Annotated in this window: 51 protein-coding genes and 2 tRNA genes (1 of these 53 cut by a window edge); 12 read left to right on the plus strand and 41 right to left on the minus strand. The window is 37.3% G+C overall.

Annotation, left to right across the window (positions count from 1 at the left end; all coding sequences use genetic code 11):
- The 26 genes from GXM16_RS09200 to GXM16_RS09325 all read right to left on the minus strand — a co-directional run.
- On the minus strand, positions 1-119 hold the beginning of the coding sequence (locus GXM16_RS09200) for an MGH1-like glycoside hydrolase domain-containing protein (protein WP_163394071.1). Its footprint begins 1447 nt before the window's first position; only the first 119 of its 1566 coding nucleotides appear in the window; the start codon lies at positions 117-119; its stop codon lies off the left edge, out of view.
- Between the two features lie 313 nt (positions 120-432).
- Complete coding sequence (locus GXM16_RS09205; protein WP_163394072.1) at positions 433-2898, minus strand: glycoside hydrolase family 95 protein; 2466 nt, start codon at positions 2896-2898, stop codon at positions 433-435.
- Positions 2899-3131: 233 nt separating this feature from the next.
- The gene (locus tag GXM16_RS09210) at positions 3132-4559 is read right to left on the minus strand and encodes a glucuronyl esterase domain-containing protein (RefSeq protein ID WP_163394073.1); all 1428 of its coding nucleotides are present in this window, start codon (positions 4557-4559) and stop codon (positions 3132-3134) included.
- 69 nt (positions 4560-4628) lie between these two features.
- Positions 4629-7382 (minus strand): glycoside hydrolase family 78 protein, encoded by a 2754-nt coding sequence (locus tag GXM16_RS09215; protein WP_163394074.1) that lies wholly within the window; start codon positions 7380-7382, stop codon positions 4629-4631.
- 75 nt (positions 7383-7457) lie between these two features.
- Positions 7458-9332 carry a sialidase/neuraminidase family protein gene (locus GXM16_RS09220; protein WP_163394075.1) on the minus strand — a complete coding sequence of 625 codons (1875 nt, stop codon included), beginning with the start codon at positions 9330-9332 and terminating at the stop codon, positions 7458-7460.
- A 118-nt stretch (positions 9333-9450) separates the two neighbouring features.
- Positions 9451-10368 carry a glycoside hydrolase family 43 protein gene (locus tag GXM16_RS09225; RefSeq protein WP_163394076.1) on the minus strand — a complete coding sequence of 306 codons (918 nt, stop codon included), beginning with the start codon at positions 10366-10368 and terminating at the stop codon, positions 9451-9453.
- Positions 10369-10587: 219 nt separating this feature from the next.
- Entirely contained in the window at positions 10588-12162 is a 1575-nt protein-coding gene (locus tag GXM16_RS09230; protein ID WP_163394077.1) for a glycoside hydrolase family 28 protein, read from the minus strand.
- A gap of 155 nt (positions 12163-12317) precedes the next feature.
- A complete protein-coding gene (locus GXM16_RS09235; protein WP_163394078.1) occupies positions 12318-13721 on the minus strand; it encodes a glycoside hydrolase family 140 protein in 1404 nt (467 codons plus the stop codon).
- A gap of 129 nt (positions 13722-13850) precedes the next feature.
- Complete coding sequence (locus GXM16_RS09240) at positions 13851-17003, minus strand: DUF6298 domain-containing protein (protein ID WP_163394079.1); 3153 nt, start codon at positions 17001-17003, stop codon at positions 13851-13853.
- 86 nt (positions 17004-17089) lie between these two features.
- The gene (locus GXM16_RS09245) at positions 17090-18790 is read right to left on the minus strand and encodes a polysaccharide lyase (protein ID WP_163394080.1); all 1701 of its coding nucleotides are present in this window, start codon (positions 18788-18790) and stop codon (positions 17090-17092) included.
- Between the two features lie 100 nt (positions 18791-18890).
- Positions 18891-19559: a DUF3826 domain-containing protein gene (locus GXM16_RS09250; RefSeq protein WP_229684266.1), complete on the minus strand. Its 669-nt coding sequence runs from the start codon at positions 19557-19559 to the stop codon at positions 18891-18893.
- A gap of 132 nt (positions 19560-19691) precedes the next feature.
- Positions 19692-21401: a pectate lyase family protein gene (locus GXM16_RS09255; protein ID WP_163394081.1), complete on the minus strand. Its 1710-nt coding sequence runs from the start codon at positions 21399-21401 to the stop codon at positions 19692-19694.
- Positions 21402-21548: 147 nt separating this feature from the next.
- A complete protein-coding gene (locus tag GXM16_RS09260) occupies positions 21549-23537 on the minus strand; it encodes a RagB/SusD family nutrient uptake outer membrane protein (RefSeq protein ID WP_163394082.1) in 1989 nt (662 codons plus the stop codon).
- 18 nt (positions 23538-23555) lie between these two features.
- Entirely contained in the window at positions 23556-26927 is a 3372-nt protein-coding gene (locus GXM16_RS09265; RefSeq protein ID WP_163394083.1) for a SusC/RagA family TonB-linked outer membrane protein, read from the minus strand.
- Positions 26928-27633: 706 nt separating this feature from the next.
- Positions 27634-28641 (minus strand): pectinesterase family protein, encoded by a 1008-nt coding sequence (locus GXM16_RS09270; protein WP_163394084.1) that lies wholly within the window; start codon positions 28639-28641, stop codon positions 27634-27636.
- 30 nt (positions 28642-28671) lie between these two features.
- Positions 28672-29583: an alpha/beta hydrolase gene (locus GXM16_RS09275; RefSeq protein ID WP_163394085.1), complete on the minus strand. Its 912-nt coding sequence runs from the start codon at positions 29581-29583 to the stop codon at positions 28672-28674.
- A gap of 12 nt (positions 29584-29595) precedes the next feature.
- The gene (locus GXM16_RS09280) at positions 29596-31617 is read right to left on the minus strand and encodes an aceric acid hydrolase (RefSeq protein ID WP_208797380.1); all 2022 of its coding nucleotides are present in this window, start codon (positions 31615-31617) and stop codon (positions 29596-29598) included.
- A 217-nt stretch (positions 31618-31834) separates the two neighbouring features.
- Positions 31835-34282, minus strand: a complete 2448-nt coding sequence (locus GXM16_RS09285) for a pectate lyase family protein (protein ID WP_163394086.1) — start codon at positions 34280-34282, stop codon at positions 31835-31837.
- Positions 34283-34296: 14 nt separating this feature from the next.
- Entirely contained in the window at positions 34297-36624 is a 2328-nt protein-coding gene (locus tag GXM16_RS09290) for a DUF5703 domain-containing protein (protein ID WP_163394087.1), read from the minus strand.
- Positions 36625-36738: 114 nt separating this feature from the next.
- Positions 36739-38169 carry a sialate O-acetylesterase gene (locus GXM16_RS09295; RefSeq protein ID WP_163394088.1) on the minus strand — a complete coding sequence of 477 codons (1431 nt, stop codon included), beginning with the start codon at positions 38167-38169 and terminating at the stop codon, positions 36739-36741.
- Between the two features lie 131 nt (positions 38170-38300).
- Positions 38301-41687, minus strand: coding sequence for a glycosyl hydrolase (locus GXM16_RS09300; RefSeq protein ID WP_163394089.1), 3387 nt, complete (start codon positions 41685-41687; stop codon positions 38301-38303).
- An 89-nt stretch (positions 41688-41776) separates the two neighbouring features.
- Positions 41777-45139: a glycoside hydrolase family 2 TIM barrel-domain containing protein gene (locus GXM16_RS09305; protein WP_229684258.1), complete on the minus strand. Its 3363-nt coding sequence runs from the start codon at positions 45137-45139 to the stop codon at positions 41777-41779.
- A gap of 137 nt (positions 45140-45276) precedes the next feature.
- Entirely contained in the window at positions 45277-46401 is a 1125-nt protein-coding gene (locus GXM16_RS09310) for a glycoside hydrolase family protein (RefSeq protein WP_163394090.1), read from the minus strand.
- Positions 46402-46642: 241 nt separating this feature from the next.
- On the minus strand, positions 46643-48319 hold the full coding sequence (locus GXM16_RS09315; RefSeq protein ID WP_163394091.1) for a glycoside hydrolase family protein: 1677 nt from the start codon (positions 48317-48319) through the stop codon (positions 46643-46645).
- Between the two features lie 172 nt (positions 48320-48491).
- A complete protein-coding gene (locus GXM16_RS09320) occupies positions 48492-50675 on the minus strand; it encodes an alpha-L-rhamnosidase-related protein (RefSeq protein WP_163394092.1) in 2184 nt (727 codons plus the stop codon).
- Between the two features lie 145 nt (positions 50676-50820).
- Positions 50821-51621, minus strand: a complete 801-nt coding sequence (locus tag GXM16_RS09325; RefSeq protein ID WP_163394093.1) for an AraC family transcriptional regulator — start codon at positions 51619-51621, stop codon at positions 50821-50823.
- 99 nt (positions 51622-51720) lie between these two features.
- On the opposite strand from GXM16_RS09325, the gene GXM16_RS09330 reads away from it, so the two are divergent.
- Together GXM16_RS09330 and GXM16_RS09335 are read left to right on the plus strand one after the other, a co-directional pair.
- Positions 51721-52935, plus strand: coding sequence for an MFS transporter (locus GXM16_RS09330; protein WP_163394094.1), 1215 nt, complete (start codon positions 51721-51723; stop codon positions 52933-52935).
- A 408-nt stretch (positions 52936-53343) separates the two neighbouring features.
- The gene (locus GXM16_RS09335; protein ID WP_163394095.1) at positions 53344-54714 is read left to right on the plus strand and encodes a phosphatidylserine decarboxylase family protein; all 1371 of its coding nucleotides are present in this window, start codon (positions 53344-53346) and stop codon (positions 54712-54714) included.
- Positions 54715-54890: 176 nt separating this feature from the next.
- Here the strand turns inward: GXM16_RS09335 and GXM16_RS09340 are convergent, their stop codons facing one another.
- The 7 genes from GXM16_RS09340 to GXM16_RS09370 form a co-directional block, all read right to left on the minus strand.
- Positions 54891-56405 carry a T9SS type A sorting domain-containing protein gene (locus GXM16_RS09340; protein WP_163394096.1) on the minus strand — a complete coding sequence of 505 codons (1515 nt, stop codon included), beginning with the start codon at positions 56403-56405 and terminating at the stop codon, positions 54891-54893.
- A gap of 203 nt (positions 56406-56608) precedes the next feature.
- Entirely contained in the window at positions 56609-57697 is a 1089-nt protein-coding gene (locus GXM16_RS09345; RefSeq protein WP_163394097.1) for a hypothetical protein, read from the minus strand.
- 98 nt (positions 57698-57795) lie between these two features.
- Positions 57796-58356 carry a transcriptional regulator gene (locus GXM16_RS09350; RefSeq protein ID WP_163394098.1) on the minus strand — a complete coding sequence of 187 codons (561 nt, stop codon included), beginning with the start codon at positions 58354-58356 and terminating at the stop codon, positions 57796-57798.
- A complete protein-coding gene (locus tag GXM16_RS09355; protein WP_163394099.1) occupies positions 58353-58694 on the minus strand; it encodes a type II toxin-antitoxin system HigB family toxin in 342 nt (113 codons plus the stop codon). The genes GXM16_RS09350 and GXM16_RS09355 overlap by 4 nt, the downstream gene beginning before the upstream one ends.
- Before the next feature lie 207 nt (positions 58695-58901).
- The gene (locus GXM16_RS09360; RefSeq protein WP_163394100.1) at positions 58902-60482 is read right to left on the minus strand and encodes a sodium:solute symporter; all 1581 of its coding nucleotides are present in this window, start codon (positions 60480-60482) and stop codon (positions 58902-58904) included.
- On the minus strand, positions 60479-61543 hold the full coding sequence (locus GXM16_RS09365; protein WP_163394101.1) for a Gfo/Idh/MocA family protein: 1065 nt from the start codon (positions 61541-61543) through the stop codon (positions 60479-60481). Before GXM16_RS09365 ends, GXM16_RS09360 begins: the two co-directional genes overlap by 4 nt.
- Before the next feature lie 115 nt (positions 61544-61658).
- Positions 61659-64187: a right-handed parallel beta-helix repeat-containing protein gene (locus GXM16_RS09370; protein WP_163394102.1), complete on the minus strand. Its 2529-nt coding sequence runs from the start codon at positions 64185-64187 to the stop codon at positions 61659-61661.
- A 403-nt stretch (positions 64188-64590) separates the two neighbouring features.
- On the opposite strand from GXM16_RS09370, the gene GXM16_RS09375 reads away from it, so the two are divergent.
- Together GXM16_RS09375 and pelA are read left to right on the plus strand one after the other, a co-directional pair.
- Positions 64591-66285: a glycoside hydrolase family 28 protein gene (locus GXM16_RS09375; protein ID WP_163394103.1), complete on the plus strand. Its 1695-nt coding sequence runs from the start codon at positions 64591-64593 to the stop codon at positions 66283-66285.
- Positions 66286-66358: 73 nt separating this feature from the next.
- The gene (gene pelA, locus GXM16_RS09380) at positions 66359-67564 is read left to right on the plus strand and encodes a pectate lyase (RefSeq protein ID WP_163394104.1); all 1206 of its coding nucleotides are present in this window, start codon (positions 66359-66361) and stop codon (positions 67562-67564) included.
- A gap of 80 nt (positions 67565-67644) precedes the next feature.
- Here pelA and GXM16_RS09385 read toward each other — a convergent pair whose 3' ends face one another.
- The 6 genes from GXM16_RS09385 to GXM16_RS09410 are packed head-to-tail and all read right to left on the minus strand — an operon-like array spanning position 67645 to position 73156.
- On the minus strand, positions 67645-68478 hold the full coding sequence (locus tag GXM16_RS09385) for an amidohydrolase family protein (protein WP_163394105.1): 834 nt from the start codon (positions 68476-68478) through the stop codon (positions 67645-67647).
- A 5-nt stretch (positions 68479-68483) separates the two neighbouring features.
- Positions 68484-69281, minus strand: a complete 798-nt coding sequence (locus GXM16_RS09390) for an SDR family oxidoreductase (RefSeq protein ID WP_163394106.1) — start codon at positions 69279-69281, stop codon at positions 68484-68486.
- Between the two features lie 18 nt (positions 69282-69299).
- Positions 69300-70313 carry a zinc-binding alcohol dehydrogenase family protein gene (locus GXM16_RS09395; protein ID WP_163394107.1) on the minus strand — a complete coding sequence of 338 codons (1014 nt, stop codon included), beginning with the start codon at positions 70311-70313 and terminating at the stop codon, positions 69300-69302.
- 1 nt (position 70314) lies between these two features.
- Positions 70315-71169, minus strand: coding sequence for a fumarylacetoacetate hydrolase family protein (locus GXM16_RS09400; RefSeq protein ID WP_163394108.1), 855 nt, complete (start codon positions 71167-71169; stop codon positions 70315-70317).
- A 16-nt stretch (positions 71170-71185) separates the two neighbouring features.
- Positions 71186-71950 carry an SDR family NAD(P)-dependent oxidoreductase gene (locus GXM16_RS09405; RefSeq protein WP_163394109.1) on the minus strand — a complete coding sequence of 255 codons (765 nt, stop codon included), beginning with the start codon at positions 71948-71950 and terminating at the stop codon, positions 71186-71188.
- A gap of 18 nt (positions 71951-71968) precedes the next feature.
- Positions 71969-73156 (minus strand): glycoside hydrolase family 88/105 protein, encoded by a 1188-nt coding sequence (locus GXM16_RS09410; RefSeq protein ID WP_163394110.1) that lies wholly within the window; start codon positions 73154-73156, stop codon positions 71969-71971.
- A gap of 293 nt (positions 73157-73449) precedes the next feature.
- Here GXM16_RS09410 and GXM16_RS09415 point away from each other — a divergent pair, with 293 nt between their 5' ends.
- The 8 genes from GXM16_RS09415 to GXM16_RS09450 all read left to right on the plus strand — a co-directional run bounded on the left by GXM16_RS09415 (position 73450) and on the right by GXM16_RS09450 (position 82422).
- Complete coding sequence (locus GXM16_RS09415; protein ID WP_163394111.1) at positions 73450-74589, plus strand: ABC transporter substrate-binding protein; 1140 nt, start codon at positions 73450-73452, stop codon at positions 74587-74589.
- A 4-nt stretch (positions 74590-74593) separates the two neighbouring features.
- Positions 74594-75736: a CaiB/BaiF CoA transferase family protein gene (locus GXM16_RS09420; protein ID WP_163394112.1), complete on the plus strand. Its 1143-nt coding sequence runs from the start codon at positions 74594-74596 to the stop codon at positions 75734-75736.
- A gap of 4 nt (positions 75737-75740) precedes the next feature.
- Positions 75741-76880 (plus strand): CaiB/BaiF CoA transferase family protein, encoded by a 1140-nt coding sequence (locus GXM16_RS09425; protein ID WP_163394113.1) that lies wholly within the window; start codon positions 75741-75743, stop codon positions 76878-76880.
- Positions 76880-78103, plus strand: a complete 1224-nt coding sequence (locus GXM16_RS09430) for an extracellular solute-binding protein (RefSeq protein ID WP_163394114.1) — start codon at positions 76880-76882, stop codon at positions 78101-78103. Before GXM16_RS09425 ends, GXM16_RS09430 begins: the two co-directional genes overlap by 1 nt.
- A 2-nt stretch (positions 78104-78105) precedes the next feature.
- Entirely contained in the window at positions 78106-79170 is a 1065-nt protein-coding gene (locus GXM16_RS09435) for a Gfo/Idh/MocA family oxidoreductase (protein WP_163394115.1), read from the plus strand.
- A 183-nt stretch (positions 79171-79353) separates the two neighbouring features.
- Positions 79354-79794, plus strand: coding sequence for a MaoC/PaaZ C-terminal domain-containing protein (locus tag GXM16_RS09440; RefSeq protein WP_007809657.1), 441 nt, complete (start codon positions 79354-79356; stop codon positions 79792-79794).
- Positions 79795-79916: 122 nt separating this feature from the next.
- Positions 79917-81221 (plus strand): L-fucose:H+ symporter permease, encoded by a 1305-nt coding sequence (fucP, locus tag GXM16_RS09445; protein ID WP_163394116.1) that lies wholly within the window; start codon positions 79917-79919, stop codon positions 81219-81221.
- 94 nt (positions 81222-81315) lie between these two features.
- On the plus strand, positions 81316-82422 hold the full coding sequence (locus GXM16_RS09450) for a pectinesterase family protein (protein WP_163394117.1): 1107 nt from the start codon (positions 81316-81318) through the stop codon (positions 82420-82422).
- A 360-nt stretch (positions 82423-82782) separates the two neighbouring features.
- On the opposite strand, the gene GXM16_RS09455 is transcribed toward GXM16_RS09450, so the two are convergent.
- Both GXM16_RS09455 and GXM16_RS09460 read right to left on the minus strand, forming a co-directional pair.
- A tRNA-Leu gene (locus GXM16_RS09455) sits at positions 82783-82868 on the minus strand.
- A 5-nt stretch (positions 82869-82873) separates the two neighbouring features.
- Positions 82874-82946: transfer RNA gene (locus GXM16_RS09460), tRNA-Phe, on the minus strand.

Consider the following 82946-nt stretch of genomic DNA (forward strand, 5'->3'; position numbering starts at 1 on the left):
TTTTGGTTTAAAACCACTCCTTTTCCTTTCTGCGAATGTCCCGCACCCGATTTACAACTGCTCAATGAAGCAATCAAAACTGTAAAAGCGATTATTTTATATTTAAAATGATATAACATATTCAAAATGATTATTTTATTTATTATGGCGTGTCCCTTCGTGAAAAACTTCGGGTCGTGCTGTACGTTCCCGCTTTTTTTTGTTCGGCAAAAAAGCCTCTCAAAAAAGAGCTCCACTGCCATCACTCACGCAGACACGTTCTCGGTTTCCTACTCCTGCAAGGTTTCCAAAACCTTGTAGGTTTGATATTATTCTCACTGTTTTGTCATTTCGACGGAGGAGAAATCACATCCAATATTCCTCAACAGTGAGTGCTCAACTTGTGTGATTTCTCCTTACGTCGAAATGACAAACTAACCTTGATATTTATATTTAATTCCCAGAAAAACTATACGTCTCCCCCGCTTTCATCTCCACATCGTATTCATTATATTTCGGCAACTGCACTTTAGGCAGTTTCGCTTCTTTAGAAATGATTGGTTTCTTTACCTCAACATCATAAAACAACGGATTCGGATTTTTACCTTTTGCTTTTTTAAGTGCAATTCCTTTATTTGCCTTTAATGTGTTTTCCAGTTTCAATCGGCAGTTTCCTCCTAATTTGGAGTACACTTTCAAAGTCGAAACTTTATTATTTTTCCAAGTCATATCAATTACAAATCCGCCTCGGGTTACTAAGCCTTTTATGCTTCCATCTTTCCAAACCGTTGGCAAAGCCGGCAGTAAATGAATTGCATCTTCCTGACTCTGCATCAGCATTTCGGCGATTCCGGCCGTGCATCCAAAGTTTCCGTCAATCTGAAATGGCTGATGTGCATCCAGCATATTTGGGTAGGTTCCGCCTCCTTTTCTTTGGTCTGCGGTTACCAAATGCAATTGATCCTGAATCAGTTTATAGGCGTGATTTCCGTCTAATAATCTTGCCCATAAATTCACTTTCCAGCCCATTGACCAGCCTGTGGATTCGTCTGTTCTGTAAATTAAGGATTGTTTTGCTCCTTCAAATAATTCCGGTGTTTTGATTGGCGAAATCTGATTACTTGGAAACAAGCCGTACAAATGCGAAACGTGTCTGTGATTGTCTTTTGGATTGTCCCAATCGTCCTGCCATTCCTGCAACTGACTATGTTTTCCGACTTTCATCGGAGCCATTTTTGCCAAAGCTTCTTTTACTTTTTTGGTAAAATCTGCATCCGGAGCAACCAATGCCGAAGCTTCGATTACGTGCGTAAACAAATCAAAAACCAATTGATTGTCCATCGTCGTTCCTGATGCAATTGTTGCTTTTCCGGTTCCGCCTGCGTGTGTGTTTTCAGGAGAACTTGACGGAACTACTACTAAATATTTAGTATTTGGATCAATCATCATAAAATCCAGAAAGAAACTCGCTGCACCTTTCATAATTGGATAGATTTCTGCCAAATATTTTTTGTCGCCTGTGTACAAATAACGTTCCCATAAATCCTGACAAACCCAGGCACCCCCCGTTGGCCACATTCCCGATGCTGCCTGATCAACAGGTGCTGTTACCCTCCAGATATCGGTGTTGTGATGCAAAACCCATCCGCTGGCGTTGTACATCATTTTTGCTGTTTCTGCTCCCGAAACACTCAATTCTTTTGCCATCTGAATAAAAGGCTCGTGCATTTCCGAAAGATTGGTTACTTGTGCCGGCCAGTAATTCATTTCGGCGTTGATGTTGGTTGTGTATTTACTGTCCCAGGGCGGTGTCACCATATCATTCCAGATTCCCTGAAGATTTGCTGGCTGTCCCCCTGGCTGTGAACTTGAAATCAATAAATAACGTCCGAACTGGAAATACAAACTCGCCAGTTGCGGATCGAATTGCGTCTTGAAATCGCGGATTCTTTCGTTGGTTGGTTTCTTGGCATTTTCATTGGTTCCTAAATCCAAAGCCACTCTGTTGAAGAATTTTTGGTAATAGGCAACGTGTGCTTTTTTTATCTCGTCAAAGCTTTTTGGCAAAGCTTTTTCCAGAAACGATTTGCTTTTTGCAATTTCATCTTCGGTAATGTCCTGATAGTTTTTGAAATTAGTCGCTATCGAAATGTACAACGTTACTTCATCTGCTTGGTTGATGCTCAGAATTCCGTTGCTGGCAGAAACTTCTCCGCCTTTATTTTTGGCTTCCAGTCTGCCCTGAAATTTTACTTTTCCTTTTACGCCTTCGAAATTGGTTCCCACTCCCGAAAGGATAATCTGGTTTCCTTCTGTTGACGGAACGGTTTTGTCAATTGGACTGTTCATAAAAACGTTGCAGGTAATTTGCCCGGGTTTGTTTGCCGACAATTTTACCGCAATAACCTGATCTGAAAATGCTGTGATGATTTCTCGGGTAAATTCTACGCCGTTTACCGTGTATTTTACTTTTGCCGTCGCATCGCCAATATTTAAATCTCTGTAATAATTGGAATATTTTTGATGTCCGGGAAACGAAATATAAACGCTTCCAAAAGTCTGATACGGCATTCCGTCATTGGTCTGCGACATAATATCGCGGGTGGCCAAATCCTGTGCTTCATCAAATTTTCCTTCAAAAACAAGCTGTCGTACTTTTGGCAAGGCCTCAATCGATTTGGTATGTGCGTTGGTGTTTGGCGAACCTGCCCAAATCGTTTCTTCATTCAACTGCAGGCGCTCCACCGATGGATCGCCAAAAACCATTGCCCCCAATCGGCCGTTACCCAAAGGCAGAGCTTCGTTCCAAATGGTCGCCGGTTTATCGTACCAAAGTTTGAGGTCGGTGTTGTTTTGCGCCGTTGTGACAAATGAAACAATCCCGAAACAGATGGCTGTAATTTTACTTTTTAACTTCATAGTTTATGGTTGATAGTTAATAGTTGATTGTTGTTGGAAGTATAATTCCACAAATTAAATTATTAAATTCTTATTTTCTTTTTAAAGACAAACAATATTAAATTACGAGAGCGCGTGAGGGATAGCAGCAAGCTACCGAAGTAGCGCGAATAGCCCGACCCGATTTGAAAAAGGGGGCGAACTGAGCGGCTTCTAGAGTTGCCCCCTTTTTCAAATTGGGTCACGCCCAAATTTTACTTTTTCACCTCGTAAATTTTCAGATTTTTTTCTCCGAACATTTCATATAATTTATCGATGTCTTTTAATGCATTTTTCGGCAGATTTTCGGCTTTGTTGCCAAAAACATATAATTTATCGTACGGTTCAATCACACAGGCTGACTCGTCGATTTCGCCTTTTTCGTTTTGTACTTTCTTTAAATCTAATCCTAAATATTTCGCCATAAACGGATACAATGCCATACGTTTTGAAACGCCGAAATCGTGACCTTCGGTTGGGAAATGGGCGTTTTCTACCAAATCTTTTTTGCCGTACAATTCGTAGGTGCGCTGGATAAAAGGAAATTCGAGTTCAGGAACTGCAAGTGTCCAGTCTTTTCCGTCGGAAACAATTAGTTGTGGTTTTGGCGCCATCATCGCTGATATTTCGGCATTATTGGTTCCGTTGCCACAAAGGTGGATTCCGCGACCGCTTTCGCAAGGGCATCCGCCTGAAAAATGTGAAGATACCATTACCACCGGAGCTGTAACTTTGATTCGGTCATCTAAAGCGCCCAAAAACATCGTGTGCGAACCTCCTCCTGAACCACCGGTAACCCCAACACGGGCCATATCGACATTTTTTTGAGTGGATAAATAATCCAGCAAACGGATTCCGCTCAACACCTGAACCGTCGAGGCAATGCTGTTTCGATGCGTTTCTGTTGGAAACTGAAGCAGTGATTCACCCCAGGCAAACAGGTCGTAGCTTACTACAACGGCACCCATTTTCGCCATTATCGCGCAACGGTACTGCTCGTCTTTTCTGTATCTTCCATCGCCGAAATGTCCGTCAGGCGTTAAGATCACAGCTGATTTTTTATTGAACGGATAAGGTTTGTAAATCGACCCCGTAGTGTAAACCCCCGGAAGAATTTCCAGCGCAATATTCTCCACGCTGTAATCTTTGTAGATTCTTTTTGGAGTCAAAATCGGTTTTGATTTTGGCATTGGCGGTGCTTTGTCCAGACCAAAAGACGTAATCATACAGGTTTTGATTTCTCTTTTTCGGGCTTCCCAATCTGCTGTGTTGGCATACAAAGTTGTCAGATAGTCCAAACGTTCTTTTCCTTTATCGACCGAAACTTTATGGTTTTCGTATTTACGGATGATGTAGGTTCCGTCGGGTTGTTTGAAATACATCAGTTCGAATGGAGCCAGAATATTCGTTAGTGAAATTGGCAGATTTCCCGGTTCGATTCTCCAGTCGGCGTAATCTAATTCTTTTCCTTTTAGCAAACCTCGGTCATCGTTTATAGTTACGTTGAAAATGGTTCCAATTTTTTGAAGTGTTTCTGAAACGGGTTTTCTGAAATTAGTATCAGAGGTGCATTGGGCTTTTGCTAATGTCAATGTGAAAATTGAGATTAGTAAAGTAAAGGTTATGTTTTTAAAATTTTTCATTTCTTATTTATTGTTAACTTCCTATCAGACCTAACAGGTTTTAAAAACCTGTTAGGTCTCTAACGAAAATTATATTTTGCATTCAATTGTATATTTTCCTGATCCTAATTTCAAATTTTTAGCCGGTTTTCCATTCACTTTTATTTCAGAATCTTTCGTCGAAACCGGTAATTTTATTGTAGCTGATGTATTGACAGGAATTTCTACTTTCAGGATTAATTTTCCGTCTTTCTTTTCCCAGGCCGAAGCAATTTTTCCATAAATAGATTGGTAGGTTGCTTTTACAAAAGTCATATCGCCTAACACTTCCGGCTGAATGAAGAAATGTTTGAATCCCGGATTTTTTTCATCTGCCTTAATTCCTGCTAAACTTTGATAGAACCATTCTTCGATCTGCCCCATCATAAAGTGATTATATGAATTTCCTTTGCGCGGATCCCATTGTTCGGTAAGAGTTGTTAGTCCGAATTTTATCTGAAAACCATAACCTGGTGCATCGTAATGATTGTTCATTTTGTACATGGTTTCGTTTTCGCCGTTTTGCGCCAATGCCTGAAACAAATAACGGTTACCCACATCTCCTGTGGTTAATCGGTCACCTTTGGCTTTGATGTCGGCCAATAAATTCTGCATTACGGCTTCTTTATATTGCGGTTCTACAATATCCATAAAAATCGGAACGGCATTGCTAAACTGACTGCTGGTTCCGTATTGTTTAGTTTCTGCATTGAAAAATTTGTCGTTAAACGCCTTTTTAATGTCCGAAGTCAAAGTTTCGTATTTCGTAATATCTTCCGTTTTATTCAACAGTTTTGCCGCTTTTGCAACTAAATTCGCTCCATAAAAATAATGAGAAGTTGCCGAAAGCGCAATTGGACTGTTTTTAGAATATCCGGCTGCATGTGTGCCGTAATCATACCAGTCGCCCAATCCGTGAGAAACGATATGATTCGTCGCTTTGGTTCCTAAATAATCAATATACTTTTTCATTACCGGATAATATTTCTCGATCAATGATGCATCACCATAATATTCGTAATACATCCACGGCAAAATCACACCTGTAACTCCCCATTCCGGTGAATCGGTAAAGTCGCCTCCGAAAACTACATATTCAGGAACGATGGTCGGAATTAATCCGTTGTCTCGTTGCGAATCTTCAATGTTCTGCATTGTTGCCGGAATGAAACTTTCCAGATTGTAATTGAACATCAAGCCGGGTCCGTTCAAATGAATTTCTTCGAGCCAGCCTAATTTTTCGCGTTGCGGGCAATCGGTAAAAACACTTTGGAAATTACTTTTTATAGCGTTATTAATCAACAAATGTGTTTTATTGAAAATATCATTCGAAGATTCAAAAGTTCCTGCTTCGCCAGCCGAATTGTAAATGAAATTTGATTTTAAATCGACAAGCGTCGGAAGTTTTTCGTCCTTGGTTTTCTGGTAATTGATGTTCTCAATCTGAACATACTGATAACCATAAAAACTGAATTTTGGCTGCCATTCTTCAACATCTTCGCCTTTTAAAGTATAATCATAATAATAAGGTTTACCTGTTTTTCCCTGACTCACGGTTCCGTCTTCATTCAGACTTTCGCCAACCCAGACACGAACACTTTGCCCTTTTTTTCCTTTGACTTTTATAGTTGTAAATCCCGAAAGATTTTGTCCCATATTGAAAATAAAGAAATTCGGTTTCAGTTCTTTTGCTTCTTTTACGTCATATCGTTTCTGAATCGTAACTGGTGTTGTCGCCTGTGCTCTTAAAACTCCTTTTGGTGCTTCCTGAACGACTATTTTTTTCCACGTCGAATCATTAAAACCTTTATTGTTCCAGCCTTTTTGTTCTAAGTTAGCGTTGTAATCTTCGCCTCCAAAAATACTATTGTAGGTAATCGGGCTTTTGCTGTATTTCCAGCTTTCATCTGATTTTATGATTTCTTCGGAACCGTCTTTGTAAACGACTTTCATCTTGAAGAATAAAGTTGGCGGACCAAAACTCACAAAAAACTTGGTGTATCTTGCTTCCAGCGTGTTGTACATTCCATTCCCTAACAGAACACCGATTACATTTTCTCCGTTTTGCAGTTCTTTTGTATTCAATTCATAGGTGTTGAAGTTGACGGTTTTGTCATAATCCGTCCACAAAGGCGCAAACTCGCTGTTGCCGATTTTCTTTCCGTTAATCGTCAGTTCGTAATGTCCTAAACCTGAAATGTAAACAACAGCTTCTTCGATTTCTTTTTTTACTTCGAAAGGTTTACGGAGCATAATACTTCTGCGGGACAAAGAATCCGAAGCATTGATCAAAGCATCTTTTTTCTGTCTGTTAAAAGTCGCTGTATGATAATTTCTGCCTTCCGGCAAATGGCTGTCGGCTTTTGTAATGGCGCCAATCCAGACTGGATTTAAGTCTGATGCTAAAGGTGCGATTCGGAACGAAGCTGTTTTACTCCAATTGGATGCTTTGCCTTTTTGATTCCACACTTTTACTTTCCAGAAGTATTTGGTTTCGCTTTTTAATGGATTTCCGCTGTAAGTAATCTGAAGATTTTTATCTGAATTTACTCTTCCGCTGTTCCAGATATCAGCTTCGTCTTTTTTTAGTTTTTCTTCCGAAGAGGAAACCAAAATCTGATAGCCGATTTGCGAGGCATAAAATTCTTTTGAAACCAACTGCCAGCTTAATCTTGGTTGGTTTTGAACAACTGCCAATGGATTTTCGCTCAATTCGCAGGTCAAATGTTCAGCAGAAATCTGACCATTCGAGATGAATGTTATCAGAAGACAAAAGAGAAATACTATTTTTTTACAAAGCTTCACGTTATAATTTTTTTAAGCCACGAATTCACAAATTATTATTTTTTAAAAATTCGTGAATTCGTGGCGATGTTTTTTCTACAATTTCTTCGTAACCAACGACTCAATATTAAACACCGCTTCGGGAATTAATTTTCCTGTATCCGGTAAGTCAGTAAAATCTGGCGTGTCCGGTTCGGTATCTGGATTTGGCGTATAACGCTGATCTCCTGTGCGGAACATTATTCTTGAAATTCCATCAACCGGAGCATAGAATATCTTGTTCGTTTCTTTGCCGTCATTCACTTTTACGGTGTACGAACGGGAAGTTACATCCAGTTTAACTGTAATTGTATAGTCTTTTCCAGCTTCATATTTACCAATTCCGCCATGACGGGCCCCGTGTTTCACTTTTATTTCGCCATCCTTATCAAACACTATTCGGATCGCAGGCAATCCTTGTTTGTTTTGGAATTCTACCTGCAGTAAACCGTGGTTATTCTGTTCCGGTTTTACGGTGAAAGTCGCTTCCATTTTTTGTGCAAACGGAATCACACGCTCGGCACGGGAATAGTCAAAATAGTCCTGATCTCTTAAAGTCAGTACTTTTTTACCGTCGGTTTTCTTTTCTATTTTGGTGGAAGCCCAGGATAAATCGTAGGTATTCCATAATTTCAGTTCTTCGCCGTTTGGCAAATTATTGAACACATCATTAGCATCTTCCTTCACTTCGCTGGTCACTGGAACAGGAACAGAAGCTACCCAAATATCTTCTTTGTTGACACTGTAACTTACCCAAAGTTTTCCATCGGGCGGAGTTCCATCTCCTTCATTTATTCCGCGAACGTATTGCGGACCTGCTGATTTGTAATTTCCGCCGTAACGCATTGGGGTAATTTCGCCGTGAACCAACAATAAATCTTTGTAATTCAATCCGTCATCACTAGTGGAAATTGCTAATGGCCAACGGTATTCCGAAGGGTTATAAACGGTTGCATAGCGGTTATCTGAAGTTTTTTGCCCCCAGATTTTCGCATTGCTGTTTACAAATCCAGGCGCTCTTACCGGTATGTATTCCCATGTTTTGCCTTCGTCTTTACTTAAGGAAGTCAAAGCAAATTTCCATAAACCAACTACGTTACCGTTTGGCAAATGGTAATAATTGAACGCTTTGTATTGTTTTTTTAACGGAATCAATTCGTCATCACGATCGGCTTCTTCCACCCATTGTTGCATTAACAAAGGCTTAGAAAGCATTTCATTACAGGCTTTGATGAATTTTTTGTCTTTGCTTTTGGTATAAAACGGAAAAGTTGCTGGCAATTGATTTCCGGTTTTATTGTATCGGATAAAATAAATTGGGCCGTAAGTTCCGTCTTTGTAGATTTCACGAACAACGCGTCCAATTCCTTTTCCGTCATTGGGATCGTCTTTTTTGTCTAATGCAACTCCATAATAGCCTATCGCCAGCAATCTGTTATCGGAGGAAACATAAAAACCCATACGCTGGTGCATAATCGCATCGATGTTTTTGGCAACGCCTTCTACTCCTTCTTTTTTGAATCCGTCTGGAACATGATAAATCGGGAAAAGCACTGCTGGTTTTGTCCAGGTTACCCCATCTTTGGAAGTCATTATAAAAGTCTGGCTGGGCGGAATGTGTTCTCCTGACGGGTCGCTTAAATAATGCAGGTAAAATGTGTTGTTCCAATACGCCATCATCGACTGGTGATTGTATGTCCAGCCAAATCCGTCTGCTTTTTCAGGATGTTCACGGCTGGCTCGCATAATCTGCGTTGCATGAACTCCAACCGCCGGACTCAATTGCCCGTGGTGGTAATCGACATTGGAAAGTGTTTTGCCTGTATATCGTATTGTGTCATTTTGTGCCAATGCAGAAGTTACTGCTCCGCAAGTCAATAGCATTGCTGACGCTGTTATGATATTGGTTTTTATGTTTTGGAGAACAATCATATTTTATATTTTTTGTTTCACGCAGATTTTGGCTGATTTTAGCAGATTTAATTTGATTAAAAGAATCTGCCTAATCTGCTTTAATCTCTTTTAAATCTGCGTGAAATAACTTTTCTAATTACTTCTTTTCAATTAATCTTTTTAATACTTCTTCAGAGATTGTTGTAATAGTTCCGTGTTTGTGCCCTTCGGGAAGGCTTATTTTTGAGGAAACATCTTCGAATTTTACAAAATCTGAAGTGCTTAAGGCTTTATAATTTTTTGATCCGTAGTTGTCATAATACAACAGCCAGTTTTTACCGACTTTCACCACTGTTGGTCCTTCTGATAAATATTCCGTTAAAGGTTTTGATCTTTTTTCGAATGGCCCTAAAGGTGATTTTCCGAAAGCGACTTCTATGTTTCGCATGGGTCTTGTATTGTCTTTTAAAACCAGAACATAATCCTTTTTCCCTTTTTTTACAATCACGCAATCAATGACGCTGAAACCGGGATCGTAATATAATTTTGTATCTGAAAAGGTTTTGAAATCTTTAGTGGTTACATAATACATTCTGTGGTTGTTTTTCTCGTCTTCTACTCCTTTTTCGAATCGGAATGGAATTGTTGAAGCCCAGATAATGATGTATTCTTTTTTGACATCGTCGTAAAAAATCTCGGGCGCCCACACGTTTACGACTTCGGGTTCGTGTTTCATTACGGGAATATATTCCTGTTTTGACCAATGAATCAAATCTTTTGAACTCGCGTATCCAAAACCGTTTCCGCCTTTCCAGTCGGTTGTCCAGACCATGTGATAGGTTCCGTCTGCTCCTTTTGTGATGGATGGGTCACGCATAATTTTACTGGCACCGATTTCGGGTTTTAAGAACGAGCCTTCCAAGCCTTTCCAGTTGTAACCGTCTTCGCTGTAGGCTAAATACAAACCTTCTGTTGCCGGTTCTCTGAAAGATGTGAACAAATAAAGTTCTTTCTTTTTCTGCGAATAGCTTACTGCAAAAAGTGAAAGCGCTAATATGATTAATATTTTTTTCATAGTACTATTTTTTTCATTTTTCGATGATCACAAAAGAGCAAAATATTTCCTCTTTAGCCCCGATTGCAGTGGAAATCCTTATAAGTCGGGGTTCGGCTTATAAGATTACTTCACTATACTTCTATTTTTTAGCGGAGTTCAGTGAACTTCGTTTGCAACGGAAAGCGGGTCGATGCTTCCTAAAAATGCCTAATATTTCTGCTCCTGAATAAAATTATCTTATTCTGTAATAGCCTTTTTATCCAAATCTTTTCCTTTTTTGATAGTTGTTGTTACGTTGCTGAACACATTATTTTTAAGGAAAATATTCTTTGTATCTTTTCCGTTTGCTTCGATGAAAACATCGGTGGCGTTGAACGGAAAGTTGTTGTTGATGAGAATGTTCGAAGCGTTATCAATTTTGATGACCGGAACGTCTTTGAGCGGTGTCGATGAACCTACGTTCTCCAAAATCAGGTTTTTGGAATCGATGATTTTGAAAGAGGAACCGATTGTTGCATTGACTTTTACATCGTGAAATTCGACATCGCTAGCCGTGTTTACGGTAAACCCTTCCTTACCATCCATATTGATGTTGGAGAACGTGATGTTTTGAATTGGCATTTCAACGATTCCACGGATGAATCCGGCTTTGTTTACGTTTCCGCCTGTAACGTCGCTGATGTGGATGTTTCTGAAAATTGGCGTACGCTCGGTAACTGGTTCAACAGGATTGTCTTTATCGTAGAACAAGTCCATAATGATGGCTTCTTGCTTGATGTTTTTCATCACGATATTATCGACACGAATGTCTTCGACAACTCCACCACGACCACGAGCGGCTTTGATACGGATTCCGCGATCGGTTCCGTCGAAAACGCAATTGGATATGGTGATCTTTTTGATTCCGCCCGACATTTCGCTTCCGATTACAACACCTCCGTGACCGCTTAACATCGTGCAATTGGTGATGGTTACATTTTCGGTTGCTACTCCGTATTTTCTACCGTCTGCATCTCTTCCTGATTTGATGGTGATACAGTCATCGCCTACGCTGATGTGGCAATTGGAGATATGAACATTTTTGCAGGAAGATGGGTTGATTCCGTCTGTGTTTGGCGAATGCGGATTATTGATTGTGATTCCGGTAACGGTTATGTTTTCACAAAACTCCGGGTTGATGGTCCAAAATGGTGAATTTTTGAATGTAACGCCTTCGATTAAAATATTTTTGCAGTTTAAAACCTGAAAAAAGGAAGGTCTGAAAAAATGTTTGTCAATCGTTCTTTTGTAGTAAGCCTCATAGACAATTCCTTTGTTTTGCTCGGTCCACATTTTTTGGTATTTGGTTTCCGGAATCGGACCTTTAGCAGTTTCGATTCGGTAAACTTCGTTCCACCACGCTTCTCCTTGACCGTCAATAACACCACGACCTTTTATGCTGATGTTTTCTAAATCTTTACCATAAAACAATGGCGAAAATGTTTTCATCATAATCCCTTCGTAACGCATTTCTACGTACGGAAGGTAATCATCGAAATTTTGTGAAAACTTCAAAACCGAACCTGCATCCAGATAAATCGTAATGTTGCTTTTGAATTTGATAGGCCCTGTTAGATATTCCCCGGCTGGGAAAAAGATAGTTCCACCTCCATTTTTAGATGCTTTTTCGATGGCATTCTGAATGGCTTCGGTGCATTTTATTCCTTTGTTGTTTCCGCCTTCGTTGAGGATGTTTAGCCAGCCATCATTGGCGAAAGCAGAATTTATTCCGGTTAGAAAGCAGAGTATGATTATGATGTTTTTGATTTTCATGGTATTGTTTTTTGGTTTCACGCAGATTTAAAAAAGATTTTAGCAGATTTAAAAAGATTAAGTTTTTAATCTGTTAAATTTATTTTATCCTTTTTGATCAGCTTAAATCTGTAAAATCTGCGTGAAAATTAATTTACAGGTTTTCGCCAATCTTTTTATTTTGAACTTAAAATTAAAACCCAGTCATTTCCGTCTTGTTTTTTGCCGGAAGGCTGGAATTCTTTAGTTCCTTTGTTTTCAAATATTCCGATTTTTGTTTTTTTACCATTTCTTGGATTGTACCAGGTTGCGGTTACTTTATCTCCTGAAATTTTACCCATATTCACAGTAATTTTTCTTCCGGTATAGGTATAAATTAAAGCATAATCATTTCCTCTTGTCGCCACCTGATAATCGTATTTCTCACCTTGATTGGCAACTAATGACTGATCCGGAACTCTCTCTAAATACGGGAATTCTAATATCAGATTTTTGATGTGTACCATTTGTCCCGCTCCCGGTGCATTGATTGCGGTATTCCATAATTCTTTATTTCCGTAGGCAGGATTATCGCCTTTTCTGAACATTTGCATCACAGCATTGTGACCATAAGTGTACCCTGCTCCTCCAGCAAAAACCGACCAGTATCCGTAACGACGTACATCATTTGCTGTCCATTTTGGCTGTAAAGTATCGTGCAGACCGTGTGGAATTCCTTCGTAAGATGGCTCTCCGTCTAATGTTGGTTTGGTTGGTTTTAAGTCCCAGTCTCTATGAACAAATTTATAATTGTCTTCTTTGAAAGCGGTTTTCGACGAATCCTGATCGTATCTTCTGTGTCCGGACTGGAACATATTGAAATCCAGCCAGCTTGCGTTATGAAAATTCTCTGAAGAATCGGTTCTTCCGAAAGGGTGAAAAGTCACTAATTGATCCGGATTATTGGTTTTTAAAATACTTCCCAGCGCGTTCCAGATATCCTGAAATTTATCCCCGTAGGTATCACCACCGTTCAGCCAGATTACATTGGTTCTCTTTTTATATCGATCAGCTAAAAATTTTGCATATTTTTCAACATCCGCTTTTGTTACTTTACTTTTAGCACTGCTGATATTAGTTCCCCAAACCGGCACCATCGCAAGGTAGATTCCGTTTTTTTGTGCTACATCAAGAGTGTAATCGATGTGATCCCAGTAATCGTATTCGGGAGCATCATTTGGATCGTTGCCCGGTGACGTAATTTGCTGGGACAGATTATCATTCATTAGCGCCTGATCGCCATACGCATTTACAGCATTCACATTATGCAACACCATTACCTGAACAACATTGAATCCTTTTGCTTTTCGATCCTGAAGATATTTTTCAACACCTTTTCTGTCCAGTTTCCCGAATGTCAGCCAGCCTGTATCGCCTAACCAAAAGAAAGGTTTTCCGTCTTCGGTAACAAAATAATGCTTGTTTTCGGAAACTTTGAGTTTTGGTAATGCTTTTGATTTTGCAGATTGCGAAAATCCACTTTGTGCTGTCAACATAAAGCTTATACAAAGAGCGTATAGGTATTTATTTTTCAGGTTCATTTTATTTTTATTTTGAATTGTGTATTTATTATTCTCTCGCAGATTGGACAGATAAGACAGTTTTAATTCTTAATTCTTAATTCTTAATTCTTAATTCTTAATTCTTAATTCTTAAATATAAATCTGTAGCTAACTTTTCTTCACTACGAATAGCACTTTTTCCTTGATTTCAGGTTGCGGAATTACAACTTGTTTCCCTCCGCTGATATTTGCTTTTTTTGTGATATTTCCATTGGAAGCATTGATTACATATACTTCAAATGTTCCTTTTTGATTGGATAAATCGATTGAAACATCCTGATTGTTTTTCAGATAAAAAAGATAAGCGTTGCCTTTATTTTCCAATGTCCAAAGGTTATCTGAAAAAGTACTTCCTGTTACAAATTTCATACCAGTTAAAGCGGAATGGAAGGAATAAAGTTCAATTTTTGGAACATTTGGTAAAGAGCCTCCCGCCATTAAAACAGCCCAGCCAAATCTTGGTGCCCCCATTGTGGAATACAACACTGCTTTTTCTGGATATTTTTCACGGTATTCACGAACGGCTCTGTACACCTGATCATCGGTTTCTTTACCTGTTTTCATTTTACGTGCATGCTGGCGCGGTGCTAAATTCACGCCGCCTTCCGGAGCATATGCCGTTCCATCTTCTCTGTAATACCAGTATTTGATATCGATAACATCTACCGTTTTAGCTCTTGAAGCGTCATTCAAAATAGCATCCTGAACATCTTTGGTTGCGCTTAAAGCAATTTTTGATTCGTTCGAATTTGACTTTTCATAATTGGCTATCACATCAATCCAGAATTGCATGAAGCTCAAAGGACCCGTATATTCGGCACTTGTCATTTGCAGAACGTTGGCATTATCTTTGAAATTTTCTAAATTTTTCCAGATAAAGGCTTCGTGCAATTTACGGATGTCTGCATTTTTCACATCATAAAATTGCTCTGCTAAGAAAATCCTTTTGTCTCCGGCATAAGGCGGAGGTTCAGGCAATCCTGTTGTATTGACATTATTCGCCGGACGCCACGGTGAACTGGACCAGTGCGCACCTGCTTCTAAAATATTATGCTGAAAATAGGCTTCGTTGATTAAAATCTTATTTTTTTGAGCTCCTAATTCGGCGAAGTTTTTCAATCGGTTCCAATACCAGGCATTGTATCTCGTTAAATCGTATTTGCTCAAATGATCCCAGGCAATTCCCTGACCGCTTCTGTCGAAAGGCTGTTCGTAAAACGGCGCCCACACATCAGGATCCATTCTCCGGATGCGTTCGTGATCGGCCATTCGCTGTTCGTACCACAATCCATAATTGTGATCAATGGCTACTTTATTATTTTCGACTAAATAGTTAACTGTTTCTTCTAAATTATCCGTGTAACCAACACCATAATGTCCCGGAACAAATCTTGTAATATGTGGTCTTGACTTTGCAATTTCTGATTCACGCAGACTGCCTCTCCACCATGGTACATCAACTGTTTCTCCTGTAAGTGCACCTTTTGAAGTCGCTAATATTCCATTGGTAAGAATGATTTTATCGGTAGCAATATTCGAAACGACTTCCGATTTTGCTTCGCTAATACGTTTTGCTTTAGCGTAATCAGTCGAAATTGGATTTCTGGCTGATGCTTTAGTGATAAATCCTTTTAAAGTTTCGTTTAATTTATAAGCTTCGGCTGTTAAAGCTTTGGCTTGTTCCAATGTCGGGCTTGAAGAAGGTTCGGTTCCCAAATCCATTATTTGAGCATCCATTGGTGATTTACCCAAACGCTGTTCTAGCAAAGCATAAAACAAACTTCTCGGACTGATGTGATTGTTCACGTCTTTCCAGTGTCCGTTTCCTGCCCATTGTGCCCAGACTCCAAATGCCCAGTTGTTGGCTGTTGGCGGACTGTAATTTTCTATTTTGGATGCAGAAGTTTCCCAGATTACACTATTAGCAACATTCCATCCTAAACCTCTTGCATCCTGTTCCTTGTTTTTGAAACTGATGGCATTTCCGTCAATTAGTGAAACGTCAAAAAGGATTCCGGTTGCCCAGCTTCCAACAGATCCGCTGAAACTGTGTGGCTGATGCGATTCACATTGCAAGAAAACATTCGGTCCTGCAGTAGCATAACCTCCAACCACAAAATCATTATATCCAAATTCCGAATAACATCTTTGAAACAAGGTTTGCTGTCCTTCGGTATAAAACGTATTTCTTCTGTGTGCTGCAATTTCTGAAATTGGGTTTAAAGCTAAACAATCTTCAACAGTAATTCTTTTAGCTGTTTTCAAAATAGAAACCGCACCTCCTGCAAACTGTTCAAAATTGACTTGTTTTACCCAGATATCCTCCGCATTTGCTATAGAAATTCCGTACCATCTGTGCTGTTCGTCTTTTGGATTTGTTGTATCATAATCTGATTTTAGCGTCAGATTTTCGACACCTGAATTATTGATTCTGCCTGACCAGATATAATTTGCTACAGTTGATTTTGATAATTCTTCATCTAAAGCATTCGTTAAAGGCGCATCAATCGTGATTTTATTTCCCTGAACTGCTATAACCTCCCTGTCAGCACGAATAACGAAATCATCCGCTTTCCATCCAATCCATCCGCTTTCTCCTCCAAAATCATTCATTGACAAAAGATCAATCCATTTTTTAGAGATCGGCGTGTTTATTATGATATGATTTCCTTTTTTAAGATTTGATGCATTTTTTACATTTAAAACTGTTGCTCCTAATGGTGTAAAATTATCGGCTAGTTCAAATCTATCTTTTAAAATTTGATTGTTGATTCCGCTAATATTGATGATGGCTTTTCGGTTGATGGAAGTTCCTAAAAGAATTGTTCCGTTAGTATCAGAACCGCTTCCTCTTAGCAAAATTCCGCTTTCCTTAATATTGATTTCTCCAGAAACCTTGAAGATTCCCTTATCTAAAAGTACAGTTCCTTTAAAACCAGTTGCATCGGCTTTCAATTTGGCTACATAATCAATAGCAGACTGAATTGTTTGTGTCGCATCGCCGTCAATATGCGGAACAAAAGCTTTGATGGCAACATTCGGTATAGCCGTCGAAGAACCTTTATATCCTGCAAATGAAAAATCAGGAATCTGGTTTCCTTTTGCATCAGCGGTACATTCGAGTTTTCCTTCTTTGGATTTTGTAATATCGGGAAATATGTTTTGAGCTGTGCTGATATTAGCACTAAAGAAAATAACAAAACAGGATAAAACGAGTAAATCCTGTTTTGTTATGATATTTTTTAACTGGATAAAATTCACTTTAAATTTTATTTATAGGTTATTCATTTTAATTAGACCTGACAGCTTTTTTAGTTCTGTCAGGCCTTTTCAACTAACTTAAAAAACTACTGTAATAATATTTTTGATAATGTATCCTTGTTATTTTCTTCTTTTGTCCAATCTGTTTTTCCTTTTGGATCTATACCGTTAAAATACTTTTCAATATTGGTGTAACCATCACCATTTGAATCTTTGCTTGCATCAGATGCATCGTTAGGATTCAAACCAAATTTCTTCTCCCAGGCATCCGGAATTCCGTCATTATCAGAATCCTTATAAGCTTTTCCTTTGTATTCAGGATAACCGCCAACCTGGTCAGGATGCGTGATAATTCCTTTTTTATATGAATCTGCAGGTAGCCTTCTTTTGATGTATTCTTTACCAATTGTATTTTCCAGACCGTCTTTTACCTCAATTTTTCCGGTACGAACCTGTTTAACAATTCTTTCATCGACTGCATCACGTTTTGGCAAAGTTGCTCCTGCATTTTCCAATACAAACTCATACGCTTTATCCGCTTTCATAATAGAAATTGGCGGCGTTGCAAAAGGTTTATTTTGTTTTATTTGTGCCAAAAAGTCTTTGGTTACTTCAGGCGACAAATCTTCTAATTGCACTCCTCCGTTCCAGTTATCGGCTGTCACTTCAGGTGAACCCACAATAAAGTTCCCATCAACAAATGCTTTTCCGAATCTTTTTGGACTAATATAACCTGATTCAGGTTTGATAATTCGGTAACGAATCGGCTGATCTGTCGGCGTGATTGGTCCCGGTTTGAAATAATTATTGATAATGTTGTATTGCGAACGATAATCACCACCATCAAGAGTACGGTTCCACCAGTTAAAAACCACATTATTCACAAAGTTAAAACTTCCATACATTCCAACTGAGGCATTTCTCGAAATATTATCGGCCCATAAATTACGGATAAACATACTGTTTAAACCACCGATAGTACTTCCGAAAGCATGGTTGTAAGTATCCAGGCCTTCTGATGAAATGGTATTCTGAATGGTCACATTAACAGCCGGCAGTTTTTCTAATTTTGATTTTTCATTCGCCTGAAACTGGTGGCGGTATAACGAAATATTTTCATCTAATCCCCAGCTCATCGAGCAATGATCAATAATTACGTTTCCGATTACGTTTCCTCCCAAAGCATCGTCACGACGGGTCACTTCGGTTTCTCCACGACGAAAACGCATGTAGCGGATGATAATATCGTGAGTATCTAATAAAACAGATTCTCCCGCAACGCAAATTCCGTCGCCCGGTGCGGTTTGTCCCGCGATTGTAATATAAGGCGCACGAACGGTAATTGGTTTTTTAAGACGAATGATTCCGGAAACATTAAACACTACGGTACGAGCTCCAACGGCTTCTAGTGCTTCACGAAAGGTCCCTTTTCCGGTGTCTTCCAGACTTGTAACGACAAATATTTTTCCGCCACGTCCTCCTGGTGTCTGGGCTCCGCCTCCCATTGCACCTGGGAAAGCCGGGATATCAGCATGAACTAAATCGGTAGGCAATGCCGCCCACGGCACATAAGGTCTTCCTAGTAATTCTTCGGCTTTGATGATATGTTCATTGGCTTTCCAAATCTGATCCAAACGCTCACTTTCTGCTTTCATCACGGCATCAGTTTTTTCCTGAACCGGTTTTGGAATATCCGGATACTGTGCATAAGCTGATGAGAAAAGAGAACAAAAGGAGGCTGCAATAATTGTCCTTCTAAGGGTGGTCTTTTGAAAATTGTTTTTCATGAGTATTATATGAAATTATTAGTTAGAATAGTTTGACAGTGTAATCAACAAAAGGTTTAACTTAAAAATGTTAAAATTACACTTATCAACAAAAGAGGTGCTATTCCTTCTTTTTATTCTTTTCTTTTTCAGCAATACGCTTGTTCCAGCCTTCTCTTTCTTTAGTTAAATCATAACCTTCTTTAGACAAATAATTATTGATTCTCCCTTTGTATTTACCAAACCAGGCATGCTTTTCTTTGGATGAACCACCATCCATTGCGTGTTCTCTTGCTTCAACTAAAGCGTCATAAATATACTTTTTCTGAACTTCTGTCAAAGTAGGTATCATATCATTATAAGCCGTTACCGTAATTGGAAGAACGCCATACGTCATTCCGTCTTTTACTTCGGTGATTTTGGCTTCGTTTAATTGAGTACCTAATTTTTTAATATAGGCTTTGTGCAGTTTAGCAATTGACTTGTCAGCATTAGCTTTCAGTTTGTCAATTTTCCCGTTTTGCTTTTCTTTGGCTAAAGTACTGTCGTCTTTTACTTTTTTGATTTCAGCATCTCTTTCGTCATGGATTTTGCTTAAATCACGAAACTGCTGTGCAATGATATTGGTTACAGTCGTTTTTTTTTGTTTGTCATTCAAAGCTAATTTCTCTACAATTTTAGCTGCTCTTTCATTGGTAACCTTCACATATTCCGGGTCTGCATATTGTTGCGCACTTAGCTTACAAGCAAAAAGCAAAAACAATACTCCTAATTTCTTAATTGATATCATTTTAAAAGATTTTTAAATTATTCTGTTATGTACTGAAAACAGAATAATTATTGATTTAATTAAATCTGTCAAATCTGCACAATCTGTTTGAAATTACTCTCGCAGATTATGCAGATCAGGCAAATTCTTTTTTTATTTTAAGTCTAACAAAGGTCTTACCAAAGTTTCTTTATTATTCGCTAAATCTGTCCAGTCTACTTTGATAGCCGGGTTTACACCGTTGATGTAGTCTTCGATATTAGAATATCCATCACCGTTTAAATCTTTTTTGGCATCAGATGGATCTTTTGGATCTAAACCATATTTTTTCTCCCATGCATCAGGCATACCGTCTTTGTCTGTATCTACATAAGGTTTTCCTTTATATTCCGGATATCCGCCAACTTGTGAAATATCAGTTATGATTCCTTGCTTATAAGAATCCTTCGGCAAACGTCTGTGTTCAAATTGGTAGAAATCTTTTTTCTCCAGTCCTTTTGCGTATTCCGGAACTCCGGTTTTCACTGTTCTTACGATTCTTTCGTCAACTTTATCCCTGATCGGTAAAGTTGCACCTACATTTTTAAGAACGAATTCATAAGCTTCATCTGCTTTCATGAAAGGACGGAACCATGGCATTGGGAATGGTTTGTCGCTTTTCATTTTATCGAAATACGTTTTAGCTTCATCATAGCCCATTAATTCGCCTTTTTTGTTTTCGATCTGAATACCACCGTCCCAGTTGTCTTTGGTTACTTTTTCGTTATTGTTAACGATATTTCCGTTTACGTAAGCCCTTCCAAAAACCATATAAGGCAATTTGCTTCTTCCTGATTCCGGTTTTAAGATTCTGTAGCTGATTGGCTCTGCTAAATTGGTAACAGGTCCCGGCTTGTAAAAGTTATTGATGATATTGTAGTTCGCTGTATAATCACCACCATCTGTTGATCTGTTATACCAGTTGAAAACAACGTTATTTACAAAATTAAAAATTCCGTTCCAACCAATAGATGGGTTTCTTCCTGCATTGTTTGCCCACATGTTTCTCATGAAAGAGCAGTTTTCACCGCCTAAAGTACTTCCGAAAGCGTGGTTATAAGTATCCAAAGCCTCTCCGAACAAACTGTTTTGGATGGTAATGTTTACTGTACCCACTTTTATATCCGGATAGCCAGCACCAGGGCTGTACATATGTCTGTACATTGACATGTTTTCATCTAATCCCCAGGTTGCAGAAACGTGGTCGATGATAATGTTTCCAACAGGATTTCCTCCAATTGAATCATCACGACGGCCTACAAAAGTTTCTCCTCTACGGAAACGCATGTGTCTGATTACAACATCATGCGTATCAATCCAAACTGATTCACCCGCTACACAGATACCATCTCCGGGAGCTGTTTGCCCCGCAATGGTGATATAAGGTGCACGAATGATTAACGGACTTTTAAGTTTAATAATTCCTGACACATTAAATACAATGATTCTGGCACCACCCTGTTCGCAGGCATCGCGTAAAGTTCCAGGTCCGCGGTCTTCTAAGCTTGTTACAACATACACATTTCCGCCACGTCCTCCAAAAGTGTACATACCTCCTCCTTCAGCTCCTGGAAAAGCAGGTATAGACGCCTGTGGTAAATCTGTTGGCCTTGATGCCCATGGAATAAAAGGCTTTCCGTGTTTCGCTTCTTCTTCAATTACAACTAATGCTTTTTCCCAGGCCTCATCTGAAAGTCTGTTGGCTTCCTTGATAATTGCGTCTTGTTGCGCCTTAATCTCAGGGCTTATTTTTGGATATTGGGCAAAACATTTAATGCTTCCCAAAAGCAAAAGTGGTAATACAAATAATGCTGAATTTTTCATGTTAATTTTAATTTGGTAATTCGGTTTAAACAAATCACCTGTATCTTTTTGAGGGAATACAGGTGAAAAGTCTAATTTAATGTTAACGTTTTATTATGATATTAAGAAAAATGCCTGAAAAAAATCCAGGCATCTTTAGTTTAAAAATTATTCTTGGTAGATGAAAGTTCCACCTGAAGCTGAAGCACCATTCCAACCAAGGGTTTGTATTAACCATGGGTTTAAAGCTAAAACATCTTGCTTAAGCCCCATTATATAATAATTTGGTTTAAAATCGATTTTAGCTGGTTTTGCACTAACAACATCCAATGCCTCCGCATCTGGCAACTTTTCAAAAACTAAATTATTTGTATAAAATGCCTCTAAAGCAGCTATTTGAGTCTGAAAATCTGATGCATCAGGATTTACAGAGATTCCGGCACGTGCACTTAATAAAGGATCAGCACTAGAAGCGGTTTTAGTTTTATATTGTAAAAAATTTCCTGTACGTTGTGTTCCGTTTATAGTCGGAATACCAAGTTTTACATTTGTATTATCCTGATTTATTGAACTATCATCGCTGTATAACATCCAACGCTGAACGTCCCAATAACGTTTTCCTTCATATGCTAACTCTACACGGCGTTCGTATAGACACGCCTCAATTGCGGCATATTTATCTGTTAAAGTTCCTATACCGTAGTTATTAGCAGATGGTATCCCAACACGTTTTCTAATTTGTGTTAAATAAGCCAGCGTATTTGGTATATCCCCTTTTGCGGCATAACACTCTGCAATATTCAACAATAACTCCGCATAACGGTATTCAAAAATATCAGTTCCCGAATATTGAAAAGAAGAAGCATTATTAGCAGTAGGATTTGACATTTTTCGAACAAAAGCAGGGCTTTTTTCATTATTATTAGCATCGCTAAAATAAGCTTTATTACTATTATCTACCCAGCGGTAAGCCCACACTGTTGGTTGAACAGTAGTTGTCGAACTCGGAGTTGTATAAGGCCAGTAACTTCCGGAAAAAGCAAAAGTTCTGTAAAAACGAGGGTCACGATTTTTAAAGAATAAAAAATCATTATAATTATTAGCAGCCGTAGGTCTTGAGCCATTTGCCATTGGAAACAAATCAATCATTTCTTTTGGTGCTTCCATACCTCCTTTACCACCCTGACTAATGAAACGCAGACTTCCTTCCCATCCACTATTTACAGCAGCCCCAGTATTTGCACTAGATAATAGCTGAACCACAATAGCTTCTTTACAAAATGAATTATCAACTAAAAACATTTCCTGCCATTGTTTTGCCGTATTACCAAATAAACCAAAACCATCAGCAGTTAATTGAGTTTCAGCGGCCAATCCTGCTGCTAAAGCTGCGTCCCAACGTTCTGTAGAGCCATCCCAGTTTTTATTAAACAGAGGGCTCGCATATGTCAATAAAACTCTTGACTTTTGAGCTAAAGCGGCTCCTCTGGTAAATCGACCATAATTTCCTGCATCCCATTTATCTGGTAACAAAGTAGATGCCATGTCTAAATCAGCAAGTATTTGAGCAACAACTTCAGATACCTTAGCACGTGGGAGTTTAATAGTTACATCATCAATATCAGAATCCTGTGTATTTGTAACTATAGGCACTCCTCCATATACTCTCATCAAATCAAAATACTGAATCGCACGCAAATAATAAACCTGTCCTTTAAATTTTTTTCTAAAAGCCTCATCTAAATTTGCTCCAATAACATCAATTTTTTCTAAGAAAGCATTACACTCACGTATTCTGGAATAAGGATTATTGATCATTTTATCCTCAATTCTTGTACCATAATATGCATCTCCATCAGATGCATTTACATAAGTCAATGTAGGATTAATCAAATTTTGCATCCCACCAACTTCTTCAGTTAATCTTGTACGGGTATCATTATACAATCCTACTACAGATTTTAAAGGTGAATTATATGCCTGAAAATAATCATAATACATGTTATTTACATACCATTCAACTTTATCAGCACTTTCGTAAAAAGAATCTTCATCATTCCCGTATTGTTTTTTTTCTTCTAAGAAATTATCACTACATGAAACACTCACAACTACTAATGTTGCCAATGCAATAATTAAGTTTATTTTATTTTTCATAATTAACACTAATTAAAATTAGAATGCAATATTAAAGTTAACCGCCCAGGTTCTTAAAGTTGGGTAACCAGTAAGTGAATCATCATACATATTACGATAATGATTAGGATAAGGATTATACAAATCCCATAAATTCTGTCCTGTCACTCCAATAGTAAGACTTGAGATATTCAAACCTTTCAACACGTCCTGAGGCAAGCCATAACCTATCGTTAGATTTCTGACAGTACAACGGAAAGTATCCAACATCCAAAAATCTGACGGAGAACCAACTCCTCCTCCTATACCATTTTCCGGTTTATCAAAATACGCCATGTTTGGATATTTACCATCAACATTGTCCTCTGCATACATATCATTCCAGAAAGTTTCATGAGCCCACATATTGTGAGTTGAAGCAGTTAATTGTTTAACACGATCCATCATACGAATACCTCCCCAGGAAGTTGCTATCTGAGTACGAGCATAAAAACCTTTATATTTAACTCCTAAATTAGTTGTAAACCCATAAGTTCTGCTTGAGTTAACTAATTTAGCATAGTCATTACTCTCCTCAATTCTTCCGTCTGGTCCAGCCTGAGTACCATCAGTTGAATTAAACTGACCTCCGATATCCTGATATGCTAACTGCCCTTTTGCCAAACCTGCCATAGTTGAAACTCCCATGAAATTTGGTGTCGTTCCTGCTGCAGTAGCACGTTCTGTTAAATAATTCCAATAGTTCTGTATATCCTGGTCTGTTCTTAAAATACCATCACCTGTTGAAGTTTGTTTCCATGTTTTAAAACCCCATGAAGGGAAAAATAGTGATCTTCCTTCCATAGTCTGGTTAGCAGAAGGATGCAATAATGCCTGTTCAGGATATCTCTTAACTTCATTATTAGAAAAACCAAAATTCACACCCACACTATATTCTAAATTCTTTTTGATTTTATCATTCCAGTTCAAACCAACTTCTGCACCCCATGCATCAACAGCAGCATAATTCTGTTCAGCAAAACCACCGCCTATAGTAATAGGAATTCCAACTGCTCCTGATGTTTGCGTTAGCATATCTGTAGTTCTGTCAAAATAGAAATCATATACCATTTGTAATCTATTATTTAAGACATTCACATCAAACCCTAAATTGTGTTTAATAGTAGTGTCCCAACCTACATTACGATTCGGTTCAACTCTAGGTGTAATACTATTAGCTAAACTACCTCCATTAGAACCAAACTGCCAGCCTTTATCTGTATTAATATCATACAATTTTTGCCATCTCCAAGGAGTTATATTATCTTTTCCTGTTTTACCAATAGAATAACGAATTTTAAAGAAATTAACACCCGGAAGTGCTTCTGCAAACCAATCTTCTTTTGATGCAATCCATCCTAATTGGGCAGAAGGGAAAAATCCCCAATAATTTTCTGGCGCAAATTTTGTCGATGCATCACTTCTAAAAAGTAATGTCACTAAATATTTAGATTTAAACGCATAATTGACACGTCCTAAATAAGACAATGTACCGCTTTCTCCTCTTTCAGATAAAGAATGCGCCGGAATCAAAGTTCCCGCAGTATGATGTGTCCCTGCATAATAAGAAGGGGTATTTTCATAATACAAACGAGTTCTTTTAGAATCATTCTCTGAACGCTCCACAGAAAACATTGCCCCTATTTCATGATTATCAAAAGTTCTGTCATAATTCACAAAGAAGTTTGACTGCACACTACTGCTCAAGGTATTATCATAAAGAACTCTGGCATTTCTAATATTTGTCTCAATAGTATAATCTGAATCAGAAGCTCCACTTGCAAGGTGGTTATCCACTGAATTATAATTTTTAATTCTGGCCAAAGTATAAGGTAATTGGACTTGTTCTGAATTATTAGAGTACTGAACTCTTGCGTAAGATCCTTTAACAGATAAACCTTTTACAAAAGGCACTTTATAGTTTAAAGACAAGTTTACATTGTATGAAAAGTCTTCATTTACAGATTTCGATCCGTTCGCTAAGGTTGCAAAGTAATTCCATCCTGCAATATTATTATTAGCATTCGCACTACCCAGGTTACGATCGGTACGAGGAAACGGTGACATAAAATAGTTTTGATCATTAACTGTTGTTTCCCAAGGAATATATTGCGGCATATGCAATAATATTGAATAATCAGCTTGCTCCCCACCAGCAGAAGAACCAAAACTACTATCATTAAAAGTAACTGATTTAGTATATGATTTTTGAACACTTCCAGTATTAGCTGCAACAGTCGCTGCAAAATCTAATGAGCTTGATATTTTAGCTGTTACCCCTGTACGAAAAGTCCATTTACTGTAATCCTGATCCCCTAGGTTTGCTCCCTGATCCAAATAAGTAGCACCGGCAAAATAGGTTGCTTTTTCTGTACCTCCACTTATATTAAAAGCATGTTTTACCTGAGTAGCCGGCTTCCAGGCTTTATCCAGCCAGTTATAATCCAAACCTTTCATCTCATCTAATTCAGCTTCCGAAAAAAGATTTGCACCATTAGCACCAGCTGAATTTTTTGCTTTCAAAAAACGATTACTAAACACCCCAAATTCATAAGCATTCATCACTTTACCGTGACTAACTGCATCATTAACAGCAAATTGTTGTTGATATGAAAACTTAGTCTGCCCAACTTTACCTCTTTTAGTTTTAACTACTACAGCACCCTGAGAAGCTCGGGAACCATAAATAGCTGCTGAAGCATCTTTTAACACTGTTATACTTTCAATCTCTGTAGGATCCAATCTGTTAAATGTTTCCAGAGTTGGCATTCCTGTAGCAGGATCAACCTGTACCATGTCATCTATCACAATTAACGGCGTTGTATAACCACCATCTTTAGAAAAACTAAAAGTTTGACGAATCTCTAAAGAAGCTGCTTGTCCTGGTCTTGTTGATCCACCATTAACAGTTAATCCAGGCACTAAACCTCTCAATGCTTCTGATAAGTTTGTTACAGGTAAATCCTGAACGCTTTCAGGTTTAATTGTAGCAATAGCGCCAGTAACATTATTTTTCTTCTGTGTACCGTAAGCTACAACTACAATGTCATCCAATACATTAGAATCTTCCTGCATTTTAGCATCAAGGTTAGTACGGCCATTTAAAGGAATTTCCATTTTTTTCATTCCAATAAAAGAAAAAACTAATGTTGCACCAGGCTTTACATTAATTTCATACCTACCACTGAAATCTGTACTTACAGAGTTCTTAGTAGATTTTTCAGTTACGTTTACTCCCGGCACAAGCAAACCTGTGGGATCAGTAACAGTACCTGTGATCTTAATTTGACTGCTTCCATTTTGGGCATAAGTGACAATGCTCATCAATGCAAACAGAATAAAACTACATCTTTTGATAAGTGTTTGTTTCATAAATCTTTGATTTAGTTAGATTAATAGTTAGGTTAGTTTTTAGTTTATAAAAAAATGTATTTTAACTTTTATAGACATACTACAATTTATGGGCGATTTATTACTGTAGAAATTTTTAAACGTTAAAAATACATTTATTACCTGATTCCAAAAATATAATGATTGAAAACTACAACTGTCCTGTAGTATCCTGCTTCAAAATAATCATCAAAAAAAATCCAATAAAAAAACTATATCATCAAAAAACTGTAAGACAAAATAGACTTACAGTAAAAAAAAGGTGTAAATTTTGAATATAACAAGATACAAAGAAAATAAGTAAGAAAAAACACCTTAAAACAAAGGGTTTTGGTAAAATCCCTCTAAATAAAAACAATTCAATACAATTTTCATTCTTTTAAAGACTGTAGGAAATCGATTTCTTTTGATTAAAAATCTTACAAAAAGACTGTATTAATAAAAAATAAAAAAAAATAAAAAAAAATAAAAAATTAAAATTAGAGTAGTAAATTCTTATTAATAAGTAACCCGATTTATTTGTTTTAAGCTCTTAATAATCATTGAAGCTGTTGCAGACCAGTTATCTTAGAGAGGAAATTTGTCTGAATATATATACCTAAAGTAATTTTTAAATCCACTCTAATACAAGAACCTGATAATGAGGATTTACAATACCCTAACACTTTACATTACAAACCTCAAAAACTCATAAAGTATTTGCAGATAATTTAGGATTCCAGCCATTAAGAATTTTCTCTAAGCTGTATTTTTTAAGATCAGACTTTTTTAATTGATGTGACCACACCGCCCTTTTTGAAAGATCTTTAGATCCTTCGCCTTTACTCCCAAGTTCAGCATAAAAAACTGTTTTTTCTTTATCAGGAAAATTTTTATCGCCTTTCCATGGATTCCACCCTTCGGCAACGATATGCGAACCTAATTCTGTATTGATAAATACTGTCTTTGCGTAAGGTCTCCACGGACGTCCCAGAAAAACCTTGTCTACTGTATTGTCTTTTGCAGTAAGTTTACAATCTACAAATACAAGCCCGTATTTATCTTCCTGAGTTGTTGAAGCTGCAGTAACATAGGAATTACTTAAACTTTCGATAGTGCAATTATAAAAATATACAGTTGCCGCACCAAAAATAAAATCTGTTGTACCGTTGATATAACAGTTTTCAAAATAATTTCTCGTTCCGCCTTTTGCTAAATACAAAGTATCCTGATTTCCTAAAATTGAGCAGTTTTTTACCGCTACCCTGTCTCCTTCGGTATGCAGGGCTACTGCCTGTCCTACTTTTCCAGACGTATTTTCTATGGTTAAATTTTCTACTGAACAGTCATTTCCCTGAACTAATAAAGTGTAAGAAGTGTAAGTGCTAAATTTTGTATCGCCCGTAACGTCAATTCCTCTGAAAGGTTTCCCTGAATAATCATTATATGAAATAATCGTCTTTTCTCTATCAGAACCTTTTAAAGTAATATTTCTTTTGAAAGCCGGAATCACAACTTTTTCATTGTAAGTTCCTGCTTTTATTAAAATCACAACCCGTTTTTCGGCATGGTCTCTTACCTTGTTAATGGCTTCCTGAATCGTTTTAAAATCTCCGGAGCCATCATGGGCAACAGTTATTTCAAATCGGTTATCGGTTGTTTGTGCTGAAGATATGACAGATAGTAATACTAAAAAAAGGGCGGCAATATATTTCATAAGTTTTGACATGAAGTTAAATTAGAGATATTAGTTTTTCAGGATGTTGATTTCCATCAGCCATTGCTCACAAATACCAGTCCATAAATTGGTTGAACCGGGATTATTTCTAAGTGCAATCGCATGACCGCCCTGATTAAAAATATGTAAACTCGAAGGAATTTTGTTTGTCAGGAGCGCATCATAAAACAACAAACTGTTTTTTGGAGATACCACTTTATCGTTAAAGGCATGTGCCATGAAAGTGGGCGGTGTATAATCACTCACCTGAAACTGAAGAGAATATTTTTTAATCAATTCGGGAGATGGATCTGAACCAAGCAGATTCTCTTTGCTTCCTTTATGACCGTCTTTTCCCATGTCAATTACAGGTGAAATCAAAATCATATAATCAGGTTTAAAAGAATAACTATCATATTCATCTCCTATTTTTGCAAAATCATCTTTGATTGTTCCAAGACTAGCTGCCAAATGTCCTCCTGCAGAACAGCCCATCACTCCAATTTTATTCGTATCAATTTTCCAGCTGGCAGCATTTTTACGAATGACCCTCATTGCTCTTTCAGCATCCTGCAAAGGTACTTTTTCTCTTTCTTTGACATCTTTTGATATCGGCAGTCGATGTGTCAATACAAAAGCATTGATCCCGATCGTATTAAACCATTTTGCCAATTGAAAACCACTAATATTATATGACAAATGATGATAGCCTCCTCCGGGAATAATTAAAACCGCTGCCCCTTTATTCTCCTGAGCAGAAGTGAAAAAAGCGTGAATGCCTGGTATTCCCACCTGCATTACACGCTCATTACTGATACTGTCTTTTATAAATAATCCTTTGGAATTTGGCATTTTATTTTTCTCCCAAAGCGGAATATATTCCTGCGCCTGCATCCCGACAAATGCAAACAATATTAACAGAACTATTTTTTTATTAATCATTCCATTGATTTTTTAATGTGATAACCAAACAGACATTTCGCCTTTACCATGATTTCCCCATGCAAAATAAGGAATTAATTTTACTGTATATTCTTTGCTATCTTTTACCGAAAGTGGCTTGTACAGCTTTTTGTCCCAGGAAGTATCATTATTAATTGATGAACTGGCAGTTATGCTTAATAATTGTCTGTCGTGGATTTTGATAAAATCTGTTGTAAATTTAGAATTGACATCCAAAACCACTTCGTTGATGCTTGTATTCGCTGGAAGCTGATCAGATTCTAAGCAATAAACAATCGGGCCTCTTTTTACAGCCACCTGATTTTTTACCTCTTCTACCAACGGATTTGCCTGCATCAATTCAACTGGCATCGGGATATTCAATTCAATTACATCTCCTTTTTTCCATTTTTGTATTACTTTTTGGTACGACCCTGAAACAACAGCTTCATTGATATTCTTACCATTCACTGAAATTGTAGTTCCCTGACTCCAGCCCGGAATTCTCAATAAGAAAGCATAAACATCTTTAGGGGCTTTTACGATTTTCAGGGTAACTTTTCCATCCCACGGATAATTGGTCTGTTGTTCGATTTCAATTTTCTCTCCGGAAAGTGTCGTTGAACTAAGGTTATTGCTCCCGTATAAATTCACATACAAACCTTCTTTCGAAAAGTTGTAAGCGTAGTTGCTCACCTCAGCAATAGTTCTGGTTACGTTTGGTGCACAGCAGTTCGACAAGGCGATATAGCCTTCACGTTCTTTGCTCCATCTTTGTTTAAAAGGTAAATCTTTAGAAACATTCAGCGGATTGTTATAAAAGAATTTTTTCCCTTCCAAATCAATTCCGGAAAGAACACTATTATATAATGCCAATTCTACAATATCGGCATATTTGGCATCTCCTGTAATCTGAAGCATTCTCCAGTTCCATAATACGTTTCCAATATTAGCACAGGTTTCAGTATGAGCTGTAGCATTTGGAAGTTGAAAAGGTCTTCCGTATGCCTGATGAATTTTTTGTACATCAGTTGGATTGTACGAAGTCCCATCTGGTGAAACTCCGTCATATAAAGAACCACAGGCTCCTGTGATATACATTTTTCGATAAGTTACATCATCCCAGATCGACTCCAGATTATCCAGTAATTTTTTCTCTCCTGTTTCAGCGTACAAATCAGCTACACCTGCGTACAGATAATTCGCTCTTACAGCATGCCCCATTGCAGTTGTCTGCTGTCTAAACGGAATTCTGTCCTGATTATCATCGGTTCCGTCATCGGTAGTTCCTCTGATATCGATTAGATTATTGGCCAGTTCCAGATATTTCGGATTTTTAGTGGTACGGTACATTTCGACAATTCCCATATAATGTGAAGGGCAGATTGCATTTCGTGCTAATTCAGGTGATGCTTTTTTATAGAAATCATATAAAAAATCGGCAACACCTTTTGCAATGTTTAAGAAATTCGTTTTTCCGGTCGCACGGTAATGAATACAGGCTGCGGTCATCAAATGCCCCATATTGTATTTCTCGAAACCCAGTTGTTTTTTTACTTCTTCCGGACCAAGCGTCCCCCAGCGTTCATCAATTAAAACCGGAGTATGCAGGTAGCCGTCTTTTCGCTGTGCTTTCGCGAAAAGAGCAATGGCTTTATCCATTTCAGCATCCAGTTTTTTATCTTTGGTTACAGCATAAGTTGCTGCCATTCCCTCAAAGATCTTATAAAAATCTCCATCGTGAAAAGAAGGCCCTTTGAAAGTTCCTTTGCTTATTCCTGCCGCAATTTCGAAATTTTTATGGGCATGTGAAACCTCATCATTATGATACAAGTCCCACATATAGGGTAATGTATTTCTGGTTTCCACATCAAATTGTTCTTTCCAAAAACCGTTTGTCCATTTCACATCCTGTAAACCTACACTTTGTAATTTAGAATAAGGGCTTTCAGAATTGGCAACCAAACCTTTGTTTTGAGCAAATATTGCTGTTGACAAAAGCAAAGACGATAATATAATGATGTTCTTTTTCATTTTGATATAATTTTATCTGCCTGATCTGCTAAATCTGCGAGAGAGTAATTTTTCCCGCAGATTTAGCAGATTAAGCAAATTATTTTTATTTACTAAAAAGTTCATTTCACGCAGATTTTAAAGGATTTAAGCAGATATTTACCGATTCAATTTTAATAAAATTCCATTAAATCTGCTAAAATCTATCTAAAATCTGCGTGAAACATTTCTCATAGATTTACTTTACAAGGAAATTAATTGTACGGCTCATTGTATCTCCGTCTGCATCTTTAACGGTTAATACAAAAGATGCCAACCCTGGCTCAATAGGCCTAAACTGAACTTCTTTTCCTTTTAAGACTACTCTTCCGTTTGTAAGATCCGAAAACGTAAATACAGGACTTGCTTCGTATCCTTTAAAATAATCCGCAGCATTTAAAACGGTTTGTTCTCCAGATTTCACAAAGAAATGCGGCTGTGCCATCCAGTCTAAATAATTATCCAATTGTGTAAATCCGTCTTCCTCTAAATCTGAATTAGCATCTGAAAAATCCCCTGCTTTCGAATTTTCATTTAAACTGAATGCTTTCTCCCACCAGTCTGGCAAACCATCATGATCCGTATCCCAGTCAGCAGGACGGGTTTCAGATGCAAACTCAGGCCATCCTCCGGCATCTGATTCATTATCAATCATTCCGCCAAGGCCGCTTTTGCTTCCTTTATATGTAAAAGTCCCTTTTAATGTCTCATCAATGATTCGGTTATCGTGTTTGTCAAAAAACGGCTGATTCGCACCCACATCAGAAAGTACATTTTTATAAGCTCCTTTTGCTGACTGTGTATTTACATAAGAATCGAAGAAAGGTTTGTCTACGAAAGTTTCATACTCTACTTTTTCATTATTCGTAACCGTCATTTTTCTTCCTTTATCCTGAGATTTCTCGTCAAAATAACCCGGCATTATATTTCCGTCGAAGAAATAACGCTGCATTCCTTTTCCAACTCCTTCATGCTGTGCATTCAAAGCTACAAAAATACCTGTTGAAGCTCCGGGTTTATAGAAATTGTTAACAAAATTTACTTCGTTTGCACCTCCGTCAGTAGTTCTTTTTCCCCAGTTGTAAACCACATTATTTCTAATATCGACTCTTCCGGTATAAAATCCGTCACCACTCAAACCACCTCCGATACTCCAGTTACGGCCATAATTGTGTGCCAGTAAATTGTGATGAAAACTTCCGATATCACCACCAATTGTCGCTGCATAACCGTGCATTTTTCCAGCTTCGTATTTATCGTGTCCGGCAACATTCAGAGCTTCGGAAATTAAAGTTCTCTGTAACGAAATATGATGCGCTCCTCTTGAACTGAATGATTCATCAATCGTCCAGCTGATTGAACAGTGATCGATTATACTGTAATCAGCACCCGTTAATCCCATTCCGTCAAAAGTCGTTCCACCACCGATTCGAACTTTCAAAAATCGAATTACACCATCATTCCCCGTAAGACCAATTGGCGCACGGCTAACCGTAATTCCCTCGCCCGGAGCTGTCTGTCCGGCAATAGTGATATAGGGCTGATTAACTACTAACCTTGATTTCAATTGAATATTACCAGAAACATTAAACACAATAGTCCTCGGTCCGATTTCCTGATTGACAGCGTCACGTAAACTTCCCGGACCGTCATCGTTAAGATTGGTTACTTCAACTACTTTTCCGCCACGTCCTCCAACGGCGAAGCGTCCGTAACCTTCTGCTCCGGGAAAAGCCAGCTGTGCCGGTTTGAAAGACCATACGTTTCCTAAAGTAACATTGCCTTTAGCATCTACTTCATCAACACGCCAGTAGTACGTTGAACCACTGTATAAATCTGAAACTGAAAATGTTTTGTCAGTTAATTTTCCTTTGAATTCTTTTGAAGATTCAGTCGCATTGGCAACAGTGTTTTTATCTTCTCCAAAAAACAATTTATGCGCCACAGCATTTTTTGAAGCATCCCATTCCAGCAAAACCTTTTTATCAGCTGTAACAACATGTTCGTTTGCATTTTCCGGCTTGGGAGAACGCGCCTGATTCATTAAGTTCGGCGTATCGATTTCAAAACCATTAATCACAATCTGCTTTACAACATCAGGATTGGTTGCAGGATCAATTTCAAAACGAATAACAACCTCTTTCGCTTTTACTGCATTAAAAGAAATATATGCCATAGAAGCATCAGCCTTCGCATTTACTCTCAGGCTTGCATTTACCGTTTCTGTCAATTTCCCATTTACATAAATTTTTATCGGGGAAAATGTTTTCCCTGTAATTACATCAAACGCATTATGAAATGTCAGAAGTGTATGTTTGCCCGGTTTTAAGCCACTGATTTTCATTTCCAGATTTTCAGCTGTAACCAATCCGTCAGCGCCTAACTTATTATAGAACGGAGCGCTCATCCCTACTTTATACCATTTTGAGGTAAAATTTCCTTTCAATTTGAATGTTACACCATTAAAAGTCTTTTGGTCTTCTTTCTTTTCATTCACCACCCACGAATCATAACCCGGAGCATGAACTTCTTCTAATCTTCTTTGGAAAAAATCAAAATCGACTTTTACAATTTGCTTATTCTGTGCCTGCCCATTGGCTGTTAAAAGCATTGCCAATGCAGCAGTGCTAAAAAATTTCTTAATCATTTTATCGGTACTAGTTAGTTTAGTTTCTTCTTTTCTTCTATTGAAATCCCTAACAGATTTATAATGTCTTTTTTTCTTTCTTCCGGAGTTACTTTTAAAACTTTCAATTCGCCGTTTATCAGTTCCGCTTCTACCGTTGTATTTTGTCTCGCGTGCAATTTAAAACGAACGTTCCATTCTTTTGGCCAGGCCGGAAAAAGATAAATTTTTCCATCGGTTTCGTGCAAAAGCATTTCCTGCATACCAATCATTCCTGCTCCTCCCCAGTTGTGATCCGGAACCCAGTCAAACCCGGGACCCCAAAATGCGGGGAAGCGTCTGTCTGAATTGGCCATTTTCAAAGTATTATATTTTGCTGCTTCATCGGTTAAACCTAATCGTGCTGAAAATATATTATCCTGTTTCCAGCCAATGTGGCTTCTGAATTTTATCGCATCGGGATCATATTTCCACGTATTCAAAGCGGTTTCCAAATCTGGTTTTCCAATTCCGTAAATTCCCCACGGATATACCGGATACAATTGTGGCACTTCGGTATTATTGATGCGTTCCCATGTTTTTGCCGGAAGCAATACTTTGTGATTTTCGATAGTACCAAAATTCAAAGGCGGAATTCTGGTTTGAAATGCTTTTAAATATTCAACGTCTTCTTTTGACAGTTGATTTACCGAAAGGTTTAATAGACTTTCCGTAATTATTTTCAATGCTGAAATGGTACTGTTAGCGTTGTTTGTCATTTTGTATGTTTCGACAGCAGAACCAGGAAACAGTACTAAATGTCCGTTTCCATCCAACGCTTTTCTGCCTCTTTTTTTGGCTAAATACTGATAATGTTCGTCAAAAAAACGCAGACAACTTATTATAAACTGATTGTATTTCTGAATATCTTCTCCCGCATATTCTTTCTGTTTTAACATCATCTGGCAAAACTCAAAAACAGTATCCCATTCATATTCCAGCCAGGCATTATATTCCATTCCCGGATCGTAATCGGAGGGACGTTTCCATTCATATTCGGCAGGATTTGGCAAGCCGAAATTTTCTAATTGTTCTGTAAAAGATGCTCCGTTATGGTTCCAATAAACTTTGCTTCTTAATTCGGCATTTTTCTGAATGCTCAGATAATAATCCAGCTGTGATTTCATCATATCAAAATCACCGCTTTTCACCATCGGATGATACACCAATCTTTGGTTTTGAGCTGTCATCGTTCCACCTCCCCAATTTCTGAAATCGGGTGTAAAGTTCAAATCAGGATTAGTAAAAACGGGGTCAGCCGTAAAAAGTCCGCCGTTGAATTTTGTTGGGTATTTTCCGTAGGCATTACACCCAAGCATATAACGGAACAACTGATAATTCTGCCCGATCTGATACACCGAATCTTTTGCCGTAGATTGATTTTTTTGTGCAAAAATAAAACTGCGATTCCAGAAATTATTCCACCATTTTATGGTGTTTTTCTCAGCTTGTTTTGCTGTATTTTTATTCGAGGAAATAAAACTTTTTAAACCATTATCCCAAATAGAAAAATCAGACTGACTAGTGTTTAAATAAATTTCCAGCGAATGTTTTTTTGAAGGTTTTACACTCGTTAAATTAAAACCTTTGAAATCGGTATTCTGATATTTCCCAAGATAGGTTCCGTCCGGTTTTAGGTTATCGCCTTTCATGAATCCGCCGAAAGTTAAATTAGCAATCGGGTTCATCATCTGGTCTTTCACCGATTCCATTTTCTGCTGTTTTACCGCAACATCAAAAACGGTTTGTTCGCGGTTTCGATGATAGAATTTAAGTCCGTTATTTTCAAAAGCAATCGAATCTTTAAAATTAACAAGATCGCCCTGAGGTGCCCATTTATAAGAATTAGCATTATTTTCTTTTCCTTTTGAAATACGGTTCTGATGACGCCAGTTTTCATAAGAAGCCGTCATTTTCAACGGATTTTTACTTTCTAAATCAACATGAATTATCGGTTTAAAAACATCAACCCAAAGTTTGATTTTGGTATCTTTTTGTCCAACTAAAATATAACCGTCTCTGAGTTTCAATTCCTGATGAAAACCATCTTTTCCCTCAAACGGATTTGGTGTTAAAGTGATTTTTACACGACCTAATTTCAGTAAAGTATTATGTTCGTCAAAAGTTCCGCTTCGCGAAAAATAAAAATACAAATCTCCTTTCTCGACCCAGACATTCATACCAATATCACCGCCTCCCAAAGGCATTGATTCTGATGAATTCTGGCTCTGAGTTGTCCAAACCTGATTGTAATTATCAAGCACAGGGATTTGCGCTTTGAGTAAAAACGTGGCGAACAGAAGTATGTATTTTATGTGTTTCATTTTTTTCGTTTCCTGCAAGGTTTTCAAAACCTTGTAGGTATTATTTTGACACTTTTCAAATTATAAATCAGACACCTACAAGGTTTTGAAAACCTTGCAGGAGCCTAGTATATATTACCATTCATCCGTTCTAAATGAAGAAACCGGCAAACCTCCTGCACTAAACAACTCCGCTTTGGCGAAATCTTTCCACAAATAGCGTACCGCAACTGGTTTTGTAACTTTATCAGAAGTCAAAACCACCGACTTTCTTCTTACCACGGTTTTCGCCGGATAGAAAACTTTGTCCTCGCCCGCTATTTCAAAACCAGTAACTTCTTTGTCATAAGCTGTTATTCCGTTAGCAACATCATCAAAAGAAACCGTTACAGCGCCGTCTTTAATTTCCATTGATTTGTATTTCGGACTTTCGAATTCAAAACCTTCCATTCCGTATGTTCTTGCTAAAGCCTGAAACGCCAGTCGGTTTCCGCCTTTTTCCTTGTCCATTGGGTGTATGTTATTTTCTTCACCTACATCCATTAAAACCGCCATTGCCGAATTCGGAATTTCCTTTGAAGCCTTAAACTGCGCCTCTCTCAAATAAGCCGAATTGTAATTCTCCAAGTAATCTTTTGGATGAAATGAAGCATAATTAAACGGTGCAATCTGGCAGAAATAAAACGGAAATTCTCCCTGATTCCACATGGTTCTCCAACTGCTTACCATTTTTTTCATCAAAGCCGTATATTCATTGGCTCTTTCATAGTTGGATTCGCCCTGATACCAGATACAGCCTTTGATTCCGTAGCCAATAACCGGCGAAAGCATTCCGTTAAACAAAGTTGTCGGAACACGATTTGGATCTTTTGCCAATTCTTCTTTTGTAGTCGGAATTTTAGCGCTTGCGAAATCTTTCAGCATTTCCTTGTTCATCCAGGCTTCCATGCTAGAACCACCATACGAAACATGAATCAGTCCCACAGGAACATTTAAAACTTCCTGTAAAAGCGAACCAAAATACCAGGCCGTTGCACTAAAATTTGAAGTTGATTTTGGAGAAGCTTCTTCCCATTTTCCTTCAAAATCGTCTTTTGGTTCCAAAACTGTAGCACGCGGAATCGTAATTAAACGAATGGTTTTATTAGCTGATCTTACAATGATTTCGTTTCCGTTTTTAACAGGCTGTCCCTGAAATCCTTTCAAAGGCATTTCCATATTCGATTGACCAGAACAAAGCCAGACTTCGCCAATTAAAATGTTTTTGATGGTTACTTTTTCTTTTCCTTCTGTAACTTCAATTGTAAATGGCCCGCCTGCAGTTGGTGTTTGCAATTCGGTTTTCCATTTACCGGAAGCGTCGGCTTTTGTTTTGTAGATTTTAGAATTCCATGATGTTTTGATGGTAACATTTGCATTCTTTTCTGCCCAGCCCCAGATTGGTGCGTTTGACTTTTGCTGCAACATCATATTGTCGGAAAACAATGCCGGCAGTTTGATTTTTGCATTGATTTGAAGGCTAGCTAAAATCATTGCTATTACAAGAATGTATTTGATATTTTTCATTTTATATTTTTTCTATTATAACTTCCTTTTCAAACCTTTTCGGTGCAAAAGTCATTGCGAGGAACGAAGCAATCTCAGTAGTTGCTCTCGTTATGTGATTGCTTCGTTCCTCGCAATGACTCACATCCTGATTATTTCTCTTTCACAATCGTCACTGGCCCTAACAATCCCGATTTCAACAATGGATTTCCTTCCAATCTGTATCTTGCAGTTGTCCAAGTCAAACGTTCGTTTTCAGGCAACTTTTGATCTCCAATTAAACGGTTTGCCCAAGTATTGGTCACTTTTATTACGATTGTATTTTTTCCTTTTTGTAATGCATTCGAAATATCACTTTTAAAAGGAAATGTCCAAAGTGTCCCACAGTCTTTTCCATTAATCGAAACCTCGGCGATATTGGCAATTTCGCCTAAATCAATCCAGATTTTATCAGAAGCTTTTCCTTTCCAGACAAATTCTTTTTTATATGAAGCTGTTCCCGAATAATATTTTATCTGCTCATTTTCTGATGTTGACCAGTCAAAAAGCCTGTTAATTTTTACTACTTCTTTTGGGCCTTTATATTCCGAATCAAATTGTAATTCCCAGTTTTCATCTAAAACCTGAACGGTTTCAAATTGAGCCTCTTTTGTATTAGCTAACTCCTCTTTTGTTTCTTCATTAAAGATTACAAAACCCGATTCATTAGCTTCCAAAGTTATCGAAACAATTGTTCTTCCGTTTTCAATTTTCCAATTGGCTAAAGCCGATGTTTTATCGGCAACCGGATTGTACCATTTAGGAACTTTCCCTGCTATTCTGAACGAAGCATCAAATAATCTTTTTTCTGATTTTTGATTCGAAAGAAAATATACTTCTTCATTTTCTGCTTTTCTGTGAGCCCAGGCAATTGTTTCCGAATCAGCTCGGTTCAGATTTGGAAAATAAAGGTCTTGAGTTATTCCGATTGAAGCAAAATCGTTCCCAAAATAAGGTAATTTTACAGCCGTTCCTTTACCGATTTTCCATGAAGATGAATTGGCGTTATTCCAGATTTCATCAATCACATTCTGCCATTTCGTTTGATTTTCTTCAGATTGCATTCCTGGCTGAATAGTTGGTTTTTCATCCACAAAAATCGTTGCTCCATTTTTTAATAATTGCAGTATTTTTTCGGCAGAAGCCAAAGACAACATTTTATTCGGCGCCATTTTGTGACTTCCAGGAAACAACAAAGCACCATATTCAATTCCGCCTCCGAAAGTGATTTTTCCGTTTTGAACTTTTGCTCTGTTGATTAAAACATCGGCATTAAAAGAATCGTATTGATAACCATTTAGCGGATTTATCCATTGTGATAAGTCGGTAATATTTTTAGAATACGTCACTTCTTTCGGCATTTTAGCTGTTGGCTGACCTTCATTCTCCAAACGGATTTTCTCGCTTTCCAATCTTTCCTTTCCAAAAACATTCGGAATAAAAGGCACCAAACGATCCGGAACGAAAGAACGAGAAGGAAAATCTTCTCCGATAAAAACCGCCAGATCAATTACAGGTTTTCCTTTTTGCAATTGAAACTGAACGCGCTGACAATAATCAAACCAGGCTTTTCCGGGTTTCCACCATGTTTGGTCTCTTTGGAAAAAAGTTCCAATATCGTCTAAAGTCATTCCAGGCTTTCTGTCCGTCCACGGATTATGAACAAAAACATGGTAAAACAGTCTGTTGATTCCCAGAGCATAATTTCGGTCGGCAGTTGTTTTCAGATTTCCCGGATGTTCGTCCCAATCCATTCGCAAAGCTGTAAAAGATTCTGCCTGAATAATGTCTTTTCCATAAATATGACCGCCCGAAATAGCATCAACCATATCAAAAGGTTTATCGTGCGTTGGGCTTTTCAGCCAAAATTCACCACCCGGATAATCGACATATTTATAATGAAGCAATGCATCGCTCGTAACAACTGGCGCTACATTTTCTGAACTCAACTTAACATTATATTCTTTGGCAATCTGGGCAACGGTTCCGTAGAATTTATCGGCTACTAAATCACCAATTGTTTTTCTGACGTCGTACAAAACTTTCTCTGAGAAATTGGCACTTTCTACCGGAATTCCTGCCATTACAGGAAGATAATCCACAATATCATAACCGCGCCTCTTTTTAAATTCAGCTTGAAAAACCGAAGACCAGTTCTGGCTTCCGCATTCCCAGCTATCAAAATGAAGGATTTCCAGAACTCTTGAAGCTACTTCCGGACCAGCAGAACGAACTGCTTCACCAAACCAATGATCTAACTGAAAACGAATTAATTCCGGATTAAATTTATCCACTTCCAATCCCTTTCCCGCTCCGCCAGTTGCATTTTCATGTCCTGTTGAAGTATGGCCCATTCGGATAATCTTCCATTTCCCTTTTGGTGCTTTCCATGTCAGATTTCCGTCAGCGTCAACAAAACCCGAAATATTGATGATTTCTGATTTTTTGAATGCTTCTGAATTTGGAATTTGTTTGTCTGTAGTTTCCGGAGTCAAACGCCAGATTGCTCCTGATTTTCCTTCATAATTATTGATTAAGGACTGATTCGAAAGTGTAATTTTACTTACTTTCAGATTCTGTTTCCATTTGGCAAAATCCAAATCTTCAGCTCCTGGTTCTGTTCCTACCGGATCATACACAAATCTGAAATATTTTGCGGTAACTGGTGCGATTGTATGCGTGTTTGGATAATCCATATCCTGCCAGCCGTGACGTGGTGCAATCAGTCTTTCGTGGAATTTAAAATTAACTCCGTCATTGCTTACTTCAACGATTAAACGCTGTGCCTGATAATCTCTTCCTTTGGTTTCAATTACAATAGATTTGCAGCTAAAAGGCTGAGCAAATTCATACTGAATCCAGCCTGCATCAGCAAACTTAAAATTTTCATCTTTTTTAGGATCAGCCAAAAATGAAGCATCGGTATTGTTAGATGTCGTTACTTTTGGTAATTGAATTTGCGAAGTCGTCTGATATTCTTTTATCGGAAGAGCAAAAACCGCAATGTCTTTATAATAGTCTTTGTAATGTTCTGGAACTGCCAATTTTGAAGTGATTTTCTTTCCTCCTAAAATTTCAGTCGTTGACCAGACCACTTTCTGCATCGACATTTCTGGCGTAATCCAAGGTCCGCCTGCAACGGCAAATCCATCTGCTCCATGAAAAGCCAGTTTCAAACCTAAACGATCTGCTTCTTTAAAAGCCCAACTAATCATATCCCAAAATTCAGGCGTCAGCTGTAAAACAGGAGGATCGATCAATGGCGGATTTGCCGGACCTTTAATAGTCATTAAATAAGCGCCCGCAATTCCGGCTTGTTTCATCGCTTTTAAATCTGCTGTTATTCCGGATTTAGAATACGCCGATTTCATCCAATACCAATATACCCAGGTTTTGGAGGATTCTAGTGTTGGCTGAAAAGATTCTTTTTTATGGAGTTCCTGTGCAGTGACGAAGCTTGCGAGAAGGAGGATAAAAAAGAGGTGTTTTTTTTGAAACATTTTATGGAGGTTTTGTCATTGCGAGGAACGAAGCAATCACACTTAGTTGCTCTCGTTATGAGATTGCTTCGTTCCTCGCAATGACTTTATTAATACTTAAATTTTTTCAAACTACTCTCCAACTGATTCTTCGAACCGCTGAAAGGCGTCAAATAAAAACTATACTGATAATCTCCTGATTTAATCTGATATTGTTCGATTGGCTGAGCTACCAAAGTCCAGCTGTCATTTCCTCCAACTCCCATTTGCATTAAATCAATATTTACCGTCAAGAATCCTGGATCTTTTAAATCATAGGTATGACCTGATGCGCTTAGGTTTTCTTGTGTATAAGGCCAAGCGCTCATACTCAAAAATTTGGAATCATTAACTACCATAAAACCTTGATTTTTTTGAGGCGTTGTCAATGCCATCCATCTTACATCACAACGATTTCCGTTTTCCTGTGGTTTTGGATAATGCTCGATAAAATCGTTAATTGGCAGTGAATATTTACCAACAAACGAGCCAAAACTTCTGTCGTTGTAATTTTCAAGTTCTCCTTTTCCGTACCAGGAAATCTGATCGAATTTTCTTTGAACGCCCATCTGCATTCCGATTTTCGGGATGTTAGGCAGTTTATCTGAAGCTTTTAAACTGTAATCTACTTTTATTACTCCGTCCGGACTGATGTTGTACACTACATTTACACTCGCACTGTCTTTTATAATTTCGTAATCACTTGTGATTTTAATATCAGAAGCCGATTTGTCGATTTTAACGTTAACCAATTTTGGCTTCGCTTTGTACCATTGTTTCAAAAGCTTTTGCGATTTCCATCCTCTCTTGTCATTGTCTGTTAGCGGACGTACAAAATTTGGAAGCAATGGTGCAAAAAGTTGTTCTTCTCCATTGAAAACATACGAACTCAAGGCTCCATTTTCTTTATTGATTTTGATATCGAAAGATTTTCCTTTGATGTTAAAATCAGCATCTGATTCGGAAACGTTTAGATTTCCTTTTTTGGATTCTACAACAACTTCCTTCTTTTTCAGCAGAAACTGATCTTCTGCAACAGCGTATCCTTTTAAAGCCCACAACTCGTCTTTCGAAAGCTGGAATTCGATGTTCAAAATGTATTCTGCATCCGCTTTCATTTTTGGAAGATACTGACTCACATTTAATGTTGTGGATTGTCCTGCTTCTAGATTGAAAGGTTTTAAAATTTGTGTTTTGATTACGTTTCCGTTTTCTAAAATCTTCAAAACCGGAATATAAACCGCTAAAGATTTAACAGCACTGCGGTTTTTTATTTCTAATATATTGCCTTCTTTTAAGGTTGAAGTTGCCGGCTGATATACCCATTTATTTTCGAAAAGAGAACCTTTTGGTTTTCCGTTAGAGTCTACAATTCCTTTTGTATTGAAATTTCCATCATGGTATTTTTCGCCGAAATCTCCACCGTGAGCGAAATAATTCTGACCTGATCTTGAATCGAATTTCACTAATCCCTGATCTTTAAATTCCCAGATACAGCCTCCAATAACTCTTGGAAGCGAACGGAATTCATCCCACAATTCTTTTAAATTCCCAACCGAATTCCCCATTGCATGAGAATATTCCACAAAAATAATCGGACGTGTATCTTTCTTTTGATCTACTAAAAATTTCGGTGTGAAAACGCCTGGATAAAAACGGCTGACCATGTCAACATATGAATCATCCTGCGGGTTTTCGAAACGGTAGGCGTGATCGATTGTTTTTGGATATCCCGGATCAAGCGGATCGATATAACCATCTAATTTTGCATTTCCTTGTGCCGGTTCGTAATGCACCGGACGTGTGATATCAAAATCGTGAACCCAGCCCGACATTGCTGCGTGGTTTGGTCCTTTTCCGCCTTCATTACCCAAACTCCACATCACTATTGACGGGTGATTTTTATCTCTTTCAACCATTCGGGTCATACGCTCCAGGTAAGCGTTGGTCCATTTTGGGTCGTTGCTTAATTTTCCGCCAATTCCGTGTGTTTCCTGATTGGCTTCGTCCATCACCATAATTCCGTACTGATCGCATAATTCGTAGAAATAAGGATCGTTTGGATAATGGCTGGTACGGATAAAATTGAAATTATATTTCTTAATTGTTGTGATATCCTGCTTAATATCTTCTCTGGTAACGGCTTTTCCGCGAACCGGATTGTGATCGTGGCGGTTTACGCCATACACATACGTTTCTTTTCCGTTGATGAGCATTTTACCGTTTTCTTTCGAAAATTCAATCGAACGGAAACCGACTTTACAGCTTTTGGCTTCAGTTACATTTCCGTTTTTGTCTTTTATGGAAATGACCATTGTGTATAAATTCGGTTCTTCTGAACTCCATTTTTTTGGATTTTTAATTGTTTCCTGAAAGAATCCAAAACGTACATTATCCAGACGAGGGTAACTTTCGTTAATTAAATCAAGTACAGGTCTTTGAAGCGGTTCTTTGAACATTGCCGTATTATTGTCATCGTACAACTGAACATTCATTGTATAATCTTTGACTTTGATTTTTTCTCCTGTCAAATTCTCTACTTTCGGACGCAGTTTGAAAATCGCATCTTCGTATTTTTTGTCTAATTTGGTCTGAACAAAGAAATCCTGAATGCGTAATTTTGGCTCAGCCATTATAAAAACTTCACGCTGTATTCCGCTCATGCGCCAGTGATCCTGATCTTCTAAATATGAACCGTCTGCCCAGCGAATCACTCGTACGGAAACTACATTTTCTCCAGCCTTCAGATAAGGTGAAATATCAAATTCGGATGGCAGGAAACTATCTTCTCCATAGCCTAAAAACTCTCCGTTCAGCCACACTTCAAAACCGGAACTTACAGCTCCGAAATGCAGAGTCACGGTCATATCTTGCCAGTTTTCAGGAACCGTAAAACTTCTTTGGTAGGAACCAACTCCGTTATAATCTTTAGGAATATAAGGCGGATTTATCGGTCGAAACGGATAAACGGCACTTTTATAAATCGGATTATCGTAACCTTTCATTTCCCAGTTGGAAGGCACTTCGATTTTATCCCAGCCCGAAACGGTGCTTTTGTAAAAATCTTTTGAAGCTTCTTTTAAGTTTACGGCATATTTAAAATCCCAATCGCCGTTCAGCATCTGAATTCGGCTTTTGGTTCTGTCCCCTTTTAAGGCATCTTCAACACTTGCGTATGAATAGGCTGTTGCACGTGATGGCTGTCTGTTAATACTGGTTACTGTTGGATCTTCCCAAGGGGCGAACTCGTATTTTTTATGTAGCTCGGGAACTCCCGCAGGTTCTCCGGTTACGGATTGTGACTGCGAGGTATAAGATGTTAGAAGTAAAATGTAAAATGTGTATTGTAAAATATGCGTCGAAAATCGAAACCTGAAAAATGAATTTTTGTATTTTGATGTTGACGTAAACATTGTTTTTATATTTTGTTTCATTATTATTTGATTCAATTGCCCTTACTAGACAAATTACTTTGGTTTAATCTGTTGAATACTAAACAACTATTACTAACTGAGTTTTATCGTATAAGACATTTTACGTTTCACTTCTAACATCTTACACCCGACTCTACTTATTTCTTCTTAACCTTCTCCGGCGGAGCCACAAAACTCGTTTCACTTTTGCCTAAATCTTTCGAAGTCGCTACTGCAATTCCTCTTTGTTCTGCTTTGTTTACGGCGCAGTAAAAATGATATACTACTCCATTGTGTTTTACGACAAATGATTTGTGTGCAAACATATTATCGTAAGGTTCTGAAGATTCAATTAAATTGTCGCCTTTCCAGTCTTTCCAATGCATTAAATCGTTGGAAACTGCAAAACGGTTAAACGCTCCCTGATCCCAACCTGTCCAGAAAGCACCAAAATAAAACATCACCCAGGTATCATTGATTCTCTGAATGAAAGCATCGCCAGTAATCCCTCTATGGTTGTTCAGTACCGGATTTTTACCGAAACGTTTCCAGGTTTTCATGTCATTCGAAACTGCCATTCCAATTCGTTCTGCTCCTTTGGCCGGATTTATACTATCACCGCGGGCATTGTAATACATGATAAAATTGTGACCAGTTAGTTTCTCTTTATCACGAATTATGGAGTTTTTGTACATTGTACTGTTATCCCACCAGCTTACGTCTTTGTCTTTTGGAGTCAGAACCGGGTTTTCCAATCGTTGAAATTCGTGTGGTTTTGTCGGAGACTCTTTGGTATACGCCATTCCGATTGATAAAACGCCTGCTTCGTAGCCTTTGCTGTCACCGCCAAAATAACTCATCCAGTATTTGTCATCGTATTTTTCCCATTCGTAGCTCCCGCCCCAGGTTGGATCCTGCAATGAAATATAGCCTGCTTTTTGGTTGACATCCCAGTGTTTTTCATTTTCTGAGAAAGACATTACTTTTCCTAAATGTTTCCAATGTAATAAATCATCACTTTCTGCCAGCCAGGTTTCGTAGCCTCTTCCGTCGTAAATCAGATAGGTCATAAACCATTTTCCGTCTTTTCGAAATACAGAAGGACAATCCATTTTATAAGAGTTATCCGTTGGTACCATTACTAGACCGTATTTGTATGGCGTTTTGATTTCGTTGTAAATCTCCTGCATTACGGTTTCGTTGATTTCACGCTTCTTGTATTTGGTGGCACAACTGCTTATTACAATTGCTGAAAAGGCCATAAATAGGTATTTAATTTTCATTTTTTGTTGGTGTATTTTGTATACAGAATTTTCTTTTCTTTTTTGGAGCAGAACATTTGTTTTACTTTCAAAATCCCTCCCGCTTTCCGTTGCAATCTTTTTATTTTTAAAGAAAAAATAAAAAGGATTTCCACTGCAATCGGGGCTAAGGAGAAATATTGTGCTTTTTAGAACTCAAAAAGTAGAAAAAATCAATAATCGAATTCAGGTTTCTCTACTCTTTTCTCTATGTTCTTTATTCTTATTTCAATTCCTTCAATCTGGAGTCCATTACTTCTTTATTCAGCTTTACTTTCACCATTCCGGTTGGATGAAATCGTTTTTTCAGGTCAATTGTATTATAGATAATGGTGTACACATCATTGCCTTCTGGAATTAAACATAATGGTGTTCTCATAATATCCCAGGTTTTCTCTACTTTGGTTTCTATTGGCAGATAGCGCGCTTCGCCCCAATTGATTCCGTCTTTTGAAAGCGTATATCCAATCATATTCGGTAAATGATGTCCCCAGCCTTCCGGACCTCCATCAAAAACGGCAATGTATAAACCGTTTGGCAATTGGCTTACGATTGGGTTTTCTACGAATTGAGGATGTATGGTTTTTATTGGTTCTAAACCTTTGTTCAATCTGGTCCACGGACCTTCTAAACTATTCGATTCCGCCAAAGCAACAAACCAGCCTTTTCCGGATTTCTTAGGATAATCTGCCCAGGATTCAAAAGGGTAAGCTCCACTGTAAAATCCGAAATATTTATCGCCGACTTTATACGGAAAAAAAGAAGCGACTCCCTGACGACCTTCCCAAGGCTGTGAATCCAGACCCGGTTCCATAATGATGCCCATATCTTTGTAAGGACCGCCAATTCCGTTGATTCCTTCTACTGTCGATTCGCATCTCCAAATCCTTCCAAAAGAATGGTTGGGCTGAATTTCTTTGTGAACCGTATACGCCAAATAATAGCCGTACCACTTGTTTGCTTTTTCATTAAAAACAGGCATGTAGGACCAAATCGCGCCACGACGATCGTTCATTGGATTATCATCTTCGGTAATCGCATATGTTCCGCTTGCCTGATAAATGGTGGATTCTCTTTTCCAGTGAATCGCATCTTTACTCGTCCAGTGACCAATTTTAGTTTTTACACGATCGTAATAATATTCAACACCAATTTCTCCAGCTCTTTCGGTTGGAAACATATGATACGTATCACCCACTTTTACCACACGACCGCCTTCAAAACCTCCCTGAATTCCTTCAGTTCCCGGCATTCCTTCGTCGATAACAGGTTTGTTTTCTCCTCCGATAATTTCGAAAAGCGGTTTTTCGTCTGAGAATCCTTCAATAATGTAAGTTGGATTCCAAAGTTTTCCGTCTAATAGCTGAGCGTTTCTTGCTGTCAATTGCTGACTGTTTTTTACCACTCCTAAAATGGCAAATAATCCTTTAGCGTTTGGGAGAATTATGTGTGTTCCTTTAGCGTAAGCGATTGCATAAATATTTACCGGAGCTAAACCTGTAATGGTTGCTCCATTTTCAAGAATCAATTTGCCGTTTTCGATTGCATTTGGTTGCAGATATTCAGAATTGTTCTCCTGAAAAACACCAACCAAAAGCTGAACCGGTTCTTTGAATTTTAGTTTTAGCGGAGCATTCGTTCCTTTTTTATAAGCACCTAAAGGCAATTCAATTCCTGTCAATCCCAGTAATTCAGGAGCCAGACCTACAATATTGTGTTTGCTTCCCGAAAAAACGTGAGCGTATTGAGAAGTTTTGAACGTTTTATAATTTGATTTTACGATTTCAAATGTTGCTGGTTTCCAAGCATTTTGTGCTTCTGCAAATTGAATGCAGATTGAAAACAGTACCAGAAAAGTGGCTCTTAATGTGAAATTGTATTTTTTATTTTTTGAAAACATTGGGTTTTATTTTTTAATTTTCTTGTCATTCCGACGAAGGAGGAATCGCATTTGATGAATCCATACAGTACGTTGTTTCTGTGGATGTGATTTCTCGTTCCTCGAAATGACAAACTAAACGTTTAAAAACTAAGGACTAATTACTATTTACTAATCACTAAGTACTCAGAACTTAAATCGCTTTATAACTCACTTTATATTCCACATTCGGCTTAACAATTAACTGATATTTATTTTTCTCCAATTGCGTAATTGTTCCTGAACTTGCTTTTGGTTTAGTTGAACTTTCAATAATCAATTTTCCTTCCCCTTCAGAAGCTTTTACTTTGATTTCTTTGGTACTGCAATACACAGAAACTTCTCCGTTTGGGGTTGGCACTTTTCCTTCCATCCATTGCTGTCCGCCTAAATTCGGTTTGATTTCATATTCAGCATAACCCGGAGCGGTTGGTTTTACACCCAGATAATATTTTCCAAGCAAATAAATTGGGCTGGAACCCCAGGCGTGGCAAAGGCTTTTTCCGTAAGGGCGTCCATACATTTCTAAATGTTCCTTTCCTTTTTTATTTGGATTGTATTCTTCCCAGAAAGAGGTAGCACCTTCTTTTAACATTCCGCCCCAATACTCTTTCATTTCTTTTAAAACGTAATCCTGCTCGCCCATGGCACACAAGGCTTCCAACTCGTAAAAACGCATGTAGGGAGTTGTGATTTGAAGGACTTTATCATTGAGCAACACCTTATTTTTGATGCTTTGTTTTTGTTCTTCAGTAAAATAATTGAAGAAAATACCAAACATATTAGCGTATCGGGTTACAATGTCCTGCATTTTACCGTCGATGCGCTGATGCTTCATCACGTTTTCTTTTTTATCCCAAAACACATCGAATAATTTAGTTTTTAAATCCGAAGCTAATTTTTGATATTCTTTTTGATCTTCATTTTTGCCTGCAATTTCAGCGCTGACTGCCATGGCTTCTAAACTTCTTGCTAAAAGCATCTGTTCAAAACTAACTTCACCAGTTTTTGGCAGTCCGTTTGCCCAGTCAATAAAAACCCAGTCCCCTTCTAATGGCTCCAGGAATCCGTTTTTATTTCTTCTTTCTAAACAGAAATCCATTAGTGATTTCATTCTTGGATAAAAAGTTTTAATAAATTTCGTATCGCCAGTGTGTAAATAGTAATCGTAAACACCCACAAACCAATACAGTGAATAATCCATAATGATATTTACGTGAGCTGTTACAGGATCTTTTCCGCGAAGCGCTGCCATCGTTCGTTCTACAGAAGCAGAGTCGAAGAATAAATAATAATTCATCAAGTAACTTTGATATGCATCCCCGGACCAAACCCAACGGTCGCGTTTGATTCCGTCTATAAAAAATTCACGGGACGTTAAATGCATAGTGTACGCCGAAACATCCCAAATTTTATTCAATAATTGATCTGAAGATTTGAATGCACCGCGATAGTCTAATGGTAAATATTCATAAAGCATCGAAATCGAATCATACTTTACCCCTGCATCTGCCTGTACCTGAACATAGCGGAATGCCTTGGACCCGTCATGTGTGTAGGTTTCAGACTGTTTTCCATCAAAAGATAAATGATCTAAGGTTTCGCATTTGGCAGAATCCAAGGCTTCTTCGCGGGATTCACCGTAATAAAGTGCTACTTTCCCTTTCCCTTTTAAACCGTGAATTTTAATATAACCAAAAGTTTCTTTACCAAAATCTACCAGCTGACCAGTTCCTGTTTTTTCTGTTTTTGTGGCATTCAAAGGTTTTGTTGTTAATTTAAATCCGGAAGGTTTATTTTCCGGTGCATTAAAATTCCAGGAACCAACAGGAACCCATGGGGTACCGGATTGTTGTGCTTTTCCGTTTTCATCAATCCAGAGTTTATCTTCATTGGTTACCTGCCAGGAGGCATTAGACTTAACATATTTACCATTAATGTAAATCGCAGGTAACACCTCCTGATTATACACTTTAAAGGAAATTTTGTGTTTTCCTGCAGGAACTGTTATTGATTTCGGCTGTCCATAAATCTGGACACCGTCTAAAAGTAACTGAAATGGTCCTTCTGAGTAGATTTTCACCTCATCCGGTTGTGGAATATCAACTTCTGTCTGAAAAGTTACAAGAGCATACGGGCTGTAATATTGCCATAGCGGTGGAAATACTGCTTCGCGTTCGGTACGTCTTACCTGCATTTTATTGCTTAACCAAATTTCAAAATCCCCTGGATACCAAATCCATGTGGCGGGTTTATTTTCCTGAGCAAATACAAGTGCGGAAGAAAATAAAACTGTAAAAACAAATAATTTTTTAAAATTTAGAAATCGATTTCGCATACAACTATTTTTTGGGACTAAAGATAAGTGTTATTTTTACATTTTACAACCTGCACTGTCCTGCACCATCCTGAAATTAACAAATTTCTATGTTTTTGAAAGAATTTTAAACTGTTATTTTAAATCCAATTCTTAACAGCAATGATTATACATTTTCAGAAGTCGTATCAATATAATTAGCAGGCGTTGTTCCTAAATGTTTTTTGAACATATGAATAAAAGCACTCGCTGTCTCGTAACCCAAATCGAATGCTATTTCTTTTATCGATTGTTTTTCGCCTAATCGTTTTATCGCTTCCAGTAATTTTAAGCGGATACGCCAGTCACTGAAATTCATGCCGAGCTCTTTGATGAATAATCGTGATAATGTTCTGCTGCTCATGAATGCTATTTCTGCATAATAGTCTATCGAATGTTTGCTTGCAACATCTTCCAATAAAAGTTCTACCACTTTTTGCAGTCTTTCATGATTGGTCGTGGGCAGAAAAGTGGCACTTGGTTCGATTAAGGCTAATTCGTCCAGGAATACATCGATGATTCTTCTTTTGGAGGGCGAAATATCTCCATCAGTTCCAAAAGAAATGATTTTGAAAACCAATTGTTTTAGAAATACCGAAATATCAAAAGAAAAACTGATTTTCGGCAATCCATCCATAAACGAAGGATCGACGTAGACACTATATAAATTAACATCTTTCTGAAACGTCACCTGATGCTCAGTATCACCCGGAATCCAGAGTCCCTGCAACGGATTTACAACCCATATCTGATTATTAACCACAACATTCATTACTCCGCTGGTAGCATAAATGAGTTGTGCACGCGGATGCGAATGTGATATGCAAACGGCATCGGTTACCATTTCTGTGTAACCTACAACTGGTAATTCAGGATTTATCTGAAATCCAAAATCAACTACTTTGTATGTCTGATAATCGTTATTCATTGTCCAAATATAGTAATTAAGACACCGTTATTTCTTTTCACCTTTGTAAAAAATAATACAGCTGTGATCTCAAAACCAGTTACAATCTAAAACAACGCAATGGAAACCTCTAAAGTACATCCTGACATAATCAAAAAAACAACCTACTCTATCCTATTTATCATCAGCTTTTCGCATTTGATCAATGATCTTTTACAGGCAGTGGTTCCATCTATTTATCCTTTGCTGAAAGACAATTTCAGCCTGAGTTTTTCTCAAATCGGAATTATCACTTTTACGTATCAGATCGTTGCTTCTATTCTTCAGCCTTTTGTTGGAATGTATACCGATAAAAAATCGAAGCCTTATTCGCTGATTATTGGAATGTTATTTACCATGACCGGGTTGTTCCTTGTTTCCATTGCTTCCAGCTTTATGTATCTTTTGTTATCTGTGAGTTTAATCGGAATCGGGTCTTCGATCTTTCATCCGGAATCTTCCAGAGTAGCGCATCTGGCTTCGGGCGGTAAAAAAGGACTGGCGCAGTCGATCTTTCAGTTAGGCGGAAATGCCGGAAGTGCCATTGGTCCTTTATTAGCGGCATTTATTGTGATTCCGCACGGCCAAAGTTATATTGCCTGGTTTTGTCTTATCGCCCTGATCGGAATTTTTGCTTTGTATAAAATTGCCCTTTGGTACACCGCACATTTATCTGAAAGAATTGCTAATAAATCGGCTCTTAAAATCGAAACACATCATTTGTCTAAAAACAGAGTAATTGCTTCGTTGGTTATTTTATTGGTGCTGATTTTCTCCAAATACTTCTACATGGCGAGCATTACGAGTTATTACACGTTCTTTTTGATTGACAAGTTTCATATCTCGATTCAGCAATCGCAGGTTTATTTATTTCTGTTTTCAGGAGCAGTAGCTGCGGGGACATTAATCGGCGGGCCAATTGGCGACCGTTTTGGAAGAAAATATGTAATCTGGGTTTCAATTCTGGGTGTTGCTCCTTTTACTTTAATGCTGCCTTATGTTTCTCTTTTTTGGGTTGGAACTTTATCTGTAATTATCGGATTGATTCTTTCATCTGCTTTCTCAGCGATTTTGGTTTATGCGACCGAATTACTGCCGGGAAAAGTGGGTCTGGTAGCGGGTCTCTTCTTCGGATTTGCTTTCGGAATGGGCGGATTGGGTTCTGCTGTTTTAGGAAAAATTGCTGATGCTACCAGTATCGAATATGTTTTTAAGATTTGTGCGTTTCTTCCGTTGATTGGGGTAATTACTGGGTTTCTGCCGAATATTGAAGGTCGAAAAAAGACCGGAAATTAATTTACCTGAAATATATTCTTATTTTTTGAAGCAGAAAGATTAGGCATTTTCAGTAAACATCGTCCCGCTTTCCGTTTCAAACGAAGTTCACTGAACTCCAATAACAATATAAGTATAGTGAAGTAATCTCTTGTACTGAACCCCAGTACAAGAGGATTTTCACTTCAATCGGGGCTAAAGATGAACATTATCTTTTTTGATTATCAAAAAACACATAACCAAAACGTTATGTGTTTTTTTATTGAACAATAAAAATTAGTCTCTAATTACAATCCGTTTGCCAAGTTCTTTAGTTTACTATCACCAATAAGAACTCTTTCATAACAGCAAAATAAGCTTCTGTACCCAATTAAAATTTTTACATTATTTTCTAAAATACCTTCGGTAGAAATTTTAACCCAAAAGACCATGGAAGCAACTACATTTATCAAAGCGAAACAATTATTGGGAAACTGGTTACCACAAGACCCACAAATTATAGAAAACTGGACTCTAAAAATCAAAGAGTTTACCAAAAAAAATCCATCACCACTCATTCCTGAAATTGCCGAATTTCAGAATCTGGTCTATTCAGATCCTGTTTTATATGCCAATGTACAGGGAATGTTTGCCGAAGCTCATTTTTTAAAACAAAACACACCTTTGCAATGGGAACCGGAACCTGTGAATTTTGAGGATTTCCTTGTTTTACTAAACGGAATCATGCAAACCGCTCCCGAAGCTTATCAAACCGGTGCTCCCGGAAATCAAACTCCTGCAGGTATGATTGGTTTTCCTATCAATGCCCTTTTGGCCTGGCCCATGGCAACCAATTTTGGGTATGATGTTTTTTCAAATGCATTGGTTAATCAGCAACTGAAAAAAATATTAAACTACTGGTCTAAATTTTTGACTACAGAAGATTCACGTTATGTTTTGATCGAAAATGACCCATCCGAAAACGTAATTGCATGGCTGAGCGAATTGGCACAGTCTGAAATGATGGACGTTGCTAAAGGAGCTTTAGGTTTAGAACCGAATCCGATTCCTGTCGGCGCCACATTTTCTGACGTCTTTCAATCTGATCCTTCAGATGTTTATTACGGATTCAAAAGCTGGGACGATTTTTTCACAAGATTGTTTTGTCCGGATGTTCGACCTGTTACTGCACCCGATGATGATTCGATTATTGTAAACGCCTGCGAGTCGGCACCTTTGCAAGTGGCGAAGAATGTGGCTTTGTCAGATCAGTTTTGGTTAAAAGGGCAGCCTTATTCGTTAGAAAACATGCTGAATTTTGATGAATTAGCGCCTCAATTTGAGGGAGGAACAGTTTACCAGGCTTTTTTGAGTGCCCTGAGTTACCACCGCTGGCACAGTCCTGTAAACGGCAGAATCGTAAAAACAGCTATTGTAAACGGTTCTTATTATTTAGAAAATCTTTATCAGGGTTTCTACAATCCGGAGGGCGCCGATTCGAGTGCACCTAATAATTCGCAACCCTTTTTAACAGCTGTTGCCACAAGGGCTGTTATATTTATTGAGGCAGATAATCCGGCGATTGGACTTATGTGCGTAATGCCTGTGGGTATGGCAGAGGTTTCCAGCTGCCAAATAAAAGTAAAAGCCGGCGACATTGTAAAAAAAGGCGACGAATTGGGAATGTTTCATTTTGGAGGCTCAACGCACTGCCTGATTTTCAGACCGGGTGTTAATCTAGACTTTACCACTTATGAAACACCGGGATTGAGTGCTCCTAATAATATCCGTGTAAACACACAAATAGCAAAAGTGGTTTAGAATACAGGCTGCGAATTAAACACAAAGTAGTCAAATTATATAGAAAACCAGAGTTTACTAACTCTAAAGTCGCAAATCATAACCTTACTATCGTGAGATTTTAAAGGCTTTATGACTTTGCGACTTTTTGATTTTTAATGAGTTATAATCTAAATAATTGTAGCTTCTTCTGCAGTCTAATGTTTAATTATACGTTTGCTAATTTTATTTCCGGCATTTATTAAAGTCAATATATAAGCCCCTGCAGGAAGATTTTCTAAATTTAAAATTTGAGTTTGCTCATTCACATTCTTGTTCAGAATTAATTTACCTGATAAATCAAATAATTCAATCACGGCTCCTTTTGTTATTTCATTTTCTAATTCAATAGTAAGGATGTCTTTTACCGGATTCGGATAGTAATTAAATGTAAAACCAGAATTTGTATCTTCTATTGTTTCCACATTTGAATCTGTATTTATTTTTTTAGCGGTTGTAAAATTGCTTTCCGAATAACCCAAATCAGGATTACTGCCGAAATAAGAAAGTCCCACATTGGTCCCTTTGTCTATCAAATCGCTTCCCTGAACTAATTTAAAAGGTAAATTTGTTGGAAGATCACCATTTGATTGTCTTGCTCCAATGGCAAGTGCAGTACTGGTACTTGTAAAATCAGAAGTGTTTACAGTGACACTTAAATTCCAAGAGTTGTTTTGCTGAGTTGCATTTGATATGGAAATTGTTCCGGATAAGGAAATATTATTTTTGAAAATATGTTTTTTTCCGGATTGTACAGGGTTACCAAAGCCAAAATTGATGTTGTTTCCAAATCCTGTACAATTATAAACTGTGATACTTCCGGTATTGTTATTTTGATCGAATCCTTTTTTGGGATGGCCTATGGCAACACATTTGGTCAGTACATTATCTGCCGGAACAGAATTCCCTCCTACTTTAAAACCATTTCCGTTTCCTGTAAAACCGCCGTAATTCCAAACGTCTACTCCGTTTCTGATTGCCCAGCAGTTTTCGAAAGTTACTTTTTGCGTACTGTCAAAACAATCGTAACCGTCATCTGAATTTTCCCAGGCACGACAGTTGATGAATTTATTTCCCGGACCCTGAGTTTGTTTTGGACCGAAACCGTCTGCCATACTTCCCTTCTTTTTAGGGTCGTAATTTCGATAAGCGTCGCAGTTTTTTACCGTTGTATTCGAACCGCCTTTGTTAATTTCTAAACCGGTATTTCGGTTGTTGTAAAAAGCACAATTTTCGAAAGTAGTATTCGAACCCGTTACATAAGCGCCCTGATAGCCTGCTCTTGTAATGGCGATTCCCTTGAAACTCCAATACGAACCTGTAATGCTAAACCCGAATGAATCCTGTACCCATTCCTGATCCGGAAACGAAAAATCGATAATGGCTCTTCCGTTGTTGACACATTCAACTTTGATAGGACTTGCCGAAGTTCCTGATTTAGTAAAAGAAATCGTGTTTTTAGCTCCGGCAGTATATGCAATGGTATAAGTTCCGGCCTGTAATAAAATAACATCTCCCGCAACAGCTTTGCCAACAGCTGTTTTAAAGTTTAGGGCAGAAGAAAAACTCGAACCCGAATTGGTAGCAGTTCCCGTTGGTGTCACATAATAAGTAGTTGCCGAAACGGATGCCGACACCAAAAGCGACAGCATTACATAGTAGATTTTTTTCATAAGTTTTGTGTTTATTTGAGCAACACAAGGTACTTATGGTTTTTTATAAAAATATTGAATTAATTCAATGGTTTTGGAATTAAATATTTGAATTTGACTGGTTTGGGATTTGATTATGGGGTCGAGTTGGAAGCTCCTACGGGGATAACTTATAAAAAAATTTGCGAGCGCTCAACATATTTAGTATACAGAATAAAACATTCTTAGAAAGTTATTCCAAAGTGTTTCTGCCCATTCAATTTTAGTATATTATCAATATCCTTTTTGTTTGTTTCTACCTGTTGATTTTCGAAAGAAAGTTTTAGATTTTTCATTTCTATTGGATATGCCGAATGTTGATTTACAATTAACCTATGCTTTGGAAGATTAAAAATATTACCTACGTTTACATTACTAACAAATACAGCAGATACTTTTGTGAATTTTGGTGAGATAGAATTGAAGCTATTTGTATTATTAAAAGCCCAATCTACATCATATTTTAAATTAAAATTGAAATCAAGATTTAAGCATATTATAAATGGTTTATTTAATACTCCATACCTTCTCGCTTTATCTTTAAAATTTTTAAGAATTTTATTTGAATCTTCGCTTGCATCTTTTATAGTAACAGGAGAAAACTGAAATCCAATAGGTCTAATATCTTTTTTATTTTTAGCAGCTTCTGATTTAATAAAAAGTGATAAGATTATAAGTAAATTATCATCTTCATATTTCAAATGGTTAGTTAATAAAGTATTTTTTTCTCGAATTTCAATTTCCGCAGGATTTATTTTATTCAGTTCGCTTTCAAATGCCTTTCGTAGTTTACCTACTTTGGGAAAATTGTTCTTTTTAAATTCAAGTTTATCCAATCCCAACCAAAAAATAGGGGAGTTCATTTTATTAAGTTCATCAATGAATTTTGCCTTAAAATTTTCTTGTTTAACTTCCAACTCTGACAAGGAAGATACTGTTGTTGCTTCAATATAAAATTCTTCTTCGCCTTTTCTTGCTAAAAAATCTGGTTTCTTTGTTGAATTTTCTAATAAAGGATGTGGTTCAAGAATATAGCCTTGACGATAGAAAGTTTCGTGTACAAATAATTCATAAAAAGCATCATTAAAACTATTCTTGAAATTTTGTTTAAGTTCTACTTTATTTTCTTCTGGATAATTTTCAAACCACTTATTTAATAGTTCTCTAATCTCGGTAATTTTTGTTTGCTGATTATTGTCATAATAATTGAATATGTTGTCACCGAATGAAGCTCGTCGATTATCTTCACGTATTTTATCTTCAAATAGTTTCATAGTAAATGATGGTAATCTTATTTGTATATTTAAAGTATTACTAAATCCCTAATTAATAAATACTAATAGGCTAATAAAAGTCGTTAATGTTTATCCAATTAACCTAAAACCAAATCCTCACTCGTTAGTTTCACTTTAGGTTTACCCAATTTTACCACAGCTTCTTTTACCCTAGTCTGGTCTTCTTTCGAAAGAAATACAGGAATCAATATTGCTATTTCAATTTTCAATAAGCGATTTATAACTATCAAATCTCGTAACGTGAAAGGTTTAATTCCATTCATCAGCTCTGACATGTGAGTCTTGCTTTTATGACCTAAAATTAAAGCCAGATTCTCCTGCGTTAATTCGAGTTCCTTGAGTTTTTTTCTTATGGCTTGTTTTCTGTTTTCCAGAAACATTCTTTCTAATTCTGCAATTTGTTCAGATTTGTCACTTTCTAAAAGTTTATCATCATCAATCTGGTCAACATTGCTCCATTCAGCGTTTTCATATTTTTCAATTAGATCGCGTAATTTGATTCTTAGATTTTTAAAATGAAGATCTTCCTTTGCCAGAAGTCTAAGTTTTCTGTCGGCAATAAGTGCTCTTTCATAATCCAATTCATTTGTGATGATGCCTTTTTCTACTATTTTTTCTATGTCAAAATGTGTTTTCATTCTATATAGCCGTTTTTTCTCAACCATTTTTCAATAGTCGATTTCGTATTTTTAAATGTCGATTCATATTCCTGATGAGTACCTGCCCAAACAATTGTAGCTTCACCGTCATCATCAAACTCAATCAATATAAGTGTTCTGTGAATATGAATATCAAAAAAATAGAATCCGTCGCTATGAACACAATCAGCATCGTTTCTAATATCTTTAATATTTTCTTCAGTAGGATTAAACTTTTCTAAATCTGAGATTAACGCATCAATTTCAGTACACAGTTTTTTATTACCGATGTTTTTCTTTTTAATTTTTAAAATTATCTTCTTTCCAATAATTCTCATAAATAAATGACTTTGCAAATATAATCAAAAGTTATGATATAAACCGAACTTTAAGTATTTCTGCTATTTCGACAAACATAATCTTTATTTTTCAATTATAAGAATTTACTTATTTTACAGTGTACTTTATTCAAAAAATTTAAAGGCATAAAGAAACGCTCCCTTAAAAAAGAAAGCGTCCTTCATTACTATATATTTAAAAACTACTTAATTCCCATTAAAAATCAAATACAAACTCAAAATAGTCAGTCCCAACAAAGCAAAAAGTATCTTCACTTTTTTACTTGTTTTCGGAATATCCGTTTCATCTGAAAAATTGATTTCCGGATTTTTATCGGCTAATGAAATAATAACAGCTGCAATGGTTAAAACAGCAAAAATATAAAACGAAATCAGTAAAAAGTGTGGCCATGCAGTATACACATCGGCAGGAAAAATCCATAAATACAATACCCCAACAAATAAACTAAAAGCTGAACCCCAGGATAAAGTAAAGTTTACGGCTTTTTTGGTCGTGCGTTTCCAGAACACGCTTAACAGAAAAACAACTGATAAGGATGGTGCCAGAAAACCTAAAACTGCCTGAAAAATATTAAACAGATTCTGTCCTTTGATGTTATCAATCGCAATGGCAATCAGAATCGCAAACAGGCATCCTCCTGCAATTGTCAAACGCCCAATCTTAATTTGCTGCTGAATCGAAGCTGTTGGATTCATTTTTTTTACATAAATATCATTCGTAAAAACAGTACTCAATGCATTTAATGACGAACCAATTGTTCCTACCAAAACAGCAATCATCACGCAGATTACCAAACCGTTCATTCCACTTGGGAATAAATTGGTTACCATCGTCATATATGCCAAATCAGAGTTTTTACCCAATTCCGGAAACAAAACTGCACACAGAATTCCCGGTAAAATAAACAACGGCAACGCCATTACTTTCAGCCAGCCAATAAAATTGACTCCGAGTTGTCCCTGCTCTAAATTCTTAGCTCCCAAAACACTCTGCACCATCGATTGGTCGGTACAAAAGAACGCTACAGCCGCTACTGGATAACCCAATAAAATAGCAGGCCAAGGATAATGCGCATCGTCTGCAGGCTGTACCAGATTCCAGAAATTAGAAGGTGTTTTAGCAATCAAAGCTTCGATTCCGCCTACTTTCTGCAAACCTAAATATGATAAGATTAATGAAACGACAATCAATAAAATCATCTGAAAAACATTCACTTTTGCAATGGCTTTCAAACCTCCGGCATAGGTAAAAATTCCTGAGAAGATTACTAAAACCGTTACACTCTGCCACATCGGAATCCCTAAAATCTGGCGTACCAGAATTCCACCGCTAAATAATCCGAGTGATAACCAGCTTACCAAAATTTTTACCATCGCATACCAGGCCAAAATAGTCTGGGTACTGTCGCCGTAGCGTTTCCCCATATATTCAGGCATCGTGCTGACTTTGCTCGCAATATATCTTGGTGCAAAAACAATAGCCAACAACAATAAAAACACAAAGGCATACCATTCAAAATTTCCGGCTACGATTCCCGTTGCATATCCTATACTTGCAAAAGCCAATAAAGACGAAGGCCCCACATTGGTTCCCCACATATTAAACCCGATGTTGTACCAGTTCAGGGAGTTTCCCGCCATAAAAAGCGTTTCGTTCTTTTTGCTTTGCTTCACGCTTACCACATATCCAATGATCAGTAAAATCACCAGATAGGCTGCAACAATAATAAAATCTAAAGCAGTTAGCTTGTCGTAGATGCTGTTCATAGTCCGTATTCGTTAAGGACGTCAGCAATTTTTACTGGCAGACCGGTTTGTAAAGATTTATCCATTGCCTGAAGTAAAGCCACAGTCCCGATACCTTCTTCCATATTTGGATAAGCTTCAAAATTCAGTTCGATACTGTCCACAAAATATTCTAAATAATTCTGGTATTCTCCTCCGTGATGACTTTGCCCTTCAAAACGGAAATAATATTTTAAGGTGCTGTCTCCCCAGGTGATTACTTTTTCTTCTCCGGTTTTATCGGTAACCGCATAACGTAATTCGTGATAATCAGCCTGGCTTGCTCCTTCGGTTGCTCTTAAAATCGTACTCATTCCACTATCTCTTTGAGCTGGCTGAGTTGGCGAAGTATACACTCCACTCACTCTGGCAATTCTGCCATCAGTCGCTTTGAAAATGAAATGCATCGTATCCTCGTTTTTCAAACCTGCAACTGCTCCGTTACTGCTGATCATTCCGTAACCCATTACTTCCTGAATATTCGGCAGATACCAACGAATAAAATCTACAGGATGGCTCAAACCACCGTACAGCCATTTGAAAGACTGCAGCAATGACCATTCTTTCTTCAAAAACCATCTGTGATCGGCGTGGTATTGTGCTTCAATTGTGATTAAATCGCCAATTAATCCAGCTTCATAATCGGCTCTTTGCCTTTTGGCCGGTTCGAAGAATCTTGAACTTTGTCCGATGAAAACTTTTTTCCCTGTCGATTTGCTTAGTTCCAATAATTCCTTAGCATCAGAAAGATCATCGATAAAAGGCTTGGTACACACAACATGTTTTCCGTGCAATAAAGCCTGCTTCACATGTTGCGCGTGCAAATGGTCGGGTGTATAAATTGCGATGATATCAATAGATTCATCGTTTAATAAATCATCGTAATTGGTGGTGTACGAATGAAAATCGAATTCTTTTGCTCTTTGTTTACAGATTTCTTCGTTTCTGTCGCACACTTTTACAAGTTCTAATTTTGAACTTTCTAAAGCGGCCGACATCGTGCTTCGTCCTTCTCCAAGTCCTAAGATGGCTATTTTTAACATGGTTTGTGGTTATGTTAGATTGTTGTTGTTAGTTTATTTTTTCTCGCAGATTACGCAGATGGAGCAGATTTAGATTTTTCTTTACTCTTTGCTCTTTACTCTATATTCTTAGTTCTTAGTTCTGCTTTTTCTCCTCTACTTTCACTTTGTTCAGAAATATCCAGGTTTCGTCCGGTTTTGCGCCTTCGATTCCGGTTTGGTATTTTTTCATCAGGACATTCCAGTCGTTTACACGCGGATTGTTTTCAGTTGTTTTTGGATTCAGTTTATCCAGACTTTCTCCTTTTGGAATACTGATGACCAACATTAATTGTCTTCCGTTTTTGAAAACCTGCAATTGCTGAAAATCGGCGTTGCAGAAACCTTTAGCGATTTCAGGCCATTTTTCGAATTGAGTCGTATGGTAATCCACGTATTCTTTCTGCATTTTTTCATCGGCAACCAAATTGGCAGTCAACACAATATTTTCCCATTCTGATACGGGTTTAGCTTCTTTGCATCTTTCAAATTTCTGGAAATCATAAACCGGGTTTTCATAGATTTTTATTTCTAAAGCCGGAAAAGCCAGAGCCAGTTTTCGCTTCGTTCTTTCAGGCTGGTTCATCAATCCGTAAATTACCAGATGATTTTGCCATTGGTACAATTCTTCGCCCACAATTCGGAAACCTTTTATCGTTGATTTGATTTTTTCGATATCCAGATCTTTTCCGATTACTTCGATTGCTACTGCTTTTGGCATTTCCTGTAATCCCCAGGCTTCGTCAATCACCAATTCTTTAACCAGTAAATTGTTGTATGGCGCACGAATTCCTGCATTTTCCTTAATTTTTGGATCAACAAAAGCATAATTATCCTGCCAGATATTGCCCGCAGGACCATTGTTGTTTTTTAAGATTTTCTGAATCGGAATCCAGTTGTTTTTTATCGTAAAGCCCTGACTTCCTTCATCGGTATACAAATACAACCACAAAAACGGATCGTGTGCGTACGGGCTGTTATACACTTTATCAATATAATTTTCTTCAATTCGGCTGTCCGCCTGTGCTGAAAGCGTGTAAATTCCGGCTACATCATGCAAATGTTTGGCATAATGATGAATTTTATTTCGAAGGATTTTATTATTTCGCATCACATTTTCGGTGTGTGTCCAGCCCCAGCCCATTGAAATTCCGCTGTAGGCTACATCCGAAATTTCGTTGTGCTCGATAGTCAGATTTTTAATGAAACCGGCTGCGATTCCCAGACATCCCCAATCTTCGTTAGCCACATTCGTAATTAAATTATCCGAAATCACTTCATCCGAACAAACTACTCTGTCGTCTTTTACATTATAAGGCAAATGCGCTTCGAAAGCTTCCTCAGAGAAAACGCCTAAATTGATTCCGTTTCCGCCAATGTCTTTGAAAAGATTTCCTTTAACAATATTATGATTCGTTCCTTTGTGCAAGTCTAATCCTGTAGAAGACAAATGCTCAAAAGTACAGGATTCAAAAAGTGTATTGTTAGCATAGTTTACCTCAACAGCGGCTCTTGGTCTTCCAACCCAGCCCTGATTTTCTAAATTCGCCTGATTTGGAGTTCCGGGAGTTTTCAATTTGTAGGCATCTAATAAATACATTCCTGCCTGCAATGGCACATGACCTTGCTGCGAAGGACGAAGCCAGTTGCTGTACTGAAACGAAATTCCTTTGAAATTAAAATGATGTACCGGAGTATCCAGAGTACCTTCCACTTTTACTAAATTTTCTAAAACTGGCGCTGTAACTTTAGCGGAATTCAGTTCTTCTCCTTTTCTTGGGATATAATAGATTTTGGCTTTTTTTCTGTCCAAAAACCATTCACCCGGTTCGTTCAGCATCGAAATTCCATTGTTTAAATAAAATGCTGAATTTCCATTATTTTTAGAAATCCACGGAGCCGGCCACGGGTGCTCGCTTTGGATTCGGCTTTCCGGCTGTTCGAAAGAAAGTCTGGCGCTGTCTTTAACCACTTCAATATTTTTGATTCGCAGATTGGCAATTGCCCACCATTGTACGATGTACATTTCCATTCCCGGTTCGAACTTCACCGATTTATTTTTGAAAGGAATCCAGCAGGTTTCGGTTGCAGCATCCCAGGAAAGAATTCTGTCCATTTGAGTTCCGGCAGTGCTTTTGGCTCTCACGGCTTTTTTACCATTAACCCATAACTGACGGTAATTGATAATTTCACCTGCCTGCTGAGGAGCGTTCGCTTCCCAGATTGTTCCTGCTTTTAAACCGTTTATGGCTAGTGTCGATTTTTTCCAGTTTTTGATTTCGATTCCGCCGCTTAAGATTGGTTTGGCATTTTGATCCGCTTCAATAGTAGTTGGACTGTCAGCTGTTCCGGAATCTTCAGGTCGTATAAATACAGGTTCGTTTAAATAATACGTTCCGTTCATTACAATAATACGAATCCCGTCTTTTATAGAAGCATCTTTTAATCGGCGTAATTCTCTTGCCTTTCTGACAGCCATCTGAACAGTTGCCAGCGGACTTGCCTTTGTTCCGGCATTGGTATCTTTCCCTTGCGGTGAAACCCAGATTTCGGCTGCATTCGATGTGAATGAGCAAATTGTTATTAAAAAGATAATTAGAACTTTTGTAAAGATATTTAAACGCATTTTTTTCTTTTTTAGGTAAAACCGTAAAGGATTTTATTTCTTAACAATATAAGACTTGCAAATAAATGTATTTTTTACACTTTTACCAAATGATGGGTACAATATAACAGAATATAAAAATATAGGTGTCCTGTACCCACCTGCCTTTCTTTTGGATATATGTAGTAGTGTGGCTCAATAAAATAGCAAAAAGGCTCTAATCAACTTTACACGCAATTAGAATCCTTTTCAACTATTAAATATATTGTAAATATTTTTTATAAATTTGTGCAATCGATTACATTATTGTATTTTCGTTTTTTTACGAAACTTATTTTACAATTTGTAAAAAAAGTATTATCAAGATAAACATATCGTACAATTTTGATATCTAAATTTTTAAACTTTAACTAATTCAATAAGAATGAAAACTAATCCAACTCCCTTTTTCCGTATGCTTTTGGCTGTTTTAGCAGTAAGCTGTTCAGGAAATGTGATCGCACAAAAGTCAAAATCCTATGACACTTATGCAAACATTGAGTTTAAAATGCCTAAGGTCAATGAACCAAAAATTCCAAAAAACACTGTGAATCTTAAAGATTTTGGCGCGGTAAACGGCGGATATGTTTTAAACACAAAAGCGTTTGAAGATGCTATTAATGCACTTTCAAAAAAAGGCGGCGGAAAATTAATCATTCCTCCAGGAATCTGGTTAACAGGACCAATCATCCTAAAAAGTAATATTGAATTACATGCAGAAAGAGGTGCACTGATAAAATTTTCTACAGATAAAAGCTTATACCCACTTATCGAAACTAATTTTGAAGGTTTAAATACCTGGAGATGTATCTCTCCTATTTACGGTAAGAATTTAGAAAATATTGCTTTTACAGGAACAGGGGTTTGGGATGGCTCAGGTGAAGCATGGAGACAGGTTAAAAGAAGTAAAGTTACAGAAAGCCAGTGGAAAGAATTTGTTTCTTCAGGCGGAGTTGTAAATGAGCAAAAAACAAGCTGGTATCCATCAGAAGTATTTATGAATGCTTCGAAGGGAGGCCCAATAGACCAAAATGTTCGTCTGGATTTAAAAACCAAAGAAGATTTTGAAAAAATTCATGATTTCCTTCGTCCGGTATTGGTTAGTATTCAAAATAGTAAAAGAGTGCTATTTGACGGACCCGTATTTCAAAATTCTCCGGCATGGAACATTCACCCTTTTATGATTGAAGATTTAATCGTGAGAAATGTAAGTGTTCGTAATCCATGGTTTTCACAAAATGGAGATGGACTTGATGTAGAATGCTGTAAAAATGTTGTTATCGAAAATTCCAGTTTTGATGTGGGTGATGATGCCATCTGCATCAAATCAGGAAAAGACAAAGATGGTCGTGACAGAGGTATTCCTAGTGAAAATATCATTGTAAGAAATAATATAGTTTATCATGGACACGGAGGTGTAACGGTAGGAAGCGAAATGTCCGGAGGTGTAAAAAACCTTCATGTATCTAACTGTACTTTTATGGGAACTGATGTTGGTTTACGTTTCAAAAGTGCACGAGGGCGCGGAGGTGTTGTAGAAAACATTTTTATTTCTGATATTTTCATGACTGATATTCCGTCTCAGGCGATTTCGTTCAACCTTTATTATGGAGGAAAATCTATAGCAGAAACTTTGGAAGAAGGCGGTGATAAAATTGTGAATCAAAAAATGCCTGTAGATGAAAAAACACCTCAGTTCAAAAACATTTCGATAAAAAATGTAACAATCAAAGGAGCCCAACAAGCTGTATTTTTACAAGGATTACCTGAAATGAATCTTGAAAATATTGAAATCTCGAATTTGATTGCAAAAGCAGAAAAAGGTTTTACTATAGTGGATGCAAACGGAATCAAAGTTCACAATGCGAAACTTGATATTGAAAAACCAACTGTAATTGAAATTTACAATGGTAAAAACATGTCTTTTAAAGATATTGAATTGAATTCAAAAGCATCTAATGCTATTACTATTAATGGAGAAGCGACTGAAAATGTTGAATTTGTTTCTTCAGGAAATTCAGATTTTGCAAAGAAAACAGTTATTGGGGAAACTGTTCCAAAATCTGCGGTAAAACTATAAGTGATTAAACTATTTTGCTTCTGTTGGGTCTAAGTTTAAAACAAACACAACAGAAGCTCATCAAAAAATTACTATGAAAACATTACAAAGTTTGTCCATGAATAAGAGCTTTTTATTCGGAATCATACTTACCTCTTTTTCGTTTCTTTATTCAGGAGCACAATCTGAAAAAGACAAAAAGACGACAGTAATCAGTACAAAACCATTTAGTGACAGTATGAATCACTGGTACGGTATTGCCGATAAAAACAATATTGTAAATCCGATACCAAATCAGCCGAAATACGAAGAATCCGAATATACCAAAATAGCGGATAACATCATTTATTTTCAGCGTGATAACGGAGGATGGCCAAAAAATTATGACATGCGCGCAATTTTGACTCCGGAACAAATTAAAGATATTGTAGGCTCAAGATCGGTTTTCCATACCACTTTTGACAACGGAACTACGTATACTCATGTGTATTATTTAGCGCAGGTTTATACACAGACCAAAATTGAAAAATACAAAACAGCCTGCCTGAAAGGAATCGATTTTATTTTGGAAGCACAATATCCTAATGGTGGGTGGCCTCAATATTATCCTTTAGAAAAAGGATATAGCAGACACATCACATTTAACGATGGTGCGTATATGGGAATCATGAACTTGCTGGATAAAATAGTGCACAACAATCCTGAATTTGATTTTATAGATGCCGAAACAAAAAAGAAAATAAATACAGCTTATGAAAAAGGAATTGACTGTATTTTAAAAACGCAAATTTCTGATCACGGAAAATTAAGCGCCTGGTGTCAGCAGCATGACGAGACAACTTTATTGCCTGCATGGGCGAGAAAGTTCGAACCGCCAAGTGTAAGTAATGCAGAAAGTGTGGATGTGGTTTTATTTTTAATGAAAATAGAAAATCCAAGTGAACAGGTAATCAGAGCTGTACAAGGTGCGATTAAGTGGTTTCAGGATTCTAAAATATACAATACCAGAGTGGAGACTTTTGAAGCTCCTGAATTTGATTCAAAATTCAAAAAAGTTAAAGATGACCGCCGAGTTGTAAATGACCCTACAGCACCACCAATCTGGACACGTTATTATGAATTGGGAACCGGAAAACCTTTGTTTTGTGACAGAGACAGTGTTTACCTATATTCATTGGCCGAAGTAAGCCGTGAACGCAGAAGCGGTTATGCCTGGTACACCTATAATCCTGAAAAAGCCCTGAAAAAATATCCGGAATGGCAGAAAAAATGGACTCCTGAAACAGATGTTTTGAAATAATAAAAAGTCCAAACTGAACATAAAAAAAAGCGTGAATTTCTACAATTCACGCTTTTTTTATTAACTGAAATTATGATTTCTTAGTCTTTCAACTTATAAAATGATTTCGCATTTTCAGACCAGATTTTATTCTGATCCTCAATTGAAAACTGAGACATGTAATCTTCTAATGTTTTTACGAGTTCCTTATAATCCGAAGCTACATTGCAAACCGGCCAGTCAGATCCGAACATCAATTTATCAGCAGTAAAGTTTTCAAAAATAACATCCAGATACGGTTTTAAATCGGATGGTTTCCAATTGTTCCAGTCGGCTTCAGTCACCATTCCGGAAATTTTGCATTTTACGTTTTCTAATTTTGAAATTTCTTCAATGTTTTTTTTCCAGGATTCAATCTCACCCGATTTAATATCCGGTTTGGCAATATGATCAATAACAAAATCCTGATCAGGAAAAGATTTTACCAAATCAATGGCTGCCGGTAACTGACGATGGAAAATCAAAATATCATAAGTGAAATTGAATTCCTTCAAAGCTGCAATTCCGTTACGAAAAGCTGTCCCGAACATAAAATCGTCCGGTTCTCCCTGCACCACATGCCTGAAACCTTTCAGTTTTTCAAATTGAGAAAAATGACTCAATCGCTCTGAAATATTTTCAGCCCTTAAATCAACCCAGCCCACGACTCCTTTTATGAAATCGTTTTTTGAAGCGAGATCCAGTAAAAATTCTGTTTCTTCTTCAGACTGACTCGCCTGAACAGCTACACAGCCTGCAAAATTATTTTCTGTAAGCAATGGCAATAAATCTTCGGGTAAAAAATCCTTTTGAATCTTTTTCATCGAATCATCAATCCAGCTATCCCTAACCGGATCAAATATCCAAAAATGCTGATGGGAGTCAATTCGGTTCATACCCATTAATTTACATCACTGATTAAAGCACGATCTAAATGCACATAACCTCCTTCTACAAAAACAAACTGTCCTGTAGTATGAGAAGAACGATCTGAAATAATAAAAAGTGTTGAATCTGCAATTTCTTCTGTTGTGGTCATTCTGGACTCAAACGGAATACTTTTATTTATTTTTTTCAAAACTGCTTCACCATCCGGAACTGTTTTGATCCAGTCTTCGTATGCAGGCGTATAACATTCTGCAATAATAATCGCATTAGAACGAATTCCGTACTGAATCAAATCAACTGCCCATTCTCTTGTAAGTCCAAGTACACCGCCTTTTGCAGCAGCATATCCTGAAGTCCCGCCTTGTCCTGTCAAAGCTACTTTTGAACCAATATTCAAAATATTTCCTTTTGATTCTTTTAAATATGGAAGTGCAAATTTTACCAGCAAAAAGTAACTTACCACATTCAGTTTCAAAGAATCCATAAACTCTTCGTAAGTAGCATCTAAACCGGCACCGTCATTTACCCCTACGTTATTGATCACAACATCTATTCTGCCGTATTTTTTCGCAATCTCAGCAACTGCTTTTTCCATCTGGACAGGATCAGTCACATCCGTTTGTACAAATAACGAATCGATTCCTTTCTTCTGCAAAGCTTCCGCATAACCAAAACCTCTGCTGTTTCTGTCTACCAAAACCGGAATAGCACCTTCATCCGCCAATCGATTGATGATGGTCTCACCAATACTTCCTTCTTTTCCAGCCGATCCTGATACGACTACAATTTTACCTTTTAAATGTAAATCCATAATATTATGTTTTCAGAATTAATTTAATTCTATAATTGCTTTGATAGTATTGTTTTTCGGATCAATCCATTTTCCAAACTCGTTGATCATATCCTCAAAATCAGCTCTGTGTGTAATGTATTTTTTCGGATCGATTTTACCTTCTTTCAGACATTTCATTACATATTCAAAATCTTCAATAGTAGCATTTCGGCTGCTCATCAAAGTAGATTCTCTTTTATGGAAATCAGGATGACTGAAACTTAATTCTCCTTTTTGAAGTCCAACTAAAACAAATCTTCCGCCATGCGAAATATAGTTGAAAGCGCTGTTCATCACTTTTTGATTTCCGGTAGCATCAATGACAACATTCGCCATATCTCCATTCGTCAGTTCAGCCAATTTTGCAGCTACATCATCATGCAAAGGATTAATGGTTTCATCTGCCTGAAGTGCTTCTTTACAAAAGTTAAGACGGTATTCGTTGATATCCATCACAATCACTTTGGCTCCGGCAATTTTAGCAAACTGAATCAATCCTAATCCGATTGGTCCTGCACCCATTACCAAAACAGTATCAGTTGCTTTTACTGCCGCTCTTCTAACTCCGTGTGCTGCAATCGCTAATGGTTCAACCAAAGCCAGTTCGTCATAATCCAGACCTTGTCCGTGTAATAAATACTGTTCCGGAATGGTCACATATTCGGCCATTCCACCATCAATATGTACTCCGAAAACTTTGATATTGGCACAACAATTTGTTAATCCATTTCTACAGGCAACACATGTTCCACAGCTGAAATACGGAATAAAGGTTACTTTATCGCCCGGCTCGAAACCTTTGGCGTTTCCTTTTATGTATTCAGCAGCCAGTTCATGACCTAAAATTCTAGGGTATTCAAAATAAGGCTGTGTTCCTCCAAAAGCGTGAATATCGGTTCCGCAAACTCCTATTCTTCTAATTTTTAAAAGTACTTCTCCTTCTTTTGGCTCCGGCATTGGTTTTTCTTTGATTAGAAACTCCTGCGGTTTTTCGCAAACAATATATTTCATTTTATTTAGAATAAGCTTTTGCTACTTGTTTACTTGATCCCAGACCGTCCATGCCCAATTCGATAACGTCACCCGGTTTGATGTAGATTGGATCCGGCTTAATTCCTAATCCAACTCCCGGAGGCGTTCCTGTACTGATGATGTCGCCAGGAAGTAACGTCATAAACTGACTTAGGTAATGTACTAAAAACGGAATTTTGAAAACCAGATTTGAAGTATTACTGTTTTGGAATTTCTTTCCGTTAACGGTTAACCACATTGGTAAATTATTTACATCAGCAATTTCATCCTGAGTAGCCAGGAATGGTCCAAGAGGTGCGAACGTATCACAACCTTTTCCTTTTGCCCATTGTCCTCCCATTTCGATTTGGAAAGCTCTTTCGCTGTAATCATTCAATAAAGCATATCCGGCAACATAATCCAAAGCTTCTGCTTCTTCTACATAACTTGCTTTTTTACCAACTACAAATGCCAATTCGATTTCCCAGTCTGTTTTTTCACTGTTTTTTGGGATCACCAAATCATCATTCGGACCACATAATGAAGTCGTTGATTTAAAAAAGATAATTGGCTCTGTTGGAATCGGAGCACCTGTTTCATGGCAATGATCTACATAGTTTAATCCGATACAGATTATTTTTGAAGGTCTTGCAACCGGAGAACCCAAACGAACATCTGCACTCACTTCTGGTAAAGCAGGATTACTTTCTAATGCTTTTTTTAATTTTTCCAAACCATTATCTTCAAAAAAAGCTTCGTTAAAATCCGTTACAATAGAAGAAACATCATATCTTTTTTCTCCAATAATAACTCCCGGTTTTTCTTGCCCGGCTGCTCCAAAACGTATTAATTTCATTTTTTTATATTTTTAATTAGTTATTTAATTTTATAAATCCTCCATCAATAGGATAATCGCTTCCGGTAATAAATCCGGCTTCGTCACTGCATAAGTAAAGAGCTAAGGCAGCAATTTCCTCTGGTTGTCCCATTCTTCCGATTGGTTGTGATTTTGATAATTTTTCAAAAATTTCAGCTTCCTTACCCGGATAATTTTTATTGATAAATCCGTCCACAAAAGGCGTATGTACTCTCGCAGGCGAAATTGAATTGCATCGAATTCCTTCATCAATATAATCTCTCGCAACAGATAAAGTCATAGCCATTACAGCGCCTTTAGCTGTTGAATAAGCGAAACGATCCTGAATTCCTACCCATGATGCTATAGATGCCATGTTCAGAATCACACCTCCTTTTGACAATCTGAATTGTGGAATCGCAGCATACAAACAATTGTAAACACCATTTACATTTACATCCATTACCCTTTGGAAATCGATTTCCAAAGTTGTGTCTACTTTTCCCACATGGGCAATACCGGCATTATTTATCAAAATATGGATATTTCCAATTTTTTCAAACGTAGCGACTACTTCTTTCTGACTTGAAACATTACATGCATATGAAAATACTTTTCCGCCCAATTGCTGAATCTCGGCTACAGCTTCCTGAGCACTTTCAATTGTTAAATCAATAATGTGGATTTCTGCTCCCTGTTTTGCGAATAAAGTTGCAATTGCCCTTCCTATACCACTGCCACCGCCAGTTATGACGGCTTTTTTATTTTGTAATGAAAACATATTTATTTTAGTTTTTAATTATCGGTTTAATTCTAAAGCTGCCAGAATAAAAGGTCCGGTAACTTTAGGGTCATTATCTTTTCTTCTTTCATTAATATAATATTCGAAAGAACCGTCACGATAAGGTTTTCCTCCCAAACCTGCTACTGCGCAGGCATTCGTAATTTCAATTTCTCCATTTGGATATACTTTAACAAATTTTGAAGTAATACCATCGAAAGCCTTTTCTGCAATTTTTTTGAATTTTTTAGGCAAATATCCTTTTTTAGCTCCTTTTGCAAAAGCATAAGCAAACATAGCCGTTCCGGAAGTTTCTAAATAATTACCTTCACGGGTTCCCATATCAGTAACCTGAAACCATAATCCTGATGGATTCTGGAATTTCACTAAAGCATTCGAAATATTATTTAAATAAGAAATCAGTTCTTTTCTTTTCGGATGATCTTTAGGAAAATAATCCAATACATCTACCAATCCCATCACATACCAGCCCATAGATCTTGACCAAAAGTTAGGCGAAACACCGGTTTCTTTGTTTGCCCATGGCATTTCTTTACTCTCATCCCAGGCATGGTACAATAATCCTGTTTTTTTATCCGTGGCTTTTTCCTGAATCAATTCAAATTCGTGAGCAACATCATCTAATTTGGCACCGTTTTCAAAGGTAACAGTGTATTCTGCATAAAATGGTTCCCCCATATACAAACCATCCAGCCACATTTGGTTAGGATATATTTTTTTATGCCAAAAACCACCACTTGGTGTACGAGGCTGTTCTTCTAACTGTTTACGCAAAGTCTGCATGGCAACTAAATATCGTTTGTCTTTAGTCTGCTCATAGATATCAAACAAAATTCGGCCCGTTGGTATATTATCAATATTAAACGATTCATACTTATACGTTTTAATATTTCCTTCTGCATCAATCAACTCATCAGCATATTGTTTGGCATAAGCCGTGTATTTTGCATTCTTTTTTTGCTTGCCTAATTCCTGAAAAGCATAAGTAACCAAACCATGAACATAGCTGATATGTGCTACAGGAGCATCATCAAGCATATACGATTGCGGGTGACGCTGCATCAGGGTTAAAGCCATTCTTTCTGACCACTTCAGCTTGTTTGAAATTGTATTTTGAGCACTTGAAATTGTCGTTACCAAAATCAGTAAGACAATCATTTTAGAAGGAAAAGAAATTTTAAGCATAACCGCTACTTTGAAAAAATTGTATTTTATGTAAATTTAAATGCGAAAATAAATGTGATTTTCACATTTACAAATATAAAACTTAATATTAATACGGGGTACTTATTTTAAAAATCAATACCAAAAAATAGATATAATCAAAAACAATATCACATTTTATATGTATTTTGTACAAAATATAAAAAACAATTAAAGGAATTGCCAAAAAATAAATATATAATCATGGCGTTCGAATCTAATTTCTATATTTGTAAATGTGAAAATCACATTTATTAAATTCAGATTATTATAAAATGAAAAAACTAAAAGGGATTACGTGGAATCACACCAGAGGTTTATTGCCAATGGTTGCCACAGCTCAGCGTTTTACAGAGTTGAATCCGGACATAGAAATCAGTTGGGAAAAAAGGAGTTTACAGGAATTTGCAGATGCTTCGATTGAAGACTTAGCCAAAAGATTTGATTTATTGGTTATCGATCATCCATGGACCGGTTTCGGTGCGGATACCAAAACAATTTTGCCTTTATCAGATCATCTTTCTGCCGAATATATAAAAGATCAGGAAATTAATACCGTTGGTAAATCATACGGAAGTTACGTTTTTCATAATAAATTATGGGCGTTGCCAATTGATGCAGCGACTCCGGTTGCTGCTGCGAGATTAGATATTTTAGAAAAACAGGGATTGGATGTTCCTCAGACTTATGATGATTTATTGGCTTTAGCTAAAAAAGGATTGATTGCTTTTGCAGGGATTCCGGTAGATTCATTGATGACTTTTTATTCTTTTTGCTGCAGTTTAGGCGAAAATCCTTTTCAGTCTCAGGAAAAAGTAATTTCTGTGGAAACAGGAAGAAAGGCTTTGCAAATGCATCGAGAACTGGCTCAGTTAATGGATCCTGCAAATTTCAACAGAAACCCGATTCAGGTTTATGAAGCGATGGTAAATTCAGATGAAATTGCATACTGCCCTTTTGCTTACGGATATTCTAATTATTCGCGAATTGGTTACAGCAAAAATTTACTTCACTTTTATGACTTAGTTAAATTGAATGAAAAGTCGATGATTAGTTCTCTTGGCGGAACAGGTTTAGCCGTTTCATCCTTTAGCCAGCATATTCCTGAAGCTGTAAAATATGCTGAATTTACGGGATCATCACAGGTACAACAGAATATTTTTGCCGATAATGGCGGACAGCCGGGACATTTACAAGCCTGGAAAAATGACCGAATCAACGGTATAACACATGATTATTTTAAAAATACTCTACCGGCTTTAGAAAGAGCTTTTTTAAGGCCAAGGTATTCCGGTCACATGTATTTTCAGGATCATGCAGGCGATGTCGTTCGCGATTATTTAATGAATGGCGGTAACGAAGAACAAGTTTTACAAGTAATGGATGCACTTTACGTAAAATCTTTAAACTTATAACAACATGAAACCATTAGAAGGATTAGTTGTTTTAGAGTTTTGCCAGTTTTTGGCAGGACCTTCTGCAGGATTAAAACTGGCTGATTTAGGGGCAAGGGTTATAAAAATCGAGCGTCCTGTAAAAGGCGAGGCTTGCCGTCAGTTGAGTATCAAAGATCTTTTTGTTGATGACAGCAGTCTGCTTTTTCATACGATCAACAGAAATAAAGAATCTTTCGCAGCTGATCTTAAAAATCCGGATGATTTGGTTTTAGTCAAAAAACTAATCGCCAAGGCAGATATTATGACCCATAATTTCCGTCCGGGTGTGATGGAAAAAATCGGACTGGATTTTGAAACAACTTTAAATATTAATTCGAAAATAATCTACGGAACTATCACGGGTTACGGAGACAAAGGTCCTTGGGCAAATAAACCGGGACAGGATTTGCTTTTGCAGTCACTTTCGGGATTAAGCTGGTTAAGTGGCAGAAAAAGTCAGGGACCAGTTCCGTTTGGTTTGGCTGTAGCCGATTTAATGTGCGGAAATCATTTCGTTCAGGGAATTTTAGCAGCTTTACTTAAAAGAGCTAAAACCGGAAAAGGTGTTTTGGTAGAAGTAAGCTTATTGGAATCCGTTTTGGATGTGCAGTTTGAAGCAATAACTTCTTACTTAAATGATGGCGGACAACAGCCACAAAGAAGCGATGTCAAAGGAAGTGCTCATGCATTTTTAAGTGCGCCTTATGGTGTTTATCAAACTAAAAACGGATATATTTCTCTTGCAATGGGCGATTTGCTTTTTATTGGAAGTATTTTAGAAATCGATTTCCAAAAATATACGGATAAACACAAATGGTTTTCTCAAAGAGATGAAATCAGGGAATTATTAGCCGAAAAACTAAACACCCAAACAGCCGATTATTGGATTGAGGCATTGCAGAAAAACGGAATCTGGTGTGGAAAAGTGCTTAATTATGAGGAATTAGACAGCCAGCCTTTTGTGAATGAATTGCAACTGAAACAAACCGTACAAAATTCGGCTGGAGAAAAATTGGTTACTACCAGAAGTCCGATACAATTAGACGGAGAAATTTTGACCAGTACCAAAGCCGCTCCTAAGGTGGGCGAAGATAATGTAACAATACACGAACAATTTTTAAACTAGCAGGATGAAACCATTAGAAGATTATTTAATAGTAGATTTTAGCCAGTTTCTTTCCGGCCCTTCAGCGAGTTTGCGATTGGCTGATTTGGGCGCGCGCGTGATAAAAATTGAGAAACCGGGAACAGGGGATATCTGCCGTACCTTATATACTTCTGATTTGATTATGAATGGGGAATCATCCGTTTTTCATACCATCAACAGAAATAAAGAGTCATTTGCAATTGATTTTAAACAAACAAATGAACTCGAAAAATTAAAAAAATTACTGGCAAAAGCTGATGTTGTCATGCATAATTTCAGACCCGGAGTGATGGAACGCGTGGGTTTGAGTTATGATGAAGTCAAAAAAATTAATCCAAATATAGTGTATGCCGAAATTTCAGGCTATGGTACAAAATCGGATTTAAAAGATTTGCCGGGACAGGATTTATTATTACAATCTTTGACGGCCTTAACCTGGCTAAGCGGAAATCAGGATGATGGTCCCATGCCAATGGGATTATCAATTGTCGACATGTTGGCGGGTGCGCATCTGGCACAAGGAATTTTAGCAGCTTTGTACCGAAAAGCAACTCATAATATAGGAGCAAAAGTTCAGGTAAGTATGCTGGAATCGGCTTTTGATTTTCAGTTTGAAACAATTACGACTTATTTTAACGACGGAGGTGAATTACCTGTACGAACTCAATCGAATAATGCGCACGCTTATTTAGGAGCTCCTTATGGAATTTACAAAACCGAAAACGGTTATTTAGCTTTGGCGATGGGATCCATTCCGGTTTTGGCTTCACTTTTAAAATGTGATGAATTACTGCAATTTCCTGAAAACAAGTTTGAACTACGAGATGAAATAAAAAATATTTTAGCTTCTCATTTACAAACTCAGGAAACCCAATATTGGCTGGATATTTTAGAGCCTGCAGATATTTGGTGTGCCAAAGTTTTGAATTATAAACAGCTTTTTGCAGAAGAGGGATTTCAGGTTTTGAATTTTACGCAGAGAGTCGAAATGCTGGATAGTTACAATTATAAAACCACCCGATGCCCGATTAGAATAGACGGTGAAATTTTCACGTCGAGAAAAGGTTCCCCGAAATTAGGACAGGACAACGAGCGAATTATTAAGGAATTTATAGAATCGTAATGGAAAAAATAAGAATCGCTGTCCGGAAATTTGATCCTTTTGAAACGACACTTCAAAAGCTGTGGGATTTATTTTGCCTTCAAAACAATATTCAAATTGAAGCAGAAATGGTACCGCTGGAGCTTCATGAATTGTATGAAACCACTATTACAAAAAAAGGTTTAAAAGAAGGAAAATGGGACATTGCCCACCTCAATACTGATTGGATTTATGATGCTGTACACGAAAAAGCGGTTTTGGATTTGTATTCTTTTATAGCCTCAAATCCACCGGAAAATTATCCTTACGGCTGGCATAAATCGCTTTTAAAATTGCAGCAACTGGATAACGGCACTTATGGACTTCCGTTTCATGATGGCCCGGAATGTCTGATTTACAGAAAGGATTTATTCGAAGATCAAAACGAGCAGAAAAATTTTAAAAAGCAGTATGGTTACGAACTTTCCACACCAAAAACCTGGAAAGAGTTCATGGAAATTGCTTCTTTCTTTAATCGGCCGGAAGAAAACCTTTATGGATGCATTTTTGCCAATTATCCGGACGGACACAATATGGTTTTTGATTTCTGCCTGCAATTATGGACACGTGGCGGGTCATTAATCAATCATAAAAATCAAATCAGCGTTTACAGTAAAGCTGCAATTGAAGCTTTGGACTTTTACAGAAAAATGGTAAACGATTCCACTGCTGTTCATCCTAAGTCAAAACAATTTGATTCGGTTCAGGCAGGTCTGGCTTTCGCCAAAGGAGAAGCTGCAATGGCTATCAACTGGTTCGGATTTGCTTCGATGGCGCAAGTGATTGAAGAATCGAAAGTAAAGGGAAAAATTGATATCACTTCACTCCCATCCGATCCCAATCATAAAACGGCATCTTTGAATGTCTATTGGTTGTATACTATTGGCTCAGGAAGTAAATATAAAAAACTGGCTTATGATTTTTTACGTTTTGCAACGACTTCTGAAAGTGACAAATTATTGACAAAAGAAGGCGGCATTGGTTGTAGAAAATCGACATGGAAAGATGAAGAAATTAATGCTTTGATACCCTTTTATCATAAACTGGAAATGCTGCATGAGAATGCATTTACCCTGCCGCAGACACCAATTTGGCCAAAAGTGTGCGAGTTTATCGATCATATGATTTTAAAAGCAATCAACAGCGATATTACTTCAGCACAATTATTAGAAGAAACACAAAATAATATTCAAAAAATAGAATAGATATGAATATTCCATATAAACCTTTACTTCCCGAAACAAAGCAGCCCATTATTATTATTGGTGCAAGCGGTATTGTAAAAGATGCTCATTTACCGGCATATAAAATGGCTGGTTTTTCAGTTTTCGGAATTACAAACAGAACGGTGGCAAAAGCACACGCAATGGCTGAAGAATTCGCCATTCCGAATGTTTTTGAAAACGTAGCCGAGGCTGTAAAAAATGCTCCATCCAATGCTGTTTATGACATTACCGTATTGCCTGATCAATACATTGAAATATTAGAGCAATTGCCGGATGGTGCCGCAGTGCTGATTCAGAAACCAATGGGAAATGATTTGGCACAGGCCAAAGAAATAGTAGCCGTTTGCGAACGTAAAAAATTAGTTGCCGGGATTAATTTTCAGTTACGTTTTGCCTCTTTTGTGAGTGCAGCACGCTATATGATCAATCAGGGGATTGTTGGTGATCTGTATGATATGGAAGTTAAAGTAACTGTAAATACTCCTTGGGAATTATTCCCGTTGATTAAGGAACATCCAAGATTGGAGATTCTTTTTCACAGTGTACATTATATTGACTGTATTCGTTCGTTTTTAGGAAACCCAAAAGGTGTTTATGCTAAAACGACTAATCATCCTTTGAAAAAATTATCATCCTGCCGTTCTTCTATTATTCTGGATTACGGTAATTCGATGCGTGTGGTTATCAATACCAATCACGATCATCATTTTGGTCCCAAGCACGAAGAAAGTTACATTAAATGGGAAGGAACAAAAGGTGCAATCAAAGCCAAAATGGGCTTATTGATGAATTATCCTGATGGTATGCCGGATGAATTTGAAGTTGCTTTAGAAAAGGATGGGAACTACGAATGGGAAAAAATCAATTTGGAAGGCTCCTGGTTTCCGGAGGCCTTCATTGGTACAATGTCAAATTTGATGCGTTTTAAAGAAGGCTCTGACGACAAATTATTAGCAAGCGTTCAGGATGTTCTGGATACGATGAAAGTTGTGGAAGCTTGTTACATTAGTAATGAAAAAGGAGCAATTTCACTAAACGACTTATAAAAACGGATATCTGCGTTAACGATTGAAGCGGCATCCTTTTTTGGCTTTTTCTGCCAAAAAAGATACAGCGGAAAGCGTGTTAAAACGCCCAAAACAATATTATAAATAAGTAATTAGTCGCTAGTCCATAGTAATTAGCTAATCACTAAGGACTAATTACTAAGGACTAAAAAAACTAAAAACATGTATTTCAAATCAACATTTTTTGAAGATTACCAGCTTAATGATAAAAGAGTTACATTAGGCCGAACTATAACCGAAACCGATTTTGTGGTTCATGCAGGACATACCGGAGATTTTTTTCCGCATCATATGGATGAAGAATGGTGCAAGACACAGCCTTTTGGTCAGCGAATTGCCCACGGAACAATGGTTTTCAGCATCGGAATCGGTCTGACTGCTTCTGAAATAAATCCGGAAGCTTTTTCTAAAGGTTATGACCGAATGCGATTTGTGAAACCGGTTCATATTGGCGATACCATTCATTCAGAAATTACGATTTCGGAAAAAGGAGAAGCCAAAAAACCGGATATGGGAACGGTGACCGAACATGTAGAAATCATCAACCAGCGAGGTGAAGTGGTTTTGGTTTGTGATCACCTTTTATTAGTAAAAAAGAAATAATTCTTTTGAGATAAAGGTTTAAAGTAACAAAGAAACAAAGGTTTCTTTGCTTTGAACCCAAAACCTAAAATCTTTGCCACATTGAGCCTTTGAGGCTTTGAACTTTTAAAAAAAATCTAACTATGCAAGTAACTAACCAAACGGGAGACCAACATGAAGTACCAACAGAAGTTGGAAAAGGGAATCAATATCTTTTGCCTTTTATTTTAATTACCAGCTTATTTTTCCTTTGGGGGATGGCACACGGTCTTGACGGTATCCTGATTCCGCACTTAAAAAAAGCTTGTCAACTTAATAACAGTCAGTCTACACTAATAGATACCGCTATCTTTTTTGCTTATTTTGTAATGGCTATTCCTGCGGGGATGATTATTAAAAAAATAGGATATAAAAACAGTATTATAACAGGGTTACTGGTTTTTGCAGCAGGAGCATTTCTTTTTGTACCTGCAGCTAACTCCAGAACGTATGAATTATTCTTATTTGCTCTATTTATAATCGGATGTGGATTAACAATTCTTGAAACAAGTGCTAATCCGTATGCTGCTATTTTAGGTCCTGCAGAGTCTTCTTCATTTAGATTAAATTTAGCTGCATCATTTAATGGTTTAGCAGCTATGTTAGGACCTGTTTTGGGAGGTATTTTTATACTTTCAGGAATCAACTATACCCCAGAAGAAATGGCTGCAATGTCAGATGCTACAAAAACAGCTTATTTATTAGAAGAGGCTTCTGCAGTTAAATTGCCATATATCATTTTAGGCAGTATTTTGGTTTTAGTAGCTGTAATATTTTATTTTATGCATTTGCCATCAATGAAATCTAAGCAAACAGAAAATGAAATTAAACCTGGATTTTTCTCTGTATTAAGATTTTCACACTTGAGTTGGGCAGTTGTAGCACAGTTTTTTTATGTAGGGGCTCAGGTTTGTGTAACTAGTTTTTTTGTTCGAATAGCTCAAAAAGAAGCTGGTTTAGACGAAAAGACAGCTGCTTATTATCTTGGTATTTATGGATTCTTATTTATGGCCGGTAGATTCAGCGGAACATTCTTTTTAAAATTCGTAAAAGACTATGTTTTGCTTTCCATCTATTGTGTCGCCAATATTTTACTTTGTTTAGTAGCCATTTACGGATCCGGAATCGTAGTTATTTATGCTCTTGGTGGAATTGGATTTTTCATGTCTATCATGTTCCCAACTATTTTCTCATTAGGATTAGTAGGTTTAAAGTCCAATACTGAAACGGGTTCATCATGGCTGGTAATGTCAATTGTTGGTGGAGCAATACTTCCTTACGCAATGGGAACATTAATTGACATGAAGCATGACGATATTCAGGCAGGGTATATTATTCCTTTGGTATGTTTTGTAATCATTCTTTATTTCGGAGTATTTGGACATAAAGTAAAAAACAGCATTTCTTAGTTATATTTCAATTCTTTTTATAAATTTCCAAGGTGTAAACAATTTTTATTCCTTGGAAATTTTATTTTTAAACTTTATCATTAATAAATCTAACATGAAAAAAACTTTACTTACTTTTTATTTCTTACTTATTGGTTTCAGCATGTCTTTAAATGCTCAAAAAAACAAAAATGCTTATGATATTGTCGTAGCTGCTGATGGAAGTGGTAATTACACTAAAGTTCAGGAAGCCTTTAATGCAGTACCTGATAATAGCTCCAAACGGACTATCATTTTTGTAAAACCTGGTATTTATAAAGAGAAATTAAAACTAACAGCAGGAAAGAAAAATGTATCCTTAATAGGTGAATCATATAAAAATACTATTCTTACTTATGATGATTATGCCGAAATAGCAGGAGGTACAAGCAAATCATTCAGTGTACTAATTGAAGCAAATGATTTTTTTGCAGAAAATATAACGTTTGAAAATACCATTAGCAGTGAGCTACCTCAATATAAAAAAGGTGGTCAGGCAGTAGCGTTAATGGTAAACGGTGACAGAGGTATTTTTCACAATTGCAAAATGAGCGGTTTTCAGGATACATTTTACCTTAAAGCCAACAAAAGGTCATACATTAAAGATTGCATAATTGATGGAACGACAGACTTCATTTTTGGCGCAGGAATAGCCTTGTTTGAAAATTGTGTTATCCAGTGCAAAAAAGATTCATATATCACTGCCGGAAACCATGAAGCGGGGAAAAGTAAATATGGTTTTGTATTCAAAGACTGTGTCATCATGAAATATCCTAAAGCAGCGATTTCAAAAGTGTCACTTGGAAGACCTTGGGGAGCTGGTGCAAATACTGTTTTTATACATTGTTACGAAGAATCAGTTATAATTCCTGATGGCTGGTCGATCTGGTCTAAAGATCCGGAAAATAAAGCTTATGAAAACTGGAAAACTTCTTTCTATGCTGAATATGATTGTTTTGGCCCAGGATCAAATTCAGATAATCGTATTTCATGGTCGAAGCAGTTAAATAAAACCGAAGTGTCTGAATACACCAAAGAAAAAATATTCGCAGCCAGCACAACAACTGCAATTAATCTTGAAGAAGATTGGAATCCGGTAATTAAAAAAGACAAATGTGATTCTATTTTACCCTCAAAAAAATCCAAAAATCAGGATTCAGATTTTGAAAAAGCATTTTACTAAGTAAGAAGTGAGCATTTCAGCTTAGAAAAATATAAACATTAAGCTTATTACAGTAGCGGATTATAAATGATCCGCTTTTTTTGAACAATATCTAATCATTCAAATGTTCTCAAATATTATTTGTTTGATTTAAAACTTTCCCGTAATAATACTTATAGCATTTCCCTGTGGGCCGGGCTGTCCGCTGTATCTTTTGTTCATGCAGGTTTGGGGTATGATACAGAATATCTACGGACTCACAAAAGCATTCCTCTTCGATGCCTAACGCAGTACGGGATACCGAAGTTTCTGTTTTCAAGGCAGGTGATTCTATTAAGCAAAAAAACTCCAATGAGCATTAGCCAATTGAAGTTTTTTTTGTACTCAGAGCGGGACTTGAACCCGCACGGACATTGCTGTCCACTGGATTTTAAGTCCAGCGTGTCTACCAATTTCACCATCCGAGCATTTGTGGTACCTCCAGGGATCGAACCAGGGACACATGGATTTTCAGTCCATTGCTCTACCATCTGAGCTAAGGTACC

Origin of the sequence: Flavobacterium limi (assembly GCF_010645075.1) — a bacterium.
Taxonomy (GTDB): domain Bacteria; phylum Bacteroidota; class Bacteroidia; order Flavobacteriales; family Flavobacteriaceae; genus Flavobacterium; species Flavobacterium limi.

Excerpts from the sequence above, each read along its gene's own strand:
- GXM16_RS09205 (WP_163394072.1), bottom strand. The coding sequence starts at position 2,898 with ATGAAGTTAAAAAGTAAAATTACAGCCATCTGTTTCGGGATTGTTTCA.
- GXM16_RS09210 (WP_163394073.1), bottom strand. The coding sequence starts at position 4,559 with ATGAAAAATTTTAAAAACATAACCTTTACTTTACTAATCTCAATTTTC.
- GXM16_RS09220 (WP_163394075.1), bottom strand. The coding sequence starts at position 9,332 with ATGATTGTTCTCCAAAACATAAAAACCAATATCATAACAGCGTCAGCA.
- GXM16_RS09225 (WP_163394076.1), bottom strand. The coding sequence starts at position 10,368 with ATGAAAAAAATATTAATCATATTAGCGCTTTCACTTTTTGCAGTAAGC.
- GXM16_RS09230 (WP_163394077.1), bottom strand. The coding sequence starts at position 12,162 with ATGAAAATCAAAAACATCATAATCATACTCTGCTTTCTAACCGGAATA.
- GXM16_RS09235 (WP_163394078.1), bottom strand. The coding sequence starts at position 13,721 with ATGAACCTGAAAAATAAATACCTATACGCTCTTTGTATAAGCTTTATG.
- GXM16_RS09245 (WP_163394080.1), bottom strand. The coding sequence starts at position 18,790 with ATGAAAAACAATTTTCAAAAGACCACCCTTAGAAGGACAATTATTGCA.
- GXM16_RS09250 (WP_229684266.1), bottom strand. The coding sequence starts at position 19,559 with ATGATATCAATTAAGAAATTAGGAGTATTGTTTTTGCTTTTTGCTTGT.
- GXM16_RS09255 (WP_163394081.1), bottom strand. The coding sequence starts at position 21,401 with ATGAAAAATTCAGCATTATTTGTATTACCACTTTTGCTTTTGGGAAGC.
- GXM16_RS09260 (WP_163394082.1), bottom strand. The coding sequence starts at position 23,537 with ATGAAAAATAAAATAAACTTAATTATTGCATTGGCAACATTAGTAGTT.
- GXM16_RS09265 (WP_163394083.1), bottom strand. The coding sequence starts at position 26,927 with ATGAAACAAACACTTATCAAAAGATGTAGTTTTATTCTGTTTGCATTG.
- GXM16_RS09270 (WP_163394084.1), bottom strand. The coding sequence starts at position 28,641 with ATGAAATATATTGCCGCCCTTTTTTTAGTATTACTATCTGTCATATCT.
- GXM16_RS09275 (WP_163394085.1), bottom strand. The coding sequence starts at position 29,583 with ATGATTAATAAAAAAATAGTTCTGTTAATATTGTTTGCATTTGTCGGG.
- GXM16_RS09280 (WP_208797380.1), bottom strand. The coding sequence starts at position 31,617 with ATGAAAAAGAACATCATTATATTATCGTCTTTGCTTTTGTCAACAGCA.
- GXM16_RS09285 (WP_163394086.1), bottom strand. The coding sequence starts at position 34,282 with ATGATTAAGAAATTTTTTAGCACTGCTGCATTGGCAATGCTTTTAACA.
- GXM16_RS09290 (WP_163394087.1), bottom strand. The coding sequence starts at position 36,624 with ATGAAACACATAAAATACATACTTCTGTTCGCCACGTTTTTACTCAAA.
- GXM16_RS09295 (WP_163394088.1), bottom strand. The coding sequence starts at position 38,169 with ATGAAAAATATCAAATACATTCTTGTAATAGCAATGATTTTAGCTAGC.
- GXM16_RS09300 (WP_163394089.1), bottom strand. The coding sequence starts at position 41,687 with ATGTTTCAAAAAAAACACCTCTTTTTTATCCTCCTTCTCGCAAGCTTC.
- GXM16_RS09305 (WP_229684258.1), bottom strand. The coding sequence starts at position 45,139 with ATGAAACAAAATATAAAAACAATGTTTACGTCAACATCAAAATACAAA.
- GXM16_RS09310 (WP_163394090.1), bottom strand. The coding sequence starts at position 46,401 with ATGAAAATTAAATACCTATTTATGGCCTTTTCAGCAATTGTAATAAGC.
- GXM16_RS09315 (WP_163394091.1), bottom strand. The coding sequence starts at position 48,319 with ATGTTTTCAAAAAATAAAAAATACAATTTCACATTAAGAGCCACTTTT.
- GXM16_RS09320 (WP_163394092.1), bottom strand. The coding sequence starts at position 50,675 with ATGCGAAATCGATTTCTAAATTTTAAAAAATTATTTGTTTTTACAGTT.
- GXM16_RS09325 (WP_163394093.1), bottom strand. The coding sequence starts at position 51,621 with ATGAATAACGATTATCAGACATACAAAGTAGTTGATTTTGGATTTCAG.
- GXM16_RS09330 (WP_163394094.1), top strand. The coding sequence starts at position 51,721 with ATGGAAACCTCTAAAGTACATCCTGACATAATCAAAAAAACAACCTAC.
- GXM16_RS09335 (WP_163394095.1), top strand. The coding sequence starts at position 53,344 with ATGGAAGCAACTACATTTATCAAAGCGAAACAATTATTGGGAAACTGG.
- GXM16_RS09340 (WP_163394096.1), bottom strand. The coding sequence starts at position 56,405 with ATGAAAAAAATCTACTATGTAATGCTGTCGCTTTTGGTGTCGGCATCC.
- GXM16_RS09345 (WP_163394097.1), bottom strand. The coding sequence starts at position 57,697 with ATGAAACTATTTGAAGATAAAATACGTGAAGATAATCGACGAGCTTCA.
- GXM16_RS09350 (WP_163394098.1), bottom strand. The coding sequence starts at position 58,356 with ATGAAAACACATTTTGACATAGAAAAAATAGTAGAAAAAGGCATCATC.
- GXM16_RS09355 (WP_163394099.1), bottom strand. The coding sequence starts at position 58,694 with ATGAGAATTATTGGAAAGAAGATAATTTTAAAAATTAAAAAGAAAAAC.
- GXM16_RS09360 (WP_163394100.1), bottom strand. The coding sequence starts at position 60,482 with ATGAACAGCATCTACGACAAGCTAACTGCTTTAGATTTTATTATTGTT.
- GXM16_RS09365 (WP_163394101.1), bottom strand. The coding sequence starts at position 61,543 with ATGTTAAAAATAGCCATCTTAGGACTTGGAGAAGGACGAAGCACGATG.
- GXM16_RS09370 (WP_163394102.1), bottom strand. The coding sequence starts at position 64,187 with ATGCGTTTAAATATCTTTACAAAAGTTCTAATTATCTTTTTAATAACA.
- GXM16_RS09375 (WP_163394103.1), top strand. The coding sequence starts at position 64,591 with ATGAAAACTAATCCAACTCCCTTTTTCCGTATGCTTTTGGCTGTTTTA.
- pelA (WP_163394104.1), top strand. The coding sequence starts at position 66,359 with ATGAAAACATTACAAAGTTTGTCCATGAATAAGAGCTTTTTATTCGGA.
- GXM16_RS09385 (WP_163394105.1), bottom strand. The coding sequence starts at position 68,478 with ATGAACCGAATTGACTCCCATCAGCATTTTTGGATATTTGATCCGGTT.
- GXM16_RS09390 (WP_163394106.1), bottom strand. The coding sequence starts at position 69,281 with ATGGATTTACATTTAAAAGGTAAAATTGTAGTCGTATCAGGATCGGCT.
- GXM16_RS09395 (WP_163394107.1), bottom strand. The coding sequence starts at position 70,313 with ATGAAATATATTGTTTGCGAAAAACCGCAGGAGTTTCTAATCAAAGAA.
- GXM16_RS09400 (WP_163394108.1), bottom strand. The coding sequence starts at position 71,169 with ATGAAATTAATACGTTTTGGAGCAGCCGGGCAAGAAAAACCGGGAGTT.
- GXM16_RS09405 (WP_163394109.1), bottom strand. The coding sequence starts at position 71,950 with ATGTTTTCATTACAAAATAAAAAAGCCGTCATAACTGGCGGTGGCAGT.
- GXM16_RS09410 (WP_163394110.1), bottom strand. The coding sequence starts at position 73,156 with ATGCTTAAAATTTCTTTTCCTTCTAAAATGATTGTCTTACTGATTTTG.
- GXM16_RS09415 (WP_163394111.1), top strand. The coding sequence starts at position 73,450 with ATGAAAAAACTAAAAGGGATTACGTGGAATCACACCAGAGGTTTATTG.
- GXM16_RS09420 (WP_163394112.1), top strand. The coding sequence starts at position 74,594 with ATGAAACCATTAGAAGGATTAGTTGTTTTAGAGTTTTGCCAGTTTTTG.
- GXM16_RS09425 (WP_163394113.1), top strand. The coding sequence starts at position 75,741 with ATGAAACCATTAGAAGATTATTTAATAGTAGATTTTAGCCAGTTTCTT.
- GXM16_RS09430 (WP_163394114.1), top strand. The coding sequence starts at position 76,880 with ATGGAAAAAATAAGAATCGCTGTCCGGAAATTTGATCCTTTTGAAACG.
- GXM16_RS09435 (WP_163394115.1), top strand. The coding sequence starts at position 78,106 with ATGAATATTCCATATAAACCTTTACTTCCCGAAACAAAGCAGCCCATT.
- GXM16_RS09440 (WP_007809657.1), top strand. The coding sequence starts at position 79,354 with ATGTATTTCAAATCAACATTTTTTGAAGATTACCAGCTTAATGATAAA.
- fucP (WP_163394116.1), top strand. The coding sequence starts at position 79,917 with ATGCAAGTAACTAACCAAACGGGAGACCAACATGAAGTACCAACAGAA.
- GXM16_RS09450 (WP_163394117.1), top strand. The coding sequence starts at position 81,316 with ATGAAAAAAACTTTACTTACTTTTTATTTCTTACTTATTGGTTTCAGC.